This is a genomic window from Pseudomonas sp. MM213, from assembly GCF_020423045.1.
Taxonomy (GTDB): Bacteria; Pseudomonadota; Gammaproteobacteria; order Pseudomonadales; family Pseudomonadaceae; genus Aquipseudomonas; species Aquipseudomonas migulae.
The window spans coordinates 4,637,874-4,751,636 of the sequence record NZ_CP081943.1 but is presented as its reverse complement, the minus strand read 5'-3'; the positions used below and the strand labels follow the sequence as shown (position 1 = coordinate 4,751,636).

The following is a 113,763-nucleotide window of genomic DNA, read 5'->3' as shown; positions in this document are numbered from 1 at the left end:
GCGATCGCGTCAGGGCTTCGGTATCGGGAGCTGAGGCTGTAATCACGAAGCGTACGACTCCGCGATATCCATCGATTTCAGTTGCGCCTTGAGCGTGTCACTCAGGACTCGCATGTCTCGGCAGGCCGGGGAAAAGCCCGGTTCCAGCAACGGGTTTTGACCGTACGCCAACGCCTCACCGATGCTGTGATCCAGCGCCACGACCCCCAGCAGATCATTACCGAGACGGCGCTTGAGCACCTCTTGCATATCCCGGCAAAACGCTCGGGAGGCGTCGAACTGATTGATCACGTAATTGCACAGCGGAGCCTGCCCCCGGGCCTTGCGTTCGTCGAGCAAGCGCTGCATCGGGTCCAGTGTCTGGAAGCACGCGGCGTCGGCGGTCACCACCACCAGCACCTGATCAGCCACCATCAAGGCCTGGTCCAGGTAAGCCGTGCGACCCGGTGGTGTGTCGAGGATCACCACGTCATTTTCGCCGAGCGCCATGTTCGCCAACTGACGGGCCAGCCAGAATCGATCGTTTTCCAGATAGCGTTCCAGCGTCCGGCGTTCATCTTCAGTGACCGCACCATAAGGCAGCAACAATGAGCCTGCCGGCCCGGCCAACAGCAGTGAATTCCAGTTTTCACCCTGCAGGCTGGCGTTGGCCATGCCCGCCACATCCGGCTCGGCACCCAGGTGATGCTGCAAGGCGTTTTGCGGATCGAGGTCGATGGCCAGCGTCTGACCGTGCTCAACCCGCAACAGGGTAGCCAGCGCCGAAGCCAGGGTGCTTTTGCCAACACCGCCCTTGCCCGATATCAACGCGATGACATACGCCTTGGTTTTGCTCGGACGGCCATGAGGCAGCACCTGGCGCAGCGCCTCTTCGTTGCGTGCCTGCGCTTCTGCCTGACGCGCCAGCGCGACCTCGGCCAGTAAATGGCGAAGCGGCGCAGCAACCTGGGGGATTTTGACGGGCGGCAGTTCAGCCTCAACATGTATCGCACGTTCGACCGGTGCGGCTTCAACCACCTCAATAGCGGCCTGAGGGGCTTCAATCACCACGGACGCAGGCGTAGTCGGCACCAGCGCCAACGGCTTTTCTTTGTAGTCAAAATGGCTATCGAATTCGAGATAGCTGTCCGCACTTGCCCCGAACCTGTTGAACAGGTTCGATATATCGTCTGTACGATTCATAGACTGCCCGAGGCGCTTACTGAGATAGAACACGAAGCTCGTGACGGTCCGTCGAGGTGAGCCACTAAAATGATATCGTCAATATTTTGAACTACACTAGCGTAATACTTAATCGCGATCAAAATTATTTTTTAATCGCCATTTTTTTGACTTAGCGCTGTTTTTTTGGCTGCAGATCTATGCATGCATTCACCGAAAAAACGGCTCGACCGGACGGCGCGCGATTATCCACTCAAGCCTGAACGGCCGCTCATTTTGGCGCCGAATGGCAGGCTCATTCAGTCGCTGACAACATCACGAACACAAGTAACAACGGAGCAATAAGCGGACCATTTACCCTGGCAATTAACGAACAGACGTTTAGTTGTTTCGTATATATCTTTTAAATCAATTAGTTACTTAGTTCATAAGCATGTTTTGCCACGGTTTGACATCCAGCCACCGCTCCGTTGGCTATGCTGCTGACAGACCTATGCGGGTCATTCATGAGGGATGCTCTATGTTCTACGTGCAACGCAATGCAGACGGCCAACTGATGCGCGTGGAAACCGAGGCCTATGCCGGGTCTACCGAAATACTCCCGGCCGACCATCCCGATCTTCAAGCCTGGTTTGCCAGCGAAGTCATGGCGACCAGCCACAAACAACTTCAGCAAATCAAACAACTCAAGCAATTGAGGCAAAGTGACCTGGACATGATCCGGGTACTCGACGACCTGATTCAGGTGCTGACCGATAAGGGCGTGATCCGCGTCACCGACCTGCCGGCCGCCGCACAGGCCAAACTGATGGACCGGTCACAGGCCCGGGAAGCGTTGGGTGGGTTGAGTAATCTGGTGGATGAGGATGATTCGGGGTTGATCTGATCCAACCTTTGTCGTTTTCTGTGCTGACGCCATCGCCGGCAAGCCGGCTCCTACAATGTTTACCGGGTTGTTCGCGATGGTGATCTTCAGATCTGATCACTGCCAGGGCTTGGGCTCACCAATCAACTGCCCCTGCACACCGTAAATCCCCATCTCGCGAATCACCGCCAGCTCCCCATCCGTCTCGACCCGCTCGGCAATCAACGGCAAGTCGATGCTGTGCGCCGCCCGCTGAATCGCCTCGATGAACAAACGCTTGTCGCTCTCCTGATCAATCGCGCGGATGTAAACGCCGTCGATCTTCAAATACGCCAACCCGAGCCGTGCCAGGTTGCCGATCATGCTGAAGCGCCCGCCAAAGTGTTGCAGGCTCAACGAAAAGCCGAGTTCACGTAGGCGCCGTGTCAGCTCTTCCAGCTCAGCCTGCTCTGGCAGTTGTTCCTCACCGATTTCCAGCGTCAGCCGCGACCCCAAACTGGAATGCGCACGCAAAATATCGAAGAGTTGACTCAGCGCCTGCGGATTGGCCAGCGTCGCCGAGGACAGGTTCAGCGCCAACGACGCTTCATGGTCGGCCATCTGCTCGAGCACCCGCTCCAGCATCAGGCGGTCCAGGCGCGCGGCCCAGCCGAAACGCTCAAGCCACGGCAAGAACCGGCCGGCGGGGATCGCCTGGCCCTGCTCGTCGATCAGGCGTGAAAGCACTTTGTAATGCAGCACCCGCGTCGTGTCCTGACTGGCCACCACCGGCTGGAAATACAGCTCGAAGCGCTGCTGACTCAGCGCCAGATCGAGCAAGCTGTGCCAGGCATGATGATCATCGCCGACAGGGGTCGACGTTGCGCGGTCCAGGCACACCCATCGGGAATCGCCCTGGCCTTCGGCCTGCGCCAGTGCCTGATCCGCCAGCCCGAGCACCGCTTGCGGGGCATCGCCATACACAAACGGCGCCAGCCCGATGAAAGCCACGGCGGCCACGTCGGTGGCGCCGGTCGCATGCAGGGTGACCAAGGCGCTGTCGAGGTTTTGCGCCAGTTGCAGCGCTTCTGCGCGCAGCAATCCCGGCGCCAGCACGGCAAATTCACCACCACGGATCCGCGTGACAAGGTTCAGTGTTTCGGGGTATTTGGCGCACTCGCGGGACAGTTGCTCGCCGACCGCGATCAACAAATCATCGGTGTGTTGACCGCCCAGACGCTGATTCAGCCCGGCGAGGTCCTTGACCCGTAGCAGCAGCAAATAACCCGAACTCGCCTGCTCCGGATTGCTCACCCGCGCGTTCAATTGCATCTCGAAATAGCGCCGGTTGGCCAACCCGGTCAGGTTGTCCTGATAGGACTCGGCGCGCAGTTTTTCACTGCGTTCGGCCTGCTCCTGGAACAACGCCTTGAGCTTCTCGACCATCTGGTTCATGGCCTGCACCACCCGGCGCAATTCAGGTGTGCGCGGCAGGTCCGGCAGGCTGAGGAATTCGCGGCGGGCAATGGCGTGGGATTGCTGGACCATGTAGTCCAGCGGTTTCAATTGCCGACGCAACAGCAACGCCCCCAGCGCCGCACTCACCGCGCCGCAAAGCAGCAACCAGCCGAGACTGCCCAGTGCGCTCTGCCAAAGCTTGGCCAGCGCGAACATCGGATGGCTGACCACTTCGACCCGCGCAGCCTGCTCCCAGCCACGGCTGACAATCGCATCGCCGCCCGCCGGTTCCAGGCCGATCAGCTTGATGAACCAGTCCGGCACATTGGTGACCGCCGGGATGCCGTTGCGTTCGACCAGCGTCTTGTCGTTCGACAGATCGACCACGCGGATGCTCGCGTAGTAACCGCTGTCGAAGATCGAGCTGACCAGCAGCTCGACCATCGCCGGGTCATCGATGTTCGGCGTCAACGACAGCGCCAACGCCGTCGCGGCGTCCTGAGCGTGGGAGCGCAACTGGTTGACGTACTGGGTGCGCGAGCTCTCGAGGCTGACCATGAAGCTGCCGGTGAAGGCGACCACCAGGAACAGACAAATAGCGATCAATAGCTGTTTGAACAAAGACATCTGAGCGCGTGCTCCTAGTTAATCGTTTCGACCGGGAATCCTTCCGCCTGCATTTTCTTCAACACATCCTGCCAACGGGACAACCGCTTGGTATCGCCCACTTTCTTGTTGCCCTTGGCACCCGGCAACCACAAGCCTTCGGCATTGAAAGCGTAGACGGGCAACAGATCGGTACGTTGGCTGGCGGGCTTGATCGCATCGATCAGGCTGTCGAGCACCAGCGGCATGGCGTCGGGGCTGGCGTAGTAGGTCAGCACCATGTGCGCGCGATTGAGGCTCAGGGCCTTTACGTAAGTAATGCGCAACTTGTCACTGGAAACGCCGAGGCGGCGCAGGCTGAAATACTTGGCGATGGCGAAGTCTTCGCAATCACCGGCGCCTTTCCACAGGGCTTCGATCGGGGTTTCCCAATAATCGACCTCGTGCCACAGGTCGATGTCCTCTTCATAGCGCATCTGTTTGTTGAAGAATTGGTTGACCACATTGAGCTGGTCCAGCTCACTGAGTTGCTTCTGCGTTGCCAACAATTGCTGCCAGGCATCGATGCGCTGCTGACCCTCGCCCAATGGCCCGTACAACGCCTGCGCCCGACGGCTGATCAGGGAAAAATCCCAGTCGGCGTGCAGGCCGCCCGAAATGACACCGGCCAGCAGCAACGCGCAGCACAACCAGCGCAAGGTCCGAGGGATCGCGAAACGTGCCGCCAATGCGAGGCATCCAGGGTGGGCAGGTGGAATCGATTGATGTTGAAGGTTAGCCTGTTAAATAACAATGGCACGGTGAGATCACTGCGGGCCGACTAAACTTGAAGTGTGACCCTGTGTGCGTTTGACAACCTGTCAGGCAGTCACTAGTGTCCTCTTGGATCCAAATTATCTCAGTCATTCAGGGTGCGTTGTAGTGACACAGAAGCCCAACCCTCTCAGCAGTATCAAGGTCAACGGGCCGATTCCCGCGCATTTGGCCCGCTCGGTCATCGAAGAGACCCTGCGTGCCGCCATTCTCGATGGTCGCATTCCTTGCGGCACGGCCCTTCGCCAACAAGACCTGGCCGACCTGTTTGGTGTCAGCCGCATGCCGGTCCGTGAAGCCTTGCGCCAGCTCGAAGCCCATGCACTGCTTAACGTGGTCGCCCACAAAGGTGCGGTGGTCGCGCCACTGGTTCAGGGCGACGCCGTCGAGACTTACGCATTGCGCATCCTTCTGGAGTCCGAAGCCCTGCGCCTGTCGATCCCTTTGCTCACCAACGAAGACTTCGAGCAGGCGGCCCGCTACATCGACGAACTGGAAACGGAACACGATTACACCGAAATCGGCCGGCTGAACCGCCTGTTCCACATGTCGATGTATTGCAAGGCGCCTAACCGTCGGCTCTTGAGGCTGGTCGAAGACGGACTGAACGAAGAGGAACGCTTCCTGCGCTTCAACCTGGAAGCCATGGGCCTGGGCAAACTGTCCCAGGAAGATCACCGTGCGCTGCTGCGGGCGGTGGAAGACCGCGACATCGAGCGTTCGGTGAAGCTGCTCGAACATCACCTCAACCGAGGTGTCGAGGTCATCACCCGCTATCTCGAAAGCCCCGAAGCGCAAAGCAGAAAAACCTCGAAATAAATCACCCCGGCAACGGCGCGAGCAGGTCGACCTGCTCGCCCGCGCTTGCCGCGCCTGCACATCCTTTCTGCCAAACCCGCCCCTTGCACTGACCCTATGACGCGTCGGTGATAGCGGCTGCCTTGATTTACGCTCACTCTTGGGCTGCCAACGAATAACAAACGGGCGACGCACCGCATGAGCGGCGCAGTCCCCGCATCAAGAACCTAAGGAAGGAGTCTTGCCACGGGAAAGGAAGCATCGGCGTCCCGGCCAACTTCCACCCCTCAAATCACACTAACGATCACCCTTAGAAAGTTGCTTCGAGTGAGGCATTCACTCTTTATTTCGATTTCGACTTATATAAGCCGAAAGGAGCAACTACGCCCAAATAAAACTTATTCAAAAAGTCTTATTGGAACTTGTCACGCTCGAAAAAGTTAAACTTTAAAATAGTATAAAAATAACTTGCCCAGCACTTTATTCGTGTATTAGTTTTTCTCCGCCACTACTGGCTACTGGCTGCAACCCTTTAGCCATAAGACTTATATGCAACTAATACCGATCAATTCATTTGAGGCATCCGCTCGCCATCAGACTTTTTAAAGCACTCATTACTTATTGATCACACCTCACTCCGGACCACTTATAGGCTCGCCATGAAATCGACTAAAGACCGTCTTAATCAGAAGAAAGCAGAACTTAGCGCGCACCCGATTTTCTCTGAAATACATTCGCTTTCGGTACTTCAACGCTTCATGGAGTCCCATGTGTTTGCGGTATGGGATTTCATGTCGCTGACCAAGCGCCTGCAACAGGAGCTGACCTGCGTTCAGTTGCCCTGGCTGCCGCCGAGCGATCCGCAGGCGGCGCGCCTGATCAACGAGATCGTGCTTGGCGAAGAGTCCGATGATCGTCCGGCCCACGGCCATTACAGCCATTTCGAGTTGTACCTTGATGCGATGCGCGAAGTGGGGGCCAGCACGGCCGTCATCGAACGCTTCGTGGCGCTGCAGCAAGAAGGCGTGAGTTATGACGTGGCATTGCAGAGCGTGGACGTTGACCCGGCCGCTGCGCAGTTCGTGCGCCACACCTTGCACACCGCGCTGCATGCACCCGGCCACAGTGTTGCAGCGGCATTTTTGCACGGTCGCGAGAGCGTGATTCCGCAGATGTTCCAGCGGATTCTCGACGATTGGGGCATCGGCATCGAGCAGGCGCCGACCTTTCGTTACTACCTGGAACGGCACATCGAAGTCGATTCCGAGGACCACGGCCCAGCAGCGGAAAAACTCCTCGCGAGATTGGTCAATGGCGATCCGCAACGCGAAGAAGACGTCTACGCCAGCGCCCTCGCCGCCGTGGAAAGCCGCATTGCCCTGTGGGACGGCCTGCGCCTGAGCATGAGCGAGCCGTTGGCGGAGGTGAACGCATGAACGCCGCCGACTACCAATCCTTCGCCGACGCCTGGGAAAGCCGCGCGACCATCCGCACCCGACCGCGCCGCGTGCTGGAGAACGACGAAAAGCTGATCTACCCGCTCAGTCGCCAACCGCTGGTATTGAGTGAAACCTTTCTGCGCGAATGCCCGGAGCAACGGGATTTCGCCCTGGTGCAGACGCTCTACAAATTCATCAACGACGTGGTGATTTTCGAAACCGAGATCGTCGACAAAACCGCGCGCAGCATCGCCAAGAACCGCTTTGCCGTGACCTTCCCGTTTGCCTGCCGGTACGACGCCATGACCGTGGTGGTGGACGAGGATTATCACGCGCTGGTCGCAATGGATTTCATGCAGCAAACCGTCGCCATGACGGGCATCACGCCCATCGGCCTGCCGGATGAAATCGAACTGAGCCGGGCGATTCCGGCCGCCGTGGCACTCGCACCGGAACACCTGCGCAGTGCCGTGGAATTGATCTGCGTGGCCATCGCCGAGAACACCGTCACCGGCGACGTGGCGGCGTTTGCCAAGGACGACACGGTCAAGCAATCGATCAAGGGATTGATGGCTGACCATCTGCTCGACGAGGGTCGTCACTCCGGCTTCTGGGCGCGGTTGGTGCGCATCTACTGGCACACCGCAAGCGAAGAAGACCGCCAATGCATCGCGCAGATTTTGCCGGTGTTCATCGGCCATTACCTGACCAACGACATTCAGAAGTCGTTCGACTTCCGCCTGATCGATTCCTTGCAGATCAGCGAAGCCGCGCGCGCCGCACTCAAGCGCGAGGTGTCGGGACTGGCCTTCCCGATCAACCGCCATCACCCGTTGGTCGCCAACATCGTGCGGTTTTTCCGCAGCAGTTCGCTGCTCGATTCGCCGTGCGTTCAAGAAGCCCTGAGCGACTACCTGGTTTAACGAGGAGCACATCATGAGACGTCTCGACATTCTGCTCATCGGGCAGAGCCAGGCCCTGACCGACCTGGCGCTGGAGCTCGAACAACACGGTCATTCACTGATGCGGCTTGAGGCAGTTGGTCAGCCTGCGGCGGGACCGTTCGATTTGCTGATCGACGACACAAGCCTGCCGTTAGAGGACTTCGGCGCGACATCGCGACTGACGCTGCAACTGGGCATCGGCGAACCGCAAACTTCAGGTCTTGTGACGTTGGACTTGCTATGCCTGCACGGTTCGACGCTGCTCACGCGCGTGCCGATTGCCGACGAACCTTCGGGCAACGGCCAGGCATTGCGTGTGCGGGCGGTGGCGGAGCTGGTGGATCATGTAGCGCTACTGGTCAGTCGTTTTTCGCGGGACGCCGACTATTTTCTACTGGCCGAGCCAGCGACCCCGGTGCATTTCGAGCGGCTGGAAAGCCTGCGGTTTCTGGAACACCTGGCCTTCGTCCATCGGCTCAATTCCACCGCTGATCCTCGGTTGCTGCAACTCGCGCAAGTGCCGATGATCGAGCGGCTTGAGCAGCGCTTCATGCAGTCCGCCGAAAGACCGGCGCTGAACCTTGCCGGCACGTCCCTCAGCTATCGCCAACTGCACGCTCACAGCCGCGCCATCCAGCAGCGTTTGCAGCCAATGCTCGAACAACTCGACGGGCCGAGGGTGATCGGCATTTGCCTGCCGAAATGCAGTGCGTTGTATGCGGGGATTCTGGCGATTCTCGGCAGCGGCGCGGTGTATCTGCCGCTGGAGCCGAGCCATCCGCTGCAACGTCAGCACTACATTCTGTCGAATGCCGGTGCCGTGTTGCTGCTGCACGACGGGCAGCATCCTCTTGCATCCGAGATGCTCAGCCTGGACATCAGCGCAATCGAAATCGACAGCGTGGATCTCGACCAACCATTGATGCGCCAGCGCCCGGACCTCGACGCGCCGTGCATGGCGCTCTACACCTCCGGCACCACTGGCCATCCCAAAGGCGTGTTGCTCAGCCAGGCCAACCTCGCGCACTTCACCGCGTGGTACGCCGACTATGTGCAACTGACGGAGCAGAGCCGGGCGCTGCAGTTTTCGTCGTTGAGTTTCGACTCGTCGCTGATCGATATTTTCCCGACCCTGTTGCAGGGCGCCGAGCTGATCGTGCCCAGCGACGATCAACGCCGTGATCCGCTGCAACTGGTGGAACTGATCCGCCACCAACGCTTGAGCCACGCGTTTCTGCCACCAGCCTTGTTGAGCATTCTGCCGCTGGAGCAGTTGCAGGTGCTGGATCATGTGATGACCGGTGGTGATGTGTGCGAGCCCTATGTCATCGAGCAGCTCACCCGCCAGGGCAACCTCTACAACCTCTATGGCCCGACCGAAGCGACGGTGCTGATCACCGCGCGGCAACTGCGCGCCGGCGACAGCAATCGCACCCTCGGCGCGCCTATTGCCAACAGTCAGGTGCTGATTCTCGACGAGGATTTTCAGCCGGTGGGCGAACAGACCGTCGGCGAGTTGTACATCGTCGGGCCCGGTGTCTGCCTGGGCTATCTGGACAATCCGCAACAGACCGCCGAGCGCTATTTGAACGTGAGCCTGCCGAGCGGTGAGCACCTGCGGGCCTACCGCACCGGCGACATGGCGAAGTGGACCGACGCCGGTATCGAGCTGTGCGGACGCCGGGACAATCAGGTAAAGATTCGCGGCTTTCGAGTCGAGCCGGAGGAGATCGAACGTTGCCTGCGCGACAGTCAGCTGTACCGCCAGGTGGCCGTGGTCATCGACAGCCAACGGCGGATTCTGGCGTTCCTCGCCCAGCCTCAGGAGGCGCTGCCCGGCGCGGCGCGTGAAGCGCTGAAGGCGCACGCCACCCAGTTTCTGCCGGACTACATGCAGCCCACCGCCTGGACCGAGCTGGCGAGCATGCCGTTTGCCAGCAACGGCAAGGTCGATCGTAAGGCCCTGCTGGAGCTGCCCGTCAGCATCGCCGAAAACACCGAGCGACGCTTGCCGGCCGGTGCTGATGAAGCGCTGCTGCTGGAGATCTGGGCCGAGCTGTTGGAGTTGCCGGCCAGCGACATTTCCACCGACGAAAGTTTCTTCAATTTGGGCGGCCACTCGATCCTGCTGTCGCGCATGCTGTTGCGCCTGCGTGAAGAGTTCGGTCGCAGCATCTCGATCAACCGCTTCATCGAACTGCCGACCATCGCGAAACTGGCGACACTGGTGCGCGGCTCCGGCACAGAGGAAGTGCTGAGCGAACAGGCCATGGCGGATGCCTTCCGCGAACTGGATATCGAGCCGCTGCCCGTCAGTCGCATGGGTGATGTACACAAGGTGATCGTCACCGGCGCCAACAGTTTTGTCGGTGTGCATATTGTCGAAGCGTTGTTGGCGTGGGGCGCCAGCGAAGTGGCATGTCTGGTGCGCGATGGCAGCGGGCAATCGGCGGCGGAACGTTTCGCCCACGCATTGCGGGAAAACCGTCTGGAGCATCTGGATTTGAGCCGGGTGCGGGTTTACGCGGCGGACATCACACAGCCCTCGCTGGGGCTTGCGGTGGATGTTTATGAGCGCCTGGATCGCGAGTACGGCGCGCTGGTGCACAACGCCGCCAACGTCAATCACGTGCTGGATTACGAGTCGCTGGCGCGGGACAACGTCGAGCCTATCTTCGAGTGCCTGCGCCTGTGCGAAGGACGCAGTAAAAAAATCTTCAATTTCGTCTCGACGCTGTCGGCTTCGAGCACGATTTCCGCTGATGGCCGGGTGCTCGAACTGCCCGCCGCGCAGACCCCGCCGATCTACATCAAGAATGGCTACAACCTGTCCAAGTGGGTCGGTGAACGGATCCTGGAAAGGGCTCGGGAGCGCGGGGTTCGGGTCAATCTGTACCGCCCCGGCAACATCAGTTTCAACAGCCTGAGCGGCGTCTGCCAGCCGCACAAAAACCGCTTGATGCTGATGCTCAAAGGCTCGATCCAGCTCGGCCAGGTGCCGGAATTCGCGTTGAATTTCGACCTGATGCCGGTGGACTTTCTCGCCCGTTTCATCGCCTTCCACGCCAGCCGATATTCAGCGGAAAAAGCGGTGTTCAACCTGCACAACCCCGAGCCGCTGAGTTGGGACGATTACGTCGCGTCCTTCCGTGAGGCGGGTCGGGAATTCTCCATGGTCAGCGTCTCCGACTGGCAGCAGCAATTGGGCCGGGTCGACAGCGACAACGCGCTGTTCGGCGTGCTCGGTTTTTACCTCAACGGCTTCGAAGAAGACATCGGCGACATCTCGATGATCGGCCATGACAACGCTCAGGCCGGCGTGCGGCAGATGGGCGCGCACTACCCGGAAAAATCCCCGGCGCTGCTGCGTCGCGGTTGCGACTACCTCAAAGAAATCAACTTCATCTGAATCACTCAAGCGGAGCAAAACCATGAAAAACCTGCAACCCGATACCCTGATCAAAAACCCGCAAGGCTGCCTCGTCGTGTCTTCGGTGGACGTGCCGGCGCAGGCCGAAAAAGTCTGGGCGGTGGTCGGCAACTTTGCCGGCTTCGATCAATTCATCCCGGCGTTGTCGCACATCGAGACGACCGGCGAAGGCGTGTCATCACTGCGCAAGAAATTCTTCAAGGACGGCAACCTGGTGGTCGAGCAACTCAATTCGCGGGATGACCAGGCGCGGAGCATGACCTGGACCACGATCTACAACACCTTGGGCGTGGCCAATTTGTGGGCGGCGATGACGGTTGAGGTGCTGGGTGAAGGCAAGTCCCGAGCAACATGGACCATCATCGCCGAGCCGGCTCAGGGTGGCGCCGAGGCACTGCCGGGGTTCAAGGATTTTGTGCAGGGGTTTGCCGATGATGCGATGAATAATGTGTTGAAGTTGTTTGCGTAGGACACACTTTTTTCGGTGAGGCGCCAGTCCTCTTCGCGGGCAAGCCTCGCTCCTACAAGGTATCGAGTAACCTGTAGGAGCGAAGCTTGCTCGCGAAGAACGATAACGCGATGATCTGACCTGAATCAGATCTTGAAGCTATCAACCAACTGCTTCAACCGATTCGCCTGCAACGACAATGCATCGCAATCCTTCAGCGTTTCATTGAGGTTGGCCACGCTCTGCTGATTCAGCAGATTGATCTGGTTAACGTCGACGTTGAGGGTTTCCACCACCGCCGTCTGCTCCTCGGTCGCTGCCGCCACCGACTGGTTCATCCCGTCGATTTCGCCAATGCGCTTCGTCACGCTGACCAGACGCAGACCCGCCTGGTTCGCCACTTCAACGCTCTCTTCGCTGGAGACCTGACTGGCGTTCATGGTGGTCACCGCTTCACGCGAGCCGACCTGCAGCGACGTGATCATCTTGTGAATCTCCTCGGCCGATTCCTGCGTGCGATGCGCCAGGTTGCGTACCTCGTCCGCCACCACCGCAAAACCACGACCGGCTTCACCGGCGCGTGCCGCTTCAATGGCGGCGTTGAGCGCCAACAAGTTGGTCTGCTGGGAGATGCCTTTGATCACATCGAGAATGTGCCCGATGTTGTCGGTGCTCGCGTTCAGGGTTTCGATCTGCGTGCACGACAGGCTGATTTTCTGCGACAGCTCGGTCATGGCCAGAATGGTTTTTTCCACCACCTGACGACCGTCATCGGCCTGCTCGCTCGCGCCGCTTGCATGCTGCGAAGCGTCGGCGGCGTTGCGGGCGATTTCCTGGGTGGCGGCGCCCAACTGGTTAATCGCCGCCGCCACGCTGTTGGTGCGCGCACTTTGTTCGTCGGAACCGACGATCGACGCGTTGGACGAGGCCATCACCCGTTGCGACAGGTCATGGACCTGCCGGGTTGCCGAGGACACTTCGGAAATCGACGCGTGAATTCGCTCCACGAACTGGTTGAAGGAGCCGCCCAGTTCGCCGAATTCATCTTTGCTTTCCACGGACAGACGACGGGTCAGGTCGCCTTCGCCCTGGGCGATGTCCTGCATCGCACGACCCATGGTGGTCAACGGGCGCATCAGCACGTTGATCAGCAGGGTCAGCAGCACCGCAATGACGGTGACAGCGATAAACATCGCGATCAACGCTGAGGTGCGGAATTGGCTCAATGGTGCGTAGGCCTTGTCCTTATCGATCGACAGACCGATGTACCACGCAGCATTCGGCAAACCGTTGACCGGGGTGAACGAGAGGATGCGTTCCTGGTTGTTCAGGGTGACTTGCTGATTGCCCTTCTCGATGCGCAGGCCGGCGTTGGGGTAGATGTCCTTCAGGTTCTTCATGACCTGGTCTTTGTCCGGGCTGACGATCACCTGGCCGTCGGCACTGACCAGAAACGCATGGCCAATGCCGCCGAAGTCCACCGAGTTGATGATCTTCACCAGGGTTTCCAGGCTCAGGTCACCGCCGACCACGCCAAGCAACTCGCCATTCTTTTTCACCGGCATGGCGATGGTCACGACCAACCCACCGACGGCCGCCATGTAAGGCGGGGTCAGCATGGTTTTGTCAGCGACAACCGCTTGCTTGTACCAGGGACGCTGACGCGGATCGTAGCCATCCGGCATCTTCGCGTCAGGGCGCTGAGTGAACACGCCATTAGTCTGGCCGACGTACGTGAACTGGAAGTTGGAGGTGAAGGCCGGCTGATCAACCAGCCCCGGCAGATCGGCATTGGCGCCTTGATGAGCGACGTTTTGCGCGAGGTTTTCCAGCACCAGCACGCGGCCGCTCATCCAGTTCTGCACGCTGCTGGCGGTCAGGTCGCCGGCTTGTTGAACGGAGGATTCGAGGTTTTGCCGAATGGTATTTCGCTGCAGATAGTCGTTGTACAAAGTGAACAACGCAAAAGCCAGCACCACGACGCCGGAGGCGGCCAACAGGATTTTATGGCTGAACTTGAGATTCATTTCATAGGGCTTCTATGCAGAAAGTGGGGATGCGTTCCGGGTTGCAACATTCCATGTACAGCTCAAGCGGCTCTAAGGCCGCTCTACTTTGGTGCACGCATGTCTCACCAGTCTGTCGGCACAGGCGGGATAAATCTTAGGGGCATGTACGAAATGACCGGTATTTCCGTCAGATACCCGCCGAACGGCATGCTAGAGCGCTTGAGTAGCATTGGTGTGATGACGGTTGTTCGAGCGGCAGTTGCAAATTCCCCGTCCCTTGACAACAATGCGACTAATTATCATTTGTGACGTTCGGGCTAATGCAGCCGAAGGGCTCACTCTCAACGTTCGGTGGAGCGCTATGTCGCTGATTCGCTCTATCACTGCTACCTGCTGCGGTACCCAACATGATGCCTGTGGATAATCCTGCACTGGGTCGGCGTGGCGAACCTCATCAACAGGTGGTCAAACAAGCCATCCACTGGCTGCTGCGCTTGCGAAACAACGCGAGCAATTCCAGGCTGCGCCAGCAATGCGATGTCTGGCGGGCAGAACATCTGGAACACGAACTGGCCTGGCAACGGGTGCAGTCCCTGCACGCCGAACTCAGCAACAATTTGCATGCGGTACCCGGTGCCCACGTCGCCTTCAACACGCTGGAAAACAGTGCTCAAGGACTGGGCAGGCGCCAGGCCTTGAAACTGTTGTCGGGTGCGTTGTTGATGGGATCGGCAGCATGGCTGGGCAGGGATCTGACGGGCTGGCAACAGTGGACCGCGGATTTCGCCACCGCTACGGGCGAGCGCCGTGGTTTCCAGCTGCCGGATGGCACGCGACTGGAACTGAACACCGCCAGCTCAGTGGATCTGGACTACACCGCGCACCAGCGTCTGATCAAACTGACCCGTGGCGAAATCATCGTGACGTGCGGCGGGGCCGATGAAGGATCTTCACTGGATCGACCGCTACGCGTGCACAGTCACCACGGTGTGTATGAGGGCGTCGCCGCACGTTTCATCCTTCGCCAGGACGCGGACTGCACGCGGCTCAGCGTGACCAGCGGCATGGTCGCGATCCATTCACCACTGCCTGCTGATGGCATGCCGATTCAGGTGCAGGCCGGTCAGAACTATGTGATTGATCATCAGCGGGCACGTTTGGCACCACCGCAGGCCATGGATGTCGGCACCTGGGTCGACGGTCTGATCGTCACCCGCAACATGCGTCTTGGCGATTTCCTGCAGGAGGTCGGGCGCTACCGCCATGGTTATCTGACGTGCGCAACAGATATCGCCGACTTGCGGCTGTCCGGTGTCTTCCGGTTGGAGGACACCGACAAGCTGCTGGCCATCCTTCCGCAGACCTTGCCCGTGCAACTGCGCTACCGCACCCGATGGTGGGTGACGTTGGAGCGGCAGTCAGCAGCCACCGCTACAACGTTGCCGCCGGACGTTTGAGCGATGTGCTCGATCAATTTGTGCGCCAGGTGGGCAACTGATCGAAAACCGCCACAGTGAGCTACCAGTTCCAAATACTCGGCATACAAAAAAGCCAGCCCTTGATTTTCAGGGGCTGGCTTTTTTGTTTTTCCTAGGCAGGCAATCGAGATATTAGCGAGCCCGAAACGACAAAACCCCTGTCTGCGTTAGCAGACAGGGGTTTCGGAATTCAATCTTGACGATGACCTACTCTCACATGGGGAAACCCCACACTACCATCGGCGATGCATCGTTTCACTGCTGAGTTCGGGATGGGATCAGGTGGTTCCAATGCTCTATGGTCGTCAAGAAATTCTGTGTCCAGCCCGTTACGCCGTAACGTGCCAGCAAAATTGGTGACTTCTACTAAAACAAAACCCCAACTGCTTTCGCAATTGGGGTTTCGGAATTTAATCTTGACGATGACCTACTCTCACATGGGGAAACCCCACACTACCATCGGCGATGCATCGTTTCACTGCTGAGTTCGGGATGGGATCAGGTGGTTCCAATGCTCTATGGTCGTCAAGAAATTCTGTGTCCAGCCCGTTACGCCGTAACGTGCCAGCAAAATTGGTGACTTCTACTAAAACAAAACCCCAACTGCTTTCGCAATTGGGGTTTCGGAATTTAATCTTGACGATGACCTACTCTCACATGGGGAAACCCCACACTACCATCGGCGATGCATCGTTTCACTGCTGAGTTCGGGATGGGATCAGGTGGTTCCAATGCTCTATGGTCGTCAAGAAATTCTTGAGCTGACGCGTCTTACGACGTTCCAGCGAATTGGGTATGCGATAGTTTGTGTGTTTGTTTCTCGAACTTTCGGTTCATTGCGTCTTCACACACCGCAATCTGATGCTCTTTCGAGTAGTCAAATTGCTTGGGTGTTATATGGTCAAGCCTCACGGGCAATTAGTATTGGTTAGCTCAACGCCTCACAGCGCTTACACACCCAACCTATCAACGTCGTAGTCTTCGACGGCCCTTCAGGGGACTCAAGGTCCCAGTGAGATCTCATCTTGAGGCTAGTTTCCCGCTTAGATGCTTTCAGCGGTTATCTATTCCGAACATAGCTACCCGGCAATGCCACTGGCGTGACAACCGGAACACCAGAGGTTCGTCCACTCCGGTCCTCTCGTACTAGGAGCAGCCCCTCTCAAATCTCAAACGTCCACGGCAGATAGGGACCGAACTGTCTCACGACGTTCTAAACCCAGCTCGCGTACCACTTTAAATGGCGAACAGCCATACCCTTGGGACCGGCTTCAGCCCCAGGATGTGATGAGCCGACATCGAGGTGCCAAACACCGCCGTCGATATGAACTCTTGGGCGGTATCAGCCTGTTATCCCCGGAGTACCTTTTATCCGTTGAGCGATGGCCCTTCCATACAGAACCACCGGATCACTAAGACCTACTTTCGTACCTGCTCGACGTGTCTGTCTCGCAGTCAAGCGCGCTTTTGCCTTTATACTCTACGACCGATTTCCGACCGGTCTGAGCGCACCTTCGTACTCCTCCGTTACTCTTTAGGAGGAGACCGCCCCAGTCAAACTACCCACCATACACTGTCCTCGATCCGGATAACGGACCTGAGTTAGAACCTCAAAGTTGCCAGGGTGGTATTTCAAGGATGGCTCCACGCGAACTGGCGTCCACGCTTCAAAGCCTCCCACCTATCCTACACAAGCAAATTCAAAGTCCAGTGCAAAGCTATAGTAAAGGTTCACGGGGTCTTTCCGTCTAGCCGCGGATACACTGCATCTTCACAGCGATTTCAATTTCACTGAGTCTCGGGTGGAGACAGCGCCGCCATCGTTACGCCATTCGTGCAGGTCGGAACTTACCCGACAAGGAATTTCGCTACCTTAGGACCGTTATAGTTACGGCCGCCGTTTACCGGGGCTTCGATCAAGAGCTTCGCGTTAGCTAACCCCATCAATTAACCTTCCGGCACCGGGCAGGCGTCACACCCTATACGTCCACTTTCGTGTTTGCAGAGTGCTGTGTTTTTAATAAACAGTCGCAGCGGCCTGGTATCTTCGACCGGCATGAGCTTACGGAGCAAGTCCTTCACCCTCACCGGCGCACCTTCTCCCGAAGTTACGGTGCCATTTTGCCTAGTTCCTTCACCCGAGTTCTCTCAAGCGCCTTGGTATTCTCTACCCAACCACCTGTGTCGGTTTGGGGTACGGTTCCTGGTTACCTGAAGCTTAGAAGCTTTTCTTGGAAGCATGGCATCAACCACTTCGTGTTCTAAAAGAACACTCGTCATCAGCTCTCGGCCTTAGAATCCCGGATTTACCTAAGATTCCAGCCTACCACCTTAAACTTGGACAACCAACGCCAAGCTGGCCTAGCCTTCTCCGTCCCTCCATCGCAATAACCAGAAGTACAGGAATATTAACCTGTTTTCCATCGACTACGCTTTTCAGCCTCGCCTTAGGGACCGACTAACCCTGCGTCGATTAACGTTGCGCAGGAAACCTTGGTCTTTCGGCGTGGGTGTTTTTCACACCCATTGTCGTTACTCATGTCAGCATTCGCACTTCTGATACCTCCAGCAAGCTTCTCAACTCACCTTCACAGGCTTACAGAACGCTCCTCTACCGCATCATCCGAAGATGATACCCGTAGCTTCGGTGTATGGTTTGAGCCCCGTTACATCTTCCGCGCAGGCCGACTCGACTAGTGAGCTATTACGCTTTCTTTAAAGGGTGGCTGCTTCTAAGCCAACCTCCTAGCTGTCTAAGCCTTCCCACATCGTTTCCCACTTAACCATAACTTTGGGACCTTAGCTGACGGTCTGGGTTGTTTCCCTTTTCACGACGGACGTTAGCACCCGCCGTGTGTCTCCCATGCTCGGCACTTGTAGGTATTCGGAGTTTGCATCGGTTTGGTAAGTCGGGATGACCCCCTAGCCGAAACAGTGCTCTACCCCCTACAGTGATACATGAGGCGCTACCTAAATAGCTTTCGAGGAGAACCAGCTATCTCCGAGCTTGATTAGCCTTTCACTCCGATCCACAGGTCATCCGCTAACTTTTCAACGGTAGTCGGTTCGGTCCTCCAGTTAGTGTTACCCAACCTTCAACCTGCCCATGGATAGATCGCCCGGTTTCGGGTCTATTCCCAGCGACTAGACGCCCTATTAAGACTCGCTTTCGCTACGCCTCCCCTATTCGGTTAAGCTCGCCACTGAAAATAAGTCGCTGACCCATTATACAAAAGGTACGCAGTCACCCAACAAAGTGGGCTCCCACTGCTTGTACGCATACGGTTTCAGGATCTATTTCACTCCCCTCTCCGGGGTTCTTTTCGCCTTTCCCTCACGGTACTAGTTCACTATCGGTCAGTCAGTAGTATTTAGCCTTGGAGGATGGTCCCCCCATATTCAGACAAAGTTTCTCGTGCTCCGTCCTACTCGATTTCATGACTAAGAGATTTTCGCGTACAGGGCTATCACCCACTATGGCCGCACTTTCCAGAGCGTTCCGCTAATCTCAAAGCCACTTAAGGGCTAGTCCCCGTTCGCTCGCCACTACTAAGGGAATCTCGGTTGATTTCTTTTCCTCAGGGTACTTAGATGTTTCAGTTCCCCTGGTTCGCTTCTTAAGCCTATGTATTCAGCTTAAGATACCTAACTTATGTTAGGTGGGTTCCCCCATTCAGACATCTCCGGATCAAAGTCTGTTTGCCGACTCCCCGAAGCTTTTCGCAGGCTACCACGTCTTTCATCGCCTCTGACTGCCAAGGCATCCACCGTATGCGCTTCTTCACTTGACCATATAACCCCAAGCAATCTGGTTATACTGTGAAGACGACATTCGCCGAAAATTCGCGATTAAACTCACAAATTTTACCTTAGCCTGAATAAACACCAGTGAAAGTGTTATCCAGTCTATCTTTCTATCACATACCCAAATTTTTAAAGAACGATCTAGCCAAAGACTAGAAATCAACATTCACCACCATCACGATGGAATGCTCATTTCTAAGCTTTATACAATCAGAAGCAGTAGTGGTGGAGCCAAACGGGATCGAACCGTTGACCTCCTGCGTGCAAGGCAGGCGCTCTCCCAGCTGAGCTATGGCCCCGTATTGCTACAGGATCCCACACAAAAATTGGTGGGTCTGGGCAGATTCGAACTGCCGACCTCACCCTTATCAGGGGTGCGCTCTAACCAACTGAGCTACAGACCCAATTTCGGGCTGCTTCTTATCGTCTTCTTCAATGAATCAAGCAATTCGTGTGGGAACTTATGGAGCAGCTGATGTCGTCGATTAAGGAGGTGATCCAGCCGCAGGTTCCCCTACGGCTACCTTGTTACGACTTCACCCCAGTCATGAATCACACCGTGGTAACCGTCCCCCCGAAGGTTAGACTAGCTACTTCTGGTGCAACCCACTCCCATGGTGTGACGGGCGGTGTGTACAAGGCCCGGGAACGTATTCACCGCGACATTCTGATTCGCGATTACTAGCGATTCCGACTTCACGCAGTCGAGTTGCAGACTGCGATCCGGACTACGATCGGTTTTATGGGATTAGCTCCACCTCGCGGCTTGGCAACCCTCTGTACCGACCATTGTAGCACGTGTGTAGCCCAGGCCGTAAGGGCCATGATGACTTGACGTCATCCCCACCTTCCTCCGGTTTGTCACCGGCAGTCTCCTTAGAGTGCCCACCATTACGTGCTGGTAACTAAGGACAAGGGTTGCGCTCGTTACGGGACTTAACCCAACATCTCACGACACGAGCTGACGACAGCCATGCAGCACCTGTCTCAATGTTCCCGAAGGCACCAATCCATCTCTGGAAAGTTCATTGGATGTCAAGGCCTGGTAAGGTTCTTCGCGTTGCTTCGAATTAAACCACATGCTCCACCGCTTGTGCGGGCCCCCGTCAATTCATTTGAGTTTTAACCTTGCGGCCGTACTCCCCAGGCGGTCAACTTAATGCGTTAGCTGCGCCACTAAGAGCTCAAGGCTCCCAACGGCTAGTTGACATCGTTTACGGCGTGGACTACCAGGGTATCTAATCCTGTTTGCTCCCCACGCTTTCGCACCTCAGTGTCAGTATCAGTCCAGGTGGTCGCCTTCGCCACTGGTGTTCCTTCCTATATCTACGCATTTCACCGCTACACAGGAAATTCCACCACCCTCTACCATACTCTAGCTTGTCAGTTTTGAATGCAGTTCCCAGGTTGAGCCCGGGGATTTCACATCCAACTTAACAAACCACCTACGCGCGCTTTACGCCCAGTAATTCCGATTAACGCTTGCACCCTCTGTATTACCGCGGCTGCTGGCACAGAGTTAGCCGGTGCTTATTCTGTCGGTAACGTCAAAACAGCAAAGTATTAATTTACTGCCCTTCCTCCCAACTTAAAGTGCTTTACAATCCGAAGACCTTCTTCACACACGCGGCATGGCTGGATCAGGCTTTCGCCCATTGTCCAATATTCCCCACTGCTGCCTCCCGTAGGAGTCTGGACCGTGTCTCAGTTCCAGTGTGACTGATCATCCTCTCAGACCAGTTACGGATCGTCGCCTTGGTGAGCCATTACCTCACCAACTAGCTAATCCGACCTAGGCTCATCTGATAGCGCAAGGCCCGAAGGTCCCCTGCTTTCTCCCGTAGGACGTATGCGGTATTAGCGTCCGTTTCCGAGCGTTATCCCCCACTACCAGGCAGATTCCTAGGCATTACTCACCCGTCCGCCGCTCTCAAGAGAAGCAAGCTTCTCTCTACCGCTCGACTTGCATGTGTTAGGCCTGCCGCCAGCGTTCAATCTGAGCCATGATCAAACTCTTCAGTTCAAACATCTTTGGGTTTTTAAGAAACCCTAAACTTGGCTCAGCAATCGTTGGTTACATCTTTGATTTCTCGCGGAGTAACTTGTGATGCTGATAATCTTGTTGACTATCAGTCTGACTCCACAAGCACCCACACGAATTGCTTGATTCAGTTGTTAAAGAGCGGTTGGTTAAGATCTTTCGTCTCAACCGAGGCGCGCATTCTACAGCGTCCTCTGCATCTGTCAAGCGGTTATTTTCAGAAGTTTTCAAAGTTTCCTTTGCAACTTCAACCACTTGCGCTTCCGATCTCTCGTTAGCGGGAGGCGAATTCTACAGCGTTACTCGCTGCTGTCAACACCTCTTTTTCTCCGCTTTCGACCGAGAAGATCGAACCGTCAAATGAGCCACACAACACCGCTCTTTCAACTCCTTCTGGGCCTCGATGAACTGAAGCAACTCGCTGCCGAAAACTGCGTAACTCTTTGTTTACCAAGGAGTTTTCCGTTTCGACTGCGCCGGAAGTGGGGCGAATTATAGACTTCCAGAATCTGCCGTCAACCCCTAATTTAGCCTTTCTATCAATAACTTGCAGAAAGCCTGAAAACAGCGCGCTTCCCTCTATATAGAAGAGCAAAACCACGCCCTCTATATAGAAGGACTCCTCAAAGCACTCCAGCGTCCTTTAATGCAGTCACCGCACAAGCGTCCAGGCCCAACACCCGCTGCAGCACCGCCATCGTATGCTCGCCCAATAAAGGAGGCGCATTGCGGTACTCCACCGGTGTCTCGGACAAACGAATCGGGCTCGCCACCTGCGGCACCATCCCTGCCAAGGCGTGAGGCAGCTCAATCGCCAAACCGCGCGCCTTTACCTGAGGGTCGGCAAACACCTGAGCCAGATCATTGATCGGACCACACGGTACGCCTGCCCGCTCCAACTGCGACACCCACTCAGCAGTGGTCTTGAACACCGTAGCCTGGCGAATCAACGGAATCAGCACCGCACGGTTCGCCACCCGCAGCTTGTTGGTGGCAAATCGCGGATCATCCGCCCACTGCGGCTGCCCGGCCACTTCCGCAAATTTGCGGAACTGCCCGTCATTACCCACAGTGAGAATGAAATCGCCATCTGCTGTAGGAAAGTCCTGATACGGCACGATGTTCGGATGTGCATTACCCAGCCGCTTCGGCGCATTGCCTGTCGTCAGGTAGTTCATCGCCTGGTTAGCCAGACATGCCACCTGGACATCCAGCAACGCCATATCGATATGTTGGCCGCCACCGTCATGATCCCGATGCGCAAGCGCTGCGAGAATCGCCACGGTCGAGTAAAGCCCGGTCAAAATGTCCGTCAGCGCCACGCCGACTTTCACCGGCCCGGCACCATCATCACCTTCTGGTCGCCCCGTCAGACTCATCAGGCCGCCCAAGCCCTGGATCATGAAGTCATAACCCGCGCGCTTGGCGTAAGGACCCGTCTGACCAAATCCGGTGATCGAGCAGTAGATCAGATTCGGATTGGCCTCTTTGAGCGACTCATAATCCAATCCATAAGCCGCCAGACCACCGACCTTGAAGTTCTCGATCAAGATGTCTGACTTCGCCGCCAGCTCACGCACCAACTTCTGCCCCTCCGGGCGAGTGAAGTCGATGGTCACCGATTGCTTGTTGCGATTGGCCGACAAGTAGTAGGCGGCCTCGCTGGTGTTCTCGCCATAGGCGTCCTTCAGAAAAGGAGGCCCCCAGGCGCGCGTGTCATCGCCATTGCCCGGACGCTCGACCTTGATCACCTCGGCGCCAAGGTCCGCCAGTATCTGACCGGACCACGGCCCGGCCAGCACCCGCGACAAATCCAGTACCCGTAGATGCGAAAGCGCGCCCATGGCCGTTCTCCTATTAATAGAACGCCTGGAGGCCGGTCTGCGCACGACCAAGGATCAGCGCGTGGACGTCATGCGTACCTTCATAGGTATTCACCACTTCCAGGTTGACCAAGTGACGCGCCACGCCGAATTCATCGGAGATACCGTTACCACCCAACATGTCACGCGCCATACGAGCAATATCCAGGGACTTGCCGCAAGAGTTGCGCTTCATCATCGACGTGATTTCGACCGCAGCGGTGCCTTCATCTTTCATGCGACCCAGACGCAGGCAGCCTTGCAGAGCCAAGGTGATTTCGGTCTGCATGTCAGCCAGTTTCTTCTGGATCAATTGAGTAGCAGCCAATGGACGACCGAACTGCTGACGATCCAGGGTGTATTGACGAGCGGTGTGCCAGCAGAACTCGGCCGCGCCCAGCGCGCCCCAGGAAATGCCATAACGTGCCGAGTTCAGGCAAGTAAACGGGCCTTTCAAACCACGGACGTCAGGGAAGATGTTCTCTTCAGGGACAAACACGTTGTCCATGACGATCTCACCAGTGATGGATGCACGCAGCCCCACTTTGCCGTGAATGGCCGGCGCGCTCAGGCCTTTCCAGCCTTTCTCCAGAACGAAGCCACGGATATCGCCCTCGTCATCCTTGCCCCAGACCACGAATACATCGGCGATCGGGCTGTTGGTGATCCACATCTTGCTGCCGGTCAGGCTGTAGCCGCCTTCCACTTTGCGTGCACGGGTAATCATCGCGCCCGGGTCGGAACCGTGGTTAGGCTCGGTCAGACCGAAACAGCCAATCCACTCACCCGAGGCCAGTTTCGGCAGATACTTCTGCTTCTGGGCCTCAGTACCGAATTCATTGATCGGCACCATCACCAAAGAGGACTGCACGCTCATCATCGAGCGATAACCCGAATCGACGCGCTCAACTTCACGAGCAATCAGACCGTAGCTGACATAGTTCAGACCGCTGCCGCCATATTGCTCAGGGATGGTTGCACCCAGCAGGCCGACTTCGCCCATTTCACGGAAGATCGCCGGGTCGGTCTTTTCATGACGGAAAGCTTCAAGAACACGCGGCGCGAGCTTCTGCTGAGCGAATTGCTCGGCAGTGTCGCGAATCATGCGCTCTTCTTCGGTGAGCTGTTGATCCAGCAGCAGGGGATCGATCCAGTTGAAGCTAGCTTTACCGCCCATGAGTGTGTCCTCTCGAATCGGGTCAAATAATGTGGACTGATCCTAGGCCGGGTTCGGCGTTACGACAAACGAGGATTTTGCATACTGTTGTGCTAATTTCTCACTCCGAAACATCGCGAAGCAGTTTTTTGTACGATGTATTAGTGAGGTTGACGTACATGCGCAGGAAGATCCCCAGCACGACCGCCCTGGTCAGCTTTGAAGCAGCGGCACGCCACGAGAGCTTTACCAAGGCAGCCCAGGAACTTTCCCTCACTCAGGGAGCGATCTGCCGACAGATCGCCAGCCTTGAGGAGTTCTTGAGTGTGGAATTGTTCCGACGCTCGCGACGCGGAGTGAAGCTGACTGAAGCCGGGCTTTCCTACAGCCGTCGGGTAGCAACACAGCTGGACGCCGTAGAGCGCGACACCCTGTCAGTGATGGGCCAGCAGGGTACCAACGTGATTGAACTGGCGGTCGTGCCAACCTTCGGCACCCAGTGGCTGCTGCCAAGACTCAAGGACTTCCAGCAAAAACATCCGGAAGTGACGGTCAACCTCACTAACCGCACACGCCCGTTCCTGTTTGCCGACACAGACTTCGATGCCGCCATTTACTTTGGCGATGCGGACTGGTCAGGCACTGAATCCCACAGGCTGATGGGCGAAAATCCCATGCCTGTGTGCAGCCCCAACCTACTGGGCAAAAGGACAAGCCTCACACCCGCTGAAATCGCCGAACTGCCCTTGCTGCAACAGACCACCCGCCCCTATGCCTGGCGCCAATGGTTCAACTCGCAAAACCTTAATATCCCGCGCGACATGACAGGGCCGCGCTACGAGCTATTCTCCATGCTTGCCCAAGCGGCGATGCATGACATGGGGATCGCCTTGATCCCGCCGTTCCTGATTCAGCGCGAACTGGCGGAGAAGCGCCTGGTGATCGCCAACGCTCAGGCGCTGTCCAGCATCAAGGCGTATTACCTGATGATTCCTGATCGAAAGGTCGAATCTGCGTCTTTGAAGGCATTTCGCGACTGGCTGGTAAATCAGGCACAAAGCTACAGCCTAGAAGGATAAAGGCTTAGCCTCATTAGCTGACCCCGTAGTCAATAAACTGAAAGCCCTACAGATATAAGTATTTGTCGCATATTCGCAGACTGTACCTAGAAGCTGTACAAACGTCCCACAAGCGCCTGAAAACGTGGCCTTGAGCCGCTATTGGATGGCAATAACGCTGCATTCACCGTACCGATGTGTAATTTCTTGAATTTTGGCGAAAAACCTTACAAGGCACGGCCTGCAAGGGATTGAAGCGGTTGGTTGCGACATTCGGTCACGGGGTGACTTGTAGTTAATTTTCCGTCACCCGTCATAATCCCTTGAAGGGCACAAAGTTCGCCTGCAAAATGCCGCGCCCCGCCCTGATTTGGCGGGATCGTGCTGATCGGCCGCCCCAGCCGCACCATCCGAAGTGCCTGGGTTTACTCAATAAGATCACGCAGGAGATTTGACGTGCACATTGGTGTTCCTCTCGAAACCCAGACGGGTGAAACACGGGTTGCTGCAACCCCGGAAACCATCAAGAAGCTGATCGGCCAGGGTCATAAGGTCACTGTGCAAAGCGGCGCCGGCATTAACGCCAGCGTTGTCGACAGTGCTTATGAAGCGGCAGGCGCAACCATTGGCAGCGCCAACGATGCGTTTGGTGCCGAGCTGATTCTCAAGGTGGTCGCACCCAGCGACAGCGAACTCGCTCTGATCAAGAGCGGCACCGTTGTGGTGGGCATGCTCAACCCGTTCAGCAATGAAACCATCGCCAAGCTGGCCGAGTGCGGAATCACCGCGTTTGCGCTGGAAGCCGCGCCACGCACCTCCCGCGCCCAGAGCCTGGATGTGCTGTCTTCGCAAGCCAACATCGCCGGCTATAAAGCCGTGTTGCTGGCCGCTCACCATTACCCTCGCTTCATGCCGATGCTGATGACCGCTGCGGGCACCGTGAAAGCGGCGCGCGTGCTGATTCTTGGCGCCGGGGTAGCCGGTTTGCAGGCGATCGCTACGGCGAAACGTCTGGGTGCGGTGATCGAAGCATCTGATGTGCGACCTGCGGTTAAAGAGCAGATCGAATCCCTCGGCGCCAAGTTCGTCGACGTGCCTTATGAGACCGATGAAGAGCGCGAATGCGCCGTCGGTGTCGGCGGTTACGCACGTCCAATGCCGGCGAGCTGGATGCAGCGTCAGGCCCTGGCCGTGCACGAGCGCGCCAAGCAGGCTGACATTGTCATCACCACGGCACTGATTCCGGGCCGCAAGGCACCGACGCTGTTGAGCGCGGAAACCGTGGCACAGATGAAGCCAGGCTCGGTGGTCATCGACCTCGCCGCAGCCCAGGGCGGCAACTGCCCGCTGACCGTGGCCGATCAGGTTGTGGTCGAGAATGGCGTGACCATTTGCGGTCCTACCAATCTGGCCGGCGCAGTCGCGGCAGACGCATCGGCCCTGTACGCACGCAACCTGCTGGACTTCCTGAAGCTGGTCTTCAACAAAGAAGGCCAGTTCGAAGTGAACCTAGAAGACGACATCGTCGCCGCGTGCCTGATGTGCCGCGACGGCCAAGTCATCCGCAAAAACGCCTAAGCAGGGATTCAGACGATGGAAGAGCTTATCTCCCCCGGTATCTACAACCTGATCATCTTCGTGCTGGCGATTTATGTCGGTTATCACGTGGTCTGGAACGTTACACCTGCGCTGCACACGCCGTTGATGGCGGTCACCAACGCCATTTCGGCGATCGTGATCGTCGGCGCCATGCTCGCCGCGGCGCTGACCGTTACGCCACTGGGCAAAACCATGGGCACGCTGGCCGTGGCCCTGGCGGCAGTGAACGTATTCGGTGGCTTCCTGGTGACCCGCAGGATGCTTGAGATGTTCAAGAAAAAAGCCCCGAAAGCCGTAAAAGAAGAGGCGCCTAAGTAATGAGCATGAACCTCGTAACGACGCTCTACTTGATCGCGTCCATCTGCTTCATCCAGGCCCTGAAAGGCCTGTCGCACCCGACCACGTCGCGTCGCGGCAATCTGTACGGCATGCTTGGCATGGCCTTGGCGATCCTCACCACCGTGGGCCTCATCTATAAGCTGGGCGCTGAGCTGGCCACCGCCGGTATCGGTTACGTCATCGTCGGCCTGTTGGTCGGCGGCACCGCCGGCTCGATCATGGCCAAACGCGTTGAAATGACCAAGATGCCGGAACTGGTCGCCTTCATGCACAGCATGATCGGTATGGCCGCGGTGTTCATCGCGATCGCCGCTGTTGTTGAGCCGCAATCGCTGGGCATCGTCAAGCAATTGGGTGATTCGATTCCTGCGGGCAACCGTCTGGAGCTGTTCCTGGGTGCAGCCATCGGTGCAATCACCTTCTCCGGTTCGGTGATCGCGTTCGGCAAGCTCTCGGGCAAGTACAAGTTCCGCCTGTTCCAGGGTGCACCGGTACAGTTCGGCGGCCAGCACAAGCTGAACCTGCTGCTGGGTCTGGCGACACTCGCGCTGGGCGTCACCTTCATGCTGACCGGCAATCTCAGTGCATTCGCGCTGATGCTGGTGCTGGCCTTCGTGATGGGCGTCCTGATCATCATCCCGATTGGCGGCGCAGACATGCCGGTTGTGGTGTCGATGCTTAACAGTTACTCCGGTTGGGCAGCAGCGGGTATCGGCTTCTCGCTGAACAACTCGATGCTGATCATCGCGGGCTCGCTGGTGGGTTCCTCCGGTGCGATCCTCTCGTACATCATGTGCAAGGCGATGAACCGTTCCTTCTTTAATGTACTGCTCGGTGGTTTCGGCAATACGGCCGATGCCGGCCCGGCTGGCGCCAAGGAAGCCCGCCCGGTGAAATCCGGTTCGGCCGACGACGCGACCTTCCTGCTGACCAACGCCGATACCGTGATCATCGTTCCAGGCTACGGCCTGGCGGTAGCACGGGCGCAGCACGCACTGAAAGAGCTGACCGAAAAGCTGAGCCATCGTGGCGTGACCGTGAAATACGCGATCCACCCGGTGGCGGGTCGTATGCCTGGTCACATGAACGTACTGCTGGCCGAGGCTGAAGTGCCTTACGACCAGGTGTTCGAGATGGAAGACATCAACTCCGAGTTCGGTCAGGCCGACGTGGTGCTGGTGCTCGGCGCCAACGACGTGGTCAACCCGGCGGCGAAGAACGATCCGAAATCGCCGATTGCCGGGATGCCGATTCTCGAAGCGTTCAAGGCCAAGACGATCATCGTCAACAAACGTTCGATGGCCAGCGGTTATGCCGGCCTGGACAACGAACTGTTCTACCTCGACAAAACCATGATGGTCTTCGGCGACGCCAAGAAAGTCATCGAAGACATGGTCAAAGCCGTCGAGTAAAAACTGCTCCAGCGCAATACCCAAAACCTCAGCCTTTAGTAGGCTGGGGTTTTTTTATTCCCCGTGAAACCCGACCAAAGGCTCTAAATCAGGGGTCTGCATTCGACCATGGTAGCGGGAGGATTTTTTTGAAATCACTAGACTGCACACCTTGCTTCCGTTGCCCGAGATAACAATCCATGTACCGTGATCGTATTCGCTTGCCTTCGTTGTTGGATAAGGTGATGAGCGCCGCTGACGCTGCCGCTCTGATTGAGGACGGCATGACCGTCGGCATGAGTGGTTTCACGCGCGCCGGCGAAGCCAAAGCCGTGCCTCATGCATTGGCCGAACGCGCCAAAGTCACCCCGCTGAAAATCACGCTGATGACCGGCGCCAGCCTGGGCAACGACCTTGATAAACAGCTCACCGAAGCCGGCGTCCTGTCGCGACGTATGCCGTTCCAGGTCGACAGCACATTGCGCAAGGCGATCAACGCCGGCGAAGTGATGTTTATTGACCAGCATCTTTCAGAAACCGTGGAGTCGCTGCGCAACCAGCAGCTGAAACTGCCGGACATCGCCGTCATCGAGGCCGTGGCAATCACTGAGCAAGGCCACATCGTGCCGACCACTTCGGTGGGCAACTCGGCCAGCTTCGCGATTTTCGCCAAACAGGTGATCGTCGAGATCAACCTGGCGCATAACCCGAACCTCGAGGGTTTGCACGACATCTATATCCCGACGTATCGCCCGACCCGCACGCCGATTCCGCTGGTGAAGGTCGACGATCGCATTGGCAGCACCGCCATTCCGATCCCGCCTGAAAAGATCGTCGCGATCGTCATCACCAATCAGTCCGACTCGCCGTCGACGGTGCTGCCACCAGACGTTGATACCCAGGCCATTGCCGACCACCTGATCGACTTCTTCAAGCAGGAAGTGGCGGCTGGGCGCATGACCAACAAGCTCGGCCCATTGCAGGCCGGCATCGGCACCATTGCCAACTCGGTGATGTGCGGACTGATCGATTCTCCGTTCGAAGACCTGACCATGTATTCCGAGGTGTTGCAGGACTCGACCTTCGACCTGATCGACGCCGGCAAGCTGAGTTTTGCGTCTGGTAGTTCGATCACCTTGTCGAGCCGCCGCAACGCTGATGTGTTCGGCAACCTGGAGCGTTACAAGGACAAACTGGTCCTGCGTCCGCAGGAAATCTCCAACCACCCGGAAGTGGTGCGCCGCCTTGGGATCATCGGCATCAACACTGCGCTGGAGTTCGACCTGTACGGCAACGTCAACTCTACCCACGTCTGCGGCACACGAATGATGAACGGCATCGGTGGCTCGGGCGACTTCGCGCGCAACGCGCACCTGGCGATCTTTGTGACCAAGTCGATTGCCAAGGGCGGCGCGATCTCCAGCGTGGTGCCGATGGTCAGCCACGTCGATCACACGGAGCATGACGTCGACATCCTCGTGACAGAGGTCGGTCTGGCGGACTTGCGCGGGCTGGCACCGCGGGAGCGGGCTCGCGTCATCATCGATAACTGCGTACACCCGGACTATCGCCAGGCGCTGGATGACTACTTCACCGCCGCTTGCGCCATCGGCGGGCACACGCCGCATATCCTGCGTGACGCCCTGAGCTGGCACATCAACCTGGAAGAAACCGGTCGAATGCTGACGGTGTAATTGATACAGATAGCCGCTGTCGCAAACACAGTTTCGACAGCGGACTATTGCCAGGCAGAAATGTGTTTAAAACTGTACTGCTGTACTGGTCTTTTCCTACCGTAATGGCCTACCTTTTCGACCTGAATCACCAAAAATGCACCATATTAGTGCTGATAGGTACAGTTGCCTCAATTTAGACCAGTACACCACCCTTTAACAGTTAACTGGTCCCTCACAATACAGGTGAACTGTATCTAGAGAGACTGGCCAAACAAGAGGATCATTGGCATCAGTTAAACCACTACCTAATCCCGCCACAAGCGGAAGGATGAAAACCATGGAACGTACACTCAGTTCCGATCTGTTCTTCGAAGACACCGCTGCAAAAACCCAGGCTTCCATGCCTCTGCGCGTTATCGCCAACCTGATGCTGTGGCAGCGCCGCATCTCCAGCCGCCACCAACTGGCTCGCCTGGATTCGCGTCTGCTGGCTGACGCCGGGATTAGCGAAGCACAACGCTACGAAGAGCTGAGCAAGCCGTTCTGGCGCTAAGTTAGCGTCGCTGGCTCTGATCTTTAAGGTCAACCGCCAGCACCCGATTTGAACAAACAAGACCCGTCGTGGGAAACCACGACGGGTTTTGTCGTTTTGGGGTGATGAAATCCTCAAAACAATAAGCACACTCAACAACAGGTACAGTTTTATTTTATTCAAAACTGAACCAGTACAATTTAAAGTGTGTGTGTCTGTCTTGGCGAACCGGGCGGGATCATCATGAAATCCCGACCTACCCGCAAAAGGACTGCACCATGGATCATCCACTGGATCTCCCCGCGACCACTTCGCAATCCAAGCCTCGGTTTACCTGGCTTGGAAGAGTGTTCAGAGGCCTCGCCAACAGCCTCGAAAGGGCCAGAACCCGGCGATTACTGGCGCAACTCGACGGCAGGCAGCTGTCTGACCTGGGCATCAGTCATTCAGATCGTGTCAAAGAATTGGATAAGCCGTTCTGGCGCTGATGTCCGCCTGAACAGACGGGACTGTGCGAATCGACACCTACAGGCCTAATATCAAGCCAGAACGTGGCGATGCCTGCGCGACAGGCGTCTGACTCAACAGACACCGCGCCACCTCACAATCGGTTTACCAAAAGGAGTTACACCATGTCCCGTCTTCGTCTGCTCAGCGCTGCAGCCCTGCTTGCCGTGGCTGCCAATTCCCACGCCACCAGCTTCATCGTGACCACCGATGCCGTCGTCGGTGCACTCAAGGCTACGTCCGATGCCACTTCCGATGTCACCTCGTCCTTTCGCGATGACAAGATCGTACGCGCGGCCCGTGACGACGCCGCCAGCTTCGTCGCCAGCGAAGGCGCCATTCGTGGCGTGAAACTGGAAAGTGCACTCGACCACATTCGCCACCAGGCCCCTCAACTGAACGCGACTGACGCACAACTGGCTCAGGCCATCCTGACGATCTAACCAGGCGCCATCCATATCCGGGACACACCCAACGTGTCCCGATGTTTCGGCGCTGGCTCTAAACCGGGCGTTGCGCTAGCCTTGGGACTCGCTTTCAACTGTCGAGTCTCATGCGTTTTCTTACCTGTCTGTTGATCACTCCGGTACTCATGGCGGCCAGTTGGGCAAGCCTGGCCCATGCCTTCGACCTGACGACGCAAGGCGTCGTAGCTACGGGCTACGCCACAAGCATGGTGACCTCCGCCCCCTTCGACCGTAAGCTTCTGCTCGCCGCCAGGGATGACGCCGCTTCATTTATCGCCAGTGACGGCCAACTGCGAGGCGCACAACTGGAGTCGGCCCTGATTTACCTGCGCCAGACCCAGCCAAAACTTCATGCAAGCGACCTTGAACTGGCACACGCTATTCTCGTCCAATAGTTATCCTCGTTCCTCCGGAGTCGTTCCATGCGTAGCCCGCTGATTGTCGCCACCCTTGGCCTGCTGCTGTTGGCCGATGTAACCCAGGCGCACACCCTGGTTGCCACCAGCAACATCCTCATCAACGCCACTCGCCGGACCCTTGATTTCACTTCCGATACCACGACGTCCATCCGTGACGCGAAAATCGTTCGAGAAGCCCATGACGATGCCGCCAGTTTCGTCGCCAGTGATGGTGATATCCGAGGCGCGCACCTGGAAGCAGCGCTCAACCTATTGCGCACCCGCGTGCCGGAAGCTCGGGACGCCAGTGATCAGGTCATCGCCGAAGCCATCCTCGCACTGTGAGGTCGCTAAATGCCTGGCTTCTGATGGGGGCCATGTTGCTGCTCGGCAACACGGCTCAGGCCGGACTGCAATTACAGCTCAAGACCGAAGGCCTGAGTCCCGCGCAACAGCAGGCCAGCCAGGCGCTGCTTGATGAAGCCATGCAGGCGTTGCCGCCGCGGTTCATCGAGCAGCTCGACCGACGCATCGACGTTGGCTGGACCGATGACATGCCGAGCAATGCCTACGGCCAGGCGTCGCTGGTGTCCGAGCTCGACCTGAACCGCAACCTGCTCGCCAGCCTCACCGACGGCAGCGCCGCAACCAAGAAGACTTATCGCCCCCACGGCACCGTGCGCAGGGAAATGCTGGCCACGGTGCTGCACGAACTCACCCACATCTATGACCGCTCGCGTTTTTGGCCAGCCGCCGAACGCACGCTGATCCAGCGCTGCACCCGGCGCACCAACAGTTCCGGCCTGATCGGTATTCCGGATGAATGCCGTGGCCAGTCCGATCGACGCTTCACCCTCAGCGATGACCCGCGCCTGCTCGACCTCGCTGGCTGGCCGCAATACGTGGGCCGTCGCGGCGAGCGCGAACAGTACAACCGCCAGATCGCCCGCAGCCCGGACATCTACGAGACCAGCAGTCCCAAAGAGTTCGTCGCGGTGAACATGGAGTACTTCCTCCTCGACCCGAGCTACGTCTGTCGCCGCCCTGCGCTCTACCGCTACTACAAAGAACATTTCGGCTGGGCTCCCGCCGCCAAAGACACCTGCGGCAAATCGTTCGCCTTCCTCAATGCCGGTAACGACTTCGCCAAACAGCCTTTGGGCCAGGTCGATCCGGAGCGGGTGTATGCCGTGGATTATCTGTTGGCCGAAGCCAACCAGAACTGGGTCAGCCGCTGGGGCCACAGCATGTTGCGCCTGGTGATCTGTGCTCCCGGCCGGCCACGAGGGCCGGATTGCCGGCTGGATCTGGATCAACACCTGGTGTTGTCCTACCGCGCATTTGTCGGCGACGTACAGCTGTCGAGCTGGGATGGATTGGTCGGCAAATACCCGTCGCGCCTGTTCGTCCTGCCGCTGGCCCAGGTCATCGACGAGTACACCAAGACCGAATTGCGCAGCCTCGCCTCGGTGCCGCTGAACCTGTCGCGCACCGAGATCGAAGACGTGGTGGAACACGCCGCCGAGATGCACTGGAGCTACGACGGCAATTACTTCTTCCTGTCCAACAACTGCGCGGTAGAAGGCCTGAAGTTGCTGCGCAGCGGCACCAACAACGCAAAGCTGGTCGGGCTGGACAACATCATGCCCAACGGCTTGCTGGAAGTGCTCAAGGGTCGCGGCCTGGCGGATACCAGCGTGCTGGACGATCCTCGCGAAGCGCTGCGTCTGGGCTATCGCTTCGACTCTTTCCGCGATCGCTATCAAGCGATGTTCGAGGTGCTGAAAAAGCACCTGCCGATCAAACAGGACAAGGTCGAAGACTGGCTGGCCTTAAAGGCTGAAGAGCGTCGTAAATGGATTGATCAGGCTGACCTGCGCACCAGCGCGGCTTTGCTGCTACTGGAACAGGCCGCTTTCCGACAACAACTGGTGCTGGCCCAGGACGAAGTGAAGCAACGCTATCTCGGTGCCCGGGAATTGAAGAGCGGCGGTATGGACAAGGCCAATGCGACGTTGAAGCAGATTCTCGCCAACAGCGGCTTCCTCAGTCGTCCGGCGGAGCTGCTCGGTACCGGCGGTTATGGCTTGCCGCAACCCAGCGAGTGGCAACGCCTGGAATCGGAAAGCAGCCTGAGGCAAAAGCAGCTCCAGGCGCTGACCGGCGACCTGGACAAGGAAGTGAGAGCGCTACTCGACCCGAGTCGTGCGGCGGAGATGGCTGCCAACGAAGCCAACCTGAAGCAGGTTGGCGAGCATTTGCGTAAATTGCACAAAGCGGCGGGCGGGTTGGAGTTGCCGTAGTAATTGCTGCCCACTGTAGGAGCGAGCCTGCTCGCGATGGACTTGAAAGCGCCGGGTTCCGTCGGGAAACACGCGTTATCGTTAACGACCATCGCGAGCAGGCTCGCTCCTACAGTTTCATCACGTCAGAGCACCCCTTCCAGAATTTCATAGACGATCCCGGTACCCACGGCGATCAGCACAATGTCGCCCCCCGCGCGGCGCCATTCGTAACCCTGGTAATACGGCAGCCGACTCAGCGCGCGGTTGTCCAGGCGTTCGCCGTAATAACCGTGCGGCAATGGCCGACCACGCTCCAGATGAATGCCTGGAGGTGGCGGCGCACCCCGTACGAAGTAGCCATGATTGTCATGAATCGTCTGGCGTACCGGACCAAAGTCCCGTGGCGGAGGGCCGCCGCGATGGTTGTCCTGCGGGCCGCGATGGTCATCGCCACGGTTATCGTAATGGCCCTGTTGCTGACCGCCGCGGTCGTGATCGTCGCGCTGATCGGCGCTGGCGTGCAGCAACGGGGTGGCACTGAGCATCAGCACACCCAGGCTGGCAATCAGACGTTTCGGCATTTTCATCGGGTCTTTCCTCACGGCACACACAGCAAAAAGGGCTTCAGAACGTAGTCCTGAAGCCCTCGGTCTTGCTGTTTAGTCTGTACCGCGAGGCTCTAATTCCTCTGTATCAGGAACTTTACCTTCAGCTGACGCGGGCCTGACGCACGCCATCGGCCAATGCCGCGCAAAGACTCAGTACGCCATCAACCGCTTGATCCGGCGTCGAGGCGTTGGCGATGTGATCGATCAACGCCGAACCCACCACCACACCGTCGGCCAGACGCGCGATTGACGCCGCTTGCTCCGGAGTACGAATACCGAAACCGATGCTGATCGGCAGATCGGTGTGGCGGCGCAGACGGGCCACCGCTTCTTCAACGTGCTCCAGCGTCGCCGCGCCGGCACCGGTCACACCGGCCACAGACACGTAGTAAACGAAACCGGAGCTGCCGTTCAAGACCGTCGGCAAACGCACATCATCGGTCGTCGGGGTAGTCAGACGGATGAAGTCCAGACCGGCAGCCTGGGCCGGGTCGCACAGTTCGCCGTTGTGCTCGGGCGGCAGGTCGACCACGATCAGGCCATCCACGCCGGCCTCTTTGGCATCGGCGATGAAGCGCGGTACGCCGTACATGTGGATCGGGTTGAAGTAACCCATCAGCACCAGCGGCGTATCGCTGTTGCCTTCGCGGAACTCGCGAACCATTTGCAGGGTTTTCGCCAGGTTCTGTTTGGCGCCCAAGGCGCGGATGTTGGCCAGCTGGATCGCCGGGCCGTCAGCCATTGGGTCGGTGAAAGGCATGCCCAACTCGATCACGTCGGCACCGGCACCAGGCAAACCTTTGAGGATCGCCAGGGAAGTGTCATAGCTCGGGTCGCCGGCGGTGACGAAGGTCACCAGGGCGGCGCGGTTTTGTTCCTTGAGTTCGGCAAAACGCGTTTGCAGGCGGCTCATCAGTGTTTCTCCTGCTGGGACTGCACTTGTTGAGAGTTTTCCATGTGGTGCATCACGGTCTGCATGTCTTTGTCCCCGCGACCGGACAGGTTGACCACCATCAGGTGATCTTTCGGCAGGGTCGGTGCGCGTTTGAACACTTCGGCCAGGGCATGGGCGCTTTCCAGTGCAGGAATAATCCCTTCCAGGCGGCAGCATTTGTGGAACGCGTCGAGGGCTTCGTCATCGGTTACCGAGGTGTATTGAACGCGACCGATGTCATGCAACCAGGCGTGTTCCGGGCCGATGCCTGGATAGTCGAGGCCGGCGGAGATCGAGTGGGCGTCGATGATCTGGCCGTCGTCATCCTGCAGCAGGAAGGTCCGGTTGCCATGCAATACGCCCGGTACGCCGCCATTCAGGCTGGCCGCGTGCTTGCCGGTCTCGATGCCGTAACCGGCCGCTTCGACACCAATGATTTCGACGCTCTTGTCGTCAAGGAACGGGTGGAACAGGCCCATGGCGTTGGAGCCACCGCCGATGCACGCCACCAGGCTGTCTGGCAGACGACCTTCCTGGGCTTGCAGTTGGTCACGGGTTTCCTTGCCGATGACGGCCTGGAAGTCGCGAACCATCGCAGGGTAAGGGTGCGGACCGGCCACGGTGCCGATCAGGTAGAAAGTGCTGTCGACGTTGGTCACCCAGTCACGCAGCGCTTCGTTCATCGCGTCTTTCAGGGTGCCGGTGCCAGCCACGACCGGGATCACCTCGGCGCCCAGCAGTTTCATGCGGAACACGTTGGCTTGCTGACGCTCGATGTCGGTGGTGCCCATGTAGATCACGCAGTCGAGGCCAAAACGCGCGGCCACGGTGGCCGTCGCAACGCCGTGCATGCCGGCGCCGGTCTCGGCGATGATGCGTTTCTTGCCCATGCGCCGCGCCAGCAGGATCTGGCCGATGCAGTTGTTGATCTTGTGCGCGCCGGTGTGGTTCAGCTCTTCACGCTTGAGATAAATCTTCGCGCCGCCGCAGAACTCGGTCAGGCGTTCAGCGAAATAGAGTGGGCTTGGACGTCCGACATAGTCGCGCTGGAAGTAGGCCAATTCTTCTTTGAATGCCGGATCTTCCTTGGCCGCTTCGTACTCGCGGGCCAGATCGAGGATCAACGGCATCAGGGTTTCGGCGACGTAGCGGCCGCCGAACGAGCCAAACAGGCCGTTGGCGTCGGGGCCGTTGCGCAGATTAGTCTGGGTCATGGGTCGCTCCGGTTGAATGGGTGAGATGAAGCTTTTGAAAAGAGAGTGGGCTTAACTCTACCCCTGACGCCTCAGGCTGAAAACCGATAAGATCGCCGCAACCTGTCAGGAAAACTCACAGATCCCATGAGCCACGACCTTCCCCCCTGAACGCGCTTCGCGCCTTCGAAGCCACTGCCCGCCTGAGCAGCGTCAGCCAGGCCGCCGAACAGCTGCACGTTACCCATGGTGCAGTCAGCCGGCAATTGAAAGTGCTCGAAGAGCATCTCGGGGTGAGTCTGTTCATCAAGGATGGTCGCGGCCTTAAACTCACAGATGCCGGCGTACGATTGCGCGATGCCAGCGCTGAAGCCTTTGAGCGCTTGCGCACCGTCTGCGCCGAGCTGACCCAAAGCACCGCCGACGCGCCGTTCGTGCTCGGCTGTTCGGGCAGTCTGCTGGCGCGCTGGTTTATTCCGCGTCTGGGTCGGTTGAATGCTGATCTACCGGACCTGCGCCTGCACTTGTCCGCCGGAGAAGGCGATCTCGATCCCCGTCGTCCTGGGCTGGACGCCTTGCTGGTGTTCGCCGAGCCGCCATGGCCTGCGGACATGCAGGTTTACGAATTGGCCAGCGAACGCATCGGCCCGGTCATGAGCCCACGCTTCGCCGATTACGAACTGCTTCAACAGGCGCCAGCAAGCGCGCTGCTGAAGCAGCCGTTGCTGCACACCACTTCCCGTCCGCAGGCCTGGCCAAGCTGGGCGCAGCAAAGTGGCCTCGACGCCAAAGCGTTGAAGTACGGGCAGGGCTTCGAGCATTTGTATTATTTGTTGGAGGCAGCAGTGGCCGGTCTTGGTGTCGCGATTGCCCCTGAACCTTTAGTCGCCGAGGACTTGAAGGCAGGTCGCCTGGTTGCGCCGTGGGGTTTCAGCGAAACCCCGGCGCAACTGGCGTTGTGGCTACCCAAGCGCGCCGCGGACGGACGCGCTCGGCAACTGGCGCAGTGGCTGAAAAACGAGCTGCGCCAGACGGATTAATCGCCGCGTTTACACAGCAGATAGGCCGCGAGCAGACCCAACGCCCCCACCGCGACACCGGCTGTAGTCCAAGGGTGTTCCTGGGCGTAGTCGCGAGTGGCGATCCCGGTTTCGCGGGTTTTGACTTTGACTTCTTCGTACGCATCGCTGAGCAAATGACGCGAATGCTTGAGGGCGCTCTCGGCGTTGGCTTTCAACGCCTTGAGGGTTTTACGCGACTCGTCCGAGGCGTCGTCCTTCAGGTTCTCCAAAGACTTCAACAGACTCTCGATCTCGGCTTCCATGCTTTGCAATGAGGCTTTACGTAAAGAGGTATTGGCCATGGTGGCTCTCCTGCATTGATGATGAGTGGCGTGTGTTGGTTGGGACTTCAGAGGTTCAAGAAAGTGCAGTAAATCTGAACTTCTGCCTCTTGAAGGCCGGCAGAAGTAATACGAAAAATCACTGCTAGGCTGTATTTCACACCCTGAGGAGAACGCCCATGACTGACCATCACACTTACAAGAAAGTCGAACTTGTCGGCTCATCCACCAGCAGCATTGAAGACGCCATCAACAACGCGCTGGCCGAAGCCAGTAAAAGTCTCAAGTACATGGAATGGTTCGAAGTGACCGAAACCCGCGGGCACATCAAGGACGGCAAGGCAGCGCACTTCCAGGTGACGCTCAAGGTCGGGTTCCGGATTGCCAGCAGCTAAGATTGAGCTAGTCTTCTGAACTTGCGCGCTGGCCGAGTGCCATAGGGAATGGCAAAGCGCTACATGAGTGCATCCGGCTGATGGCTGGATGCTCCCTTTGATCCGACCAGGGAATGCGACCGATGAAGAAGTTTATGTTGGCGGTAGGTTTGTTGAGCCTTGCGGGCGCGGCGTTTGCTGACGGCAAGCCATGCGAAGAGCTGAAAGCCGAAATCGCAGCGAAGCTGGATGCCAAAGGCGTTTCTGGCTACTCACTGGAAATCGTTGATAAGGGCACCGCTGCTGGCGGAAAAGTCGTCGGCACCTGTGAGAAAGGCACCAAGGAAATCGTCTACAAACGCTAGGCCGATTCCATCGTTAAACGAAAAAGCCGACGCAATGGCGTCGGCTTTTTTATGCGCGCTGTTTAAGCGTCAGCCCTTCATGACTTGCGCCAGCAGCTCGTAGGAATGCACGCGATCGGCATGTTCATACAGGTCGCAGGTAAAAATCAGCTCGTCTGCCTGGGTCTGCTCGATCAATACGTCCAGCTTGGCGCGGATTTTCTGCGGGCTGCCCACCATCGCCAGTCCCAGGAAATCATGCACCGCGTCTTTCTCATGGGGCAGCCACAGGCCATCCATGGTTTTCACCGGCGGACGCTGGACCAGGCTTTGACCACGCATCAACGCGAGGATGCGCTGGTAAACCGATGTCGCCAGATACTCGGCCTGCTCGTCGGTGTCAGCCGCTACCAGCGGAACGCCAAGCATCACGTAGGGCTTGTCCAATACCGCTGAAGGCTTGAAGTGATTGCGATAGACGCGAATCGCCTCATGCATGAAGCGCGGTGCGAAATGGGAAGCGAACGCGTAGGGCAAACCGCGCTCACCTGCCAGTTGTGCACTGAACAGGCTCGACCCCAACAACCAGACCGGGACGTTGGTGCCGGTGCCCGGCATGGCGATGATTCGCTGGTCTGGCGTGCGTGGACCGAGGTAGCGCACCAGCTCCGCCACATCTTCAGGGAAATCATCGGCACTGCCGGAACGCTCACGACGCAAGGCGCGTGCAGTCATCTGATCGGAACCGGGGGCGCGGCCCAGGCCCAGGTCGATCCGGCCCGGATACAGGCTTTCGAGGGTGCCGAACTGCTCGGCAATCACCAATGGCGCGTGGTTGGGCAGCATCACGCCACCTGAACCGACCCGAATGGTCGACGTGCCGCCGGCCAGATAGCCCAGCAACACCGAGGTCGCGGAGCTGGCGATGCCGTCCATGTTGTGGTGCTCGGCCACCCAGAAGCGGTTGTAGCCAAATTTTTCGACGTGCTGCGCCAGGTCCAGGGAATTGCGCAGCGACTGGGCCGCGCTGCCGTTCTCGCGCACGGGCACCAGATCAAGGGTCGAGAACTTGATATCGGACAGTCGTTTCATAAACCTGCTTCTCCAGTTGAGGTCGCAGGTTTTTTCTTGCAAACGAAAACCTGCCGAATCCATAAGCGTGCTTCATGCAATGAGGGCATATACCCGAGTTTCAATAGCCGAGACAAAAAAACCTACGAAAACGGTAGGACTAATGAATTCAGGTGAACTTTGCACCGCCGTCTATCCTCAGAACCCTGGCAACCGAAAACCACGAAGGCGCGACGCTTCGCGCCGGATCTTGAGGAGGCAGACATGGCTATTACCAAGAAAGCATCGGCGCATTGGGAAGGTGACCTGAAAACCGGCATCGGCTCGATTTCCACCGAAACCGGTGTTCTCAGAGAAGCGCCCTACGGCTTCAAGGCACGTTTCGAAGGCGGTAAAGGCACTAATCCGGAAGAGCTGATCGGCGCGGCCCACGCCGGTTGTTTCTCCATGGCTTTTTCGATGATTCTCGGCGACGCCGGTCTCAAGGCTGACAGCATCGATACGAATGCCGAGGTCACGCTGGACCAGGTCGACGGAGGGTTTGCGATCACTGCGGTGAAGTTGATCCTGAAGGCGAAAATCCCTGGGGCGACCCAGGCGCAGTTCGAGGAACTGAGCAATAAAGCCAAAGAAGGCTGCCCGGTGTCCAAAGTGCTGAATGCGAAAATCAGCCTGGATGCGACGCTGCTCTAGACCCGTCTTATCGGGCAAAAAAAATCGCAGCCTTCGACAGGCTGCGATTTTTTTTGCGCTGAAACAAAACCCGGCTGGCGTCCCTGTGGTCGAATAAATGACAGCAGTAAAAACGCATCAACCTGCGTGCTGCCTCAAAGGAGCTTCAATCATGAAACGTTTTGCCCTGGCGATTATCTGCAGTGCACTGGCCACTTCGGCACTCGCTGCGCCCAAGGATTGCGAAGAACTCAAGAACGAGATCGAACTGAAGATTCAGGCGAATGCCGTGCCCTCCTACACGCTGGAAATCGTGTCGAAGGAAGAGGCCGCCCAGCATGACGCCGCGATGGTCGTCGGCACTTGCGACAACGACACCAAAGCCATCATTTACCAGAAGAACGACAGTTGATCCGCCTCACATGAGGCAATAGGACGCTCGGTCTTCAGCGACGATTTCCCGCTTGGCGTTGTACAAACGAGCGCCGGGAGTGAACGCTATCGAACGGCCTTCCAGCACATAACGCTGGCCTGCTTCGAAATGATCGTAGTTGATGGTCAGGTAGCACAACCGTTCCGTGGGACCGCTCATCACACCAAAGCCCCCGCCACCGGGCACTTCAAAGTCGAATCGAACGACCAGCTCATGACTGCCGGGCGTCACCTGGAAGAAACGCCCGTCGCGCAGTCGCTGCTTGTCCAGTCGTTCCGCCATCAGCAACTTATCGTTCGGGAATGGCGTAGAAAACTCGACCCAGGCCATCTGAGGATCGACCGCCGGTAACGGGCTCTGGCAACCGGCAAAGGCGCTTGCCGCGAGCAATAGCAATAACCTGCGCATGATGAATGTCCCGAGGATTGGACATTCAGCATAACGCCGATCAGGTCCGTTGACAGCCTGCCGGAGTGCCTTGGCCTATCACTTTTCGTTGTTGGTCATAGAGCTTGGCCCACGGCCGAAAACCGATATTCCCTGCTTGCAGCTGATATTTCTCACCCGCGTTGAAATTGTTGAATTTCACATTCAGTTGGCAATCGCGCCATAGCGGCTCGGCGTCCGGCCCGATGTTGCTCGGATCGACCGGGAACAGATATCGCACCGTCAATTCATGACTGCCGGGCTGGACCTCGAAGTAGCGCTTGTCGGTGGAGGCCTTGTCATCGACTTCCAGCGCTTGCAGTGCGGTGTCTTCCTGCGGTGTATCGAGATCGATCCACGCTTGAGACGGATCATGGTGGGGTAATCCGAATCCTGCACAGCCTGTCAGCAACAACAGGCCTCCCGTCAGCATCATCTTGCGCATAGCGGAGCTCCAGTCAGGCGGGATAGTCTTGCGGGAAGACTCTCCAGGGATGATTTTATTTTGATCAGGCCGCTTCCAAGCCTTGGGTTACTTGATCGCGTTTTGCGTGTTTTGTTTCCGGGTGTGTTGTTTTTGTTGCTCAACGGTTGCGCCAGCGTCAGCTATTACGGCCAATTGGCCAGCGGCCAGCTGCAATTGCTGCGGGCTCGGGAGCCGGTTTCTGACGTGATTGCCGACCCCACCCGCGATCAAAAGCTGCGTGCGCATCTGGCCCAGTCGCAAAAGGCCCGGGCGTTTGCCAGCCAGCAGCTGCATCTGCCGGATAACCAGAGCTACCGTTTGTACGCCGACATTGGCCGACCGTTCGTAGTCTGGAACGTGTTCGCCACGCCGGAATTTTCCCTGACGCCGCAAAACCACTGCTTTCCCGTCGCCGGTTGCGTCGCTTACCGCGGCTATTACAACCAGAGCGCGGCCCGTGGTGAGGCGGCGTTGCTGCGACTGCAAGGTATGGACGTGTCGATCGGCGGCGTCGAGGCCTATTCGACGCTCGGCTGGTTCAACGATCCGATTATCAGTTCGATGATGGGTTGGGGCGATGAACGGTTGGCAACGCTGATCTTCCATGAACTGGCCCATCAGCGCTTTTATGTGAAGGACGACACGGAGTTCAACGAGTCTTTCGCCACGTTCGTTGAACAGGAAGGCACTCGGCAGTGGCGTGCCCATCGCGGGTTGGCGCCGGACAACGGCGCCCAGGCGCAGCGACGGGATCAGTTCATTCAGCTGGTTCTGGATACGCGCTCGCGACTTGAACAGCTGTATGTCCAGCCGCTACCCGCCGAACAGATGCGCCAACGCAAAGCCGCTGAGTTCGAGCGCCTACGAGCCGAATACCGGCAGATACGCGACAGCCAATGGGCTGGAGATAAACGCTATGACGCGTGGATCAACGCGCCGATGAACAATGCGCGGTTGTTGCCGTTTGGTTTGTACGACCAGTGGGTGCCGGCGTTTGCGGCGTTGTTCCGGCAAGCGGGTGGGGATTGGGTGAAGTTTTATGCGGCGGTGGAGAAGCTTGGTGCTTTGGAGGTTACTGAGCGCAAGGCGGCATTGAAGGCGTTGGCGGAATCGAAAATTTCCGGTGACTGAATAGGCCTCTTCGCGGGCAAGCCTCGCTCCTACAGGACTGATGAACATCCGTAGGAGCGAGGCTTGCCCGCGAAGGCGCCCTTAAGGTCACAACCAGATTGCATCCCACAGTGGATAATTCCCTACCTTCTCAACCAAACCCGCACGCAACGGGTTAGCGACGATGTAGCGAGCAACCGCCTGCAAGTCCTCTTCCTTTCGAATGGCGCGATCATGATAGCCGTGCTGCCAAACCGGACCTTGGCGGCCAACTGAACGATTAAGCGTCACTGCAATGCGTGATTTGGTCCGAGCCATCAACTTGGGTAGCTGAGTATTTTGTAGCTCGATCAACCAATGGAAATGATCAGGCATGACGACCCAAGCTAGCGACGTCGCAAACTCTTCTCGCTCCGCCGTTCGAAAAGCATCAACCACCAAACGCCCATTGTAGAAGTCGCGGAACAACGGTTCTCGATTCAAAAGCACCGCTGTCAGTAGGTAAATCTGCCCGGACTCCGAATATCGTCCTGTGCGCAATCGGTGAGCGTGTTTTAACTCCGGCAATGATGATCCTCCTTGATCGTGGCCTGCCTCTTCAGGCTAGAACGACAAGCAGGATTTTGAGTGGGAACAGTTGATCAGGATGTGTATCGGGTGGCGCCTTCGCGGGCAAGCCTCGCTCCTACGGATCGATGTATGTCCCGTAGGAGCGAGGCTTGCCCGCGAATGCAATTTCGCTAGCGCTGCAAAAACGCCTGATGCATCTCATCCAGCGTTTCAAAATGATAGGTCGGCGCTTCCGCGCTGAGTTCCTCACGGCTGCCAAACCCGTAACCCACCGCTGCCGCATCCAGCCCATTGCTGCGCGCGCCGATCAGGTCGTGTTTGCGGTCGCCGATCATCAAGGTGTTGGCCGGGTCCAGGCCTTCTTCCGCCATCAGGTGGGCGATCAACTCGACTTTGTTGGTCCGCGTGCCATCCAGCTCGCTGCCGTAAATCACCTTGAAGTGTTTGGCGAAGTCGAAGTGCCGGGCGATTTCCCGGGCGAAGATCCACGGCTTGGAGGTCGCGATGTACAGCTGACGCCCTTGCCCGCCGAGGGTTTCGAGCAGCGGCGTGACGCCATCGAACACGCGGTTTTCATACAGACCGGTGACCTTGAAGCGCTCGCGATAGAAATTCACCGCCTCCCACGCCTTGGGCTCGTCGAAGTCGTAGAACTGCATGAACGCCTGCAACAACGGCGGGCCGATGAAGTGTTCAAGCTTGGTCAGGTCGGGTTCTTCGATGCCGAGTTTGCTCAGGGCGAACTGGATCGAACGGGTGATGCCCTCGCGCGGGTCGGTCAGGGTGCCATCGAGGTCGAACAAAACGGTTTGGTAATGCATGTTGAATCCTGAATAAGGGCGCGGGGTCAGAGCTGATCGTAGCCTTCGGCCAGATGCAGGTCCTTGAGCTTCACGTAATTCGCCGCGCTGTAGGTGAAAAAGGCTTTTTCCTTGTCCGTCAGCGGGCGGACCTGTTTCACCGGACTCCCCACATACAGAAAACCACTGTCCAGGCGTTTGCCCGGTGGCACCAGGCTACCGGCGCCGATGATCACATCATCCGCAACCACCGCACCGTCCATGACGATGCTGCCCATGCCGATCAACACCCGGCTACCCACGCTGCACCCATGGAGCATGACTTTGTGCGCGATGGTCACGTCGTCGCCGATCAGCAACGGAAAGCCATCGGGGTTGAACGGCCCGGCGTGGGTGATGTGCAACACACAGCCGTCCTGCACGCTGGTGCGCGCACCGATGCGGATGCGGTGCATGTCGCCGCGGATCACCGTCAGCGGCCAAACGGAGCTGTCATCGCCGATTTCGACGTCGCCGATCACCACCGCCGAACTGTCGACAAAAGCGCCTTTGCCCAGCAGCGGCGTGTGGTTCTGATACTTGCGAAGGGTCACGATAGGGTTTCTCTCTGTTGCCGATAGCTGCGGTGAGCGTCGATTGTAATTAAGATGGCCGCATGTTTCTTCCAGCCAAGGTGCCAAACGTGAGCGTGAACAACCCTCTTTTGCAGTCCTACGACCTGCCGCCGTTCTCGGCGATCCGGGCCGAACACGTGCAACCGGCCATTGAACAGATCCTGGCTGACAACCGCGCCGCGATTATCGAGATCCTCAAAACCCAGGGCAAACAACCAACCTGGGCCGGCCTGGTGCTGGCGATGGACGAACTCAACGATCGCCTCGGCGCTGCCTGGAGCCCGGTCAGTCACCTGAACGCCGTGTGCAACAGCCCCGAATTGCGCGAAGCCTACGAGTCCTGCCTGCCAGCGCTCAGCGCCTACTCCACCGAGCTGGGCCAGAACCGCGAACTGTTCGAGGCCTTCGAAGCCTTGGCCAACAGCCCGGAAGCCGCCGGTTTCGACGTCGCGCAGAAAACTATCCTGGAACACTCCCTGCGTGACTTCCGCCTGTCGGGTATCGACCTGCCAGAAGCCGAGCAGAAACGTTACGCCGAAGTACAAAGCAAGCTCTCCGAACTGGGCAGCCGCTTCTCCAACCAACTGCTCGACGCGACTCAAGCCTGGACCAAGCACGTTACCGACGAAGCCGCCCTCGCCGGCCTGACCGATTCGGCCAAGGCACAAATGGCTGCGGCTGCGCAGGCCAAAGATCTGGAAGGCTTCCTGATCACCCTGGAATTCCCGAGCTACTACGCGGTGATGACCTACGCCCAGGACCGTGCCCTGCGCGAAGAAGTCTACGCCGCCTACTGCACCCGTGCGTCGGACCAAGGCCCGAATGCCGGCCAGAACGATAACGGGCCGGTGATGGAAGAAATCCTCGACCTGCGTCAGGAGCTGGCAAAACTGCTGGGTTTCGCCAGTTTCTCGGAGCTGAGCCTGGCCACCAAGATGGCCGAATCCAGCGATCAGGTGCTCAGCTTCCTGCGCGATCTGGCCAAGCGCAGCAAGCCGTTCGCCGCTCAGGATCTGGACCAGCTCAAGGCTTACGCCGCCGAACAAGGCTGCCCGGACCTGCAAAGCTGGGACAGCGGTTTCTACGGTGAAAAACTCCGCGAACAACGTTACAGCGTTGCCCAGGAAGCCCTGCGCGCTTACTTCCCGATCGACAAAGTGCTGGGCGGCCTGTTCGCCATCGTTCAACGTCTGTACGGCATCGAGATCGCCGAACAGAAAGGCTTCGACACCTGGCACCCGGACGTTCGCCTGTTCGAGATCAAGGAAAACGGCCAGCACGTCGGCCGCTTCTTCTTTGACCTCTACGCCCGCGCCAACAAGCGCGGCGGTGCATGGATGGACGGCGCCCGCGACCGTCGTCGCACGGCCGAGGGCGTGTTGCAAAGCCCGGTGGCCAACCTGGTGTGTAACTTCACCCCGGCCGACAGCGGCAAACCGGCGCTGCTGACCCACGACGAAGTGACCACCCTGTTCCACGAATTCGGTCACGGCCTGCATCACCTGCTGACCCGCGTCGAACACGCCGGCGTATCCGGCATCAACGGCGTGGCGTGGGACGCGGTCGAGTTGCCAAGCCAGTTCATGGAAAACTGGTGCTGGGAGCCGGAAGGCCTGGCGCTGATTTCCGGTCATTACGAAACCGGCGAACCGCTGCCGCAGGACCTGCTGGGCAAAATGCTCGCCGCGAAGAACTTCCAGTCCGGCCTGATGATGGTGCGTCAGCTCGAGTTCTCGCTGTTTGACTTCGAACTGCACGCCACCCACGGCGATGGCCGTAGCGTGCTGCAAGTGCTCGAAGGCATACGCGACGAGGTCTCGGTCATGCGCCCGCCGGCTTACAACCGCTTCCCGAACAGCTTTGCGCACATCTTCGCTGGCGGTTATGCGGCGGGTTACTACAGCTACAAATGGGCTGAAGTACTCTCGGCAGACGCCTTCTCGAAGTTCGAAGAGGACGGCGTGCTCAACGCCGAAACCGGTCGCGCCTTCCGCGAAGCGATCCTCGCGCGCGGTGGTTCGCAGGAGCCGATGGTGCTGTTCGTCGACTTCCGTGGCCGTGCCCCGTCGATTGACGCACTCTTGCGCCACAGCGGCCTGAGTGAGGACGCAGCAGCATGAGCGAGGGGCCTGTGAAGACGAAAAAACGCTTTATCGCCGGGGCAGTCTGCCCGGCCTGCAGCGAGCCGGACAAATTGATGATGTGGAGCGAAGACGATGTCCCGCATCGCGAGTGCGTGGGCTGCGGTTATTCCGACACGTTGAATGAACAAGGCCTGTCCGTGCCCAAGGAATTGGGCACACGGGTCAACACGTCAGCGCTGAAGGCGCCGGACGCCAAGGTTCAGGCCGTGCAGTTTTTCCCGAACCCGAAGCTGAAGAAAAAGCCTGACGAACACTGAGTGCAGCAATGGCCTCCCGCAGCGCAATGCTGTGGGAGGTGCTGTTACTCGACGTGGGCCGACTTGAACCAGCTCTTCATCGAGCAGGCCGCGAACGGGCTTGTACTGCATTCCCCATTGGCCAGCGCCGTGCTCAGCTTCTCGGTATCCGCCTGCATCATGTAACGAATACCGTCCTTGAAGTGGGTGCTGTCGCCAAAGCCACCTTGAGTCATCTCGTTCAGGGCGTCTTCCTTGCTCCAGCCTTGCACCACCACCCGGTACATGGCGGCCATCAGGCCGGTCCGGTCCGAACCATGCTTGCAGTGCATCAACACCGGGCCCTTGGCTTCGGCGGCCTGAATGGTGCGAAGGGCCTTGAGCACATCCGCGTCATCCACGTGGTTGGTGCGATAGGGCAACTGCACCTGGTCTATACCGGGCGTGGCCAGCCAGCTTGAATCCGACTCGGGCAGGAAGTTGATCACGGTGGCGACCTTGAGTTTTTCCAGCAACGGGACGGCTCCGCGGTCAGGCAATGCACTGCGGTAGAGCGTTGGAGACATCTGGAAGAGGTTGTACTGCACCTCGACCGATTGAGCCCACTCCGCAGGACGGGGTGCGACCGCATCGTCAGCGTGGGCGAGCGTCAGATTGAGGAATGCGACCAGCGACAGGCACATCGCAGGGATAAGACGTAGGGACATGCTCGGCGACCGTATGCAAAAAGGCGGGATGACGACGCCAGATTGAGCCCTGATCAGTCAAAGACCTGTGAGCCGTCTGTCAAAGAATCGTGAATCATCCATTTATATACGATTGATCAACCATGGACGACGGTAGTTTCATGCCCCATTGCAACTAAGCCTGTATGAATCTCACACAGACTTAGTTAAATAACAGGCTTAAGGATTGACGATACTGGAATACGCTTTCGCCAAGGCCAACAGTTTCTCCTTGTCATCACTGTCGATATCGCCGTCACCGTCCACATCGCTATTGACTACTTTGATAGTGAAGGACCGGCCACCATCACTGGAGACCGCCGTCACGTAGGCTGAATCCACCAGGGCCTCGGTCGACAGCTCATTCACGGCGTCCCACCCCAGCTCCTTGCGAGCCAGTTGCATCGATACCTGCGCTTCCCGCGGGTTGGCAATACTCGGCGCCAGCAATTGTAAAAAGATACCGCGTTGATTAAATAACGACATTTATTAATTCCATTTAATAAGTAAATACACGGAACTTCGTGCGAAGCGAATACTACTTATCAAGTTAGCATCGGGGCTATTCGATATTTGTTTCCCGGCGTTGCGCCAAGTTGTACTTGTCAATCAATTACACAATAAATGGTCATCCTGCTTTGCCAGGGCGCCAAACGGCACTGGCCGGTTCGCTCAACCTTCGATACTGTATGCACATACAGCTACGAGTATTGTCCGATGAGCACTCCCTTGCCACCCCGCGGTCGCGGCACCGCCACCAACCCGCACAACCGCTTCGCGCCAAACCGCTCGGTGGCGGAGGACGATGGCTGGTATCAGGAGGCGCCGATGACCCAGGGCACCGAGGTGCGCATCGAGACCGCTAAAACCATCATCACCCGCAACAACTCGCCAGACTTGCCCTTCGATCGCTCGATCAATCCGTATCGCGGTTGCGAGCATGGCTGCATTTATTGCTACGCACGGCCCAGCCACGCCTATTGGGACATGTCGCCGGGGCTGGATTTCGAAACCCGATTGATCGCCAAGACCAACGCCGCCGACGTGCTGGAAGAACAGCTGTCCAAACGCGGCTATCAATGTGCGCCGATCAACCTGGGCTCCAACACGGATCCTTATCAACCGATCGAACGCGAACACAAAATCACCCGCAAAACCCTGGAGGTGCTGCTGCGTTACCGTCACCCGGTGACCATCATCACCAAGGGCTCACTGATTCTTCGCGACCTGGACCTGCTGGCCGAACTTGCCGAGCAAAGGCTGGTGGCGGTGATGATCAGCCTCACCACGCTGGACGATGAACTCAAACGCATCCTTGAGCCGCGTGCCGCAGCGCCCAAGGCCCGTCTCCGGGCGATCCGGGTGATGCGTGAAGCCGGGATTCCGGTGGGGGTGCTGTGTTCGCCGATGATTCCGATGATCAACGACAGCGAGCTCGAAAGCCTGTTGACCGAGGCACAAGCGGCCGGCGCACAAAGTGCGGCCTACATGATGCTGCGCCTGCCACTGGAAGTGGCGCCGTTGTTCGAAGAATGGCTGGCGGCCCATTATCCTCAGCGGGCGGCCCATGTGTTGAGCCTGATCCGCCAGAGCCGCGGTGGCGAGCTCTACGACAGTCGGTTTGGCAGCCGGATGCGGGGCGAAGGTCCATTTGCCGATCTGCTGGCGCAACGCTTTGCCAAAACCATCAAACGCTTGGGGCTCAATCAGCGGGAAGGTTTCAATCTGGATTGCGAAGCCTTCTGTCCGCCGGGTCGCCAGATGTCGCTGATTTAAGGACAATTGGCCTATGGTGAGTAATGGAAAACGTGCGGCGCATTTAGGCTGGTCACGTTTTTTGTGATCTGGAACACACGTTCTAGAGCGGTTCATTCAGTTTCAGTTAAGATTCGGCCGCTACCTTGTTCATCGAGTGACTGACGGGTCGAGATTTCCGGCCTGGATGTTTTTTATACAGCCACTGGCTTCACACCGGACAAAACGGGAAAATTCCCTGACTCCGCCAATGAGGATGAATTCATGAGTGACAAGGATAAACAGCCGTTGGCTGCGTCGGCTTCAGCCCAAACCGAGGCAGAAACCGCCGATGCAGCGTTGAAGCATATTGTTGACGGCTTTTTGCATTTTCATCATGAGATCTTTCCGCAGCAGGAAGAGCTCTTCAAAAAACTCGCCACGGCTCAACAGCCAAGGGCGATGTTCATTACCTGCGCCGACTCACGCATCGTGCCTGAACTGATCACCCACAGCTCGCCGGGTGATCTGTTCGTGACCCGTAACGTGGGCAACGTCGTACCGCCTTACGGCCAGATGAACGGTGGCGTATCCACAGCCATCGAGTACGCGGTGCTGGCGCTGGGCGTGCAACACATCATCATCTGCGGCCACTCCGATTGTGGCGCGATGCGTGCGGTGCTCAATCCCGACAGCCTGGAAAAGATGCCCACGGTCAAAGCCTGGCTGCGGCATGCTGAAGTCGCGAAAACCATGGTGCACGACAACTGCAACTGCACCGACGAAAACGAGACCATGCACATCCTCACCGAAGAGAATGTCATCGCCCAATTGCAACACTTGCGTACCCACCCCTCGGTAGCCTCGCGCATGGCGAACGGTCATCTGTTCATCCATGGCTGGGTCTACGACATCGAGACCAGCGCCATCAAAGCTTATGACGCCGATCAGGGTCGTTTCCTGCCGCTCGATGGCAGCCATCCGATACCCGTGGCGACGCCCAAAGCGCGCTTCTAAATCTTCCTAAAAATCTGTGTGGTTTGACCCCGGCCGCTGTTTCAGCGGTCCGGCCTTGCCATGCCTGAAGAAAACTTCGGGAGAATCACCATGCGTGCAGCGCAACTCAAAGCTGTTCTGCCACGGGAGCTGCTCGCTTCAGTGGTCGTGTTTCTGGTCGCCCTGCCTTTGTGCATGGGCATCGCCATCGCCTCGGGCCTGCCACCCGCCAAAGGTCTGATCACCGGGATCGTCGGCGGTCTGGTGGTGGGCTGGCTTGCCGGTTCGCCACTGCAAGTCAGTGGTCCGGCGGCCGGGTTGGCCGTTCTGGTATTCGAACTGGTGCGCCAGCACGGCATCGCCATGCTTGGGCCGATCCTGCTACTGGCGGGTTTCCTGCAACTGGTGGCCGGGCGCTTGAAGCTGGGCTGCTGGTTTCGAGTGACGGCGCCGGCGGTGGTCTACGGCATGCTGGCCGGGATTGGCGTGTTGATCGTGTTGTCACAGGTGCATGTGATGCTCGACTCGGTGCCGAAACCTTCCGGGCTGGATAACCTGGCCGCCTTCCCCGCTGCCGTGGCTCAAGCCTTGCCTTCTTTTGGATGGCAAGCCGGTTTGCTCGGGCTCGCAACCATAGCGGTGATGTGGTTGTGGGAAAAACTCCGCCCACATTCCCTGCGTTTCATTCCGGGAGCGCTACTGGGCGTAGGTCTGGCGACTGTTGCCAGCCTGATGCTCGCCTTGCAGGTCAAACGCGTGGAAGTCCCGGCCAATCTGGCGGAAGCCATCGACTGGCTGAAACCGGAAGACTTGCTCAACCTGGCCGACCCGACCCTGCTGATCGCCGCTTTCGCCGTGGCCTTCATCGCCAGTGCCGAAACCCTGCTCTCGGCCGCAGCGGTAGACCGCATGCACAGCGGCCAACGCTCGGACTTTGACCGGGAATTGTCGGCTCAGGGTGTCGGCAACATGCTCTGCGGCCTGCTCGGTGCACTGCCGATGACCGGCGTGATCGTTCGCAGTTCGGCCAACGTGCAGGCCGGCGCCACCACCCGAATGTCGACGATATTCCATGGCCTGTGGTTGCTGGCGTTCGTGTTGCTGCTGTCGAGCGTGCTGCAAAGCATTCCCGTGGCGAGCCTGGCGGGTGTGTTGGTTTACACAGGTTTCAAATTGGTGGACCTGAAAGCCTTTCGCAGCCTGGGCCGATACGGCCGGATGCCGATGTTCACTTACGCGGCGACAGCGCTGGCGATCATCTTTACCGATCTGTTGACGGGCGTGCTGATCGGCTTCGGACTGACGCTGGCGAAACTGGCGTGGAAGGCCTCACGGTTGAAAATCAGCCTGATCGATCTGCCCAAGGACGGCGAGATGGAATTGCGACTGATCGGGGCGGCGACCTTTCTCAAGGTGCCGGCACTGACTCAGGTGCTGGGGACCATCCCCGCCGGCGCGACGGTGCATGTGCCGCTCAATAACCTGAGCTACATCGATCATTCGTGCCTGGAATTGCTTGAGGAATGGGGGCGGGCCAATGCGGCCAAGGGTTCAACGCTATTGATTGAGGCGCGGGGGTTGAAGCGCAGATTGGAAGGGCGGTTGCGAACCACCGCCGGAGTAGGCTCCACCGCCTAAAACACCCCTGTAGGAGCGAGGCTTGCCCGCGAAGCTTTTGGCGTATTCAAAGACGCCTTCGCGGGCAAGCCTCGCTCCTACAGGGAGCATTGGGATTAGGCGGCGGGTTGGTCCAGCTCAAGACCTACACCCAGCCGGCGCGACATGCATGGCCAGCGTTTCCACGCAGCGCCGGTATCCGGGCTGCTGAGCTTCGCGCGGTAGGCTTCGACCGACTCCAGCGCAAAGCTTTCATCGTCGAGCATGTTATCCACCGCGTGGTGCACCACTTCATCCAGTTGGTTGGCAAATTCCTCACCGATCAGTTGGTGAGCGATCAGGTTGGCGACAGTCATGTCCAAGGGGATCAGTGGCTGGCCAAAATGCTTGATGTACAGGTCGTTGACCTCTTCGACAAACCGATGCGCCAGATAGGCCTCGTCCAGCAGGCTGTCCAGTCCGACGTGCCCTGCCATGATTTCTGGCGGCTGAAGGAAGTATTGCTCGGCAATTTTCAGCACCGGTTTGATCTGTGACTCGATACCCGCTTCCCTGGCGACTTCATTGGCTGCATCCAGCAGATCAGGAACTTCATCGATATAGGCGGCTACAAAACGCGTCAGCACGCCATTGGCATCCGCCTCCGGCAGTTGGATCGATGGGTGTAGATGAGGCAGTTTGCTTTCCAGCTGACGTGTCAGCAGGCCGGTCTCGGCTTCATGTTGTTGGGCTTTTTGGATCTGCTCGCGCAATGCGGCGGTGTTCATGAAAACTCCAGGAAACAAAGGCAATGAAATAGGGAAGACATAACTTAGCTGGCATCCAAAATCTGCTAAGACGCATTTGTCATAAATATTTCATCCTTGAGACGTCAAAGTTATATCGATGTGCCACCACTCCTCTGCATCCTTCTCCATTCGTGACCTAGAACGCAAGTCCCAGCTGTTTCAGATGATTTACGCCCTCACATTGCGAGGTAGCAGTCGCTGTCTATACTCGGGTTGGAATGGAGTTAGCTGATGACGTCCGACTGCACACGCAGCAAGACCCGGCGATTCAAGTTCGTAGTCTGAAAATGCCGCTCCCTTGCCGCAGGTGAAAGCCGGCGGGATAACAAGAACGATAAGGGGAACCCGCAATGATGCGACATCCACACGTCTGGATGGGCCTCCTGTTGTGGTCGATTTTCAGTCAGGCACAAGCGGCCTGGACTGTGAATATGGCGCCGGGAGCGACTGAAATCAGTCACGCAGTATTTGACCTGCACATGACCATTTTCTGGATCTGTGTAGTGATCGGCATCATCGTCTTCGGCGCCATGTTCTGGTCGATGATCCTCCACCGCCGCTCGACCGGGCAGGTGGCCGCAAAGTTTCATGAAAGCACTACCGTCGAAATCCTCTGGACCATCGTGCCCTTCATCATTTTGGTGGCCATGGCGGTACCGGCGACGGCGACCCTGATCAAGATGTACGACGCCAGTGAGCCGGATATCGATATCCAGGTCACCGGCTATCAGTGGAAGTGGCACTACAAATACCTGGGCCAGGACGTCGAGTTCTTCAGCAACCTGGCCACTCCCGCCGACCAGATTCACAACAAGGAAGCCAAGGGCGAGCACTACTTGCTCGAGGTCGACAAGCCGCTGGTGCTGCCGATCGGCGCCAAGGTGCGCTTCCTGGTGACCTCTGCCGACGTCATCCACTCCTGGTGGGTGCCGGCCTTCGCGGTCAAGCGCGATGCGATCCCGGGGTTCGTCAACGAAGCCTGGACCCGCGTCGACAAGCCCGGCCTCTATCGTGGCCAATGCGCCGAGTTGTGCGGCAAGGACCACGGCTTCATGCCGATCGTGGTCGAGGTCAAGGAAAAGGCCGATTACGAAAAATGGCTGGGCGAGCGCAAGGCCGAAGCTGCGCAACTCAAAGAACTGACCAGCAAGGAATGGACCCTCGACGAGCTCAAGGAGCGCGGCGACAAGGTCTATCACACCACTTGCGTGGCCTGTCACCAGGCCGAAGGCCAGGGCCTGCCGCCGATGTTCCCGGCGCTCAAGGGCTCGAAAATCGCCACCGGACCGATCAAGGATCACTTGGGCATTGTCTTCCACGGCAAGCCTGGCACCGCCATGGCGGCGTTCGGCAAGCAGCTGTCGGAAGTCGATATCGCAGCGGTCGTGACCTACGAACGTAACGCCTGGGGCAATAACAAGGGCGACATGGTCACGCCTAAAGAAGTGCTGGAGCTGAAACAGGCGGAAAGCAAATGACCCGGTCTATTGCGTACACCAGCAACCGGTCGGGGCTACGCGCCCCGGCCCGCCCAGCCCATCTGTTTGCAGGAGACAGGACATGACTGCTGTAATCGATGAACCTGTTCATACCCACACCGAGCACGCCCACGGCCCAGCCAAAGGCCTGATGCGCTGGGTGCTGACCACCAACCATAAGGATATCGGCACGCTGTACCTGTGGTTCGCGTTCTCCATGTTCCTCTTGGGCGGTTCGTTCGCGATGGTGATTCGCGCCGAACTGTTCCAGCCGGGATTGCAGATCGTCCAGCCGGAATTCTTTAACCAGATGACCACCATGCACGGTCTGGTGATGGTCTTCGGTGCGGTGATGCCGGCCTTCGTCGGCCTCGCCAACTGGATGGTCCCGCTGATGATCGGCGCGCCAGACATGGCGCTGCCGCGGATGAACAACTTCAGCTTCTGGCTGCTGCCGGCGGCGTTCCTGCTGTTGGTGTCGACCCTGTTCACCCCCGGTGGCGGGCCGAACTTCGGCTGGACGTTCTACGCGCCGCTATCCACGACCTATGCGCCGGAAAGCGTGACGTTCTTCATCTTCGCCATCCACTTGATGGGGATCAGTTCGATCATGGGCGCGATCAACGTGATCGCCACCATCCTCAACTTGCGCGCCCCCGGCATGACGTTGATGAAAATGCCGCTGTTCGTCTGGACCTGGCTGATCACCGCGTTCCTGCTGATCGCGGTGATGCCGGTACTGGCCGGTTGCGTGACGATGATGCTGATGGACATCCACTTCGGCACCAGCTTCTTCAGTGCTGCCGGTGGCGGTGATCCGGTGTTGTTCCAGCATGTGTTCTGGTTCTTCGGTCACCCGGAGGTGTACATCATGATCCTGCCGGCCTTCGGTGCCGTCAGTTCGATCATCCCGGCGTTCTCGCGCAAGCCGCTGTTTGGCTACACCTCGATGGTCTATGCCACGGCATCTATTGCGTTCCTGTCCTTTATCGTCTGGGCGCACCACATGTTCGTGGTGGGCATTCCGCTGGTGGGCGAGCTGTTCTTCATGTACGCCACGCTGCTGATTGCCGTGCCCACCGGGGTGAAGGTGTTCAACTGGGCCAGCACCATGTGGCAAGGCTCGCTGACCTTCGAGACACCGATGCTGTTTGCCGTGGCGTTCGTGATCCTGTTCTCCATCGGCGGCTTCTCCGGGTTGATGCTGGCCATCGCCCCGGCGGACTTCCAGTACCAGGACACCTACTTCGTGGTCGCGCATTTCCACTACGTGCTGGTGCCGGGGGCGATCTTCGGGATCTTCGCGTCAGCCTACTACTGGATGCCGAAATGGACCGGCCACATGTACGACGAAACCCTCGGCAAGCTGCACTTCTGGCTCTCGTTCATCGGCATGAACATGGCGTTCTTCCCGATGCACTTCGTGGGGCTGGCGGGTATGCCGCGGCGGATTCCGGACTACAACCTGCAATTCGCCGACTTCAACATGGTGTCGTCGATCGGCGCATTCATGTTCGGCGCCACGCAGATCTTCTTCCTGTTCATCGTGATCAAGACCATCCGTGGCGGCCCACCAGCACCGGCCAAACCGTGGGATGGCGCGGAAGGCCTGGAATGGAGCATCCCGTCACCGGCGCCGTACCACACGTTCACCACGCCGCCGGAAGTGAAATGAAACACCTCGGTCCTGTAGGAGCCGGCTTGCTGGCGATGAACGATTACGCGGTGCGCCTGACGCACCGCGGTGTTTGCATCGCCAGCAAGCCGGCTCCTACAGGGTTCGGTGTTGAGGGTTTGAATCATGGCTGATTCTGTTTCGATGAAAAAACTGGTCACCCGCCTGTTGCTGGTGGTGGTGGCGATGTTTATTTTCGGCTTTGCCCTGGTGCCGATCTACGACGTGATGTGCAAGGCGTTCGGCATCAACGGCAAGACCGCCGGGCAATACGAAGGCGAACAAACCGTCGATACCTCGCGGCAAGTCCGCGTGCAGTTTCTGTCGACCAACTCTGCTGACATGTCCTGGGATTTCTACCCCAAGAGCGATGAGTTGACGGCCAACCCAGGGGCGGTCAACGAGATGATCTTCATCGCCCACAACCCGACCGACCGGCCGATGAGCGCGCAAGCGGTGCCGAGCATCGCGCCGAGCAACGCGGCGGCGTATTTCCACAAAACCGAATGTTTCTGCTTTACCCAGCAAGTGCTGCAGCCCGGTCAACGGATCGAGATGCCGGTACGTTTCATCGTTGACCGCGACATGCCCAAGGAAGTGAAGCACCTGACGCTGTCCTACACGCTGTTCGATATCACCGCCCGACATCCACCGGTGGCTGTAAATACTGGCGGCTGAGCGTGCCCGATAAGGAGAACAATAAATGGCAACTCATGAGCACTATTACGTACCGGCCCAAAGCAAATGGCCGATCATCGCCACGGTCGGGATGTTCATCACCGTGTATGGCCTGGCCACCTGGTTCAACGATCTGAAAGCGGCGCGGCCGGAATCCCACGGCCCGTTGATCTTTTTCGTCGGCGGCCTGCTGCTGGCGTACATGCTGTTCGGCTGGTTCGGCACGGTGATCAAGGAAAGTCGCAGCGGTTTGTACAGCGCGCAGATGGATCGCTCGTTCCGCTGGGGCATGAGCTGGTTCATTTTCTCGGAGGTGATGTTCTTCATCGCCTTTTTCGGTGCGCTGTTTTACGTGCGCCACGTGTCCGGACCGGCACTTGGTGGCGAAGGCACCAAAGGCCTCGCCCACATGCTGTGGCCTGCCTTCCAGTGGACCTGGCCGCTGCTGAACAACCCGGACTCCAAACTCTTTGTGCCCCCGAAGGAAGTCATCAGCCCCTGGGGCCTGCCGTTGCTCAATACCGTGTTGCTGGTGAGTTCCAGCGTCACGATAACCATCGCCCACCACGCCTTGAGAAAAGGCCATCGCGGCGCGTTGAAAATCTGGCTGGCGATCACCGTGTTGCTGGGCTGCGCATTCCTCGGCTTCCAGGCCGAAGAGTACATCCACGCCTATCACGAACTGGGCCTGACTCTGGGTTCGGGCATCTATGGCGCGACGTTCTTCATGCTCACCGGATTCCACGGCGCCCACGTAACCATTGGCACCATCATTTTGTTTGTGATGCTGATGCGAATCCTGCGCGGACACTTCGATAACGAGCACCAATTCGGATTCGAGGCAGCGAGCTGGTATTGGCACTTCGTGGATGTCGTGTGGATCGGGTTGTTCATTTTCGTCTACGTGTTGTAGGAGCCAGCAAGCTGGCTCCTACAAGTTACCAAGGCGCAGTAGAGACTAACTGGCCGCTGAAAAAACCCCAGGCGATCAAGCCGACGGTAACAGCGGCCAGGGCAACACGGACACTCAAGGCAATGACGAGGCGGTTCGAGCTGCTGTCGTCCTTGACCAGAAAAAACAGGCCGCTGAACAGGCTGACAACCGTGGCAATCAGCATCAGGACGATGGCTGCTTTGAGCATGGTGGGACTCCGGGGGACAGGCGATGCACTTGAGTATAGCTATCGCGACCAATGACTTTCTGGCGACGCCATGAAGCGCTTTCGGCCGGGCATCGTGCCGACGCTGGTGGTCGCCCTCCTGCTGCCGCTGCTGGTGTCGCTCGGCTTCTGGCAACTGGGCCGTGGCGCAGAGAAAAGCGCGCTGCTGCACACCTACGCCGAACGCCGTGCCGCCGAACCGATGGCCAGCACCGAACTGCCACACACCGAGGATCCGGCCTTTCGCCGGGTTCGCCTGCACGGCCAGTTCGACGCCGCGCACAGTCTGCTGCTGGATAACCGTCAACGCGACGGCAAGGTTGGCGTCGAGCTGCTGCAACCGTTTCAGGATCAGGCGACCGGGCTCTGGCTGCTGGTCAATCGCGGCTGGCTGCCATGGCCGGACCGGCGCACGCCGCCGCAATTCACCACACCCGCCCAGGCATTGAGTCTCGATGCCTGGGTCTACGTTTCCCCCGGCGCGACGTTTCAATTACACGCTGACCCGGACAGCACAACCTGGCCGCAGCTGATCACAGCGGTCGAGCCGACCAAGCTCTGGTCCGCGTTGGGCCGTGAAGGGTTTGCCTACGAATTACGCGCAGAAAACAGCCTTGCGACCTACCGGGCCGACTGGCCGATCGTCGCCACAGGGCCGGAAAAACACATCGCTTATGCCGTGCAGTGGTTCGCCATGTCGATCGCCCTGCTCGGCCTTTTTATCTACCTCGGCTGGCACAACGCAAAGGAGAAACACCATGGGAGCGGCCATGAATCCACCCAGCATGTCTGAAGCGAAAACGCCGGCGAACCGGCGCAAGGGTCGCTTGCAGCTGTTACTGATCCTGCTCGTGGTGATCGGCCCGATGATCCTCGCCACCGGCATGTACAAACTGAATTTCTGGGTGCCGGAAGGCCGCAGCTATCACGGCGAACTGATCGGCAACGGCCAGACCCGCGCCGACCTTGGCGTGCAGGCGCAGGAAGAGCGCTGGCAACTACTGGTCACGGCACCGAAGGCGTGTGCGGTGGACTGCCAGCAACTGGTGTACCTAGCCCGGCAAATCCAGATCGGCCTCGGTCGCGACGCGTCCCGCGCCAGTCATGCCATCGCCACCGCGCAGCCGCTGAACAGCGATTACGAGACTAAACTTCAACGCGAGTACCCGCAGTTGCAGCGGTATTCCCTGGACCTGCCGACCTACACCAAAGGCGCTCAGAGCAATGACACGCCGCACCTGTGGATCATCGACCCCCACGGCAATCTGGTGCTGCGCTACGACCCGACGGTGAAGGGCAAGGACTTGCTCAACGACCTGCGCCATCTGCTGAAACTGTCGAACATCGGATAAGGGCATCGTCATGGCCAAACCTGGATTTCGCCTCGCGCTGTTTGCCACCTTGCTGGCACTGATTGTGGTGCTGCTCGGCGCCTACACGCGCCTGACCCACGCCGGTCTCGGCTGCCCGGACTGGCCGGGCTGCTACGGCTTTATCAGCGTGCCGAAAAGCGAAGCCCAGCTGGCGCATGCCGAACTGCACTTTCCCGATGCGCCTGTCGAAGCGCACAAGGGCTGGAACGAGATGGTCCACCGTTACTTCGCCGGCACGCTGGGGCTGTTGATCTCGGTGCTGGCCGGTCGCGCGTGGGTGCATCGTCGTCATCCGGGGCAACCGGTGAAGCTGCCGTTGTTTCTGTTGGCGGTGGTGATTGCCCAAGCAGCGTTCGGCATGTGGACGGTGACGCTCAAGCTTTGGCCGCAAGTGGTGACGGGGCATTTGCTCGGCGGGTTCGCGACGTTGAGCCTGTTGTTTCTGCTGACCCTGCGCCTGTCCGGCGTGCTGCCTGCGCTGACCGTGCCCCGGCGCTTGCAGTACTGGGCGACGGCCGGGTTGTTGCTGGTCATTCTGCAAATCGCCCTCGGCGGATGGGTCAGCTCCAACTACGCGGCGGTGGCCTGCATCGACTTCCCGACCTGCCACGGGCAATGGCTGCCACCGGCGGACTTCGCCAACGGCTTTCACCTGACCCAACACATCGGCCCCAATTACCTGGGCGGGCAGCTCGACAGCGATGCTCGCACGGCGATTCACCTGACTCACCGTATCGGCGCGCTGTTGGTGACAGTGGTGCTGCTCGGCCTTGCATGGCAACTGAAAGTCGTCGGCATGACGCGCCTGGCCGGGCTGGTGCTGATTGCCCTCGCCGCACAAATCACCCTCGGTATCAGCAACGTGCTGTTCCACCTGCCGCTGCCGGTGGCCGTCGCGCATAACGCCGGTGGTGCAGCGCTGCTGCTGACGATGGTGCTGGTCAATTATCACGCGCGAACCAGTCTGGTTCGGGTCAAACAACCGACACGCTGGCGGTTCAGCCCGCGTAAACATTCAGCCGGGCCCATAACAATAAAAGGAGAGATGCCATGGCGACTCTGATCGGCGCACGTCACAACCAGGCGATCTGGCGTGACTACCTGGAGCTGACCAAGCCGAAAGTGGTGGTGCTGATGCTCATCACCTCGCTGGTCGGCATGTTCCTCGCGACCCGCGCCGGGGTGCCATGGACCGTGCTGGTGTTCGGTAATCTGGGGATCGCCTTGTGTGCCGGCGGTGCGGCGGCGGTGAATCATGTGGTGGACCGACGCATCGACGCGGTGATGGCCCGAACCCACAAACGCCCCTTGGCCGAAGGCCGGGTCTCACCGACGGCGGCGCTGACGTTCGCATTGGTGCTGGCGGTGCTGGGCCAGGCGTTGCTGCTGGCCTTCACCAACCCGCTGACCGCTTGGCTGACCCTCGCCTCCTTGCTCGGTTACGCGGTGGTCTACACCGGTTTCCTCAAACGCGCGACGCCGCAGAACATTGTCATCGGCGGCCTCGCCGGTGCCGCCCCGCCGCTGCTCGGCTGGACCGCCGCCACCGGCCACATCAGCGCCGAACCGTTGTTGCTGGTGCTGATCATCTTCGCCTGGACCCCGCCGCACTTCTGGGCGCTGGCGATTCACCGCAAAGAGGAATACGCCAAGGCCGACATTCCGATGCTGCCGGTAACCCACGGCGAGCACTACACCAAGATTCACATCCTGCTCTATACCTTCGCGCTGCTGGCCGTGAGCCTGATGCCGTATGTGATCCACATGAGCGGCATGCTTTACCTGATTTGTGCGTTGGGACTGGGCGCAAGGTTTCTGCAATGGGCCGTGGTGCTGTACCGTGGCACTCGACCGCACGCGGCGATCAACACGTTCAAGTACTCTATTTACTACTTGTTCCTGTTGTTTATCGCGCTGCTCGTAGACCACTACCTACTGTTGAACCTATGACTCGAACCCAGAAAACCGTCTTCATCCTTGTTGCCCTGATCGCACTGGTTCTGGGCCTGACCATCAATAAAGTGCTGTCCGGCAAAGGCCAGGGCGACCCGACCGCGTTGATCGACGCCGGGATCATCCTGTTGCCACAAAGCCGTAATCTGCCGGACGTGACGATGACCGATCAGGACGGCAAACCGGTGGCGGTCAACGCGCTGAAAGACAAGTGGAGCCTGCTGTTCTTCGGCTACACCTTCTGCCCGGACATCTGCCCCACCACCCTCGCCCAACTGCGCCAGATCAAGAGCGAACTGCCGCCGGAGGCTGTGGATAAATTGCAGATCGTGCTGGTCAGCGTCGACCCGAACCGCGACACGCCAAAGCAGCTCAAGCAATACCTGGGCTACTTTGATCCGCAGTTCCAGGGCCTGACGGCGACGTCGGTGGAAGACATTCAGAAACTGGCCAACGCGGTGAGCATTCCGTTCATTCCGGCGGACACCAGCAAACCGAACTACACGGTTGATCACAGCGGCAACCTGGCGGTGATCGGGCCGGACGGGACACAGCGCGGGTTTATCCGGGCGCCGTTGAACAACGCGAAGCTGGTGGCGCAATTGCCCGTAATGCTCAACCGTAAATAAACCCCACGTCCTTGTAGGAGCCAGGCTTGCCGGCGAAGGCGATCTCTCGGACGCCTTCGCCGGCAAGCCTGGCTCCTACAGGGGGCGTGTGTTTCGGGCAAAAAAAATGGGGCGCATTGAATGCGCCCCATTTTTCGTTACAGCGTCAGATCAGAACGCCGGCACCACAGCGCCTTTGTACTTCTCGAGAATGAAGGCTTTCACTTCCGGGCTGTGCAGCGCGGCAACCAGTTTCTTCATGTCTTCGCTGTCCTTGTCGTCCGGGCGGGCAACGAGGATGTTCACGTACGGCGAGTCGCTGCCTTCGATGACCAGAGCATCCTTGGCCGGATCGAGCTTGGCTTCCAGCGCATAGTTAGTGTTGATCAGCGCCAGGTCGACCTGGGTCAGCACGCGCGGGATGGTTGCGGCTTCCAGTTCGCGGAATTTCAGGTCCTTGGCGTTCTCGGTGATGTCCTTGACGGTCGACAGGATGTTGTTCGAATCCTTCAACTTGATCAGGCCAGCCTTGGCCAGCAGCAGCAAAGCGCGGCCGCCGTTGGTGGCGTCGTTCGGGATCACCACGGTGGCGCCGCCCGGCAGTTCGGTCAGTGCCTTGTACTTGCTGGAATAAGCACCCAGCGGTTCCAGGTGCACACCGGCTACGGAAACCAGATTAGTGCCCTTGGCCTTGTTGAACTCATCGAGGTACGGCTGGTGCTGGAAGAAGTTGGCGTCCAGACGCTTTTCCGCCACTTGCACGTTCGGCTGAATGTAATCGGTGAAGACTTTGACCTTCAGGTCCACGCCTTCTTTGGCCAGGGCCGGTTTCACGAATTCGAGGATTTCTGCGTGCGGGACCGGGGTGGCCGCAACGGTCAGGGTGTCGGCGTGGGCAGAAAAGGCTGCAACGGCAGCGAACGCGACGAGTAGTTTTTTCATTCAGCTAACTCCTTGTGAATATCCGCTTGCGGCGCCTGTTTGCGGCGCCCGCCAGCGAATGGCCTGCTCATAAATTATTTGCGCGAGAAGTGTACGACCAACTTGTCGCCAACCGTTTGCAGCACTTGAACCAACACCAGCAGCAACACCACCGTGACGACCATCACGTCAGTCTGGAAACGCTGGTATCCGAAACGGATCGCCAGGTCACCCAGACCACCGGCGCCAACCACACCGGCCATCGCCGTGTAGGACACCAGTGTAATAGCTGTCACCGTAATCGCCGCGAAGATGCCCGGGCGGGCTTCCGGCAGCAAGGCGTTGGTGATGATCTGACGTGTCGTCGCGCCCATGGCCTGGGTCGCTTCGATGATGCCGCGATCCACTTCACGCAAGGCGGTTTCCACCAGACGCGCGAAGAACGGCGTGGCACCGACCACCAGCGGCGGAATCGCACCGGCGACACCCAGCGAAGTGCCGGTGATCAACACGGTGAACGGGATCATCACAATTAGCAAAATGATGAAGGGCAATGAACGCAGGATGTTCACCACCAGCGACAACATCGCGTATACGCCTTTGGCTTCCAGCAACTGACGCGGGCTGCAGAGAAACAACAGCACGCCCAGCGGCAGGCCCAGCAAAACGGTGAACAGCAGCGAACCGCCGAGCATCAGCAGGGTGTCGCCGGTGGCCAGCCAGATTTCGAACCAATCGATGTTGGCGAAAAACGTTGTCAGAGCTTCCATTAACGAAGCACCTCCATATGAACGTCAGCCGCGGTGAAGCGGGCAAACGCCGCCTCCATGTCGCCGCCGGTGACCGCCAGGGTCAGTTGCCCATAGGGGATGTCTTTGATGCGATCGATACGGCCGGCCAGAATGCTGTAGTCCACGCCCGTTTCCCGAGCGACGGTTCCCAGCAACGGCGCGTAGGTCGCTTCGCCCTGGAAGGTCAGACGCACGATACGGCCCGGCACGTGAGCAAAGTCGTCGCGCTGTTCGCTTTCGTCGATCTGCTCGTCTTCTTGCACGAAGCGTTTAGTAGTCGGGTGTTTCGGGTGCAGGAACACCTCAGCGACCGAACCTTGCTCGACGATCACGCCAGCGTCCATCACGGCCACCTGGTCGCACACGCGACGGATCACATCCATCTCGTGGGTGATCAGGACAATGGTCAGTTTCAGTTCGCGGTTGATCTCGGCCAGCAATTGCAGGACCGACGCCGTGGTCTGCGGGTCCAGTGCACTGGTGGCTTCATCGCACAGCAGGATTTTCGGCTTGGTCGCCAGTGCGCGGGCAATGCCGACACGCTGCTTCTGGCCGCCCGACAACTGCGCCGGGTACTTTTTGGCGTGGTCGGACAAACCTACCCGCGCCAGCAACTCGGCGACACGCTGGTCGATCTCGCCACGCGACAGTTCACCGGCGAGGGTCAGCGGCAGTGCGACGTTGTCGGCCACGGTCTTGGAAGCCAGCAAGTTGAAGTGCTGGAAAATCATCCCGACCTGCTGACGGAAGCGCCGCAAGCCGCTGGCGTCGAGCGCGGTGACTTCTTCGCCGTCGACGATGATCTTGCCGCCACTGGAGTTCTCCAGGCGATTGATCAGACGCAGCAGGGTACTTTTTCCCGCACCGGAATGACCGATCAGGCCGAAAACCTGACCGTTCTCAATCGACAGACTGGTCGGGTGCAGGGCGGGAATATCCTTACCGGCGACGCGGTAGGTTTTGTGGACGTTTTGAAACTCGATCACGTAGCGAACCTTGTGGGGCGCGTTGAATAAGGATCAGCGGTTAGCCGGGCGCGCATTTTAGCCTGTCCGTATAGAGGTTATTAGCATTTATTCCGCATTCAACCTTTCATTTGGCAATAACGAACGCGCGGCAGACGCCTTCGCGAGCGGGCTCGCTCCCACAGGAACAGCAACTAACCTGTGGGAGCGAGCCTGCTCGCGATGCTTTTTAGGGTTTGCGCGGGCTCAAGACCATCTGCGCCGGAACATTGCGCAGGATCTGCTTCTCCAGATTCAGGTCAAACCCCGAATCCAGCTTCTTTACCCGCTTGGTCAATAACGTCGCCAGCCACGGGTAGTCCTGCGTGCGTGGCGCCTGAATGCTCACGTCACATTGGTAATTCACCACATCAGCCGCGATCGCATCCAGTTGCCGGCGAAGTTTGCTCATATCGGTGAGGTTCAACGCGACGGTGGTGCTTTCAGCGGTCGGATCAATCACTTTTGCCTGAGGTTTTGCCTCGGCAGCCAACAGCGCCGCTTCAGCTTTGTCGAGCTCTGCCTTGCGTGCGTTGACGATGGCGTTGTTGACCCCACCGGTTAACGCCGGCGCCTTGGGCATCAACGCCCGCGCACGGCTCAGTGCGGTCGCCGCAGCATTCACATCGCCTTTTTGCAGCACGATCTGGCTGCGTTGCAGATAGGCTTCGGCAAGTTGCCGCTGGTATTGCACAAGGGACGGGTCGTTTGGCGACTCAGCCTGCAAGGCAGCCAATTGATCTTCGGCAGTGGCCAGTTCGCTGCTGGCGAGGTTTTGCTCGAGCTGTGCGATGGCCGTGGCCCGCGCATCAGTGGCCTCGGTGGCCGCCGGTGGCGTGCTTTGGCATGCACCCAGTAGCAGCGAAAATGCGACAAGGAGCAGATAACGGGAGGCGAACGGCTTCATTCCTGCGACTCTCTATTTGCGCAAAAAACGAGCAAGTCTACACCCCTCGACGGGGCAGGACAAAACTCAGCAGAAACAGTGCGGCGGCCGTCACAACAATCGATGGGCCCGCCGGGGTGTCCTTGAACCAGGACAACGCCAACCCGCCACACACGGCGAGCATGCCCAGCAGGCTCGCGCCCAGCGCCATCTGTTCCGGCGACTTGGCGTGACGTTGTGCCGCAGCCGCAGGGATGATCAACAGCGACGTAATCAGCAACACACCGACGATTTTCATCGCCACCGCGATCACCACGGCGATCAGCAACATCAAGGTCAGGCGCAGCGCCGGCACGGGCAGACCTTCCACCCTCGCCAGCTCTTCATGCACTGTGATCGCCAGCAATGGCCGCCACAATGTCACCAGCAAGGCCATGACAGCGGCGCTGCCACCGAGAATCCAGGCCAGATCGGTCGGGCTGATCGCCAGCAAGTCGCCGAACAGATAGGCCATCAGGTCGATCCGCACTTCGTGCATGAAGCTTAGTACGACAAGGCCCAAAGAGAGCGTGCTCGGTGCGAGAATTCCCAAAAGCGTGTCGGACGCCAGCGGCTGACGCTGTTGCAAGGTCACCAGCAACACGGCCAACAGCAAACAGCCGACAGTGACCGCCACCGTCGGGCTGACATCCAGCAGGAAGCCCAGCGCCACGCCGAGCAAGGCGGCGTGGGACAGGGTGTCGCCGAAATAGGCCATGCGCCGCCAGACCACGAACGAACCCAACGGGCCCGCCACCAGCGCCAGAGCCAGACCTGCAAGCAGGGCGTAGAGCAGAAAATCAGCCATGCTTGCAGCTATCTCCGTGAACGTGAGGTTGGGCCGACGGGGCCGCGCTGACGACCGAACCATGCAGATCATGGGCGTGGTCGTGATGGTGGTGATAAATCGCCAGGCTTTGTGCGTTCTTTCCGAACAGCTCGACGAAAGCGGGATCACCGCTGACTTGCTCGGGATGGCCGGAACAGCAGACGTGACGGTTGAGGCACACCACTTGATCGGTGGTGCTCATGACCAGATGCAAATCGTGGGAAACCATCAACACGCCGCAGCCGTGACGATCACGCAGACGGGTGATCAGGCTGTACAGCTCGGCCTGACCGGCCACGTCGACGCCTTGCACCGGCTCATCAAGGACCAGCAGTTCCGGCTCGCGCAATAGCGCCCGAGCCAGCAGCACGCGCTGCATTTCACCGCCGGAAACACTTTGCACCGGGCTGTCGATCACCTGTTCGGCGCCGACCTCCTTGAGGGCCGCCAAGGCGCGAGCACGGTCCACGCCGGGCACCAGACGCAGAAAGCGCAGCACCGACAGCGGCAGCGTCGGATCGACATGAAGTTTTTGCGGCATGTAGCCAACGCGCAGTTTCGGCTTGCGCCACACGCTGCCGCTGTCCGGCTTCAACAGACCGAGCACCGCCCGCACAAGGGTGGTCTTGCCGGCGCCATTGGGGCCGATCAGGGTGACGATCTGCCCCGGCTCGACGCTCAGCTCAATGTTATCCAGCACGCTTTGCCCGGCAAATGTGACGGCAACTTGCTCAAGGCGGATCAACGCGTTGCTCATCAAGCCCCCTGGCAACCCGAGCAGAGGCCGACCACTTCGACCGTCTGACCTTCGACAACGAACCCGACATCCTTGGCGCTGGTGATAATCGCGTCACTGATGGATTTTTGTTCAAGCTCGATGGCGGCATGGCATTCGCGGCAGATCAGGAACTGGCCCTGGTGCGCGTGTTCCGGGTGATTGCAGCCGACGAAGGCGTTCAGCGAGGAGATGCGGTGCACAAGGCCGTTTTCCAGCAGGAAATCCAGCGCGCGGTACACGGTCGGCGGCGCAGCGCGGCGGCCGTCCTGCTCGCTGAGTACCGCAAGAATGTCGTAGGCACCCAGCGGTTTATGGCTTTGCCACACCAGTTCCAGCACCCGCCGGCGCAGGGCGGTCAGGCGCAAACCTTGCCGAGCGCACAGGGCATCGGCCTCAGACAGTGCGCTATGCACGCAATGAGAGTGGTCGTGGGGACGGCTGGCAATCGGTGTTTTAGGCATGAGCGGCGACGAGTTTTGTGAGAGACGTTATTATGTTACCCGTTCTCGCCTCTTTGAGTGGTCATCGTGTCCCGACTTTTTTCTATCTTTGTCGCATTTGTCGCCAGTTTTCTGTTGATCGGTTCTGCTCAGGCCGAAGTCAAAGTCCTCACCAGCATCAAGCCGCTGCAGCTGATTGCCGCTGCGGTGCAGGACGGTGTGGCGATTCCGGAAGTGCTGCTGCCGCCGGGAGCCTCGCCGCATAACTATGCGTTGCGCCCGTCCGACGTACGGAAGGTGCAATCGGTGGACCTGGTTTACTGGATCGGACCGGACATGGAAGGTTTCCTGCCTCGTGTGCTGAACGGTCGTACGCTGCCGAGCGTTGCCGTGCAGGATCTGCCTGGGCTGAAATTGCGTCGTTTCGCCGAAGACAGTCACTCCCACGCCGAAGAAGCCGACGAGCATGATCACGATCACCGTCCGGGCAGCCTGGATGCGCATCTGTGGTTATCGCCGATCAACGCTCGCGTGATCGCGACGAAAATGGCCGCTGATTTGAGCGCTGCCGATCCGGCCAACGCAGCGCGCTATCAGAGCAATCTGAAGGCGTTCGATGAACGTCTCGACGCGCTGGACCTGCGCTTGAAGGCACGACTGGCGGGCATCGCGGGCAAACCGTACTTTGTGTTCCATGAAGCATTCGACTACTTCGAAGAGGCTTACGGCCTGAAGCACGCTGGGGTATTCAGCGTCGCCGCCGAAGTCCAGCCGGGCGCCCAGCACGTGTCGGCAATGCGCACGCGGTTGCAGGAAGTGGGCAAGACCTGTGTGTTCAGCGAGCCGCCGTTGCGGCCGCGACTGGCGGAAACACTGGTGGCGGGTTTGCCGGTGAAACTGGCGGAGCTGGATGCTTTGGGTGGGTACACGCCGGCGACTGCTCAGGGGTATGAGCAGGTGCTGGAGAAGTTGGGGAATGATTTGGCGGGGTGTCTGGAGTCGTTGTAATTCCAGAATTGCGGCGCCCCATTCGCGGGCAAGCCTTGCTCCTACAGGATTTGTGTCGTTCACAATATTGTGAGATCGACGCCAACTTGTAGGAGCGAGGCTTGCCCGCGAAGCTTTTAGAGGGCGAAAGGCAACGGCGTGTTGACCTTCTGCCGCTGCGCCAACCGCTGCTGAAACTCCATCGGGTCGTGAATCAACACGTCCTGCCCGGCGAAAGACTCCGCGGCAATCAATCGCGACAGCCAGAACCGCACACACGCCACGCGCAGCATGGTCGGCCACAACTCCGCCTCGGCAGCAGTGAATGGCCGCAACGCTGCATACGCCCCCAGCAACGCCCGCGCCCGCGGTCCGTCAATCAGCCCGTCGTCATCCGAACACCAGTCATTCAAGGCAATCGCTACGTCGTAGAGCATCGGCCCCGAGCACGCGTTGTAGAAGTCGATCAACCCGGTCAGGTGCGTGCCTTCGAACATCGCGTTATCGCGGAACAGATCCGCGTGGATGTTGGCCCGTGGCAACGCCAGAATTTTCTCTTTTTGCTGTGTGATTTCATCCAGCGCCCGTTGCAGCAGATCACTCTGCTCGGCATTCAGGTGCGACAACAGTTGCGTGCCCTCTTCCAGCATCCAGTCCAGGCCGCGATCGGTTTTGCGCTTGATCATGTTGGCCTGGGTCGCCAGGTGCAGATGGCCGAGCAACTCGCCCACCTGAGCGCAATGTTGCGCGTTGGCTTCCTTGATGTGCTTGCCCGCCAGACGCGGTTGCAGCAGCGCAGGCTTGCCGGCCAGCTCGCGCAGGGCGACGCCATCGGTGGTGCGCAAGGCGTAAGGCACCGGCAGGTCGGCTTCATGCAGCACGTCCAGCAGCTCGATGAAGAACGGCATCTCCTGAACCGGACCGCGCTCGACCAGGGTCAGGACAAATTCGCCCTGCTCCAGGCTGATAAAGAAGTTGGTGTTTTCGCTACCGGCAGCAATCCCCTGAAAATCAAGCAGGCGGCCGAGCCCGTAAGGGGCGAGAAAGGTTTCCAGCTCAGGCCGAGCCAGCGGGGTGAACACAGACATGTTTTAACTGCCAGTACGGGCGCCGCAAATGGCGGCACCGATTAAAATTAAGGACGACTTACCACTTAAATATTTCCCACGCCGGGATCAGCATATCCGGGTAGTCCGAGCGAATGAAGTTACCTTCCGAGCCATCCGCGCGCACCAGGAAATAAGGTTTGCCACCTTTCGGCGTGACCTTGATGGCATACAGAAAACCATTTTGCCGATATTCCTGAATGGTTTTATCCCCTTCCGTGCGGATCGTGACATCCGGGTCTGGCGAAGGTGCGTCATCCGCCGCCATCACGGCCAATGGTGCAATTGCAAACAAGCCAGCCAGCAACAGGCGATTTAGTGTGCGCATGATAACCTTGTCCCTTTGTCGTCAACGGTCCCGCTATTCTAGCGCCGGACCCGCCGAAAAGGTTGATCCTGCTCATGAGCCAAGCCCCCCTCGTCCTGGTGGACGGTTCTTCTTACCTGTACCGCGCCTTTCACGCCCTGCCGCCGCTGACCACTTCCAAAGGTCTGCCGACCGGAGCGGTCAAAGGCGTGCTGAACATGCTCAAGAGTCTGCGCAAGCAGTACCCGGACAGTCCGTTCGCCGTGGTGTTCGACGCCAAGGGTGGGACGTTTCGCGATGACATGTACGCCGAATACAAGGCCAATCGCCCGAGCATGCCCGACGACATGCGCGTACAGATCGAGCCGCTGCACCAAAGCGTGATCGCGCTGGGCTTCCCGCTGCTGTGCGTCGAAGGCGTCGAGGCCGATGACGTGATCGGCACCCTGGCCCGCAGCAGCGCGGCGGCCGACCGCCCGGTGATCATCTCCACCGGCGACAAGGACATGGCGCAACTGGTCGACGGCCACATTACCTTGGTCAACACCATGACCGGTAGCAGCATGGACGTGGAGGGCGTGAAGGAGAAATTCGGCGTCGCTCCCGAGCAGATCATCGATTATCTGGCACTGATGGGCGATTCTTCCGACAACATTCCGGGCGTTCCAGGCATTGGTCCGAAGACGGCTTCCGGCCTGCTCGTAGGCGTAAACGGCGGCCTGACCGAACTGTATGCACAGCTCGACATCGTCCCGACCCTGCCGATTCGCGGTGCGAAAACCCTGCCGGCCAAGCTCGAAGAGCACAAGGAGATGGCCTTCCTCTCCTATCAGTTGGCGACGATCAAGATCGACGTGCCGCTGGACATCGGCCTTGATGACCTGCAAATGGGCAAGCCGGATCACGACAAGCTCGCCGAGCTCTACACCCTGCTCGAGTTCAAAAGCTGGTTTGAAGAAAACCAGCGCGACGCCAAGCGCTCCGGCCAGGAAGTCACCGCACCGGTGGCTGAGGAAGCCGCCGTCGAGAGCGAGCTCAAATACACCACGATCCTCACTCAGGCCGATTTTGACCTGTGGCTGAAGAAGCTCAACGACGCCAAGCTGATCGCCTTCGATACCGAAACCACCGGCATCGATGCGCAGCAGGCGCAACTGGTCGGCCTGTCGTTCGCCGTACAGGCCAACGAAGCGGCCTACATTCCACTGACCCATTCCTACATGGGCGTACCGGATCAGCTGGATCGCGACACCGTGCTGCGCGCACTGAAACCGATTCTGGAAGACCCGAACAAACTCAAGGTCGGCCAGCACGCCAAGTTCGACATGAACATCCTGGCCAACTGCGCCATCGGTGGCGATCAGAGCTGCGGCATCACCGTGCAAGGCATCGCCTTCGACACCATGCTCGAATCCTACGTCCTGGACTCGACCGCGACCCGCCACGACATGGACAGCCTGGCGCTCAAGTACCTGAATCACACCACCACCAGCTTCCAGGACATCGCCGGCAAAGGCGCCAAGCAGCTGACCTTTGACCAGATCTCCCTGGAACTGGCGGGACCGTACGCCGCCGAAGACGCCGACGTAACGCTGCGCCTGCATCAAACCCTGCAGGAAAAGCTCAACGCGATTCCGAGCCTGAGCAAAGTCCTGAGCGACATCGAAATGCCGCTGGTGCCGGTGCTCGCACGGATCGAGCGTCAGGGCGCGCTGGTCGACGCCAACCTGCTGGGCATCCAGAGCGTGGAGCTGGGCGAGAAGATGGTCGCGCTGGAGCGTGAGGCGTTTGCCATTGCCGGTGAGGAATTCAACCTCGGTTCGCCGAAGCAATTGGGCGTGATCCTGTACGAAAAACTCGGCTTGCCGATCCTCAGCAAAACCGCCAAGGGTCAGGCGTCCACTGCCGAAGCGGTGCTGGCGGAACTGGCCGAGCAGGATTACCCGCTGCCCAAAGTGCTGATGCAGTACCGCTCGATGAGCAAACTGAAAAGCACCTACACCGACCGCCTGCCGGAGCAAATCAACCCGCGCACCGGGCGGATTCACACGTCTTATCATCAGGCTGTCGCGGCGACCGGGCGCTTGTCGTCCAGCGATCCGAACCTGCAGAACATTCCGATCCGCACCGCCGAAGGTCGGCGGATCCGTCAGGCGTTCGTGGCGCCCAAAGGCTACAAGCTGCTGGCCGCCGACTACTCGCAAATCGAACTGCGCATCATGGCTCACCTGGCCAAGGACGAAGGTTTGCTGCACGCCTTCCGCAATGACCTGGACGTGCACAAAGCCACGGCCGCCGAGGTTTTCGGCGTCGAGCTGACAGAGGTCACCACTGATCAGCGTCGTAGCGCCAAAGCCATCAACTTCGGTTTGATCTACGGCATGAGCGCGTTTGGCCTGGCCAAGCAGATCGGCGTGGACCGCAAACAGTCCCAGGCGTACATCGACCGCTATTTCGCCCGCTACCCAGGCGTCCTGGAATACATGGAGCGCACCCGCGCCCAGGCGGCCGAGCAAGGTTTTGTCGAGACCATCTTCGGTCGTCGTCTGTACCTGCCGGAAATCAACGCGAAAAACCCGGCCCTGCGCAAAGGCGCCGAACGCACCGCGATCAACGCACCGATGCAAGGCACTGCGGCAGACATCATCAAGAAAGCCATGGTGGCTGTGGATAACTGGCTGACGTCGTCAGGCCTCGACGCCAAAGTCATCCTGCAGGTGCACGATGAATTGGTGCTTGAGGTGCGTGAAGACCTGGTCGATCAGGTTCGCGAGGAAATTCGCGTGCACATGAGCGACGCTGCGAAGCTGGATGTACCGCTTCTGGTCGAGGTGGGTGTGGGAAATAACTGGGATGAGGCTCACTGATCCACTGTAGGAGCGAGCCTGCTCGCGATGTGCTGACAAGCAACGCGTTGATTCAGGATGAACGCGTTATCGTTAACGACCATCGCGAGCAGGCTCGCTCCTACAGGGTATTTCACTGCGGCATAGTGTCGCGATGAAGGGGCTTATTTCTGATAGCGATCCGACTTATTTCAAATGGTTTTGGAAACACCGGAACTAAACCTGTGAAGCGCCACTCAGAGTTACTGAATGGCTGGTGAAGCCCTTCGATGCTCCTATGTTGTGTTAAGTGTTGGCAGATAATCTGGACCCCGCCCTAGCGGTCCGGAACTTGAACCCCGGAACTTCCCCCTCCCCATAAGAAGTCCGGGGTTTTTTTTGCCTGCGATTTATTGCTCGACGGGTTCAGCGCCCTTGTCCGCCAGCTCCATCCAGCCTGCCAGTACTGTGTAGGCCTCTTCCAGACCGAGGCGTTTTGGCGCCGAGAACAGCTGAATGGTGATCGCATCGCCCCAGCCTTTGCGGATATCCGACTGCACCTTGAGCAGGACGTTCTTCGCTGCGCCGTAGGTCAATTTGTCCGCTTTGGTCAGCAAAATGTGCATCGGCATGCCGCTGGCCACGGCCCAATCAAGCATCAACAGGTCGAAGTCCGTCATTGGATGACGGATGTCCATCATCAGAATCAGACCTTTCAAACTCTCGCGACCACCCAGATAAGCTTCCAGGTGACGCTGCCAGTGCAGCTTCAACGGGATAGGTACTTTCGCGTAACCGTACCCCGGCAGGTCGACCAGACGCCGATCATCGTCTAGCTTGAAGAAGTTCAAGAGTTGCGTGCGACCCGGAGTTTTCGAGGTCCGCGCCAGGCTGGCATGCGTCAGGGTGTTCAAAGCGCTGGATTTACCGGCGTTGGAACGCCCGGCGAAGGCCACTTCGAAGCCTTCGTCGTCGGGACATTGATCGACTTTGGCAGCGCTGAGCATGAAGGTGGACTGTTGGCACAGGCCGAGGATGGGGTTCTTGAGTTGCATGGGATTTCCGATGTGGGCGGCGCCGGGAATGGACGCGGCAAGCGGTGTCGTTTCCGTTTCAGTGACGCCAGTATATAATGCCGCAGATTTTGTGTGCGCTTTGTCCCAGCGTAGGATGAAGTTCACGAGAGCGATTGACCTTGATTGCGCATTAGAACGCAGAACGCTCTCAACCCTGAAAAGGTCGTTTTATGACGAAATGGCTGCTAGCTGCCGGTGTCTTGATACCGCTTTACAGCGCTCAGGCTACACAGGATCCGGAAGCTGTGTACAACCGTGTTTGTGGTGCCTGTCATTCCGGCCAACTACCCATGGCGCCCAAAAAGGGCGATCAGGAAGCTTGGACGCCGAGGTTGGCGAAAGGTATGGAGACGCTGGTGCAACACGTGACCCAGGGTTTCAAGGCGATGCCGCCGCGTGGTTTGTGCATGGACTGCAGTGCCGAGGATTACCAAGTCATCATCCAGTGGATGAGCGAGTGATCCCGGTCCATAACTCTTTAACCCTTAGCCGTAGTTGGATTAGCTGATGAACAAATTGATCGTGAGTCTGCTGTTGACCGTGGGCATCTCCGGCATGGCCCATGCTGCAGGTGAGGCAGTACAACCGGGTGATGCAAAAGCCGGTCAGGCCAAAGCCGCCGTATGTGGCGCCTGCCACGGCCCGGATGGCAACAGCATGGCGCCAAACTTTCCAAAACTGGCGGGGCAAGGTGAACGCTACCTGACCAAGCAATTGCACGACATCAAGTCGGGCAAGCGCACCGTTCTGGAAATGACCGGCCTGCTGACCAACCTGAGCGATCAGGACCTGGCTGATATTTCCGCCTACTTCGCCAGTCAGAAAGGCAGCGTTGGCGCCGCCGACCCGAAAGTCGTGGCTCGCGGTGAAGCACTGTTCCGTGGTGGCGACCTGGCCAAGGGCCTTCCATCCTGCACCGGTTGCCACTCGCCAAATGGCGCGGGCAATGCCGCCGCCGGTTTCCCGCACCTGGGTGGCCAGCACGCTCAATACGTCGCCAAGCAACTGACCGATTTCCGCAAGGAAGAAGGCGGTCGCAACAACGACGGCGACACCAAAACCATGCAGACCATTGCCAAAAAGCTGAGCGACGAAGACATCGCAGCGGTGTCCAGCTACATTCAAGGCCTGCACTAAGACGGCGAAGCGGGCGCCGCGCGGGATGTACATCTCCTGCAACGTTAACGCTCTATTAATCCGTCGCAGCAAGTATAAAAAGGGTGGCTCAGGCCGCCCTTTTTTGTGCCTGCTGCCGTTACACTACAGAACTCAAGCCCGCCATGACCTGTCTGAAAACAGGTCGCGCGAGGCGACCCAAATTGTCCAGGAGTAAAGCATGCGTAATCTGATCATCAGCGCCGCACTCGTCGCTGCCAGCCTGTTCGGCATGACTGCCCAAGCCGCCGAAGCCCCCGCCGCCCCTTATGTCGAACTGAGCAACCCGGTTCCGGTTGCAGTGCCTGGCAAGATCGAAGTGGTGGAGCTGTTCTGGTACGGCTGCCCGCATTGCTACGCGTTCGAGCCAGTGATCAATCCCTGGGTCGAGAAGCTGCCGTCCGACGTGAATTTCGTGCGTATTCCTGCAATGTTCGGCGGCCCGTGGGATGCACACGGCCAGATGTTCCTGACCCTGGAAGCCATGGGCGTCGAGAGCAAGGTTCACGCTGCAGTGTTCAACGCGATTCAGAAAGAACACAAAAAGCTGACCGATAAAGACGACATGGCCGACTTCCTGGCGACTCAAGGCGTAGACAAGGACAAGTTCCTGGCGACCTTCGACTCCTTCGCCATTAAAGGCCAGATCGTCAAGGCCAAAGAACTGGCCAAGAAATATGAAATCTCCGGTGTCCCAACCATGATCGTCAACGGCAAGTATCGCTTTGACGTGGGCTCTGCCGGCGGTGCCGAGCAAGCGCTGCAACTGGCCGACAAACTGGTCGACAAAGAGCGAGCGACTATCAAGGCTGTTGCCCACTAAGCGCGAGGCCTGCCATGCGCCGCTGGGGTACTGAACGCGTCGTTGGCCTGCATGATCCGCAGGTCAACGAGCATCACCTGGAATCGACGGGCCTGCCCGCAGACAGTCGTCTGCGCTTGCTCAGCTTCAATATCCAGGTCGGTATCAGTACCGAGCGGTATCGGCACTACCTGACCCGGGGCTGGCAACACCTGTTGCCGCACACCGGGCGTGCCGACAATCTGCAAAAGATCGGCAATCTGCTGGGCGACTTCGATCTGGTTGCACTGCAGGAAGCCGATGGCGGCAGCCTGCGATCCGGCTACGTCAATCAAGTGGAACACCTGGCGCAACTCGGCGCCTTCCCCTACTGGTATCAACAACTCAATCGCAACCTCGGTCGTCTCGGCCAGCACAGCAATGGCGTGCTCAGCCGCCTGCGCCCGTGGGCGATTGAAGATCACCCGCTGCCGGGGCCCAAGGGTCGCGGGGCTATCCTGGTGCGCTTCGGCGAAGGTCCGGAATCGCTGGTGGTGGTCATGATGCATCTGGCGCTGGGCGCACGCACCCGCAGCATGCAACTGGCTTACATCCGCGAGTTGATTGGCGGCTATAAACACCAGGTGCTGATGGGTGACATGAACACTCATGCCAGTGATCTGCTGCAAAACTCCCCGTTGCGCGACCTCGGCCTGCTGGCACCGCAACTGGAAGCGACCTTCCCCAGCTGGCGCCCGCAGCGCTGCCTGGACCACATTCTGCTGAGCCCGACCCTGACGCTGGAAAAGGTCGAAGTGCTGGCTCAACCCATTTCCGATCACCTGCCGGTCGCGGTAGAAATTCGTCTGCCGGGTTCGCTCACGGCCGATGCATTCCCCGCGTTGAGTCCTGCCCCTCGCGGAACCCCTGAATGAGCGACGAAGCACAGCGCTGGAAAGAGAAATACCTCAAAAGCATCGAACAACAGGAAAAACTCGAGCGTCGCTGGGACGCCCGGCTCGACTTGCTGCGGCGCGGGTTGGTGCGCAGTACGCTGGCGGCCGAGGGCACTGACCGCGCTGTTGACCAGTGCATGAAGGAAATGCGCGAGGTCATCCGCACCAATGACATGGATGCGGGCCTGGCGGCGCTGCTTCCGCGACTGGAAAAAGCCGTACTCGACTCCGAACAGCGTCGCGAAACCCGAGTCAATCAGACCAGTGCCGCGCTGACCTCGCTGGTAACGCAACTGCAAACGTTGCCGTTGCCCCGGGAAGTGAGCCGGCCACTCAAGAACTTTGCCAAAACCCTGGACGGACGCGTCAGCCAGGCGCGCGAGATCCCGTTGCTGCTCAGCGAACTGAGTGGCCTGCAAGGCAAAGCCTTGAATCAGCTGGAGACCCCGACAGAACCCGGTCGTCCGGGCTTGCTGCAACGACTGTTCGGCAGTCGTGAAGCGGATGAAGCCACTCCGGAAGCTGCGGCTTCGCAGGTCCAGGCATCCGCTCCAGCGCCTGTAGAAGCCATTGCTGCTTTGCCTGCCGAGACGCCGCGAGTCGCCGTCGAATCCGCACCAGTCGCCGCTGAGCCACCAGTAACCGCGCCTGACACGCACGCGGCCGCACCCGAGCCGCCAGTGATCGAAACGCCGACAGACGCCCCGCCGCCTGCCGTCGTGACGTTTGTCCCGCCAGTTGTTGAGCCTCAGCCAGCGCCCGAAGTGGAAACACCGGCCCAGCCGCAGGCTCAACAACCGGAACAACCCGCACCCGCCGCGATGACACCGGTTGTCGAGGCTCAACCGCCTGGCAATCCCGACGAACTCACCCCGGTGGTGCTTCTCGACAGCTTGCCCCTGCCCTCGCCCGTGACCCAGGCGCTGGCCGCCATCGATCCGGAACAACCTGAACACGATATTCTCTACGCCCTTCCGGACTCGCCCGAGCCGTCCTACAGCTCAGTGGCCAAGCACATCGAAGACACGCTACTGGGCCTGCTCGACGACCTGTCGCTACCCGAACGTCACCGCCCACAAGCCGAAGCGATGCGTGATCGCCTGCAAAACGGCTTGAACTGGTACGAACTGCTGCCGATCCTCGACGATCTCGCAACGTTGATGCTGGCGATCAACAACAGCGGACAGCACGAGTTCGAAGTTTATTTGCAGCAACTCAACGAACGCCTCGAGTCGTTCCAGAGCAACTTGCAAGCCGCCAGCGATGGCCATGCCGACAACCAATCTGCGGCACGGCAAATGGACACGCAGATCCGCGAACAAGTCGACGGCTTGCAGAGCAGCATGCAGGAAGCCGCTGACCTGGACGACCTCAAGCATGTGCTGGAGAACCACCTCGAAGGCCTGTTGGGCACCATGGACCAACACCAGAAGCAGCGCGACGAACGCGAACAGGAAGTGGCCGCCCGCCTGAAAGGCCTGGCCGAACGGGTGGCGCACATGGAGCAGGAAGCCCAGGGTTATCGCGAACATCTTGAAGAGCAGCGCCAGAAAGCCTTGATCGACCCGCTGACCGGGCTGCCGAACCGGGCGGCCTGGAGCGAGCGGCTCGACCACGAAATCCATCAGTGGCAGCAGCACGGCAACACCCTTCTGCTGGCCATGCTCGACCTCGACCATTTCAAACGCATCAACGATAACTATGGTCATCTGGCGGGCGACAAAGTGCTGAAAATCATCGCCACGGTGTTGCGCAAGCGCCTGCGCGGGACAGATTTCATTGCACGTTTTGGCGGAGAAGAATTTGTCCTGTTAATGCCCGGTACCGTGCCGGCCGTCGGCGCAAAACTGTTGGAAAGCTTGCGAGCGGCGGTCGAAGCCTGCCCGTTCCATTTCAAAAGCGAGCCGGTGACCATCACCATTTCCATGGGACTGACAGCGTTCAAACCCGGCGAACACAGCGATCTGGTGCTTAAAAGAGCCGATCAGGCGCTGTATCGCGCCAAACATGCCGGGCGTAACCGAGTGGAACTGGGCTGACAGCCAATTGTTCCATTTTGTTTAAAAGCTCGCGCCGACCATTCTCGCGCAAGGCAGTACGTTACACTGTTGCATTACTGTCTTGCGCGTACTGCCTCTACCATGAAATTTCTCACCCTCTTCGTGTCGCTGATCCTGTTGGCCGGCTGTGCCAGCGGACCTCGGTTCGACACCAGCCATCCTTCGGCCAATCACGACAGCCGCGTTCAATTCGTGGTGGTGCATTACACCTCGGCATCGCTGGAGCGTTCGTTGCAACTGCTGACCCACGGCGAAGTCAGCAGCCATTACCTGATCGGCGACGACACAAACGCCACTATCTATAAGTTGATGGACGAGAACCAACGGGCATGGCACGCCGGAGAGAGTGAGTGGCAGGGTCGGACCTGGTTGAATTCCAGCTCCATCGGCATTGAAATCGTCAACCCAGGATTCAAGGAACTCCCGACCGGAGGGCGTTACTGGTATCCCTACAGCGAAGCTCAGGTCCAGTCCTTGATCGTCTTGCTAAAAGACATCAGCAAACGTCACGCCATCAGCCCCCACAGCATTATCGGCCATAGCGACATCGCGCCATTCCGCAAGCTGGACCCGGGGCCGCTTTTCCCCTGGAAGCGCCTGGCCGCCGAAGGCCTTGGTGTTTGGCCAGACGAGCAGGCCGTGGCGCGGCAACAAGTGCAGTTCGACTCGAAACTGCCGAGCGTCAGCTGGTTTCAGGCACAGTTGGCCCGCCTCGGTTACGCCACGCCGCAAACCGGCGAGCTGGATGTGGCAACGCGTCACGTGATCGGCGCCTTTCAAATGCATTTCCGGCCGTCGCGCTTCGACGGCATGCCGGATGCGCAGACAGCTGCACTTCTCCAGGTGTTGAATCAGACAAAATAATGACGCCCGCCCGACGGTGCGGGCTTTTTCTCAATCAGCAGCTATAACTCATTGGTAATTCTTCGGATATTCCCATATGCCTGCTGCTCGAGAGACGCTTCGTAGCTGGTTCTATCGCCCGTGGTTTTTGGCGATGCTGGCGGCCGCCCTGAGCAGCGTGTTGCTATTGGCGCTCAGCCTGTTCGTGGCCATTCATCAGATCGAGCAGAACGAAAGTCTGGAAATGAACGCGCAAGGTGAGCGATTCCTTTCGCGCCTGGAGCAGTTGTTCGGGCAACTGCGCGAAGGCCTTGATGATCTGGAGGCCCAACCGCTGCGAACCTGCGACAAAGACATGATCGCCACTTTGCAGCAGGTCACCTTCAATTACCGCTTCGTTTACGAGGCCGCGTATATGGATGCCTCGAAGATCTGCTCCAACCGACCGAGCCAGGAAGGACTGTCGCTGACACGAGCACCGGACATTCAAGACCCCACTTACAGTTATTGGCTGAACACCACCACCGAACCTGATGAAAACCGCGCCGCACTCATGCTCGGACGGGGCAACTTCCGGGTCGCAACCTCTCGCGGACATTTGACCGACATGGTCGACCTGTCGCCGGGCAGCAGTCTTTTGGTGATACTCGACAACGGCACCCGCGCGATTCCGGTGCTGGGCTCCCCGCAAGCCTGGCCACCGACCGTGCCTTGGCCACCGAAAAGCAGCGAAGCCTTGCAAGTCACCCCGACTCGCTTGATTTACCTCATGCCGACCAAAAGCCCCGAATACCAATTGGTGCTGATCACCCCGCGCACCGCCGTGAATGTGCCCACCGCCTGGTGGTGGCTGGTGCCGGCCAGCCTGGCATTGGGAATACTGGTGGGTTTCATGGTGTTTCTGCTGGTGCGTCAGCGGCAATCGCTGGACGCCGAATTGACCGGTGCGATACGACGTGGCGAGTTGCAGGTGTTGTATCAACCGATCTTCGACCTCGACAGCCGCAACTGCGTCGGAGCCGAAGCCTTGCTGCGCTGGCGCCGGCCGGATGGCACCCTGACCAGCCCCGACCTGTTCATTCCGATGGCGGAGAACACCGGGCAGATCCGGCAGATGACCGACTTCGTCCTGCAACGCCTGCTGGAGCAGTTGGGGCAGTTGTTGCGGGCCAATCCGCAACTGTACATCTCGGTCAACCTCGCAGCGTGCGATGTCATGGTGCCGCGAATCGGTCAGGTGATGGCGCGCCTGCTGACCTTGCACCGGGTCGCGGCCAAGCAGATTGCCTTTGAGGTGACCGAGCGGGGATTGATTGACGTGGTGGTGGCCCGGGAAAATTTGCAGGCCTTGCGCGATGTCGGGCATCAGGTATTGATCGATGACTTTGGCACCGGCTATTGCAGCCTCGCCTATCTGCAAACCCTGCCGGTGGACTGCCTGAAAATCGACAAGGCGTTCATCGATGCGCTGGGGCATGACGCCGCCAGCAGTGGCGTGGCGCCGCATATCATTCACATGGCCCAGTCGCTTCACTTGAAGGTGATTGCCGAAGGGATCGAACATGAAGCCCAAGCCGCATTTTTGAGCAGCGAAGGGGTGAAGTTCGGTCAGGGCTGGTTGTTCGCCCATGCATTGAGCGCCGTACAGTTCATCGAGCTGATTACCCGGGGTCGGCGACTGGCCGGCCGACGCCTGGATGACGAAGCGTAAACGCGCGTTAAACCGCCAACGCCATGTAGAACTGCGTGCCCTGCCCCGGCCGCGAATAAACCCCCATCCGCCCACCGTGCAACTGCACGATTTCCTTGCACAACGCCAGGCCGAGCCCCGCGCCACCCTTCTTGCGCCCGACCTGCACAAAAGGCTCGAAGATCCGCCCCTGCTGGCCGTAGGCGATGCCCTCGCCATTGTCCTCGACGCTGATGATCACCCGCTCCCCATGACGTCGTGCCTGCAAGCGTATCTGGCCGTCAGGGCCGGTATGGCGCAAGGCGTTGTCGATCAGGTTGTCGAGCACACGGTCCAGTTGCGGTTGATCGGCCTGCAACCACGGTAACGGACCTTGCACCTCTACCAGCAGGTTGATGCCCTTCTCTTGCGCTGTATCAGCGAACCGCGACCGGGCCCGCTCAAGCAGCTCCTCGATGGAACACGGCGCCAGCGAGAGTTTCTGCAGACCGTTCTGGTAGCGGGAGAAGTTCAGCAAGTCGTTGATCAGTTGCATCAAACGCTGCATCTCTTCATTGACGGTGTCCAGCAGGTCCGCTTCTCGCGAGTCCTGCGCAAAGTGCGTGCGCTCCCGAAACAGGCCGAATGCCATGTGCATCCCGGTGACCGGCGTTCGCAGCTCATGAGACGCACGCAACACGAACTCGCTGCGCACTCGCTCGAAAGCACGCTGCTCGGTGACGTCATGCAACACCATGACCGCGCCCAGAATCTGGGCCTGAGTATGACTGACCGGTGTCAGGCTGTACGTGAGCAACCGCGACTCGCCATCGACCTGGATACTCAGGTCCTCCGGCGCCCGCTCCAACGTGCCGCCACGCAGCACCAGTTGCAGCTGTTGATCCAGCTCGGGGCGTTCGAGCGCGGCACCCAGCCCCTGACCAAGACGATCGGTGTCCCAACCCAACTGGCGCTGCGCCACCGGGTTGAGGTGTTCCAGATGGCCGTCGCGGTCGATCATCAGCAGCCCGTCATCAATGCTATCGAGCACCGCCTGCAAACGCTGCTGGCCGGCGAGCAATTCGTCGATATTAGTGGCCTGATGCTGACGCAGAGCCTCGGCCATGATCCCGAAACGCTTGGTCAGCAGATTCATTTCCACTGCCGAGGAAATCGGCAGGGTTACCTCGAAATTGCCTTGGCCGATGTTGTCGGCGGCCTGGGCCAAGGCCTCGATCGGTTCGCCGAAACGACGTGCGATCGCATGAGCGGTGACGAAACCGATGATCAGCACCGCCAGCCCGACCAGACCGAGCAGGCCGGCAATCAGCAGCGCTCGTTCCCGCGCCTGACGTTGCGTTTCATTGATGGTATCCAGCGCTCGCTTTTGCTCGGTAATCAGCCCGTTGCGCAATACGTTGAGTTTTTCGGCGAGGTCTTCGTTGCCACTCAGTACATGGGACGGATCGTGTGCCTGGTCCAGCGCCTGAAGAAACCGCAGGTAATCGTCCTTGGCCTGCCTGAAACCGTGTTGGCCGCTCTCTTGATTCTGCTCATGGGTGATGCCTTCATCCACCAACTGAAGATAATGCAGCCTGGATGTTTCAAACGCCGCTGGATCCGATTTTTCGCCCAGCATGAGGATCAGTTGATCGCCCAGGGTCTGGCGCATCTTCAGGCCCAGATCCAGGGTGACGAAATTGTTGCGAATCAGCGCTTCCTGGGTTCCCGCCATCTGCATCACGCTGACCAGACCGAGCAAAAGCCCCAGCAGCGCCACGGTGATCAAGGCGGAAATACTCAGAAAAAGCCGAGTACGCAACTTCATCGCCAGTTTCATCGCGCAGGGCTCACAAGTTGTACTGCTTGCGTTTGCGGTAGAGCGTCGAAGCGTCGATGCCGAGCGTCTTGGCGGCCTGATCCAGGGTGTCGGCGGTGGCGAGGACCGCACCGATGTGGGCCTTCTCCAGTTCATCCAGGCTCAGCGCAGCGCCGATGCGTGGCGCATTGTTGACCGGGGTTTCGGCCATGCCCAAGTGGCTGATTTCAACCCGCTCCTGTGGACAAATAATGCTCGCCCGCTCGACCACGTTGCGCAGCTCGCGGATGTTCCCGGGCCAGCGATAGCTGAGCAGCGCTTCACGGGCTTCTTCACTGAAAACCCGCGCGGGACGTGCGTATTCCTTGACGAACCGGGCCAGAAAACGCTCAGCCAGGTTCAGAATATCTTCCCGCCGTTCGCGCAGCGGTGGCAGGTGCAAGGTGATGACGTTCAGGCGATAGAGCAAATCTTCACGGAAACGACCGTCGCGGACCATGTCTTCAAGATTGAGGTTGGTGGCCGCGAGGATGCGCACATCGGCACGGCGGGTGACCGGATCGCCGACGCGTTCATATTCTTTGTCCTGGATGAAACGCAGTAATTTAGGCTGCAACGTCAGGGGAAAATCGCCGATCTCGTCGAGAAACAGCGTTCCGCCGTCAGCCTGGTTCACTCGCCCGAGCGTGCTCTCACTGGCGCCGGTGAACGCGCCACGGCTGTGACCAAACAACTCGCTTTCCATCAGTTCGGCGGTCAGCGATGGGCAGTTGATGGTGACGCAGGATTTTTTCGCACGCTTGCTCCAGCCGTGAATGGCCTGGGACAGTTCACCCTTGCCGGTACCGGACTCGCCGAGGATCAGGATGTTGGCATCCGTGCTGGCCACCTGGCGGGCGGTTTCAAGCACCACTTTCATCGCCGGGCTGTGGGAATCCAGACCGTCCTTGGGTTTGCGCACTTCACCTTCCAGCGCCTCCAGACGGGCCGACAGTTGCCGCACTTCCAGTTGCTTGGCGGTGGCAAGGCGCAATTGATCGGGGCTGCACGGCTTGACCAGATAATCCGCTGCGCCGGCCTGAATGGCATCCACCGCGGTGTCCACAGCCGAGTGTGCGGTGACAATCACCACGCGCATCCACGGCGCCTGAATGCGCATCTGCGCCAACACGTCGAGGCCATTGTCCTCGCCGAGGCGCAAATCGAGGAAGCACAGGTCGAACACCTGGCGTTGCAGCAGCGCATCGGCCTGCGCCGCGCTGGTGGCGGTGGCGACGCTGTAGCCTTCATCTTCGAGGCAGTATCGGAACGTTCGCAGGATGGCGGATTCGTCGTCCACCAGCAGAATGCGGCCTTGATGCTCAGTGGCTGATTCCATTTTCCTACGCTCCTTAAAGAATGATCTTGGTTTAGTCCCGGAATAATCGGGCAAGTTGCATGGTTGATTCTGGTCGATTCCGGCTACAGCAGGGTAGCTCGCCCCTCACCCTACGGCTAATCACCTGATTTTGTTGTTTTTTTATCAGATAGCCGGTTTTCAGTTGATTCCCCATCTTTCCTTGTGACATCCGCGCCCTCCCCGCAATTCAAAAAAAATGAAAGTTCCTACAAATCCATCGTGCATTACGCACGACTGTGGAAGAGCCATCGTGCAGGATGCGTCCGGCATGATTTTCATGAAATTCATAACTATATGATTTTATTGGTATTTATCGTCGTTAAAAGCTGGCATGCAGGCTGCAACAACCTGATTAACCAGGGCATTCAGAAACGAGGCCCATAACAAGATCACTACAGAGTGGGAGGAGCTTCAGGATGAATCGCCAACGTGCCGCCCAATTGCGTATCTCGCCACTGCATATCCAGCAAGGCCTGTTTGCTGTTCTGGCGCTTTTGATCACCTTGATCGGCGGCCAGCAGTTTCAGCGTTGGGAGCAGAGCCAGCAGCAAGAAGCGCCACGCGTGTCGATTCAGCATCCGACCCAAACCCACTTCAGCGCCGTCAGCAGCAGCTTCGCTGACAGCGCCCCGACGCGAATGATGGATGTCGACCAGGCTCAGCCTGCGGACGAGCTGACACGTCAGGAGCGTTGGGTATTCTAGACACACGAACTTGGCGCGCTCGCGGCGCCGGGAAACGCACCACAAGTAGCCTCTCTAAATAGAAGCGTAAGGAGAATCACCATGTTGAGCTGGGCAATCACATTCTTGATCATTGCCATCATCGCTGCAGTACTGGGCTTCGGTGGTATCGCGGGCACCGCCACGGGTATCGCCAAGATTCTCTTTGTCGTGTTCCTGGTGATGTTCATTGCTTCGTTCTTCTTTGGCCGTCGCGGTCGAGGTTGAAGATGAGCGTTTCACCCAAAACGTTGGCAGCCGCCCTGCTCCCGGGCGGCAGTGCCATCGCGATGGCGGCCAGGCACGGCGAAGAAAACAACTGAAGAAAGATCCGGGCTGGTACCGAATTTGTCACACGAAAGAAGCAACATTGCTTCTCTCCAATGCGCTACCTGAGGAAGGTAGACGCATGACCAAGGGGTCGGGACGTTCTGCCTGTTTCAGGGGCGGAGTGACCTACGGGTACAGGGAGTACCTGCGAAAGGGCCGGGTCAGGAAAAAGCTGCGACGCAAGCTCGTCTTCCCTCAATGGCTCGACGGGCTTGCGAAGAGCTTGCGCGCAACGCTTTGAAATAGAGCGATCCATCCGGTTTCGCTGTTCCAACCTCTCATTCGCACGACTATTCACCGGAAAATACTTTTCCCGGTGTTTCTTTCGTGACCGTACATCGAGAAAAAACCGCCTTATTTTGCAGCGATTTCTCACCTCTGATTGTCGGATTTTTCTGAAATCCCCCTCCCGCACTACTGATCAAAAAACACCCAGCCTGCCCGGAGATGGCCGGTTCACGGCACATATGCCTGCCGAAATGTCATATTCGAACCGTTTGCGACGTCGCTTTCAGTGAAAAAACCTCATGCCGATTCGGCATAGGGTAGGCGTTTACGGCATTAGACGTCGCATCCTTGCATCGGAATAGTTGCGCCTTTTTTCGCCTGCCAGAGAGCCATAAATACTCGCTCCGGGGCACCTTATACGGGGGCAGATGCACAAGACTTTTTCGCCAAAAGCGTTCCAGTTCCCGCATCTGCCTGAGTCAAACGCAAGTAAGGGTAAAGATATGAAGAAGGCAAAGCTTAGCCTCGCCTGGCAGATCCTAATCGGTCTGGTATTGGGGATTGCAATCGGTGCGCTGCTCAACCATTTCAGTGCCGAAAAGGCTTGGTGGATCAGCAACGTTCTGCAACCAGCAGGCGATATCTTTATCCGTCTGATCAAGATGATCGTGATCCCGATCGTGATCTCGTCGTTGATCGTCGGTATTGCGGGCGTCGGTGACGCGAAGAAACTCGGCAGCATCGGCCTCAAGACGATCATCTACTTCGAAGTCGTCACCACCATCGCCATCGTCGTTGGCCTGCTGCTCGCCAACCTGTTCCACCCGGGTGCCGGCATCGACATGAGCACCCTGGGTACCGTGGATATTTCCAAGTACCAGGCGACCGCCGCCGAGGTACAGCATGAACACGCGTTCATCGAAACCATCCTCAACCTGATCCCATCCAACATCTTCGCGGCCATGGCCCGCGGCGAAATGCTGCCGATCATCTTCTTCTCGGTGCTGTTCGGTCTCGGTTTGTCGAGCCTCAAGCCCGAGTTGCGCGACCCGCTGGTGACGATGTTCCAGGGCGTGTCGGAAAGCATGTTCAAGGTCACCCACATGATCATGAACTACGCCCCGATCGGCGTATTCGCACTGATCGCGGTGACCGTGGCCAACTTCGGCTTCGCGTCCCTGCTGCCGCTGGCCAAACTGGTAATCCTGGTTTACGTCGCCATCGCCTTCTTCGCCTTCGTGGTGCTGGGCCTGATCGCTCGCCTGTTCGGTTTCTCGGTGATCAAGCTGATGCGCATCTTCAAGGATGAGCTGGTGCTGGCCTACTCCACCGCCTCCTCCGAAACCGTGCTGCCGCGCGTGATCGAGAAGATGGAAGCCTACGGCGCGCCGAAGGCCATCTGCAGCTTCGTGGTGCCGACCGGTTACTCGTTCAACCTTGACGGTTCGACCTTGTATCAAAGCATCGCGGCAATCTTCATTGCCCAGCTCTACGGCATCGACCTGTCGATCAGCCAGCAATTGCTGCTGGTACTGACCCTGATGGTCACCTCCAAAGGCATCGCCGGCGTTCCGGGCGTGTCCTTCGTGGTGCTGCTGGCAACCTTGGGCAGCGTGGGTATCCCGCTGGAAGGCCTGGCGTTCATCGCCGGTGTCGACCGCATCATGGACATGGCGCGTACCGCGCTGAACGTGATCGGCAACGCCCTGGCCGTGTTGGTCATCGCCCGTTGGGAAGGCATGTACGACGACGCCAAGGGCCAGCGCTACTGGAACTCCCTGCCGCACTGGCGCAGCAAGGAAAAGCTGCCGGTCGGCGAAGTGTCCAACAACTGACGCAGATCCCTGTAGGAGCGAGGCTTGCCCGCGAATAGGGCGCCGCGGTATTTCAGTTAAACCGCGTTATCGTTCTTCGCTGGCAAGCCATGCTCCTACAGGACGCAGTTGCACGTACATTATGTGTACGACGCAATTGCACAAACGAACCCCGGAGAAATCCGGGGTTTGTCGTTTCTGGCTACCCCGCTATCATTCGCCGCATTCTTCGGGGGATTTACTGATGCTCAATGGCCTTTGGCTTGGCTTCTTCATTGTGGCGGCCGTGTCGGCGCTGGCGCAGTGGCTGATCGGCGGGAATGCCGGGATCTTCGCGGCGATGGTGGAAAGCATTTTCGCCATGGCCAAGTTGTCGGTCGAGGTCATGGTCCTGCTGTTCGGCACCCTCACCCTCTGGCTGGGTTTTCTGCGGATCGCCGAAAAGGCCGGGATCGTCGAGTGGCTGGCCAGAGCGCTGGGCCCGTTGTTTCTGCGTCTGATGCCAGAAGTGCCGGCCGGTCACCCCGCCATCGGCCTGATCACCCTGAACTTCGCCGCCAACGGCCTGGGCCTGGACAACGCCGCTACGCCGATCGGCCTTAAAGCCATGAAGGCGCTGCAAGAGCTCAACCCCAGCGACACCATTGCCAGCAACGCGCAGATCCTGTTCCTGGTGCTCAACGCCTCCTCCCTGACCCTGTTGCCGGTGACGATCTTCATGTACCGCGCTCAGCAAGGCGCGCCGGATCCGACGCTGGTGTTCCTGCCGATCCTGCTGGCCACCAGTTGCTCGACCATCGTCGGCTTCCTGGCTGTCGCGTTCATGCAACGCCTGCGCGTCTGGGACCCGGTGGTGCTGGCCTATATGATTCCCGGCGCCCTGATCCTTGGTAGTTTCATGGCGTTGCTGGCAACGCTCTCGGCCACCGCGCTAGCCAGTTTGTCGTCGATCCTCGGCAATCTGACGCTCTTCGGGATAATCATGCTGTTCCTGGTGATCGGCGCGCTGCGCAAAGTGAAGGTCTACGAGGCCTTCGTCGAAGGTGCGAAAGAAGGCTTCGACGTGGCGAAGAATCTGCTGCCGTATCTGGTGGCGATGCTCTGTGCCGTCGGTGTATTACGGGCGTCCGGGGCGCTGGATTTCGGCCTCGACGGTATTCGGCACCTGGTGGAATGGGCCGGTTGGGACACGCGTTTCGTCGACGCGCTGCCGACGGCGATGGTCAAACCGTTCTCCGGCAGCGCCGCGCGGGCGATGCTGATCGAAACCATGAAGACGTCCGGGGTAGACAGCTTCCCTGCCTTGGTAGCGGCGACGATTCAGGGCAGTACCGAGACGACGTTCTATGTGCTGGCCGTGTACTTCGGCGCGGTGGGGATTCAGCGGGCACGGCATGCAGTGGGGTGTGCGTTGCTGGCGGAGCTGGCCGGGGTGCTCGGCGCCATTGGCGTCTGCTACTGGTTCTTCGGCTAACCACAAACCCCTTGTGGGAGTGAGCCTGCTCGCGATGGTGGCAGGAGCACCGCGCTCTTCCAGAATGCCCGCGTCATCGTTGACGTCCATCGCGAGCAGGCTCGCTCCTACAGGGGGGATTGCGTCGGTTCACGGTCGCGGTGGCGGCGCGACTTTCTGTCCTTGTTCAACCGCCCAATCCACCACCTGCGCCGTCAGCTGATCGCTCGCCAGGCCAAACCCGGCCACCACCGCCGGCACCTTCACATCGCTCAGCGGCTGGCGCACTTCGAAGCGGCGGCTGGCGAGAATGCGCTGGTCATAACCACGCACCAGCAACGCATCCAGACGCACAACGACACTCGCCGCGGTGCCTTGGTATTCAGTCTGGAACGCTTGCAAACTCCCGCCCAACTCCAGATCCGCCTGGAAATTGCTGTCATCGGTGCTCAACAACGGCACCCGGCCATCGCGCTGGAAACCATCGAGCAGACGATTGCGCAGCAGCACCGGCGCCGGATCGCTCCAGCGTGAAGCCTTGTAGCTGCTGATCAGGTCGCCTTGCGGTATCACGGCGATTTGCGGACTGTTCAACGCCTCGCTGGCCTGCGGTTTGGTGAGGCGCAGTGACCAGCGTTGCGCCGTGCCATAACTGCCCGAAACGCTGCCCTGGACCGAGGGCAACCGATAGACGTCGGACGGTTCGGACTTGGGCAGGATCGAGCAGGCGCCGGTCAGCGTAAAAACGCCGAGGAGGGCGATGTGAGTCAGCTTCATGGCGTGAACTCCTTGTTCTTGTCATTGCCCAGCAAGTAACCGCTCGGGTTGGCTTCCAGGCGCTGGGAGATGGCGCGCAACGAGGTCAGGGTGTCGCGCAACTCACGTACAGCCGGGGCCAGGCCATTGAGGCCTTGCATGCCGCTGTTGAGCGAATCCTGGTTGTTGGTGAGCAATTTGTTGATGGTTGCGCTGCTTTGTTCCAGCGACTTCATGGCTTGCTCGGCGCTGCCGAACATCTGCTTGCCCTGATCGTTGAGCAGGCCGTTGGCGTTGCGCATCAGGGCGGCGGTCTGTTCCAGCGTCGCCGTCGCTTGTTTACCGATGGCAGAGAGTTGCTGCATCGCCTGACGGATGTCACCGCGCTGATCGGCGATGGTGCCGGTGGTTTGTTCCAGGTGTTCGAGGGTCTTGCTGATGCGCTCGACGTTCTCCGACGAGAACATCTGATTGGCGTTGTGCATCAACACGTTCACGCCGGCCATCAAGTCGTTGCTGTCATTGAGCAAACGGGCGATGGGCGAGGGCGAGGCCACAATCGTCGGCAAGTTGCCGTCGTGGCCCTTGAGCGTCGGGCTCTGCGGTGTACCGCCACTGAGCTGGATGATCGAGGTGCCGGTGATCCCGGTCAGCGCCAGTTTGGCCTGGGTGTCTTCCTTGATCGGCGTATCGCCGCCGAGGCGAATCCGCGCCAGCACGCGACGCGGGTCTTTCGGGTCCAGGCGCAAGCTCACCACATCGCCGACCTTGATCCCGCTGTACTGCACGGCGCTGCCCTTGGACAGGCCGCTGACCGCCTCGTTGAAGACGATCTCGTAATCCTTGAACTCGGTGTCGACGCTGGACTTGGCCAGCCACAGGCCGAAGAGCAGGGCACTTGCCACCACAATCACAGTGAACAGGCCGATCAATATGTGATGGGCTCGGGTTTCCATGTCAGACCTCGTTAAGCTGTTGAGCGGCTGACAGCGCCGCGCGGCCGCGAGGGCCATGGAAGTATTCGTGAATCCACGCGTCGTCGGTTTCCGACACCTTGTCGATGGCGTCCGCCACCAGCACTTTCTTCTGCGCCAGCACCGCCACGCGGTCGGTGATGGTGTAGAGCGTGTCGAGGTCGTGGGTCACCAGAAACACGCTCAACCCCAACGCGTCGCGCAGGGTCAGGATCAATTGATCGAAGGCTGCCGCGCCAATCGGATCGAGGCCGGCGGTGGGCTCGTCGAGGAACAGGATGTCCGGGTCCAGCGCCAGCGCCCGGGCCAGTGCCGCGCGCTTGATCATGCCGCCGGACAGCGAAGCGGGGTACTTGTCCGCCGCCGACAGCGGCAACCCGGCCAACGCCAGTTTCACCGCCGCCAGGTGTTCGGCATCGTTGCGGCTCAGGCCCGCGTGTTCGATCAGGGGCAGGGCGACGTTCTCGGTCACGGTCAGCGAAGAGAACAGCGCGCCTTTCTGAAACAGCACACCGAAGCGCCGTTCGACCATCGAGCGCTCGTGTTCGGACAGGGTCGGCAGGTTTTTACCAAACACTTTCACCACGCCTTCGCTGGGCTGGCGCAGGCCGACAATGCTGCGCAACAGCACCGACTTGCCACTGCCGGAACCGCCGACCACCGCAAGGATTTCGCCCTTGTACAAATCCAGGTCGAGGTTCTCGTGCACGCTCTGACGACCGAAGCGATTGCACAGCCCACGGACCTCAATCACCGCCTCGGAGGGCGCTCGGGGTAGACGACTCACCAGCCCATCTCCATGAAAAACAGCGCGGCCACAGCGTCGAGCACGATCACCACGAAAATCGACTGCACCACGCTCGACGTGGTGTGCGCCCCGACGGACTCGGCGCTGCCGCTGACCTTGAAGCCTTCAAGGCAACCGATGGCGGCGATCAGGAAGGCGAAGATCGGCGCTTTGACGATGCCGACCAGAAAGTGCTGCACACCAATGTCGGTTTGCAGCAGCGATAAAAACATCGCCGGCGAGATATCCAGCGCCACGGCGCAGACCACGCCACCGCCGACAATCCCCGACAGCATCGCCACAAAGGTCAACATCGGCAGCGCCACCAGCAACGCCAGCACGCGTGGCACCACCAGCAACTCCATCGGGTCGAGACCCAAGGTGCGGATGGCGTCGATTTCTTCGTTGGCTTTCATCGAGCCGATCTGCGCGGTAAACGCACTGGCGGTGCGCCCGGCCATCAGGATCGCGGTCAGCAACACGCCGAATTCACGGAGGAAGGAGAACGCCACCAGGTCCACGGTGAAGATGCTCGCACCGAAACTCGCCAGCACCGTTGCGCCGAGAAACGCCACCACCGCACCCACCAGGAAGGTCAGCAGGGCAACGATGGGGGCAGCGTCGAGGCCGGTCTGTTCGATGTGCGCGACCATAGGCGTGATGCGCCAGCGCTTCGGGCGGAACAGCCCACGGGCGATGGTTTCCAGAATCAGACCGACGAAGCCCAGCAGTTGCAGGGTGTCCTGCCAGACGGCATCCACTGCGCGGCCGATACGGGTCAGCAACTGAATGCCGACGCTGATTTCCGCTTCCTTGATCGGTACGCAGAAGTCGGTCATCGAGCAATAAACGGTCTGCAACAACGCACGATCGGCGACAGACAAGGTGCAATCAGGATGTTCAGCGGATTTGCCGAGACGGTCCGAACCGAGCAATTCCACCAGCAGCGATGCGCCGGCGGTATCGAGCGCGCCGAGGCCATTGAGGTCGATGTGGGTTTTGTCGTCGTATTGGCCGCGAAGCTTTTCGCTCAGGTCCTTGAGTTCGGCGTAATGGGCAAGCGTCCAGTCACCCGTCACCCGCAACTGAGCGGGGGAGTGAGCGGCGTCCAGTTGGGCATTGCCGGCCATTGTGCTGCTGGTCATAAGCTCCGTGCTTGTTCGGCTGTTACGCAGAGCTACGTAATAGCACGAACCGCATTACTTTTCTTTGGTCGGTGTGCTGTCCGTGATCGTGAAGCGCAACACCCCGATCAATTGGCCGTCTTCGGTCAGCACCCGAACCTGCCACTTGCCCGCCGGGTTACCGGGGAAGTTCTGCTTGTGGGTCCAGGCGCGATAGCCTTCCTTGCGCCCGCCGTGGATGTCCAGGGCGATGCGGTCGACCTCTTTGCCGTTGAACTGCCACACATGGTAAATGCGCTCGTCGAGACCGCGCGGGGCATTGATCGCGGTGTAGGCGTACAGGCCATCGCCACGGATCTGCTCGGCGCTGACTTCTTCCAGACTCTTGCCCGGCGTGCGGTCCTGCATTTGCGTACTGATCGCCACATCGGTCATCCACAACGTCGCCGGCGGCACCCACGAGCGCAGCACCCAACCCACGCCGCCGATGCCGACGGTGATGCTCAAGATTGCCAGCGCGTTGCGCACAGTGCGAATAGGGAAGATCGACGCCAGGCTCGGGAACGACAGCACGACGGCGGTGCCCAGCGCCAGTTTGAAACTCTGGGAGGTGGTCAGGTGCAGGATGACGGGCAGGGCGGTCAGCAGCGCGGCAAACAGCGTCAGCGTATGCAACGCCAGGAACGCCCAGCGCCGGGGCGCCAGCCACTTGTAGTAGAGCGGATCAGTGATGGAAATCAGCGCGGCGATGCCCAGCAGCCCGGTGAAGAACAACTGGCCGCTGTTCCAGGTGGTGGTGATGAAAAAGAACGGCAGGACGAAAAACAGGCTTTCCTGGTGAATCATCTGCGTCGCATAACGCAGCAACGGCTGGGGAATTTCCCGTTTGAAGATTCGGGTGAAGAGCTTGGTGAGGCTGTTTTCCAGCATCAGCCAGATCCAGCTCAACACCATGATGATGGTGATCCACGTCGCCAGGCCTTGCTGACGATCCACCAGCATGAAGCTGCCGACCCCGGAAATGAAACCGCCGAGCGCAATGACCCCGGGATAGCGCTTCATCAGTTCGAGGATGCGCTGTACGAACAAGGTCAGGGTAGGCATTCGGCGGTTCACAGTAGTCGTAGGAAAAAACCCCGACAGGGTACCGCCCGGGGGGCGGTGTGGCGAGGGTGAAGTAGCGTTCGCTGGCCTACGCAAAACTGTAGGAGCCGGCTTGCTGGCGATGGACTCAAAGGCACCGCGTTTATTCAGAAAATACGCGTTATCGTTGACGACCATCGCCAGCAAGCCGGCTCCTACAGGGGTTGGTTATTGCTTACGATGGATGCGCCAGGCCAACAGGCACAGCAACATCAAAGCGAACACCCCGGCAATTGCCCACAGCACCTGGTCATAACTCATCAACGGCTTCTCGATCCGCAGATAACCCGGTTGCAGGAGCAATTCGCGCATGGCCTTGTTGGCTTTTTCCAGCGTAACCCCCTGGAGCTCCTTGGCCGGGTCGGCGAAGCGGCCGTCTTCGTAGTCGCTCAACGCGCTCCAGTAGTAATCGGCCAACGCGCTGTTGCCTTGCACGGCCCAGGCCTGGCGCGCGATGGCGGCCTGCTTGAGACGGTTGAAGGTGGCGGCGTCCAGGCCGTCCTTGAGCAGCCCGGCCTTCAACTCATCCAGCACCTGTTCCGCCGCTGTCACATCGTCGCGCTCAAGGTCGGCGTTGAGGCTCATGAAACCCACGCCGCCAAACACTTCGCGCTCGGCGGAGGGGCCGTAGGACAGACCATGGGCGAGGCGCATCTGACGATAGAGCGCCCAGTCCAGATAATCCTTGAGCAGGTCGAAGGTTTCGTCGTGCTGATCCGCCAGCACGGGCTCCGGCACCAGCCAGTGCAACTTGGCACCCGCGCCGACGATACCGTGGCTCAGCGTGCGTTCATGGGCTGCGCTGGCGTTGATCTGTGGCAGCGGCGGGTGATCGGTAGGGTCAACCGCATCAAGCTCGCCCCAGGCCCGTTCCAGATAACCCGGCAGCAAGCGGTCGAGGTCGCCGACCACGATCAGGGTCATGTTATTGGGCGCGTACCAGGCCTTGCGTACCTTCTCCAGTTGTTCGCGGGTCAGGTAATCGACCTCGGCCCGCTCCGGGCATTTAAGGCCCAGTTCCACGGCCAGTTGATTGCTCGCGGTGTGGCCCAGGTCCTGACGATCCAGCCACCGTTGCAGGTGCGAGTAATGGCCGCCGTCTTCGCGCTCGACCACTTTCTTGGCAGCGTTGATCGCGTTGTCGTCGATTCGGGTCTGGGTCAACAGCGCCAACAGCAAGTCGAGGACCTTGCGCTGGTTTTTCGCCGGGGCCTCGATGACGAACGTGGTGTCGGCGTTGCTGGTGTAGGCGTTCCACTCGCCACCCAGCGCCTGCATGCGCTCTTCCAGACCACCTTCACCGGTGGCGTCGATGCCACTGAACAGCAAGTGTTCGAGCAGGTGCGGCAGTTCCTTGTCGGCGCAGTTGAAATCATCGATGCCGACGCCGACCACCAGGCGAATCGCCACATGCCCGCGCTCGGTGCCGGGCTTGAGCAGCAATTGCAGGCCGTTGGGCAGCGTATAACCCTCGACCTGGAAGCGGTCCAGGGCAAACGAAGGGAATGATCCGAGCAACAGGCAGGCGAACAACAAACAACGCATAGCGAGTTTCCATACGGCTGATTTGGAGATCCGTGTCGTCAGTCAGGGCCTCTTCGCGAGCAAGTCGAACCGTCGCACCGCCGCTCCCACAGAGGAATGCATTTCAAATGTGGGAGCGGGCTTGCTCGCGAATGGCCATCAAGCTGAATACATATAACTGACTGACCACACTGCCAGACGTTCAAGGCGAATGTGTGATGTCAGCCAAATCATCTACAGCGAGCGCACCGGTGTCAGACGTTTCCAGCACCACGTAAGCACTGCTGCAAAACAGAGAATTCAGACGCTTCATGTCGGCGATCAGCTCCAGGTGCAGCGAGCTGGTCTCGATACTCTGCACAATCTTACGTTGCAACCGGCTGACGTGAGCATGGGCCAGGCGGCGTTCCTGTGCACGAAAGCGACGCTTCTCCCGCAGCAACTGCCGGGCACTTTCCTTGTCGGCACTGAGGAACACCGACAACCCCAGGCGCAAATTGGAAATCAACTGGCTGTGCAGCCCCGCCAATTCGTCCAGGCCGACCTCGGAAAAAGACCGGCGCTGCGAGGTTTTCTGTTGCTGCACCTTGCGCAACATGCGCTCGATCAGGTCGCTGGCGAGTTTGAGGTTGATCGCCAGTTCAATGATTTCCGCCCAACGCCGACTGTCCTGCTCACTGAGGTCTTCACGGGGCATTTGCGCCAGATAGAGCTTGATCGAGTTGTAGAGCGCATCCACATCATCGGTCAGGCGACGCATTTCCTGGGTGACGGCAGTTTGCTTGCCGCGCAGCACGTCGAGCATGGCTTCGAGCATGCTGTCGATCAGATCGCCGATGCGCAGGGTTTCCCGGACGGCGTTGGCCAGCGCCAGGCTGGGGGTCACCAGCGCCGTCGGATCAAGGTGCCGTGGTTTGGCCGTGCCGTTGATTTCCGGGCGTTCCGGCAAAAGCCAGGCACAAAGCCTCGCCATCAGGCCGACCGTCGGCAGCAAGATCAGGCAGCGAGCCGTGTTGTAGAGCAGGTGGAAGCCGATGACCATTTCCTGGGGGCTGAAGTCGAGGCTGTCGATCCAGTGCACCAACGGGTCGAGCACCGGAATGATCAGCAACAGGCCAATCAGCTTGTACAGCAGGCTCCCGAGCGCCACCTGACGGCCCGCGGCGTTCTGCATGCTGGTGCTCATGAACGCCAGAATGCCGCTGCCGATGTTGGCGCCGATCACCAGGCCGATGGCCACCGGCAAGCTGATCACGCTGGCGCCTGCCAAGGTCGCGGTCAGCAGGACGGCGGCCAGGCTGGAGTAGGAAACCATCGCGAACAGGGCGCCGACCAAGGCGTCGAGCAGGATGTCGCCGGTCAGCGAGGCGAAGATGACCTTGACCCCTTGCGCCTGGGTGATCGGCGCCGCCGCTTCGACGATCAGTTGCAGGGCCAGAATGATCAGGCCCAGACCGATGGCCACCCGGCCCATCTGGCCGAGCCGCGTCTGTTTGCGCGACAGGAAGAAAATCACCCCGAGGAAAATCAGCAGCGGCGACAGCCATGACAAATCGAACGTCAGCACCCGTGCCATCAGCGCGGTACCGACATCGGCGCCGAGCATGGTCGCCAGCGCAGGCATCAGCGCCATCAGGCCCTGGCCGACAAAGGAGGTGACGAGCATGGCGGTGGCGTTGCTGCTCTGGACCATGGCGGTCACGACTATGCCGGCGATGAACGCCAGCCAGCGCTTGGACATGTTCTGGCCGATCACATGGCGCAGGTTGGAACCGTAGACCCGCAGGATGCCGGTTCGGACGATGTGCGTGCCCCAGATCAGCAAGGCCACGGCAGATAACAAATTGAGCAGGGTGAGCATAAGGGCCCCCTGTGGTGGTAGCGCCCCAAAGGAGCAAGTTGACGGTGCCGCGCGACTTTCTACGTTGTGTACTTAAGCTGTAGTTGGCTAACGGTCTGCGCGCCAGCATCGCATAGCTAAAGAGGTGATTGAAACAAAACTGTCATGAAAACAGCTTGATGCAGACGTGAAAAAGGGGCCCGAAGGCCCCCGATTCATGTAGGAGCGAGACCGGCTTGCCGGCGATGGTATCAAGGACACCGCGTTCATTCAGACAGCCCGCGTTATCGTTAACGACCATCGCGAGCAGGCTCGCTCCTACAAAGGTTTTGCGTTACTGCCCAGGAATATCCTTGCGCAGTTTCACCGGATCCTGCTGTTTCTTCTTCTTCGCAATCGCGGTGCGCATCTTGATGTTGATCGCTTCCACCGCCAGCGAGAACGCCATGGCGAAGTAGACGTAGCCTTTTGGTACGTGCACGTCGAAGGATTCGGCAATCAGCACGGTACCGACGATCAACAGGAACGCCAGCGCCAGCATCTTCAGCGACGGGTGCTTGTCGATGAACGAGCTGATGGTGCCGGAAGCCAGCATCATCACCAGCACAGCCACAACGATTGCAGCGACCATGACCGGTACGTGGGAGACCATGCCGACGGCGGTGATCACCGAGTCCAGCGAGAACACGATGTCGATGATCGCGATCTGGATGATGGTGTAGAGGAAGTTGCCGCCCTTGCCGCCCGGCTCTTCATTGGTTTCGTCTTCACCTTCCAGCGCGTGGTACATCTCTTGCGAGCTCTTCCACAGCAGGAACAGACCACCGAAGAACAGGATCAGGTCTCGCCCGGAAATGCCCTGGCCGAACACTTCGAACAAGTCTGCGGTGAGGCGCATGACCCAGGTGATCGACAGCAGCAACAGAATCCGCGTAACCATGGCCAGCGCCAGGCCGAAGATTCGGGTGCGCGCCTGCATGTGCTTGGGCATGCGGCTGACCAGGATCGAAATCATGATGATGTTATCGATACCCAGGACGATTTCCAGGGCGGTCAGGGTAAAGAAGGCAACCCAGATTTCAGGGTTGGTCAGCCATTCCATGTGTATTCCTTTGAGCGAGTGTTAAACCACAAAGGGTCCAGGCTTCAAACAACGAAGCCTGGACCCCCAGTGGTGAGTCTTGGGCTTATAGAGTGCTGAACAGCGGAAAAATCCCCATCAGCAATGCTGCAACCAGTATGCACATGCACACCAGCACTGCCCATTTCAGGGTAAAGCGCTGATGGTCACCGAAGTCGATACCGGCCAGGGCCACCAACAAATAGGTCGATGGTACCAGCGGGCTCAGCAAGTGGACGGGCTGACCGACGATCGAGGCACGTGCCATTTCAACCGCGGTTATACCGTAATGACTGGCCGCTTCGGCAAGTACTGGTAACACGCCGTAATAAAATGCGTCGTTCGACATGAAGAACGTGAACGGCATGCTCACCAGCGCGGTGATCACGGCCAGGTACGGGCCGAGGAAATCCGGGATGACCGCCAACAGGCTCTTCGACATCGCATCGACCATGCCGGTGCCCGACAGGATACCGGTGAAGATGCCTGCCGCGAAGATCAAACCGACCACTGCCAGCACGCTGCCGGCGTGGGCCGCAACACGATCCTTCTGCTGTTGCAGGCAAGGGTAGTTAACGATCATGGCAATACTGAACGCCACCATGAACAGCACCGGCAACGGCAGCAGGCCTGCGATCAGGGTGCACATCAGTGCGAATGTCAGGGCACCGTTGAACCAGATCAGCTTTGGACGACGGGCGTCCGGGAACTGCGAAACGCTGATTTCGCTGTGGTCGATTTCGTCGCCCACCAGGTGAAGCTCACCCAGACGCGCACGTTCACGTTTGCCGTAGAAGTAAGCGATGGCCAGGATGACCAGGACACCGAAAGCCATTGCCGGAATCATCGGTACGAAGATGTCCGACGGGTCCACATGCAACGCACTGGCCGCACGGGCAGTCGGACCGCCCCATGGGGTCATGTTCATCACGCCACCGGCGAGGATGATCAGGCCAGCCATAATCCGCGGGCTCATGCCGATGCGGCTGTAGAGCGGCAGCATGGCGGCCACGCAGATCATGTAAGTGGTCGCGCCGTCACCATCGAGGGAGACGACGAGCGCCAGTACGGCGGTGCCGACCGAAACTTTCAACGGGTCGCCCTTGACCAGTTTGAGGATCTTGCGCACGGCCGGGTCGAACAGGCCGGAGTCGATCATCAGGGCGAAGTAGAGGATGGCGAACATCAGCATCACGCCGGTCGGCGCAAGCTTGGTGATGCCTTCGAGCATCATCGGGCCGATCTTCGGCGCAAAACCGCCGAACAGAGCGAAGACGATTGGAATGATGATCAGGGCGATCAGCGCGGACAGGCGCTTGGTCATGATCAGGAACATGAACGTGATGACCATGGCGAAGCCAAGGAAAGTCAGCATGGGAATACTCCAGGCGTAGCGCGGCTAGGGAATGGGCGAACCGGGTGGGTCAGCGCAGAACGGGAAGCACGAGGCGTACGGGCGGAGTTGCGGCGAAGCGGCGGGTATCAAAGGACATCAGGGTCACCATTGTTGTTGTTAAATGGGCTGTGCGAGCGATAAAACACTGGCATTGGCCGACCGGTCTGTTGCCGGTAGTGGGGGCGATCCTAATCGGGGAAGCTTTCACCCAGCTTTCGCCGATGAAAGCATTGACCGGATGTGCGACCGGTCGTCGGACGGGGGCTAGGCTTTAAACCGCGTCGACACGATCGCGAGCAGGCTCGCTCCCACATGGAAATGCGTTCCCCTGTGGGAGCGAGCCTGCTCGCGATGGCGTCGGAACATACGCAACAGGAGGAAATGTGATGAACGAACTTCACACCGGCGGCTGCCACTGCGGACAACTGCGCTATCAATTCAGCGGACCTTTGAGAGACATCGCCCACTGCCACTGCTCAATCTGCCGACGAGTCAGCGGCGGGATCGTGACCACCTGGATCACCGTGCCCGCATCGACCTTTGAATGGCTGAAAGGCACACCGGCGCAGTACGCCTCGTCATCCAGTTGCGTACGATATTTCTGCCCGAACTGTGGGGCGCAACTCGCGCTGGTGACACACCTCAGTCCCGAGAGCATCGACCTGACCATCGCCACGCTCGATCATCCCGAGCAGGCTCCGGCCGAGCGGCACATCTGGACCGACAGCCGTCTGCCCTGGCTGCATCTGGACGAACACCTGCCGGGCGAAGCCGAAGAAACACTCTGATCAAAAAATAGACAGATCCAGCGGCCGGATCGCCCCCATCCAGATGGCATGTTCGGTGTGGTCGAGCAGATCGTCGCCGGTGTCCGGGTGCAGGAACACCACCAAACCCTTGCGGTTGAGCGCCAGCCACGGCAACACGTCGCCGATGAGTTCCGGCCCGAATGCCAGTTGGCAACTCCAGTCCGGGTGCGGGCCGACCGGACGTTCGTGCACCCGACCCATTTTCAGCGGGAACAGCTGCGCCGCCCGCTCACACAAGGCTCGCGCCTGGTCGATGGTGCTGGCGTCGAAATACACGTGGGCGTGGTAACCCTTGATCTGTTGCATCTGAAACCCTCTGAATCCCTGTCGAACCCTCACCGTCTCCCACAGGTCAAATGCTATACACCCAGGAAACGGAGCCCAGCCATGAAAAATGCCGAAACCCCGGTGGTAAAAGTGGTGCTTTATGGTGCCATGAGTAGCCTGGGCAGTGCGCTGATGGCTGAGATGCTGCGGCGGCAACACGAAGTGATCGCCATCCTCGATGACTTGACGGCACTCGCGCCACGTCCGGGTTTGCGCACCAAGACGGGCGACCTGTTTGAGGCCGAGCGCGTCAAACAAAGCGTCGCGGGCTGTTCGGCCGTCATCTGTCTATTAGACGCACCAGGCTTGCCGTTCAACAGCGAACACGTTGAAAAAACCATTGTTCCGGGCCCGGTCGAACAGGTGCTCGCCGTCGATGCGCTGATAGCCGGCATGCAGGCTGCCGGCATTGCCCGACTGTTTCTGGTGGGGGATTTCGAGGTGTTGGACGATCCGGAGATCGAGGATCAACTGCAACGCCACGCCGCCGAAGAAATCCGCGAATCCCTGCAAAGCAGTAAGTTGCACTGGACGCTGGTGAATGCGCCGCGTGGCGTCCCTGGGCTGACGATCGAGCATTTCAGCCACGCCAGCAGCAGCCTGGAACCGGGGCTGGCCGAACCGCTGGATCGCTTGAAACGTGTCGCGATAGGGATCGCCGATGAAATGCACTTCAATCTTCACGTGGGCGAACACGTGAATTTCGTGGCGACTTCAGAGTAGTGAAAGCTCGGGCCGCGCCCGGACGACCTTTTTGCTTTCACACCGCAATCGAAGGCAAAGGCAGGCCATTCAGCGATTGCGCACTGCTGGCCTGCTCGGCCATCAACCAATCCACAAACTGTTGAATCAACACCCCACGCCGTTTGCGTTGGGGCAGGACCACGTAATAGCCCTGCCGGGACATCACCGTTTCAGCAATTGGCCGACACAACAAACCTTGCGCCAGCAAGTTATCCACAAGGTGCCGCCAGCCAATCGCCACGCCCTGGCCGCCAATCGCCGCTTGAATCAACAACGTGTAATTGTCGAATCGCAACTGCCCGGGCGCTGGCGCCGAAGTAATCCCCAATTCGCGGAACACGCCACTCCAGTCGAACCAGTTGCTGCTGTTTTCGCCACGCAGGTGCAGCAGCGGAAATTCCAGCAGCCCTTGGGGCGGCAAGGGCAGGGGACGGTCCTTCAATAGCAGCGGACTGCACACCGGGAACACTTCTTCGCTGAACAGCCAATGGCTTTCGCCCTGTTTAAAACGCCCGTCACCAAACAGCACGGCGACATCGATATCGGTGCGCAGCATGTTGAGGCTGCGCTCGCTGGTGACCAGGCTAACGTCCACGTGAGGATTGGCCGCGTGAAAGCGGTGCAACCGGGGCATCAGCCAGTAAGCGGCAAAGGCAAAATCGGTGGCGACCTGCAACACTTCATGCTGTTGCTGTGCACTGATCGCACTTAATCCTGCGTCGATATTCTGCAAACCGAGCTGAACCTGCTCGAAAAGAATCGCCCCGGCCTCGGTCAATTCGATCCCGCGATAAATGCGATCGAACAGCCGTGTGGCGAGTTGATCCTCCAGCCGTTTGATCTGCTGGCTGATGGCCGGTTGCGTGGTGCCGAGCTCTACCGCAGCGGCGGTGAAGCTGTGATGGCGGGCAGCCGCTTCGAAGGCGCGGAGCAGATCCAGAGACAAATCACCGAGGGCGTCATACATAAGCTGTGCTTATCCTAGTCATTGCCTGGCATGGGCTTTACCACAAATCACATGGACTCCATGCTCGATTGCAGCACTCTCGCATAAATATTCACTATGGAATGCCGCGATCACATGAAGCGCAAGAATATTCTTTTCATCATGGCCGATCAGATGGCCGCGCCAATGTTGCCGTTCTACGGCCCTTCGCCGATCAAATTGCCCAATCTCAGCCGCCTCGCCGCCGAAGGCGTGGTGTTCGACGCCGCTTATTGCAACAGCCCACTCTGCGCGCCGTCGCGTTTTACCTTGGTCAGCGGTCAGTTACCGAGCAAGATCGGCGCCTACGATAACGCGGCCGATTTCCCTGCCGACGTGCCCACCTACGCCCACTACCTGCGGCGCCTCGGTTATCGCACCGCGTTGTCCGGGAAAATGCACTTTTGCGGCCCGGACCAACTGCACGGTTACGAAGAACGCCTGACCAGCGACATTTACCCGGCCGACTACGGTTGGGCAGTGAACTGGGACGAACCGGACGTGCGTCCGACCTGGTATCACAACATGTCGTCGGTGCTGCAGGCCGGGCCTTGCGTGCGCACCAACCAACTGGATTTCGATGAAGAGGTGGTGTTCAAGGCCCAGCAATATCTGTTCGACCACATTCGTGAGGATGGCGACCAGCCGTTCTGCCTGACCGTGTCGATGACTCACCCACACGACCCGTACACCATTCCCAAGGCTTTCTGGGATCTGTACGACGACGCCGACATCCCATTGCCCGAAACCCCGGCACAAACCGAGCTCGATCCGCACGCCCAGCGTTTGCTCAAGGTCTACGACCTGTGGGACAAGCCGCTGCCTGTGGATAAGATCCGCGATGCACGCCGGGCTTATTTCGGTGCTTGCAGCTATATCGACAGTAACGTCGGCAAACTTCTGCAAACGCTCGAAGATACCGGGCTGATCAACGACACGATCATCGTGTTCTCCGGCGACCACGGCGACATGCTCGGCGAGCGTGGCCTCTGGTACAAAATGCACTGGTACGAAATGGCCGCGCGCGTGCCCATGTTGATCAGTTCACCCGGCCAGTTTGGCGCCGGACGGGTCAGCGCAGCGGTTTCCACCGCCGACCTGCTGCCGACGTTTGTCGAGTTGGCCGGTGGCGCTCTGGAACCGGGCTTGCCGCTGGATGGCCGGTCGCTGGTTCCGCACCTGCAAGGGCAGGGCGGTCACGACGAGGTCTTCGGCGAATACATGGCCGAAGGCACCATCAGTCCGCTGATGATGATTCGCCGCGGTGCCTATAAATTCATCTACAGCGAAGACGATCCGTGCCTGCTCTTCGACGTACACAACGACCCGCGTGAGCAGGAAGAACTCAGCCAGTCGCCGCAACATCGGCTCCTGTTCGAGGAATTTCTTGCCGAAGCACGGGCCAAATGGAACATCCCGGCGATACACCAACAGGTGCTCGCGAGCCAGCGTCGTCGGCGTTTCGTCGCCGAAGCGCTGACCATCGGCAAGCTGAAGAGCTGGGATCACCAGCCACTGGTGGACGCCAGTCAGCAGTACATGCGCAACCACATCGACCTCGACGATCTGGAGCGTAAAGCACGTTATCCACAACCCTGCCAAAACCAATAATGTTAAGGGGAAGTCCATGCAAAAGTTATCCACAGTACTGACGGTCGGACTGCTGGCTCTGGGCAGTGCGTCGGCGTATGCCGATCAGAGCTGCGAGACGGTGAAAATGGCCGACCCTGGCTGGAGCGACATCGCCGCAACCAACGCCATCACCGGGTTTCTGCTGGACGGCATGGGCTACAAGCCCAAAGTCGACACCCTCGCGGTGCCGATTACCTTTGGCGGGTTGAAGGATGGCCAGGTCGACGTGTTTCTCGGCAACTGGATGCCGGCGCAGCAGGGTTTCTATGACAAGTTCGTCGCCACCGGCGACGTCACACAACTGGCGAAGAACCTCGATGGCACCGAGTTCACCCTGGCGGTGCCGGATTACGTGTGGGACGCGGGTGTGCATAGCTTCGCCGACCTGAACAAGTTCGCCGACAAGTTCGACAAGAAGATCTACGGCATCGGCTCCGGCGCGCCGGCGAACATCTCGCTGCAAGAAATCATCAAGAAGAACGACTTCGACATGGGCCAGTGGAAACTGGTCGAGTCCAGCGAACAGGCGATGCTGGCCGAAGTGTCTCGTGCGGTGAAGAAACAGAAATTCGTGACCTTCCTCGGCTGGACGCCGCACCCGATGAACGTGCAGCTGAAAATGCATTATCTGAAGGGCGGCGAGAAATACTTCGGCGACACCGGCAGCGTCCATACCCTGACCCGCAAGGGTTACGCCGAGGCCTGCCCGAATGTGGGCAAGTTGCTGACCAACCTGAGTTTCACCCAGGAGATGGAAAACAGCATCATGGCGGATGTGGTGAACAAGAAGGTCAGCAATGCGGATGCGGCCAAGGCGTGGATCAAGGCCAATCCGGCGGTGCTGGATAAATGGCTGGAAGGCGTGAAGACCGCGGACGGCAAGGATGCGTTGCCGGCGGTAAAAGCCAAGTTGTAAGTGATCCTATCCTCTGTAGGAGCGAGCGATGCGGCGATCCGACTTGCCCGCGAAGAACGATAACGCGGTTTTTCTAAAGAACCGCGTTACGTTCTTCGCGGGCAAGTCGGATCGCCGCATCGCTCGCTCCTACAAAGGGAAGGATCGTCGTCTCCTGATACCCTTGCGCAAAATTTTCAACCGAGAGGACCCATGGCCTTCCCCAGCCGCCATTCACTCTTCCCCTTCCTCACGTGGTTGCCCCGGCAGACCCGCGCCAGCGTCGGCCGTGACCTGATCGTCGGTCTCAGCGGCGCCATTCTCGCGTTGCCGCAATCCATTGCCTACGCGCTGATCGCCGGTCTCCCACCGGAATACGGCTTATACGCCGCCATCATCCCGGTGCTGATCGCCTGCCTCTGGGGTTCATCGTGGCATTTGATCTGTGGGCCTACGGCAGCGATCTCCATCGTCCTGTTCGCCAGTGTCAGTCCTCTGGCCGTCCCTGCGTCCAAGGACTACATCACGCTGATCCTGCTTCTGACGCTGCTCGCCGGCATTTTCCAGTGGCTACTGGGTTTGCTGCGGTTCGGCGCGCTGGTGAATTTTGTCTCGCACTCGGTGGTATTGGGCTTCACCCTCGGCGCCGCCGTGGTGATTGCCATCGGTCAAATGCCCAACCTGCTGGGGCTGGACTTGCCCAGCCAGGCCACCGCACTGGACAGCTTTTTGATGCTGCTGCAGCACCTCGATGCGGTGGATAAACCCTCGCTCGTGCTGGGGCTGGCAACAGTCGTCGTCGGCATAATCCTGAAAGGGTTGCTGCCTCGCTGGCCGACGCTGCTGATCACCCTGATCCTCGCCGGGCTGCTGGTTTGGCTGTGGCCATCGATGTTCGGCCACGTGAACCTGGTGAGCGCGTTTGTCGGGCGGCTGCCGCCCTTCAGCCCGTTGCCACTGGATCTGGACATGATTTTGCGATTGCTGCCCAGCGCAGTAGCGGTGGGGATGCTCGGGCTGGTGACGAGCCTGTCGATTGCCCGTTCCTTGTCGGCACGCTCGCAGCAATTGCTCGATGCCAATCAGGAGGTCCGCGCGCAGGGTTTATCGAACATGGTCGGTGCGTTTTTTTCCGGTTCGCTGTCTGCCGGTTCCTTCACCCGTTCCGGCCTCAGCTACGAAGCGGGTGCCTGTTCGCCAATGGCGGGGGTGTTTTCCGCGTTGTGGGTGGCGCTGTTTGCGATCTTCGGCGCCAACCTGATTGCGCATATTCCGATCCCGGCCATGGCTGGCAGCATCCTGCTGATCGCCTGGGGGTTGGTCGATCATCGCGGCATTCGTGCGTTGCTGCGGGTCAGCCGCGCCGAGTTCATGGTGATGGCGCTGACCTGTGTCGCCACGCTGTTGCTGGAATTGCAGACAGCGATCTATGCCGGCGTGCTCGCGTCGTTGTTTTTCTACCTCAAGCGCACCTCGCAACCACGGGTGCAGCATTGGCGCGATGGCGATGAAGACATTCTGCGGGTCGGCGGTTCGATCTTTTTCGGCGCCAGCCATTACCTGCAAGTGCGCCTGCAACGCATGCACGGGGCGCGGGTGGTGATCGAGGCGCAGCAGATCAACTTCATCGACTATTCGGGGGTGGAAATGCTGCACCAGGAAGCGCGGCGACTACGCAAGCAGGACCGTAGCCTGACCTTGCGCGGGGCGAGACCGCCGGTGGTGGAGGAGTTGCGAAAGCTCGAAGGCGCGGAGAAATGCCCGATTCATTTCGAAGATTGAAACACACCCATCTCCGGACAATGACCGCGATCACGGCATACCAACCGACTGTAGGAGCCGGCTTGCTGGCGATTCAACGATAACGCGGTTTGCCTGATACACCGCGGCGCGCCCATCGCCAGCAAGCCGGCTCCTACAAGGCCAATTGGCGGCGCAGTTCGGCCAGCACCGGCGCGGTGTCCGGGCGTACGCCGCGCCACAGCAAGAAGGCTTCTGCCGCTTGTTCGGCGAGCATCCCCAAACCATCCATCGACACGGCAGCGCCATGCGCCGTAGCCCAACGGCAGAACGAGGTCGGTTCCTTGCCGTACATCATGTCGTAGCAAACGGTCTTGCCCGGCTCGATCAGACTGCCCGCAATCGGCGGTACATCGCCCGACAAACTGGCCGATGTCGCGTTGATGATCAGGTCCACCGATTCCCGCAACCAGTCGAAACCACTGGCCGACACCGGCCCCAGATCCGCAAACAACTCAGCCAGCAGCTCGGCTTTTTCCACCGTGCGGTTGGCGATGATCACCGAGGCGGGTTGCTCGGCCAGCAGTGGCTCCAGCGCACCGCGCACTGCGCCGCCGGCGCCGAGCAGCAGGATGCGTTTGCCCTTGAGGCTGAAACCGGCGTTGACCGTCAGGTCCCGCACCAGCCCGGCACCATCGGTGTTGTCGCCCAGCAGCGTGCCATCGGCGAGCTTGCTCAGGGTGTTCACCGCGCCAGCCCGCTGCGCTCGCGCCGTCAAACTGTCGGCCAGACGGAACGCCTCTTCCTTGAACGGCACCGTCACGTTCGCCCCGCAACCTTCCAGGAAAAACTCCCGGGCAAAGTCGGAAAAATCGTCGAGCGGTGCCAGCGAAGTGCTGTAGTCCAGTTGCTGAGCGGTCTGCTCGGCGAAAAGACGATGGATCAACGGCGACTTGCTGTGGCCGATCGGGTTACCGAAAACGACGTAACGATCCATCAGAAATCCTCAGGCCTGGGCCAGCCAGTCGCGGTCTTGCAGGAAGTACTCGGTCAGGCGTGCTTCTTCGCTGCCGGGCTCGGCTTTCCAGTCATAACTCCAGCGAACTTGCGGCGGCAACGACATGAGGATCGACTCGGTACGCCCACCCGATTGCAGGCCGAACAGCGTGCCACGGTCGTAAACCAGGTTGAACTCGACGTATCGGCCACGGCGAAATTCCTGAAACTCGCGCTGTTTTGCAGTGAACGCATCATTTTTGCGGCGCTGCACGATCGGCAGGTAGGCGTCGATGTAAGCGTCACCGATGGCACGCATGAAAGCGAAGCTGGTGTCGAAATCCCACTCGTTCAAATCATCGAAGAACAGGCCGCCGATGCCGCGCGGTTCGTGGCGATGCTTGATGTGGAAATAGCTGTCGCACCAGGCTTTGTAGCGCGAATAGACGTCCGGACCGAACGGCGCGCAGGCCTGCTCGGCGACGCGGTGCCAGTGCACGCAGTCATCGATGTTGCCGTAATAAGGGGTCAGGTCGAAGCCACCGCCGAACCACCAGACCGGTTCTTCGCCTTCTTTTTCGGCGATGAAAAAGCGCACGTTGGCGTGGGAAGTCGGCACATGCGGATTGTGCGGGTGAATCACCAGCGACACGCCCAGGGCTTCAAAGCCACGGCCGGCCAGTTCAGGTCGATGGGCGCTGGCGGACGGTGGGAGACCGCTGCCAAACACGTGGGAAAAGTTGACGCCGCCCTTTTCGATGACCGCGCCGTTCTCGATCACGCGGGTGCGACCGCCACCGCCGGCAGGCCGGGTCCAGGCGTCTTCGACGAATTGCGTGCCGCCGTCTTCGGCTTCCAGGGCAGCGCAAATGCGGTCTTGCAGGTCGAGCAGGTAGGCTTTTACGGCCTCGGTGCGGGTCGTCATGTCTTCACCTTGAATCGGGCAAAACTACGCGGCGCTCCATGGGAGCGGGGGCCGGCGCAAATGGGCGCGTAGCATAACATTGCAGATGGACTCGCCACAGTTGACGGGGATCAAGCTTGGGAGTTCGATAGGGCGCTTGGCACTACACCTCTAGTAGCTGAAGACCTAAGGAGAGTTCTGATGGCAAAGCGTATCCAGTTCCGCGCCCATGGCGGCCCCGAAGTGCTCGAGTATGTGGATTACCAACCGGCCGAGCCCGGCCCGCAGCAAGTGCGCGTGACCAACAAGGCCATCGGCCTGAACTTCATCGACACCTATTTCCGCAGCGGCCTCTATGCGCCGCCGGCCTTGCCGTCGGGCGTGGGTTCGGAAGGTGCGGGCGTGGTCGAGGCGGTGGGCAGCGAAGTCACCCGCTTCAAGGTCGGTGATCGCGTGGCGTACGGCAGCGGCCCATTGGGCGCCTACAGCGAGGTTCACGTATTGCCGGAAGCCAATCTGGTGCACCTGCCGGACGCGATCAGCTTCGAACAGGCCGCCGGGGTGATGCTCAAGGGCCTCACCGTGCAGTACCTGTTGCGTCAGACCTATGAACTCAAGGGTGGCGAAACCATTCTGTTTCACGCCGCTGCCGGGGGTGTCGGTTCGCTGGCCTGCCAATGGGCCAAGGCGCTGGGCGTGAAGTTGATCGGCACGGTCAGCTCGCCGGAGAAAGCCGCGTTGGCAATGGCCAACGGTGCGTGGGCGACCATCGACTACAGCCACGAAAACGTCGCTCAACGCGTACTGGAATTGACCGACGGCAAAAAAGTCCCGGTGGTGTACGACGGTGTCGGCAAAGACACCTGGCTGACTTCGCTGGATAGCACAGCGCCTCGGGGCCTGGTGGTGAGTTTTGGCAACGCTTCGGGCGCGGTGGATGGGGTCAACCTGGGGATTCTGTCGGCGAAGGGATCGCTGTACGTGACCCGGCCGACACTGGCGACTTATGCCAACAACGCTGAAAACCTGCAGCGGATGGCGGATGAGTTGTTTGAGATGATCATCAGCGGGAAGCTGAAGGTGGAGATCAGCCAGAAGTATTCACTGGCTGACGCGGCGAAGGCGCAGACCGAGTTGTCGGCGCGGCGGACGACAGGTTCGACTGTTCTTTTGCCTTGAGGGCCTCTTCGCGGGCAAGTCGGATCGCCGCCCGCTCGCTCCTACAGTTTGTATGCGATCCCTGTAGGAGCGAGGCTTGCCCGCGAAGAACGATGACGCGGTCTCAACCCGGGCGAATGACGTTCCCGGTCGCCAGATCGCGAATCACGCTCGGATTCTTGCGCCCACCGAGGTTGCCGCCAAGAATCAAATCAAGCTGCCCGCTGAAATACTGCTCCACGCGAATCCGCGTCCGCGCCGCCGGCCGGCCCTGCGGGTTGGCCGAGGTCGACACCAACGGCCCGACCAATGCGCACAAATCCCGCACCAACGGGTGATCGCTGACCCGCAACGCCACCGTTTCGTGCACGCCGGTAATCCACTGCGGCAACTGATTCCGATGCGGCACCAGCCAGGTATTCGGCCCCGGCCAGGTGCTGGCCATGCGGTCCATCCACAGCTCTGGGAAGTCTTCGAACAGGAAGTCGAACTGGCGGATGTTGTCGGCGATCAGAATCAGGCCCTTGTCCACCGACCGGCCCTTGAGCATCAGCAGACGTTCGACCGCTTCTTCATCCCACGGGTCGCAACCCAGGCCCCAGACCGCCTCGGTTGGATAGGCAATCACCGCCCCTGCGCGAATGGCTTGCGCGGCTTGTTGCACACGCCAACTGTTGACCATGAAAAACTCTCCGGAATAAGGCTCTGCGCAGTTTACCGATGTTCCTTATAAAACCTAGCTCACCCGCGCAAACCAGCGCCCGCTTTCGCAGACCGCCCGGCCGTCCATTTCCAGTTCCGTCAGCGCCGCCAGCACTTTGGGCAGCGCCCAGCCGCTGGAGACGGACAACGCTTCACTGGTGTGCGGCGCCGCGTGCAGCAGCATCAACAGCGGATGTGCCACCGACGGAGCCTGCATGGCTAACGGCAACTGCTGCCAGCCGCGCAACGCTTCGAGGATATGTTCGATGGTTTCCACCAGCATCGCACCGTCGCGAATCAGCTGATGACACCCCTTGGCGCCGGGATGATGGATCGATCCCGGAATCGCATACACCTCACGACCTTGTTCCGCCGCCAGCCTCGCGGTGATCAAGGAACCGCTGGCGACACTGGCCTCGACCACCAGCACGCCGAGGGACAAACCACTGATGATTCGATTGCGTCGCGGGAAGTTGCTGGCCGTAGGCCCGGCGTCCAGTGGGAACTCTGAAAGCACCGCGCTGCCCGACGCAATCATGGCATCGGCAAGCCTGCGGTTGCGCTGTGGATAAAACTTTTCAAGTCCCGTGCCAAGTACGCCGACCGTTTGCCCGCCCACGTCCAGAGCGGCTTGATGTGCGGCGGCATCGATCCCCAGCGCCAGACCGCTGGTGATGACAAAACCGGCGCCAGCCAGACTGCGCGAAAACGCGGCGGCCGTGTCCATCCCCGGACGGGAAGCGCGACGACTGCCGACCATCGCCAATTGCGGTTTTTCCAGTATGCCCGGATCGCCCGCGACGAATAGCAGTGGCGGCGCGTCGCTGATTTCCGCCAGCAATGCCGGGTAGTCAGGCTGGTCCCACATCAGTAAATGCTGGCCGGGACGGTCTAGCCAGGCCAATGCGTGGCTGGCGCCGTCCCGGACATCATCGGCCCGGCGAGCCTCGGCGCAAGCAAACGGCAAGCCCAGCGAACGCCAGGCACTGGCCGGCGCGCTGATGGCTTTGGACGCCGAGCCGAAGGCTTCGAGCAGCTTCCTGAAACGCGCAGGACCGAGCTCCGGCAAACGATGCAGACGTAAACGGGCTTCCAGTTCCGCAGGGGAAACCGGTGTAACAGCAGGCAGCGACATGGATCATCCTTGATCGTTATGAGCCCCGTTCAAACGGGAATAAGCTGTGGATAACTCTGTTGGTAACTTGTGGAGCCTGCTTACGGATTTCGCACCTTGTCCATCACCGCCAAGGAGCGCGATGCGGTGAGCACCAATCCGTAACTGAGTTTGTCGTAGGTGCGGAACACCATCAGCAAACCGGCGCGTTCATCGGGAATTTTCAGAGGCTGGCCGGAGACCCGGTCACGCACGGTTTCGCCGGTTTTCATCACCACCAACACGTTGCCTTCGGCGAGACCGTCGCGTTGGCCCCGGTTCAGCGTCACGACATCCATCGCGCCGATCTGGGTAACCCCGCGCGGTACGTCGATGATCAGGCCGTTGATCGGTTTTTTTGGCGCACTGAGCATGAAGGTCGAGTTGATCGATCGTTCCTCGCCGCTGAACAAGCGATCGCCGAGGCGCACTTCCTGAGTGGTGCGTTGCAGTGCAAGCGTCGCGACATCACCTTCGGTAGCGACAATTTCACCGCCGCCGATGTCGTCGGCATTGATCCCCAGGAACTCCTTGCTCTCGGGGTCGGTATAAACCTTGCCTTGGCGGAAGATGCCGTAGGCCGGCTGGTTCGGATCGAAATGGCCGCGGGCGAAAATCCGGTCGCCGGTGCCGCTGAGCACCCGTTCGGCATCGCCGGCGACGATGTAAGGCGCCTTGTCGAAGTCCTCGACCTTGTCGACGATGCGGTTGCTCAGCAGAAAACTGTTGATCGACTGCAACGGAATGCTCGGGATGGCGTCGGCCACCGGCGAACTGTGCACCCGTGGCGAGAGCTTGATGGTGCCCCGGGAAGCCCCGCGATTGAGGGTCAGGCGCGGCTGCCCGTCAACGTAGACCAGCGACAGCAAATCGCCGGGGTAGATCAGATTGGGGTTCTGGATCTGCGGATTGGCCTGCCAGAGCTCGGGCCACTTCCACGGCTCACGGAGGAATTTCCCGGAGATGTCCCAGAGTGTGTCACCCGCCGCCACTGTGTATTGCTGTGGAAAACCTTCCTTGAGTTGCACTTGCCCATGCGCCAAACCGGCCGAGGCCAGAAGGAGCAAGGCGAGTAGTGATTTCCTCATGCGGTGAATCCCTTTATTATGTGCGTTCGCGTGAAACGCCAGAGCCCTCGTGGCTCGCTCCCGACTCTTTACCTAAAAGAAAA

At 59.2% G+C, this 113,763-nt stretch carries 105 protein-coding genes, 2 tRNA genes, 5 rRNA genes and 2 pseudogenes (1 of these 114 cut by a window edge); 58 read left to right on the top strand and 56 right to left on the bottom strand.

Annotation, left to right across the window (positions count from 1 at the left end):
* Positions 1–46, bottom strand: the 5' portion of a protein-coding gene (bcsA, locus tag K5R88_RS21775; protein WP_008039607.1) for a UDP-forming cellulose synthase catalytic subunit. It extends 2,177 nt beyond the left edge of the window; 46 of the gene's 2,223 nt are visible here — the first part of the coding sequence; its start codon is at positions 44–46; its stop codon lies off the left edge, out of view.
* Positions 43–1,182 (bottom strand): cellulose biosynthesis protein BcsQ, encoded by a 1,140-nt coding sequence (bcsQ, locus tag K5R88_RS21770; RefSeq protein WP_226298320.1) that lies wholly within the window; start codon positions 1,180–1,182, stop codon positions 43–45. Before bcsQ ends, bcsA begins: the two co-directional genes overlap by 4 nt.
* A gap of 499 nt (positions 1,183–1,681) precedes the next feature.
* On the opposite strand from bcsQ, the gene K5R88_RS21765 reads away from it, so the two are divergent.
* Positions 1,682–2,047, top strand: a complete 366-nt coding sequence (locus K5R88_RS21765; RefSeq protein WP_192226609.1) for a tryptophan synthase subunit beta — start codon at positions 1,682–1,684, stop codon at positions 2,045–2,047.
* 96 nt (positions 2,048–2,143) lie between these two features.
* Here K5R88_RS21765 and lapD read toward each other — a convergent pair whose 3' ends face one another.
* Positions 2,144–4,090, bottom strand: coding sequence for a cyclic di-GMP receptor LapD (gene lapD, locus K5R88_RS21760; protein ID WP_223451078.1), 1,947 nt, complete (start codon positions 4,088–4,090; stop codon positions 2,144–2,146).
* Between the two features lie 14 nt (positions 4,091–4,104).
* Positions 4,105–4,797, bottom strand: a complete 693-nt coding sequence (gene lapG, locus K5R88_RS21755; protein ID WP_192226605.1) for a cysteine protease LapG — start codon at positions 4,795–4,797, stop codon at positions 4,105–4,107.
* Between the two features lie 193 nt (positions 4,798–4,990).
* On the opposite strand from lapG, the gene K5R88_RS21750 reads away from it, so the two are divergent.
* From K5R88_RS21750 to K5R88_RS21730, 5 genes are all read left to right on the top strand, one after another.
* Positions 4,991–5,701, top strand: coding sequence for a GntR family transcriptional regulator (locus tag K5R88_RS21750; RefSeq protein WP_008039600.1), 711 nt, complete (start codon positions 4,991–4,993; stop codon positions 5,699–5,701).
* A gap of 638 nt (positions 5,702–6,339) precedes the next feature.
* Complete coding sequence (locus tag K5R88_RS21745) at positions 6,340–7,116, top strand: DUF3050 domain-containing protein (RefSeq protein ID WP_008039599.1); 777 nt, start codon at positions 6,340–6,342, stop codon at positions 7,114–7,116.
* Positions 7,113–8,042, top strand: a complete 930-nt coding sequence (locus K5R88_RS21740) for a diiron oxygenase (protein ID WP_223451080.1) — start codon at positions 7,113–7,115, stop codon at positions 8,040–8,042. Before K5R88_RS21745 ends, K5R88_RS21740 begins: the two co-directional genes overlap by 4 nt.
* Before the next feature lie 13 nt (positions 8,043–8,055).
* Positions 8,056–11,472: a non-ribosomal peptide synthetase gene (locus K5R88_RS21735; protein WP_226298319.1), complete on the top strand. Its 3,417-nt coding sequence runs from the start codon at positions 8,056–8,058 to the stop codon at positions 11,470–11,472.
* Positions 11,473–11,494: 22 nt separating this feature from the next.
* Complete coding sequence (locus tag K5R88_RS21730) at positions 11,495–11,962, top strand: SRPBCC family protein (protein ID WP_008039596.1); 468 nt, start codon at positions 11,495–11,497, stop codon at positions 11,960–11,962.
* Between the two features lie 125 nt (positions 11,963–12,087).
* Here K5R88_RS21730 and K5R88_RS21725 read toward each other — a convergent pair whose 3' ends face one another.
* A complete protein-coding gene (locus tag K5R88_RS21725) occupies positions 12,088–13,968 on the bottom strand; it encodes a methyl-accepting chemotaxis protein (protein ID WP_008024479.1) in 1,881 nt (626 codons plus the stop codon).
* Positions 13,969–14,277: 309 nt separating this feature from the next.
* Between K5R88_RS21725 and K5R88_RS31035 the strand changes: the two are divergent.
* Together K5R88_RS31035 and K5R88_RS21720 are read left to right on the top strand one after the other, a co-directional pair.
* Positions 14,278–14,361 (top strand): annotated as a pseudogene (locus K5R88_RS31035) (sigma-70 family RNA polymerase sigma factor); the annotation flags it as partial.
* Complete coding sequence (locus K5R88_RS21720) at positions 14,361–15,407, top strand: FecR domain-containing protein (RefSeq protein WP_226300276.1); 1,047 nt, start codon at positions 14,361–14,363, stop codon at positions 15,405–15,407. The pseudogene K5R88_RS31035 and the gene K5R88_RS21720, both read left to right, overlap by 1 nt.
* A 215-nt stretch (positions 15,408–15,622) precedes the next feature.
* On the opposite strand, the gene rrf (K5R88_RS21715) is transcribed toward K5R88_RS21720, so the two are convergent.
* The 9 genes from rrf (K5R88_RS21715) to K5R88_RS21675 form a co-directional block, all read right to left on the bottom strand.
* Positions 15,623–15,738, bottom strand: a 5S ribosomal RNA gene (gene rrf / locus K5R88_RS21715).
* 104 nt (positions 15,739–15,842) lie between these two features.
* A 5S ribosomal RNA gene (rrf, locus tag K5R88_RS21710) occupies positions 15,843–15,958 on the bottom strand.
* A 104-nt stretch (positions 15,959–16,062) separates the two neighbouring features.
* A 5S ribosomal RNA gene (gene rrf, locus K5R88_RS21705) occupies positions 16,063–16,178 on the bottom strand.
* Positions 16,179–16,325: 147 nt separating this feature from the next.
* A 23S ribosomal RNA gene (locus K5R88_RS21700) occupies positions 16,326–19,219 on the bottom strand.
* Positions 19,220–19,455: 236 nt separating this feature from the next.
* Positions 19,456–19,531: transfer RNA gene (locus K5R88_RS21695), tRNA-Ala, on the bottom strand.
* Between the two features lie 28 nt (positions 19,532–19,559).
* Positions 19,560–19,636 (bottom strand) — tRNA-Ile (locus K5R88_RS21690).
* A gap of 82 nt (positions 19,637–19,718) precedes the next feature.
* Positions 19,719–21,255: ribosomal RNA gene (locus K5R88_RS21685) — 16S ribosomal RNA — on the bottom strand.
* Together the 16S, 23S and 5S rRNA genes with 2 tRNA genes alongside form the textbook arrangement of a ribosomal RNA operon.
* Positions 21,256–21,896: 641 nt before the next feature.
* The gene (locus tag K5R88_RS21680; protein ID WP_223415762.1) at positions 21,897–23,117 is read right to left on the bottom strand and encodes a CaiB/BaiF CoA transferase family protein; all 1,221 of its coding nucleotides are present in this window, start codon (positions 23,115–23,117) and stop codon (positions 21,897–21,899) included.
* A 13-nt stretch (positions 23,118–23,130) separates the two neighbouring features.
* Positions 23,131–24,312, bottom strand: coding sequence for an acyl-CoA dehydrogenase (locus K5R88_RS21675; RefSeq protein WP_008027768.1), 1,182 nt, complete (start codon positions 24,310–24,312; stop codon positions 23,131–23,133).
* A 158-nt stretch (positions 24,313–24,470) separates the two neighbouring features.
* Here K5R88_RS21675 and K5R88_RS21670 point away from each other — a divergent pair, with 158 nt between their 5' ends.
* From K5R88_RS21670 to K5R88_RS21620, 11 genes are all read left to right on the top strand, one after another.
* Positions 24,471–25,370 carry a LysR family transcriptional regulator gene (locus K5R88_RS21670; RefSeq protein WP_192417875.1) on the top strand — a complete coding sequence of 300 codons (900 nt, stop codon included), beginning with the start codon at positions 24,471–24,473 and terminating at the stop codon, positions 25,368–25,370.
* A 435-nt stretch (positions 25,371–25,805) separates the two neighbouring features.
* Positions 25,806–26,927 carry a Re/Si-specific NAD(P)(+) transhydrogenase subunit alpha gene (locus K5R88_RS21665; protein WP_008027764.1) on the top strand — a complete coding sequence of 374 codons (1,122 nt, stop codon included), beginning with the start codon at positions 25,806–25,808 and terminating at the stop codon, positions 26,925–26,927.
* A gap of 15 nt (positions 26,928–26,942) precedes the next feature.
* Complete coding sequence (locus tag K5R88_RS21660; protein ID WP_003187010.1) at positions 26,943–27,266, top strand: NAD(P) transhydrogenase subunit alpha; 324 nt, start codon at positions 26,943–26,945, stop codon at positions 27,264–27,266.
* On the top strand, positions 27,266–28,699 hold the full coding sequence (locus K5R88_RS21655; RefSeq protein ID WP_192228098.1) for an NAD(P)(+) transhydrogenase (Re/Si-specific) subunit beta: 1,434 nt from the start codon (positions 27,266–27,268) through the stop codon (positions 28,697–28,699). The genes K5R88_RS21660 and K5R88_RS21655 overlap by 1 nt, the downstream gene beginning before the upstream one ends.
* Before the next feature lie 179 nt (positions 28,700–28,878).
* A complete protein-coding gene (locus tag K5R88_RS21650) occupies positions 28,879–30,372 on the top strand; it encodes an acetyl-CoA hydrolase/transferase family protein (RefSeq protein WP_008027760.1) in 1,494 nt (497 codons plus the stop codon).
* 382 nt (positions 30,373–30,754) lie between these two features.
* On the top strand, positions 30,755–30,907 hold the full coding sequence (locus K5R88_RS21645; RefSeq protein ID WP_370694728.1) for a DUF1127 domain-containing protein: 153 nt from the start codon (positions 30,755–30,757) through the stop codon (positions 30,905–30,907).
* A gap of 257 nt (positions 30,908–31,164) precedes the next feature.
* Positions 31,165–31,374, top strand: a complete 210-nt coding sequence (locus tag K5R88_RS21640) for a DUF1127 domain-containing protein (protein WP_207285029.1) — start codon at positions 31,165–31,167, stop codon at positions 31,372–31,374.
* A gap of 144 nt (positions 31,375–31,518) precedes the next feature.
* Positions 31,519–31,836: a DUF2388 domain-containing protein gene (locus tag K5R88_RS21635; protein WP_008044656.1), complete on the top strand. Its 318-nt coding sequence runs from the start codon at positions 31,519–31,521 to the stop codon at positions 31,834–31,836.
* A 110-nt stretch (positions 31,837–31,946) separates the two neighbouring features.
* Positions 31,947–32,255: a DUF2388 domain-containing protein gene (locus K5R88_RS21630; RefSeq protein ID WP_008044658.1), complete on the top strand. Its 309-nt coding sequence runs from the start codon at positions 31,947–31,949 to the stop codon at positions 32,253–32,255.
* Positions 32,256–32,282: 27 nt separating this feature from the next.
* Positions 32,283–32,603: a DUF2388 domain-containing protein gene (locus tag K5R88_RS21625; RefSeq protein WP_008027752.1), complete on the top strand. Its 321-nt coding sequence runs from the start codon at positions 32,283–32,285 to the stop codon at positions 32,601–32,603.
* Positions 32,600–34,561 (top strand): DUF7844 domain-containing protein, encoded by a 1,962-nt coding sequence (locus tag K5R88_RS21620; RefSeq protein ID WP_192228101.1) that lies wholly within the window; start codon positions 32,600–32,602, stop codon positions 34,559–34,561. Before K5R88_RS21625 ends, K5R88_RS21620 begins: the two co-directional genes overlap by 4 nt.
* A 125-nt stretch (positions 34,562–34,686) precedes the next feature.
* Here K5R88_RS21620 and K5R88_RS21615 read toward each other — a convergent pair whose 3' ends face one another.
* From K5R88_RS21615 to trpB, 3 genes are all read right to left on the bottom strand, one after another.
* Positions 34,687–35,130, bottom strand: a complete 444-nt coding sequence (locus K5R88_RS21615) for an anti-virulence regulator CigR family protein (RefSeq protein WP_008027748.1) — start codon at positions 35,128–35,130, stop codon at positions 34,687–34,689.
* Positions 35,131–35,251: 121 nt separating this feature from the next.
* On the bottom strand, positions 35,252–36,064 hold the full coding sequence (gene trpA, locus K5R88_RS21610; RefSeq protein WP_008027744.1) for a tryptophan synthase subunit alpha: 813 nt from the start codon (positions 36,062–36,064) through the stop codon (positions 35,252–35,254).
* Positions 36,064–37,299 (bottom strand): tryptophan synthase subunit beta, encoded by a 1,236-nt coding sequence (trpB, locus tag K5R88_RS21605; RefSeq protein ID WP_008027742.1) that lies wholly within the window; start codon positions 37,297–37,299, stop codon positions 36,064–36,066. Before trpB ends, trpA begins: the two co-directional genes overlap by 1 nt.
* Before the next feature lie 126 nt (positions 37,300–37,425).
* On the opposite strand from trpB, the pseudogene K5R88_RS21600 reads away from it, so the two are divergent.
* Positions 37,426–38,318 (top strand): annotated as a pseudogene (locus tag K5R88_RS21600) (LysR family transcriptional regulator).
* Here K5R88_RS21600 and K5R88_RS21595 read toward each other — a convergent pair.
* On the bottom strand, positions 38,315–38,641 hold the full coding sequence (locus K5R88_RS21595; protein ID WP_008027738.1) for a DUF883 family protein: 327 nt from the start codon (positions 38,639–38,641) through the stop codon (positions 38,315–38,317). The pseudogene K5R88_RS21600 and the gene K5R88_RS21595 sit on opposite strands and share 4 nt — an antisense overlap.
* Positions 38,642–38,799: 158 nt before the next feature.
* On the opposite strand from K5R88_RS21595, the gene K5R88_RS21590 reads away from it, so the two are divergent.
* Both K5R88_RS21590 and K5R88_RS21585 read left to right on the top strand, forming a co-directional pair.
* Positions 38,800–39,015 (top strand): dodecin, encoded by a 216-nt coding sequence (locus tag K5R88_RS21590; protein WP_008027736.1) that lies wholly within the window; start codon positions 38,800–38,802, stop codon positions 39,013–39,015.
* A 122-nt stretch (positions 39,016–39,137) separates the two neighbouring features.
* Positions 39,138–39,359: a DUF1161 domain-containing protein gene (locus K5R88_RS21585; RefSeq protein WP_223450133.1), complete on the top strand. Its 222-nt coding sequence runs from the start codon at positions 39,138–39,140 to the stop codon at positions 39,357–39,359.
* A 69-nt stretch (positions 39,360–39,428) separates the two neighbouring features.
* Here the strand turns inward: K5R88_RS21585 and K5R88_RS21580 are convergent, their stop codons facing one another.
* On the bottom strand, positions 39,429–40,430 hold the full coding sequence (locus tag K5R88_RS21580; protein WP_008027732.1) for an LLM class flavin-dependent oxidoreductase: 1,002 nt from the start codon (positions 40,428–40,430) through the stop codon (positions 39,429–39,431).
* A gap of 243 nt (positions 40,431–40,673) precedes the next feature.
* Between K5R88_RS21580 and K5R88_RS21575 the strand changes: the two genes are divergently transcribed.
* A complete protein-coding gene (locus K5R88_RS21575; RefSeq protein WP_008044663.1) occupies positions 40,674–41,102 on the top strand; it encodes an OsmC family protein in 429 nt (142 codons plus the stop codon).
* 151 nt (positions 41,103–41,253) lie between these two features.
* Entirely contained in the window at positions 41,254–41,493 is a 240-nt protein-coding gene (locus K5R88_RS21570; protein WP_226298318.1) for a DUF1161 domain-containing protein, read from the top strand.
* 6 nt (positions 41,494–41,499) lie between these two features.
* On the opposite strand, the gene K5R88_RS21565 is transcribed toward K5R88_RS21570, so the two are convergent.
* Together K5R88_RS21565 and K5R88_RS21560 are read right to left on the bottom strand one after the other, a co-directional pair.
* Positions 41,500–41,922 carry a PA0061/PA0062 family lipoprotein gene (locus tag K5R88_RS21565; protein ID WP_223450131.1) on the bottom strand — a complete coding sequence of 141 codons (423 nt, stop codon included), beginning with the start codon at positions 41,920–41,922 and terminating at the stop codon, positions 41,500–41,502.
* Between the two features lie 40 nt (positions 41,923–41,962).
* Positions 41,963–42,385 carry a PA0061/PA0062 family lipoprotein gene (locus K5R88_RS21560; RefSeq protein ID WP_008027723.1) on the bottom strand — a complete coding sequence of 141 codons (423 nt, stop codon included), beginning with the start codon at positions 42,383–42,385 and terminating at the stop codon, positions 41,963–41,965.
* Between the two features lie 60 nt (positions 42,386–42,445).
* Here K5R88_RS21560 and K5R88_RS21555 point away from each other — a divergent pair, with 60 nt between their 5' ends.
* Complete coding sequence (locus tag K5R88_RS21555; protein ID WP_226298317.1) at positions 42,446–43,537, top strand: aminopeptidase; 1,092 nt, start codon at positions 42,446–42,448, stop codon at positions 43,535–43,537.
* Positions 43,538–43,624: 87 nt separating this feature from the next.
* Here the strand turns inward: K5R88_RS21555 and K5R88_RS21550 are convergent, their stop codons facing one another.
* The 3 genes from K5R88_RS21550 to K5R88_RS21540 all read right to left on the bottom strand — a co-directional run bounded on the left by K5R88_RS21550 (position 43,625) and on the right by K5R88_RS21540 (position 45,479).
* Positions 43,625–44,083 (bottom strand): REP-associated tyrosine transposase, encoded by a 459-nt coding sequence (locus K5R88_RS21550; RefSeq protein WP_192228107.1) that lies wholly within the window; start codon positions 44,081–44,083, stop codon positions 43,625–43,627.
* 173 nt (positions 44,084–44,256) lie between these two features.
* Entirely contained in the window at positions 44,257–44,907 is a 651-nt protein-coding gene (locus K5R88_RS21545; protein WP_008044671.1) for an HAD family hydrolase, read from the bottom strand.
* Positions 44,908–44,933: 26 nt separating this feature from the next.
* A complete protein-coding gene (locus K5R88_RS21540; RefSeq protein ID WP_223415770.1) occupies positions 44,934–45,479 on the bottom strand; it encodes a gamma carbonic anhydrase family protein in 546 nt (181 codons plus the stop codon).
* Positions 45,480–45,541: 62 nt separating this feature from the next.
* Between K5R88_RS21540 and prlC the strand changes: the two genes are divergently transcribed.
* Complete coding sequence (prlC, locus tag K5R88_RS21535; protein ID WP_223450129.1) at positions 45,542–47,620, top strand: oligopeptidase A; 2,079 nt, start codon at positions 45,542–45,544, stop codon at positions 47,618–47,620.
* On the top strand, positions 47,617–47,901 hold the full coding sequence (locus K5R88_RS21530) for a YheV family putative zinc ribbon protein (protein WP_008027712.1): 285 nt from the start codon (positions 47,617–47,619) through the stop codon (positions 47,899–47,901). Before prlC ends, K5R88_RS21530 begins: the two co-directional genes overlap by 4 nt.
* Positions 47,902–47,945: 44 nt before the next feature.
* Here K5R88_RS21530 and K5R88_RS21525 read toward each other — a convergent pair whose 3' ends face one another.
* On the bottom strand, positions 47,946–48,587 hold the full coding sequence (locus K5R88_RS21525) for a dual specificity protein phosphatase family protein (protein WP_226298316.1): 642 nt from the start codon (positions 48,585–48,587) through the stop codon (positions 47,946–47,948).
* A 198-nt stretch (positions 48,588–48,785) separates the two neighbouring features.
* On the bottom strand, positions 48,786–49,091 hold the full coding sequence (locus K5R88_RS21520; protein ID WP_207285020.1) for a hypothetical protein: 306 nt from the start codon (positions 49,089–49,091) through the stop codon (positions 48,786–48,788).
* A 231-nt stretch (positions 49,092–49,322) separates the two neighbouring features.
* Here K5R88_RS21520 and K5R88_RS21515 point away from each other — a divergent pair, with 231 nt between their 5' ends.
* From K5R88_RS21515 to K5R88_RS21505, 3 genes are all read left to right on the top strand, one after another.
* Positions 49,323–50,381, top strand: a complete 1,059-nt coding sequence (locus tag K5R88_RS21515; RefSeq protein WP_008027708.1) for a PA0069 family radical SAM protein — start codon at positions 49,323–49,325, stop codon at positions 50,379–50,381.
* A gap of 243 nt (positions 50,382–50,624) precedes the next feature.
* Positions 50,625–51,356, top strand: a complete 732-nt coding sequence (locus tag K5R88_RS21510; RefSeq protein WP_008044681.1) for a carbonic anhydrase — start codon at positions 50,625–50,627, stop codon at positions 51,354–51,356.
* A gap of 90 nt (positions 51,357–51,446) precedes the next feature.
* Positions 51,447–52,973 carry a SulP family inorganic anion transporter gene (locus K5R88_RS21505; protein ID WP_207285019.1) on the top strand — a complete coding sequence of 509 codons (1,527 nt, stop codon included), beginning with the start codon at positions 51,447–51,449 and terminating at the stop codon, positions 52,971–52,973.
* A gap of 95 nt (positions 52,974–53,068) precedes the next feature.
* Here K5R88_RS21505 and K5R88_RS21500 read toward each other — a convergent pair whose 3' ends face one another.
* Positions 53,069–53,719: a hypothetical protein gene (locus tag K5R88_RS21500; protein WP_008027703.1), complete on the bottom strand. Its 651-nt coding sequence runs from the start codon at positions 53,717–53,719 to the stop codon at positions 53,069–53,071.
* Positions 53,720–54,090: 371 nt separating this feature from the next.
* Here K5R88_RS21500 and coxB point away from each other — a divergent pair, with 371 nt between their 5' ends.
* The 4 genes from coxB to K5R88_RS21480 all read left to right on the top strand — a co-directional run bounded on the left by coxB (position 54,091) and on the right by K5R88_RS21480 (position 58,484).
* On the top strand, positions 54,091–55,218 hold the full coding sequence (coxB, locus tag K5R88_RS21495) for a cytochrome c oxidase subunit II (protein WP_008027701.1): 1,128 nt from the start codon (positions 54,091–54,093) through the stop codon (positions 55,216–55,218).
* Positions 55,219–55,300: 82 nt separating this feature from the next.
* Entirely contained in the window at positions 55,301–56,893 is a 1,593-nt protein-coding gene (gene ctaD / locus K5R88_RS21490; protein WP_008027700.1) for a cytochrome c oxidase subunit I, read from the top strand.
* 126 nt (positions 56,894–57,019) lie between these two features.
* Positions 57,020–57,571 (top strand): cytochrome c oxidase assembly protein, encoded by a 552-nt coding sequence (locus K5R88_RS21485; protein ID WP_226298315.1) that lies wholly within the window; start codon positions 57,020–57,022, stop codon positions 57,569–57,571.
* A gap of 25 nt (positions 57,572–57,596) precedes the next feature.
* On the top strand, positions 57,597–58,484 hold the full coding sequence (locus tag K5R88_RS21480; RefSeq protein WP_008027694.1) for a cytochrome c oxidase subunit 3: 888 nt from the start codon (positions 57,597–57,599) through the stop codon (positions 58,482–58,484).
* A 25-nt stretch (positions 58,485–58,509) separates the two neighbouring features.
* Here the strand turns inward: K5R88_RS21480 and K5R88_RS21475 are convergent, their stop codons facing one another.
* Complete coding sequence (locus K5R88_RS21475) at positions 58,510–58,713, bottom strand: twin transmembrane helix small protein (RefSeq protein ID WP_008027692.1); 204 nt, start codon at positions 58,711–58,713, stop codon at positions 58,510–58,512.
* A gap of 70 nt (positions 58,714–58,783) precedes the next feature.
* On the opposite strand from K5R88_RS21475, the gene K5R88_RS21470 reads away from it, so the two are divergent.
* The 5 genes from K5R88_RS21470 to K5R88_RS21450 are packed head-to-tail and all read left to right on the top strand — an operon-like array spanning position 58,784 to position 62,686.
* Positions 58,784–59,524 (top strand): SURF1 family protein, encoded by a 741-nt coding sequence (locus tag K5R88_RS21470; protein WP_008044693.1) that lies wholly within the window; start codon positions 58,784–58,786, stop codon positions 59,522–59,524.
* Positions 59,490–60,083: a hypothetical protein gene (locus K5R88_RS21465; RefSeq protein ID WP_008027689.1), complete on the top strand. Its 594-nt coding sequence runs from the start codon at positions 59,490–59,492 to the stop codon at positions 60,081–60,083. The genes K5R88_RS21470 and K5R88_RS21465 overlap by 35 nt, the downstream gene beginning before the upstream one ends.
* A 10-nt stretch (positions 60,084–60,093) precedes the next feature.
* Positions 60,094–61,167 (top strand): COX15/CtaA family protein, encoded by a 1,074-nt coding sequence (locus tag K5R88_RS21460; protein ID WP_192417858.1) that lies wholly within the window; start codon positions 60,094–60,096, stop codon positions 61,165–61,167.
* Positions 61,155–62,054, top strand: a complete 900-nt coding sequence (gene cyoE / locus K5R88_RS21455; RefSeq protein ID WP_008027686.1) for a heme o synthase — start codon at positions 61,155–61,157, stop codon at positions 62,052–62,054. Before K5R88_RS21460 ends, cyoE begins: the two co-directional genes overlap by 13 nt.
* Entirely contained in the window at positions 62,051–62,686 is a 636-nt protein-coding gene (locus K5R88_RS21450; protein WP_008027684.1) for an SCO family protein, read from the top strand. Before cyoE ends, K5R88_RS21450 begins: the two co-directional genes overlap by 4 nt.
* A 150-nt stretch (positions 62,687–62,836) precedes the next feature.
* Here the strand turns inward: K5R88_RS21450 and K5R88_RS21445 are convergent, their stop codons facing one another.
* From K5R88_RS21445 to zur, 7 genes are all read right to left on the bottom strand, one after another.
* A complete protein-coding gene (locus K5R88_RS21445; RefSeq protein WP_008027681.1) occupies positions 62,837–63,607 on the bottom strand; it encodes a MetQ/NlpA family ABC transporter substrate-binding protein in 771 nt (256 codons plus the stop codon).
* Positions 63,608–63,681: 74 nt separating this feature from the next.
* On the bottom strand, positions 63,682–64,356 hold the full coding sequence (locus tag K5R88_RS21440; RefSeq protein WP_008027679.1) for a methionine ABC transporter permease: 675 nt from the start codon (positions 64,354–64,356) through the stop codon (positions 63,682–63,684).
* Positions 64,356–65,363, bottom strand: coding sequence for a methionine ABC transporter ATP-binding protein (locus K5R88_RS21435; protein WP_008027677.1), 1,008 nt, complete (start codon positions 65,361–65,363; stop codon positions 64,356–64,358). The genes K5R88_RS21440 and K5R88_RS21435 overlap by 1 nt, the downstream gene beginning before the upstream one ends.
* 208 nt (positions 65,364–65,571) lie before the next feature.
* Complete coding sequence (locus K5R88_RS21430) at positions 65,572–66,288, bottom strand: PA5502 family lipoprotein (protein ID WP_192228117.1); 717 nt, start codon at positions 66,286–66,288, stop codon at positions 65,572–65,574.
* 37 nt (positions 66,289–66,325) lie between these two features.
* Positions 66,326–67,114: a zinc ABC transporter permease subunit ZnuB gene (znuB, locus tag K5R88_RS21425; protein WP_008027673.1), complete on the bottom strand. Its 789-nt coding sequence runs from the start codon at positions 67,112–67,114 to the stop codon at positions 66,326–66,328.
* The gene (gene znuC, locus K5R88_RS21420; protein WP_008027671.1) at positions 67,107–67,892 is read right to left on the bottom strand and encodes a zinc ABC transporter ATP-binding protein ZnuC; all 786 of its coding nucleotides are present in this window, start codon (positions 67,890–67,892) and stop codon (positions 67,107–67,109) included. The genes znuB and znuC overlap by 8 nt, the downstream gene beginning before the upstream one ends.
* Positions 67,892–68,374 carry a zinc uptake transcriptional repressor Zur gene (zur, locus tag K5R88_RS21415; RefSeq protein WP_008027669.1) on the bottom strand — a complete coding sequence of 161 codons (483 nt, stop codon included), beginning with the start codon at positions 68,372–68,374 and terminating at the stop codon, positions 67,892–67,894. Before zur ends, znuC begins: the two co-directional genes overlap by 1 nt.
* A 66-nt stretch (positions 68,375–68,440) precedes the next feature.
* Here zur and K5R88_RS21410 point away from each other — a divergent pair, with 66 nt between their 5' ends.
* Positions 68,441–69,361, top strand: coding sequence for a zinc ABC transporter substrate-binding protein ZnuA (locus K5R88_RS21410; RefSeq protein ID WP_008027667.1), 921 nt, complete (start codon positions 68,441–68,443; stop codon positions 69,359–69,361).
* Positions 69,362–69,477: 116 nt separating this feature from the next.
* On the opposite strand, the gene K5R88_RS21405 is transcribed toward K5R88_RS21410, so the two are convergent.
* On the bottom strand, positions 69,478–70,428 hold the full coding sequence (locus tag K5R88_RS21405) for a homoserine kinase (RefSeq protein WP_192417852.1): 951 nt from the start codon (positions 70,426–70,428) through the stop codon (positions 69,478–69,480).
* Between the two features lie 58 nt (positions 70,429–70,486).
* Complete coding sequence (locus tag K5R88_RS21400) at positions 70,487–70,774, bottom strand: DUF2782 domain-containing protein (protein ID WP_008027663.1); 288 nt, start codon at positions 70,772–70,774, stop codon at positions 70,487–70,489.
* Positions 70,775–70,848: 74 nt separating this feature from the next.
* Here K5R88_RS21400 and polA point away from each other — a divergent pair, with 74 nt between their 5' ends.
* Positions 70,849–73,620: a DNA polymerase I gene (gene polA / locus K5R88_RS21395; protein ID WP_226298314.1), complete on the top strand. Its 2,772-nt coding sequence runs from the start codon at positions 70,849–70,851 to the stop codon at positions 73,618–73,620.
* Between the two features lie 368 nt (positions 73,621–73,988).
* Here the strand turns inward: polA and yihA are convergent, their stop codons facing one another.
* Positions 73,989–74,633 carry a ribosome biogenesis GTP-binding protein YihA/YsxC gene (gene yihA, locus K5R88_RS21390; protein WP_008044703.1) on the bottom strand — a complete coding sequence of 215 codons (645 nt, stop codon included), beginning with the start codon at positions 74,631–74,633 and terminating at the stop codon, positions 73,989–73,991.
* Between the two features lie 191 nt (positions 74,634–74,824).
* Here yihA and K5R88_RS21385 point away from each other — a divergent pair, with 191 nt between their 5' ends.
* From K5R88_RS21385 to K5R88_RS21355, 7 genes are all read left to right on the top strand, one after another.
* On the top strand, positions 74,825–75,115 hold the full coding sequence (locus tag K5R88_RS21385; RefSeq protein WP_008027657.1) for a c-type cytochrome: 291 nt from the start codon (positions 74,825–74,827) through the stop codon (positions 75,113–75,115).
* A 46-nt stretch (positions 75,116–75,161) separates the two neighbouring features.
* Entirely contained in the window at positions 75,162–75,791 is a 630-nt protein-coding gene (locus K5R88_RS21380; RefSeq protein ID WP_008044706.1) for a c-type cytochrome, read from the top strand.
* Positions 75,792–75,990: 199 nt separating this feature from the next.
* Positions 75,991–76,632, top strand: a complete 642-nt coding sequence (locus tag K5R88_RS21375) for a thiol:disulfide interchange protein DsbA/DsbL (RefSeq protein ID WP_223413966.1) — start codon at positions 75,991–75,993, stop codon at positions 76,630–76,632.
* A 14-nt stretch (positions 76,633–76,646) separates the two neighbouring features.
* Positions 76,647–77,525 (top strand): endonuclease/exonuclease/phosphatase family protein, encoded by an 879-nt coding sequence (locus K5R88_RS21370; RefSeq protein ID WP_008027651.1) that lies wholly within the window; start codon positions 76,647–76,649, stop codon positions 77,523–77,525.
* The gene (locus K5R88_RS21365) at positions 77,522–79,585 is read left to right on the top strand and encodes a GGDEF domain-containing protein (protein ID WP_226298313.1); all 2,064 of its coding nucleotides are present in this window, start codon (positions 77,522–77,524) and stop codon (positions 79,583–79,585) included. Before K5R88_RS21370 ends, K5R88_RS21365 begins: the two co-directional genes overlap by 4 nt.
* A 102-nt stretch (positions 79,586–79,687) precedes the next feature.
* Positions 79,688–80,470, top strand: coding sequence for an N-acetylmuramoyl-L-alanine amidase (locus tag K5R88_RS21360; protein ID WP_226298312.1), 783 nt, complete (start codon positions 79,688–79,690; stop codon positions 80,468–80,470).
* Positions 80,471–80,546: 76 nt separating this feature from the next.
* Positions 80,547–82,160 carry an EAL domain-containing protein gene (locus K5R88_RS21355; protein WP_008044710.1) on the top strand — a complete coding sequence of 538 codons (1,614 nt, stop codon included), beginning with the start codon at positions 80,547–80,549 and terminating at the stop codon, positions 82,158–82,160.
* Between the two features lie 7 nt (positions 82,161–82,167).
* Here the strand turns inward: K5R88_RS21355 and K5R88_RS21350 are convergent, their stop codons facing one another.
* A complete protein-coding gene (locus K5R88_RS21350) occupies positions 82,168–83,958 on the bottom strand; it encodes an ATP-binding protein (RefSeq protein WP_226298311.1) in 1,791 nt (596 codons plus the stop codon).
* Between the two features lie 10 nt (positions 83,959–83,968).
* On the bottom strand, positions 83,969–85,315 hold the full coding sequence (gene algB, locus K5R88_RS21345) for a sigma-54-dependent response regulator transcription factor AlgB (RefSeq protein WP_008044712.1): 1,347 nt from the start codon (positions 85,313–85,315) through the stop codon (positions 83,969–83,971).
* A gap of 437 nt (positions 85,316–85,752) precedes the next feature.
* On the opposite strand from algB, the gene K5R88_RS21340 reads away from it, so the two are divergent.
* The 4 genes from K5R88_RS21340 (at position 85,753) to K5R88_RS21325 (ending at position 89,904) form a co-directional block, all read left to right on the top strand.
* Positions 85,753–86,040 carry a hypothetical protein gene (locus tag K5R88_RS21340; RefSeq protein WP_008044713.1) on the top strand — a complete coding sequence of 96 codons (288 nt, stop codon included), beginning with the start codon at positions 85,753–85,755 and terminating at the stop codon, positions 86,038–86,040.
* Between the two features lie 81 nt (positions 86,041–86,121).
* A complete protein-coding gene (locus tag K5R88_RS21335; RefSeq protein WP_003177151.1) occupies positions 86,122–86,286 on the top strand; it encodes a DUF1328 domain-containing protein in 165 nt (54 codons plus the stop codon).
* Positions 86,287–87,119: 833 nt separating this feature from the next.
* Positions 87,120–88,451 carry a glutamate/aspartate:proton symporter GltP gene (gene gltP, locus K5R88_RS21330; protein WP_008044718.1) on the top strand — a complete coding sequence of 444 codons (1,332 nt, stop codon included), beginning with the start codon at positions 87,120–87,122 and terminating at the stop codon, positions 88,449–88,451.
* 223 nt (positions 88,452–88,674) lie between these two features.
* Positions 88,675–89,904 (top strand): nucleoside recognition domain-containing protein, encoded by a 1,230-nt coding sequence (locus K5R88_RS21325; protein ID WP_008027633.1) that lies wholly within the window; start codon positions 88,675–88,677, stop codon positions 89,902–89,904.
* Between the two features lie 129 nt (positions 89,905–90,033).
* Here K5R88_RS21325 and K5R88_RS21320 read toward each other — a convergent pair whose 3' ends face one another.
* From K5R88_RS21320 to K5R88_RS21280, 9 genes are all read right to left on the bottom strand, one after another.
* Positions 90,034–90,660 (bottom strand): ABC-type transport auxiliary lipoprotein family protein, encoded by a 627-nt coding sequence (locus tag K5R88_RS21320; RefSeq protein ID WP_223450119.1) that lies wholly within the window; start codon positions 90,658–90,660, stop codon positions 90,034–90,036.
* Positions 90,657–91,595 (bottom strand): MlaD family protein, encoded by a 939-nt coding sequence (locus K5R88_RS21315; protein WP_226298310.1) that lies wholly within the window; start codon positions 91,593–91,595, stop codon positions 90,657–90,659. The genes K5R88_RS21320 and K5R88_RS21315 overlap by 4 nt, the downstream gene beginning before the upstream one ends.
* A 1-nt stretch (position 91,596) precedes the next feature.
* Positions 91,597–92,400, bottom strand: a complete 804-nt coding sequence (locus K5R88_RS21310) for an ABC transporter ATP-binding protein (RefSeq protein WP_008044731.1) — start codon at positions 92,398–92,400, stop codon at positions 91,597–91,599.
* Positions 92,397–93,545, bottom strand: coding sequence for an ABC transporter permease (locus K5R88_RS21305; protein ID WP_032828683.1), 1,149 nt, complete (start codon positions 93,543–93,545; stop codon positions 92,397–92,399). Before K5R88_RS21305 ends, K5R88_RS21310 begins: the two co-directional genes overlap by 4 nt.
* Positions 93,546–93,599: 54 nt before the next feature.
* A complete protein-coding gene (locus K5R88_RS21300; RefSeq protein ID WP_192228126.1) occupies positions 93,600–94,628 on the bottom strand; it encodes a DUF5924 family protein in 1,029 nt (342 codons plus the stop codon).
* A gap of 207 nt (positions 94,629–94,835) precedes the next feature.
* Positions 94,836–96,212, bottom strand: a complete 1,377-nt coding sequence (locus tag K5R88_RS21295; protein WP_226298309.1) for a M16 family metallopeptidase — start codon at positions 96,210–96,212, stop codon at positions 94,836–94,838.
* A 181-nt stretch (positions 96,213–96,393) separates the two neighbouring features.
* Positions 96,394–98,052, bottom strand: coding sequence for a Na/Pi cotransporter family protein (locus tag K5R88_RS21290; protein ID WP_192417825.1), 1,659 nt, complete (start codon positions 98,050–98,052; stop codon positions 96,394–96,396).
* Between the two features lie 313 nt (positions 98,053–98,365).
* On the bottom strand, positions 98,366–99,133 hold the full coding sequence (locus K5R88_RS21285) for a TerC family protein (RefSeq protein ID WP_192228129.1): 768 nt from the start codon (positions 99,131–99,133) through the stop codon (positions 98,366–98,368).
* An 85-nt stretch (positions 99,134–99,218) separates the two neighbouring features.
* Positions 99,219–100,526 carry a CitMHS family transporter gene (locus tag K5R88_RS21280; RefSeq protein WP_226298308.1) on the bottom strand — a complete coding sequence of 436 codons (1,308 nt, stop codon included), beginning with the start codon at positions 100,524–100,526 and terminating at the stop codon, positions 99,219–99,221.
* Positions 100,527–100,933: 407 nt separating this feature from the next.
* Here K5R88_RS21280 and K5R88_RS21275 point away from each other — a divergent pair, with 407 nt between their 5' ends.
* Positions 100,934–101,335, top strand: coding sequence for a GFA family protein (locus tag K5R88_RS21275; RefSeq protein WP_192228130.1), 402 nt, complete (start codon positions 100,934–100,936; stop codon positions 101,333–101,335).
* On the opposite strand, the gene K5R88_RS21270 is transcribed toward K5R88_RS21275, so the two are convergent.
* Positions 101,336–101,662, bottom strand: a complete 327-nt coding sequence (locus K5R88_RS21270; RefSeq protein ID WP_008044035.1) for a DOPA 4,5-dioxygenase family protein — start codon at positions 101,660–101,662, stop codon at positions 101,336–101,338. It abuts the gene before it with no gap.
* 81 nt (positions 101,663–101,743) lie between these two features.
* On the opposite strand from K5R88_RS21270, the gene K5R88_RS21265 reads away from it, so the two are divergent.
* Positions 101,744–102,406: an NAD(P)-dependent oxidoreductase gene (locus tag K5R88_RS21265; protein WP_223450115.1), complete on the top strand. Its 663-nt coding sequence runs from the start codon at positions 101,744–101,746 to the stop codon at positions 102,404–102,406.
* Positions 102,407–102,443: 37 nt separating this feature from the next.
* On the opposite strand, the gene K5R88_RS21260 is transcribed toward K5R88_RS21265, so the two are convergent.
* Entirely contained in the window at positions 102,444–103,394 is a 951-nt protein-coding gene (locus K5R88_RS21260) for a choline sulfate utilization transcriptional regulator (protein WP_008027604.1), read from the bottom strand.
* A gap of 114 nt (positions 103,395–103,508) precedes the next feature.
* Here K5R88_RS21260 and betC point away from each other — a divergent pair, with 114 nt between their 5' ends.
* The 3 genes from betC (at position 103,509) to K5R88_RS21245 (ending at position 107,721) form a co-directional block, all read left to right on the top strand.
* On the top strand, positions 103,509–105,023 hold the full coding sequence (betC, locus tag K5R88_RS21255; protein ID WP_192228133.1) for a choline-sulfatase: 1,515 nt from the start codon (positions 103,509–103,511) through the stop codon (positions 105,021–105,023).
* 16 nt (positions 105,024–105,039) lie between these two features.
* Entirely contained in the window at positions 105,040–105,960 is a 921-nt protein-coding gene (gene choX, locus K5R88_RS21250) for a choline ABC transporter substrate-binding protein (RefSeq protein WP_008027600.1), read from the top strand.
* A 192-nt stretch (positions 105,961–106,152) separates the two neighbouring features.
* Positions 106,153–107,721: a SulP family inorganic anion transporter gene (locus K5R88_RS21245; protein WP_008044030.1), complete on the top strand. Its 1,569-nt coding sequence runs from the start codon at positions 106,153–106,155 to the stop codon at positions 107,719–107,721.
* A 133-nt stretch (positions 107,722–107,854) separates the two neighbouring features.
* Here K5R88_RS21245 and aroE read toward each other — a convergent pair whose 3' ends face one another.
* Positions 107,855–108,676, bottom strand: coding sequence for a shikimate dehydrogenase (gene aroE / locus K5R88_RS21240; RefSeq protein WP_226298307.1), 822 nt, complete (start codon positions 108,674–108,676; stop codon positions 107,855–107,857).
* Between the two features lie 9 nt (positions 108,677–108,685).
* Positions 108,686–109,600 carry an oxygen-dependent coproporphyrinogen oxidase gene (gene hemF / locus K5R88_RS21235; protein ID WP_008027593.1) on the bottom strand — a complete coding sequence of 305 codons (915 nt, stop codon included), beginning with the start codon at positions 109,598–109,600 and terminating at the stop codon, positions 108,686–108,688.
* A 180-nt stretch (positions 109,601–109,780) separates the two neighbouring features.
* Here hemF and K5R88_RS21230 point away from each other — a divergent pair, with 180 nt between their 5' ends.
* Entirely contained in the window at positions 109,781–110,758 is a 978-nt protein-coding gene (locus tag K5R88_RS21230; RefSeq protein ID WP_207285004.1) for an NADPH:quinone reductase, read from the top strand.
* Between the two features lie 103 nt (positions 110,759–110,861).
* On the opposite strand, the gene K5R88_RS21225 is transcribed toward K5R88_RS21230, so the two are convergent.
* The 3 genes from K5R88_RS21225 to K5R88_RS21215 form a co-directional block, all read right to left on the bottom strand.
* Entirely contained in the window at positions 110,862–111,419 is a 558-nt protein-coding gene (locus K5R88_RS21225) for an L-threonylcarbamoyladenylate synthase (RefSeq protein ID WP_223450112.1), read from the bottom strand.
* A 54-nt stretch (positions 111,420–111,473) separates the two neighbouring features.
* Positions 111,474–112,574, bottom strand: coding sequence for a DNA-processing protein DprA (gene dprA / locus K5R88_RS21220; RefSeq protein ID WP_008027588.1), 1,101 nt, complete (start codon positions 112,572–112,574; stop codon positions 111,474–111,476).
* An 80-nt stretch (positions 112,575–112,654) separates the two neighbouring features.
* Positions 112,655–113,680, bottom strand: coding sequence for a LysM peptidoglycan-binding domain-containing protein (locus tag K5R88_RS21215; protein ID WP_226298306.1), 1,026 nt, complete (start codon positions 113,678–113,680; stop codon positions 112,655–112,657).
* Positions 113,681–113,763 lie beyond the last annotated feature (83 nt).

What these genes read in the sequence shown, in the direction of transcription:
- bcsQ (WP_226298320.1), bottom strand. Translation starts at nt 1,182, where the DNA reads ATGAATCGTACAGACGATATATCGAACCTGTTCAACAGGTTCGGGGCA.
- K5R88_RS21765 (WP_192226609.1), top strand. Translation starts at nt 1,682, where the DNA reads ATGTTCTACGTGCAACGCAATGCAGACGGCCAACTGATGCGCGTGGAA.
- lapD (WP_223451078.1), bottom strand. Translation starts at nt 4,090, where the DNA reads ATGTCTTTGTTCAAACAGCTATTGATCGCTATTTGTCTGTTCCTGGTG.
- K5R88_RS21745 (WP_008039599.1), top strand. Translation starts at nt 6,340, where the DNA reads ATGAAATCGACTAAAGACCGTCTTAATCAGAAGAAAGCAGAACTTAGC.
- K5R88_RS21740 (WP_223451080.1), top strand. Translation starts at nt 7,113, where the DNA reads ATGAACGCCGCCGACTACCAATCCTTCGCCGACGCCTGGGAAAGCCGC.
- K5R88_RS21735 (WP_226298319.1), top strand. Translation starts at nt 8,056, where the DNA reads ATGAGACGTCTCGACATTCTGCTCATCGGGCAGAGCCAGGCCCTGACC.
- K5R88_RS21730 (WP_008039596.1), top strand. Translation starts at nt 11,495, where the DNA reads ATGAAAAACCTGCAACCCGATACCCTGATCAAAAACCCGCAAGGCTGC.
- K5R88_RS21725 (WP_008024479.1), bottom strand. Translation starts at nt 13,968, where the DNA reads ATGAATCTCAAGTTCAGCCATAAAATCCTGTTGGCCGCCTCCGGCGTC.
- K5R88_RS21720 (WP_226300276.1), top strand. Translation starts at nt 14,361, where the DNA reads ATGCCTGTGGATAATCCTGCACTGGGTCGGCGTGGCGAACCTCATCAA.
- K5R88_RS21680 (WP_223415762.1), bottom strand. Translation starts at nt 23,117, where the DNA reads ATGGGCGCGCTTTCGCATCTACGGGTACTGGATTTGTCGCGGGTGCTG.
- K5R88_RS21675 (WP_008027768.1), bottom strand. Translation starts at nt 24,312, where the DNA reads ATGGGCGGTAAAGCTAGCTTCAACTGGATCGATCCCCTGCTGCTGGAT.
- K5R88_RS21670 (WP_192417875.1), top strand. Translation starts at nt 24,471, where the DNA reads ATGCGCAGGAAGATCCCCAGCACGACCGCCCTGGTCAGCTTTGAAGCA.
- K5R88_RS21660 (WP_003187010.1), top strand. Translation starts at nt 26,943, where the DNA reads ATGGAAGAGCTTATCTCCCCCGGTATCTACAACCTGATCATCTTCGTG.
- K5R88_RS21655 (WP_192228098.1), top strand. Translation starts at nt 27,266, where the DNA reads ATGAGCATGAACCTCGTAACGACGCTCTACTTGATCGCGTCCATCTGC.
- K5R88_RS21650 (WP_008027760.1), top strand. Translation starts at nt 28,879, where the DNA reads ATGTACCGTGATCGTATTCGCTTGCCTTCGTTGTTGGATAAGGTGATG.
- K5R88_RS21645 (WP_370694728.1), top strand. Translation starts at nt 30,755, where the DNA reads ATGCCTCTGCGCGTTATCGCCAACCTGATGCTGTGGCAGCGCCGCATC.
- K5R88_RS21640 (WP_207285029.1), top strand. Translation starts at nt 31,165, where the DNA reads ATGGATCATCCACTGGATCTCCCCGCGACCACTTCGCAATCCAAGCCT.
- K5R88_RS21635 (WP_008044656.1), top strand. Translation starts at nt 31,519, where the DNA reads ATGTCCCGTCTTCGTCTGCTCAGCGCTGCAGCCCTGCTTGCCGTGGCT.
- K5R88_RS21630 (WP_008044658.1), top strand. Translation starts at nt 31,947, where the DNA reads ATGCGTTTTCTTACCTGTCTGTTGATCACTCCGGTACTCATGGCGGCC.
- K5R88_RS21625 (WP_008027752.1), top strand. Translation starts at nt 32,283, where the DNA reads ATGCGTAGCCCGCTGATTGTCGCCACCCTTGGCCTGCTGCTGTTGGCC.
- K5R88_RS21615 (WP_008027748.1), bottom strand. Translation starts at nt 35,130, where the DNA reads ATGAAAATGCCGAAACGTCTGATTGCCAGCCTGGGTGTGCTGATGCTC.
- trpA (WP_008027744.1), bottom strand. Translation starts at nt 36,064, where the DNA reads ATGAGCCGCCTGCAAACGCGTTTTGCCGAACTCAAGGAACAAAACCGC.
- trpB (WP_008027742.1), bottom strand. Translation starts at nt 37,299, where the DNA reads ATGACCCAGACTAATCTGCGCAACGGCCCCGACGCCAACGGCCTGTTT.
- K5R88_RS21595 (WP_008027738.1), bottom strand. Translation starts at nt 38,641, where the DNA reads ATGGCCAATACCTCTTTACGTAAAGCCTCATTGCAAAGCATGGAAGCC.
- K5R88_RS21590 (WP_008027736.1), top strand. Translation starts at nt 38,800, where the DNA reads ATGACTGACCATCACACTTACAAGAAAGTCGAACTTGTCGGCTCATCC.
- K5R88_RS21585 (WP_223450133.1), top strand. Translation starts at nt 39,138, where the DNA reads ATGAAGAAGTTTATGTTGGCGGTAGGTTTGTTGAGCCTTGCGGGCGCG.
- K5R88_RS21580 (WP_008027732.1), bottom strand. Translation starts at nt 40,430, where the DNA reads ATGAAACGACTGTCCGATATCAAGTTCTCGACCCTTGATCTGGTGCCC.
- K5R88_RS21575 (WP_008044663.1), top strand. Translation starts at nt 40,674, where the DNA reads ATGGCTATTACCAAGAAAGCATCGGCGCATTGGGAAGGTGACCTGAAA.
- K5R88_RS21570 (WP_226298318.1), top strand. Translation starts at nt 41,254, where the DNA reads ATGAAACGTTTTGCCCTGGCGATTATCTGCAGTGCACTGGCCACTTCG.
- K5R88_RS21565 (WP_223450131.1), bottom strand. Translation starts at nt 41,922, where the DNA reads ATGCGCAGGTTATTGCTATTGCTCGCGGCAAGCGCCTTTGCCGGTTGC.
- K5R88_RS21560 (WP_008027723.1), bottom strand. Translation starts at nt 42,385, where the DNA reads ATGCGCAAGATGATGCTGACGGGAGGCCTGTTGTTGCTGACAGGCTGT.
- K5R88_RS21545 (WP_008044671.1), bottom strand. Translation starts at nt 44,907, where the DNA reads ATGCATTACCAAACCGTTTTGTTCGACCTCGATGGCACCCTGACCGAC.
- prlC (WP_223450129.1), top strand. Translation starts at nt 45,542, where the DNA reads ATGTTTCTTCCAGCCAAGGTGCCAAACGTGAGCGTGAACAACCCTCTT.
- K5R88_RS21530 (WP_008027712.1), top strand. Translation starts at nt 47,617, where the DNA reads ATGAGCGAGGGGCCTGTGAAGACGAAAAAACGCTTTATCGCCGGGGCA.
- K5R88_RS21525 (WP_226298316.1), bottom strand. Translation starts at nt 48,587, where the DNA reads ATGTCCCTACGTCTTATCCCTGCGATGTGCCTGTCGCTGGTCGCATTC.
- K5R88_RS21520 (WP_207285020.1), bottom strand. Translation starts at nt 49,091, where the DNA reads ATGTCGTTATTTAATCAACGCGGTATCTTTTTACAATTGCTGGCGCCG.
- K5R88_RS21515 (WP_008027708.1), top strand. Translation starts at nt 49,323, where the DNA reads ATGAGCACTCCCTTGCCACCCCGCGGTCGCGGCACCGCCACCAACCCG.
- K5R88_RS21510 (WP_008044681.1), top strand. Translation starts at nt 50,625, where the DNA reads ATGAGTGACAAGGATAAACAGCCGTTGGCTGCGTCGGCTTCAGCCCAA.
- K5R88_RS21505 (WP_207285019.1), top strand. Translation starts at nt 51,447, where the DNA reads ATGCGTGCAGCGCAACTCAAAGCTGTTCTGCCACGGGAGCTGCTCGCT.
- K5R88_RS21500 (WP_008027703.1), bottom strand. Translation starts at nt 53,719, where the DNA reads ATGAACACCGCCGCATTGCGCGAGCAGATCCAAAAAGCCCAACAACAT.
- coxB (WP_008027701.1), top strand. Translation starts at nt 54,091, where the DNA reads ATGATGCGACATCCACACGTCTGGATGGGCCTCCTGTTGTGGTCGATT.
- ctaD (WP_008027700.1), top strand. Translation starts at nt 55,301, where the DNA reads ATGACTGCTGTAATCGATGAACCTGTTCATACCCACACCGAGCACGCC.
- K5R88_RS21485 (WP_226298315.1), top strand. Translation starts at nt 57,020, where the DNA reads ATGGCTGATTCTGTTTCGATGAAAAAACTGGTCACCCGCCTGTTGCTG.
- K5R88_RS21480 (WP_008027694.1), top strand. Translation starts at nt 57,597, where the DNA reads ATGGCAACTCATGAGCACTATTACGTACCGGCCCAAAGCAAATGGCCG.
- K5R88_RS21475 (WP_008027692.1), bottom strand. Translation starts at nt 58,713, where the DNA reads ATGCTCAAAGCAGCCATCGTCCTGATGCTGATTGCCACGGTTGTCAGC.
- K5R88_RS21470 (WP_008044693.1), top strand. Translation starts at nt 58,784, where the DNA reads ATGAAGCGCTTTCGGCCGGGCATCGTGCCGACGCTGGTGGTCGCCCTC.
- K5R88_RS21465 (WP_008027689.1), top strand. Translation starts at nt 59,490, where the DNA reads ATGGGAGCGGCCATGAATCCACCCAGCATGTCTGAAGCGAAAACGCCG.
- K5R88_RS21460 (WP_192417858.1), top strand. Translation starts at nt 60,094, where the DNA reads ATGGCCAAACCTGGATTTCGCCTCGCGCTGTTTGCCACCTTGCTGGCA.
- cyoE (WP_008027686.1), top strand. Translation starts at nt 61,155, where the DNA reads ATGGCGACTCTGATCGGCGCACGTCACAACCAGGCGATCTGGCGTGAC.
- K5R88_RS21450 (WP_008027684.1), top strand. Translation starts at nt 62,051, where the DNA reads ATGACTCGAACCCAGAAAACCGTCTTCATCCTTGTTGCCCTGATCGCA.
- K5R88_RS21445 (WP_008027681.1), bottom strand. Translation starts at nt 63,607, where the DNA reads ATGAAAAAACTACTCGTCGCGTTCGCTGCCGTTGCAGCCTTTTCTGCC.
- K5R88_RS21440 (WP_008027679.1), bottom strand. Translation starts at nt 64,356, where the DNA reads ATGGAAGCTCTGACAACGTTTTTCGCCAACATCGATTGGTTCGAAATC.
- K5R88_RS21430 (WP_192228117.1), bottom strand. Translation starts at nt 66,288, where the DNA reads ATGAAGCCGTTCGCCTCCCGTTATCTGCTCCTTGTCGCATTTTCGCTG.
- znuB (WP_008027673.1), bottom strand. Translation starts at nt 67,114, where the DNA reads ATGGCTGATTTTCTGCTCTACGCCCTGCTTGCAGGTCTGGCTCTGGCG.
- znuC (WP_008027671.1), bottom strand. Translation starts at nt 67,892, where the DNA reads ATGAGCAACGCGTTGATCCGCCTTGAGCAAGTTGCCGTCACATTTGCC.
- zur (WP_008027669.1), bottom strand. Translation starts at nt 68,374, where the DNA reads ATGCCTAAAACACCGATTGCCAGCCGTCCCCACGACCACTCTCATTGC.
- K5R88_RS21405 (WP_192417852.1), bottom strand. Translation starts at nt 70,428, where the DNA reads ATGTCTGTGTTCACCCCGCTGGCTCGGCCTGAGCTGGAAACCTTTCTC.
- K5R88_RS21400 (WP_008027663.1), bottom strand. Translation starts at nt 70,774, where the DNA reads ATGCGCACACTAAATCGCCTGTTGCTGGCTGGCTTGTTTGCAATTGCA.
- polA (WP_226298314.1), top strand. Translation starts at nt 70,849, where the DNA reads ATGAGCCAAGCCCCCCTCGTCCTGGTGGACGGTTCTTCTTACCTGTAC.
- yihA (WP_008044703.1), bottom strand. Translation starts at nt 74,633, where the DNA reads ATGCAACTCAAGAACCCCATCCTCGGCCTGTGCCAACAGTCCACCTTC.
- K5R88_RS21385 (WP_008027657.1), top strand. Translation starts at nt 74,825, where the DNA reads ATGACGAAATGGCTGCTAGCTGCCGGTGTCTTGATACCGCTTTACAGC.
- K5R88_RS21380 (WP_008044706.1), top strand. Translation starts at nt 75,162, where the DNA reads ATGAACAAATTGATCGTGAGTCTGCTGTTGACCGTGGGCATCTCCGGC.
- K5R88_RS21375 (WP_223413966.1), top strand. Translation starts at nt 75,991, where the DNA reads ATGCGTAATCTGATCATCAGCGCCGCACTCGTCGCTGCCAGCCTGTTC.
- K5R88_RS21370 (WP_008027651.1), top strand. Translation starts at nt 76,647, where the DNA reads ATGCGCCGCTGGGGTACTGAACGCGTCGTTGGCCTGCATGATCCGCAG.
- K5R88_RS21365 (WP_226298313.1), top strand. Translation starts at nt 77,522, where the DNA reads ATGAGCGACGAAGCACAGCGCTGGAAAGAGAAATACCTCAAAAGCATC.
- K5R88_RS21360 (WP_226298312.1), top strand. Translation starts at nt 79,688, where the DNA reads ATGAAATTTCTCACCCTCTTCGTGTCGCTGATCCTGTTGGCCGGCTGT.
- K5R88_RS21355 (WP_008044710.1), top strand. Translation starts at nt 80,547, where the DNA reads ATGCCTGCTGCTCGAGAGACGCTTCGTAGCTGGTTCTATCGCCCGTGG.
- K5R88_RS21350 (WP_226298311.1), bottom strand. Translation starts at nt 83,958, where the DNA reads ATGAAACTGGCGATGAAGTTGCGTACTCGGCTTTTTCTGAGTATTTCC.
- algB (WP_008044712.1), bottom strand. Translation starts at nt 85,315, where the DNA reads ATGGAATCAGCCACTGAGCATCAAGGCCGCATTCTGCTGGTGGACGAC.
- K5R88_RS21340 (WP_008044713.1), top strand. Translation starts at nt 85,753, where the DNA reads ATGAATCGCCAACGTGCCGCCCAATTGCGTATCTCGCCACTGCATATC.
- K5R88_RS21335 (WP_003177151.1), top strand. Translation starts at nt 86,122, where the DNA reads ATGTTGAGCTGGGCAATCACATTCTTGATCATTGCCATCATCGCTGCA.
- gltP (WP_008044718.1), top strand. Translation starts at nt 87,120, where the DNA reads ATGAAGAAGGCAAAGCTTAGCCTCGCCTGGCAGATCCTAATCGGTCTG.
- K5R88_RS21325 (WP_008027633.1), top strand. Translation starts at nt 88,675, where the DNA reads ATGCTCAATGGCCTTTGGCTTGGCTTCTTCATTGTGGCGGCCGTGTCG.
- K5R88_RS21320 (WP_223450119.1), bottom strand. Translation starts at nt 90,660, where the DNA reads ATGAAGCTGACTCACATCGCCCTCCTCGGCGTTTTTACGCTGACCGGC.
- K5R88_RS21315 (WP_226298310.1), bottom strand. Translation starts at nt 91,595, where the DNA reads ATGGAAACCCGAGCCCATCACATATTGATCGGCCTGTTCACTGTGATT.
- K5R88_RS21305 (WP_032828683.1), bottom strand. Translation starts at nt 93,545, where the DNA reads ATGACCAGCAGCACAATGGCCGGCAATGCCCAACTGGACGCCGCTCAC.
- K5R88_RS21300 (WP_192228126.1), bottom strand. Translation starts at nt 94,628, where the DNA reads ATGCCTACCCTGACCTTGTTCGTACAGCGCATCCTCGAACTGATGAAG.
- K5R88_RS21295 (WP_226298309.1), bottom strand. Translation starts at nt 96,212, where the DNA reads ATGCGTTGTTTGTTGTTCGCCTGCCTGTTGCTCGGATCATTCCCTTCG.
- K5R88_RS21290 (WP_192417825.1), bottom strand. Translation starts at nt 98,052, where the DNA reads ATGCTCACCCTGCTCAATTTGTTATCTGCCGTGGCCTTGCTGATCTGG.
- K5R88_RS21285 (WP_192228129.1), bottom strand. Translation starts at nt 99,133, where the DNA reads ATGGAATGGCTGACCAACCCTGAAATCTGGGTTGCCTTCTTTACCCTG.
- K5R88_RS21280 (WP_226298308.1), bottom strand. Translation starts at nt 100,526, where the DNA reads ATGCTGACTTTCCTTGGCTTCGCCATGGTCATCACGTTCATGTTCCTG.
- K5R88_RS21275 (WP_192228130.1), top strand. Translation starts at nt 100,934, where the DNA reads ATGAACGAACTTCACACCGGCGGCTGCCACTGCGGACAACTGCGCTAT.
- K5R88_RS21270 (WP_008044035.1), bottom strand. Translation starts at nt 101,662, where the DNA reads ATGCAACAGATCAAGGGTTACCACGCCCACGTGTATTTCGACGCCAGC.
- K5R88_RS21265 (WP_223450115.1), top strand. Translation starts at nt 101,744, where the DNA reads ATGAAAAATGCCGAAACCCCGGTGGTAAAAGTGGTGCTTTATGGTGCC.
- K5R88_RS21260 (WP_008027604.1), bottom strand. Translation starts at nt 103,394, where the DNA reads ATGTATGACGCCCTCGGTGATTTGTCTCTGGATCTGCTCCGCGCCTTC.
- betC (WP_192228133.1), top strand. Translation starts at nt 103,509, where the DNA reads ATGAAGCGCAAGAATATTCTTTTCATCATGGCCGATCAGATGGCCGCG.
- choX (WP_008027600.1), top strand. Translation starts at nt 105,040, where the DNA reads ATGCAAAAGTTATCCACAGTACTGACGGTCGGACTGCTGGCTCTGGGC.
- K5R88_RS21245 (WP_008044030.1), top strand. Translation starts at nt 106,153, where the DNA reads ATGGCCTTCCCCAGCCGCCATTCACTCTTCCCCTTCCTCACGTGGTTG.
- aroE (WP_226298307.1), bottom strand. Translation starts at nt 108,676, where the DNA reads ATGGATCGTTACGTCGTTTTCGGTAACCCGATCGGCCACAGCAAGTCG.
- hemF (WP_008027593.1), bottom strand. Translation starts at nt 109,600, where the DNA reads ATGACGACCCGCACCGAGGCCGTAAAAGCCTACCTGCTCGACCTGCAA.
- K5R88_RS21230 (WP_207285004.1), top strand. Translation starts at nt 109,781, where the DNA reads ATGGCAAAGCGTATCCAGTTCCGCGCCCATGGCGGCCCCGAAGTGCTC.
- K5R88_RS21225 (WP_223450112.1), bottom strand. Translation starts at nt 111,419, where the DNA reads ATGGTCAACAGTTGGCGTGTGCAACAAGCCGCGCAAGCCATTCGCGCA.
- dprA (WP_008027588.1), bottom strand. Translation starts at nt 112,574, where the DNA reads ATGTCGCTGCCTGCTGTTACACCGGTTTCCCCTGCGGAACTGGAAGCC.
- K5R88_RS21215 (WP_226298306.1), bottom strand. Translation starts at nt 113,680, where the DNA reads ATGAGGAAATCACTACTCGCCTTGCTCCTTCTGGCCTCGGCCGGTTTG.